110 protein-coding genes and 2 pseudogenes (1 of these 112 cut by a window edge) are annotated in these 114820 nt (G+C 58.6%); 60 read left to right on the top strand and 52 right to left on the bottom strand.

The genetic code is table 11. The features are described from left to right. Both BM174_RS15460 and BM174_RS15455 read right to left on the bottom strand, forming a co-directional pair. On the bottom strand, positions 1-407 hold the beginning of the coding sequence (locus BM174_RS15460; RefSeq protein ID WP_093924757.1) for a cytochrome P450. The gene continues 769 nt to the left of window position 1, outside the view; 407 of the gene's 1176 nt are visible here — the first part of the coding sequence; its start codon is at positions 405-407; its stop codon lies off the left edge, out of view. A gap of 16 nt (positions 408-423) precedes the next feature. Continuing rightward, positions 424-1155: a GntR family transcriptional regulator gene (locus BM174_RS15455; RefSeq protein WP_093924756.1), complete on the bottom strand. Its 732-nt coding sequence runs from the start codon at positions 1153-1155 to the stop codon at positions 424-426. A 568-nt stretch (positions 1156-1723) separates the two neighbouring features. On the opposite strand from BM174_RS15455, the gene BM174_RS15450 reads away from it, so the two are divergent. The 6 genes from BM174_RS15450 (at position 1724) to BM174_RS15425 (ending at position 7422) form a co-directional block, all read left to right on the top strand. Beyond that, positions 1724-2818, top strand: a complete 1095-nt coding sequence (locus tag BM174_RS15450) for a TRAP transporter substrate-binding protein (protein ID WP_093924755.1) — start codon at positions 1724-1726, stop codon at positions 2816-2818. Positions 2819-2924: 106 nt separating this feature from the next. Then, on the top strand, positions 2925-3515 hold the full coding sequence (locus tag BM174_RS15445; RefSeq protein ID WP_093924754.1) for a TRAP transporter small permease subunit: 591 nt from the start codon (positions 2925-2927) through the stop codon (positions 3513-3515). Positions 3516-3546: 31 nt separating this feature from the next. Further along, positions 3547-4914 (top strand): TRAP transporter large permease, encoded by a 1368-nt coding sequence (locus BM174_RS15440; RefSeq protein WP_093924753.1) that lies wholly within the window; start codon positions 3547-3549, stop codon positions 4912-4914. Continuing rightward, positions 4911-6254, top strand: coding sequence for an amidase (locus tag BM174_RS15435; protein WP_093924752.1), 1344 nt, complete (start codon positions 4911-4913; stop codon positions 6252-6254). The genes BM174_RS15440 and BM174_RS15435 overlap by 4 nt, the downstream gene beginning before the upstream one ends. Positions 6255-6271: 17 nt before the next feature. Then, the gene (locus BM174_RS15430; RefSeq protein ID WP_093924751.1) at positions 6272-6466 is read left to right on the top strand and encodes a hypothetical protein; all 195 of its coding nucleotides are present in this window, start codon (positions 6272-6274) and stop codon (positions 6464-6466) included. Continuing rightward, complete coding sequence (locus BM174_RS15425; RefSeq protein ID WP_093924750.1) at positions 6463-7422, top strand: 2-hydroxyacid dehydrogenase; 960 nt, start codon at positions 6463-6465, stop codon at positions 7420-7422. Before BM174_RS15430 ends, BM174_RS15425 begins: the two co-directional genes overlap by 4 nt. 117 nt (positions 7423-7539) lie before the next feature. On the opposite strand, the gene BM174_RS15420 is transcribed toward BM174_RS15425, so the two are convergent. The 5 genes from BM174_RS15420 to dctP form a co-directional block, all read right to left on the bottom strand. Then, positions 7540-9063 (bottom strand): malonate--CoA ligase, encoded by a 1524-nt coding sequence (locus tag BM174_RS15420; protein ID WP_093924749.1) that lies wholly within the window; start codon positions 9061-9063, stop codon positions 7540-7542. A 12-nt stretch (positions 9064-9075) separates the two neighbouring features. Then, positions 9076-10341 carry a malonyl-CoA decarboxylase gene (locus BM174_RS15415; protein ID WP_093924811.1) on the bottom strand — a complete coding sequence of 422 codons (1266 nt, stop codon included), beginning with the start codon at positions 10339-10341 and terminating at the stop codon, positions 9076-9078. 13 nt (positions 10342-10354) lie between these two features. Further along, complete coding sequence (locus BM174_RS15410) at positions 10355-11674, bottom strand: TRAP transporter large permease (protein WP_093924748.1); 1320 nt, start codon at positions 11672-11674, stop codon at positions 10355-10357. Then, positions 11674-12213: a TRAP transporter small permease gene (locus BM174_RS15405; protein ID WP_093924810.1), complete on the bottom strand. Its 540-nt coding sequence runs from the start codon at positions 12211-12213 to the stop codon at positions 11674-11676. The genes BM174_RS15410 and BM174_RS15405 overlap by 1 nt, the downstream gene beginning before the upstream one ends. A 112-nt stretch (positions 12214-12325) precedes the next feature. After that, a complete protein-coding gene (gene dctP, locus BM174_RS15400) occupies positions 12326-13312 on the bottom strand; it encodes a TRAP transporter substrate-binding protein DctP (protein ID WP_093924747.1) in 987 nt (328 codons plus the stop codon). Between the two features lie 166 nt (positions 13313-13478). Here dctP and BM174_RS15395 point away from each other — a divergent pair, with 166 nt between their 5' ends. Further along, positions 13479-14144 (top strand): GntR family transcriptional regulator, encoded by a 666-nt coding sequence (locus BM174_RS15395; RefSeq protein ID WP_093924746.1) that lies wholly within the window; start codon positions 13479-13481, stop codon positions 14142-14144. A 43-nt stretch (positions 14145-14187) separates the two neighbouring features. On the opposite strand, the gene arsJ is transcribed toward BM174_RS15395, so the two are convergent. The 4 genes from arsJ to BM174_RS15375 form a co-directional block, all read right to left on the bottom strand. Continuing rightward, complete coding sequence (gene arsJ, locus BM174_RS15390; RefSeq protein ID WP_093924745.1) at positions 14188-15432, bottom strand: organoarsenical effux MFS transporter ArsJ; 1245 nt, start codon at positions 15430-15432, stop codon at positions 14188-14190. Beyond that, positions 15429-16427, bottom strand: coding sequence for an ArsJ-associated glyceraldehyde-3-phosphate dehydrogenase (locus BM174_RS15385; protein ID WP_093924744.1), 999 nt, complete (start codon positions 16425-16427; stop codon positions 15429-15431). Before BM174_RS15385 ends, arsJ begins: the two co-directional genes overlap by 4 nt. A gap of 6 nt (positions 16428-16433) precedes the next feature. Then, complete coding sequence (locus BM174_RS15380; protein WP_093924743.1) at positions 16434-17279, bottom strand: arsenate reductase/protein-tyrosine-phosphatase family protein; 846 nt, start codon at positions 17277-17279, stop codon at positions 16434-16436. A gap of 88 nt (positions 17280-17367) precedes the next feature. Next, positions 17368-19047 (bottom strand): sulfatase-like hydrolase/transferase, encoded by a 1680-nt coding sequence (locus BM174_RS15375; protein WP_093924742.1) that lies wholly within the window; start codon positions 19045-19047, stop codon positions 17368-17370. 268 nt (positions 19048-19315) lie between these two features. On the opposite strand from BM174_RS15375, the gene BM174_RS15370 reads away from it, so the two are divergent. From BM174_RS15370 to BM174_RS15350, 5 genes and pseudogenes are all read left to right on the top strand, one after another. Continuing rightward, positions 19316-20266, top strand: coding sequence for a YihY/virulence factor BrkB family protein (locus tag BM174_RS15370; protein WP_093924741.1), 951 nt, complete (start codon positions 19316-19318; stop codon positions 20264-20266). Between the two features lie 516 nt (positions 20267-20782). Then, positions 20783-21240: pseudogene (gene rfbC, locus BM174_RS15365) on the top strand (dTDP-4-dehydrorhamnose 3,5-epimerase). 3 nt (positions 21241-21243) lie between these two features. Further along, positions 21244-22296, top strand: a complete 1053-nt coding sequence (rfbB, locus tag BM174_RS15360; RefSeq protein WP_093924740.1) for a dTDP-glucose 4,6-dehydratase — start codon at positions 21244-21246, stop codon at positions 22294-22296. 34 nt (positions 22297-22330) lie between these two features. Then, entirely contained in the window at positions 22331-23173 is an 843-nt protein-coding gene (gene rfbD / locus BM174_RS15355) for a dTDP-4-dehydrorhamnose reductase (protein ID WP_093924739.1), read from the top strand. Position 23174: 1 nt separating this feature from the next. Next, a pseudogene (locus tag BM174_RS15350) lies at positions 23175-23330 on the top strand (sugar phosphate nucleotidyltransferase); the annotation flags it as partial. A gap of 104 nt (positions 23331-23434) precedes the next feature. Here BM174_RS15350 and BM174_RS15345 read toward each other — a convergent pair. Then, the gene (locus BM174_RS15345; RefSeq protein WP_245766402.1) at positions 23435-24496 is read right to left on the bottom strand and encodes a UDP-galactopyranose/dTDP-fucopyranose mutase family protein; all 1062 of its coding nucleotides are present in this window, start codon (positions 24494-24496) and stop codon (positions 23435-23437) included. Positions 24497-24725: 229 nt separating this feature from the next. On the opposite strand from BM174_RS15345, the gene BM174_RS15340 reads away from it, so the two are divergent. Then, entirely contained in the window at positions 24726-26738 is a 2013-nt protein-coding gene (locus BM174_RS15340; protein WP_093924738.1) for a M10 family metallopeptidase C-terminal domain-containing protein, read from the top strand. 109 nt (positions 26739-26847) lie between these two features. On the opposite strand, the gene BM174_RS15335 is transcribed toward BM174_RS15340, so the two are convergent. The 7 genes from BM174_RS15335 to BM174_RS15305 form a co-directional block, all read right to left on the bottom strand. Then, complete coding sequence (locus tag BM174_RS15335; protein ID WP_093924737.1) at positions 26848-28464, bottom strand: MFS transporter; 1617 nt, start codon at positions 28462-28464, stop codon at positions 26848-26850. 159 nt (positions 28465-28623) lie between these two features. Continuing rightward, the gene (locus tag BM174_RS15330; RefSeq protein WP_093924736.1) at positions 28624-29685 is read right to left on the bottom strand and encodes a dipeptidase; all 1062 of its coding nucleotides are present in this window, start codon (positions 29683-29685) and stop codon (positions 28624-28626) included. Then, positions 29682-30467, bottom strand: a complete 786-nt coding sequence (locus BM174_RS15325) for an ABC transporter ATP-binding protein (protein ID WP_093924735.1) — start codon at positions 30465-30467, stop codon at positions 29682-29684. Before BM174_RS15325 ends, BM174_RS15330 begins: the two co-directional genes overlap by 4 nt. After that, a complete protein-coding gene (locus BM174_RS15320) occupies positions 30464-31297 on the bottom strand; it encodes an ABC transporter ATP-binding protein (protein ID WP_093924734.1) in 834 nt (277 codons plus the stop codon). Before BM174_RS15320 ends, BM174_RS15325 begins: the two co-directional genes overlap by 4 nt. Next, positions 31294-32196 (bottom strand): ABC transporter permease, encoded by a 903-nt coding sequence (locus BM174_RS15315; RefSeq protein ID WP_093924809.1) that lies wholly within the window; start codon positions 32194-32196, stop codon positions 31294-31296. The genes BM174_RS15320 and BM174_RS15315 overlap by 4 nt, the downstream gene beginning before the upstream one ends. An 8-nt stretch (positions 32197-32204) precedes the next feature. After that, the gene (locus tag BM174_RS15310; protein WP_093924733.1) at positions 32205-33272 is read right to left on the bottom strand and encodes an ABC transporter permease; all 1068 of its coding nucleotides are present in this window, start codon (positions 33270-33272) and stop codon (positions 32205-32207) included. Next, positions 33269-34834 (bottom strand): ABC transporter substrate-binding protein, encoded by a 1566-nt coding sequence (locus tag BM174_RS15305; RefSeq protein ID WP_342742071.1) that lies wholly within the window; start codon positions 34832-34834, stop codon positions 33269-33271. The genes BM174_RS15310 and BM174_RS15305 overlap by 4 nt, the downstream gene beginning before the upstream one ends. Before the next feature lie 354 nt (positions 34835-35188). On the opposite strand from BM174_RS15305, the gene BM174_RS15300 reads away from it, so the two are divergent. The 3 genes from BM174_RS15300 to BM174_RS15275 are packed head-to-tail and all read left to right on the top strand — an operon-like array spanning position 35189 to position 38845. Then, on the top strand, positions 35189-35872 hold the full coding sequence (locus BM174_RS15300; RefSeq protein WP_093924731.1) for a sigma-70 family RNA polymerase sigma factor: 684 nt from the start codon (positions 35189-35191) through the stop codon (positions 35870-35872). A gap of 3 nt (positions 35873-35875) precedes the next feature. Beyond that, the gene (locus BM174_RS20845) at positions 35876-38167 is read left to right on the top strand and encodes a hypothetical protein (protein ID WP_143092465.1); all 2292 of its coding nucleotides are present in this window, start codon (positions 35876-35878) and stop codon (positions 38165-38167) included. Positions 38168-38179: 12 nt separating this feature from the next. Beyond that, entirely contained in the window at positions 38180-38845 is a 666-nt protein-coding gene (locus BM174_RS15275) for a flagellar hook assembly protein FlgD (protein ID WP_093924726.1), read from the top strand. Here BM174_RS15275 and BM174_RS15270 read toward each other — a convergent pair. From BM174_RS15270 to BM174_RS15250, 5 genes are read right to left on the bottom strand one after another with little or no spacing between them, the layout of a single operon-like run. Further along, positions 38842-39318, bottom strand: coding sequence for a flagellar biosynthesis protein FlgH (locus BM174_RS15270; RefSeq protein WP_093924725.1), 477 nt, complete (start codon positions 39316-39318; stop codon positions 38842-38844). The genes BM174_RS15275 and BM174_RS15270 overlap by 4 nt on opposite strands. Positions 39319-39326: 8 nt before the next feature. Next, positions 39327-40055 carry a flagellar basal body L-ring protein FlgH gene (gene flgH, locus BM174_RS15265; RefSeq protein WP_093924724.1) on the bottom strand — a complete coding sequence of 243 codons (729 nt, stop codon included), beginning with the start codon at positions 40053-40055 and terminating at the stop codon, positions 39327-39329. Further along, a complete protein-coding gene (flgA, locus tag BM174_RS15260) occupies positions 40052-40726 on the bottom strand; it encodes a flagellar basal body P-ring formation chaperone FlgA (protein ID WP_245766396.1) in 675 nt (224 codons plus the stop codon). Before flgA ends, flgH begins: the two co-directional genes overlap by 4 nt. 13 nt (positions 40727-40739) lie before the next feature. Beyond that, positions 40740-41525, bottom strand: coding sequence for a flagellar basal-body rod protein FlgG (gene flgG, locus BM174_RS15255; protein WP_093924723.1), 786 nt, complete (start codon positions 41523-41525; stop codon positions 40740-40742). 21 nt (positions 41526-41546) lie between these two features. After that, the gene (locus BM174_RS15250; protein WP_245766395.1) at positions 41547-42281 is read right to left on the bottom strand and encodes a flagellar hook-basal body complex protein; all 735 of its coding nucleotides are present in this window, start codon (positions 42279-42281) and stop codon (positions 41547-41549) included. 190 nt (positions 42282-42471) lie between these two features. On the opposite strand from BM174_RS15250, the gene BM174_RS15245 reads away from it, so the two are divergent. The 4 genes from BM174_RS15245 (at position 42472) to BM174_RS15230 (ending at position 48203) form a co-directional block, all read left to right on the top strand. After that, entirely contained in the window at positions 42472-44241 is a 1770-nt protein-coding gene (locus BM174_RS15245) for a tetratricopeptide repeat protein (RefSeq protein WP_143092464.1), read from the top strand. Between the two features lie 125 nt (positions 44242-44366). Next, positions 44367-45668 (top strand): flagellar hook protein FlgE, encoded by a 1302-nt coding sequence (locus tag BM174_RS15240; protein ID WP_093924720.1) that lies wholly within the window; start codon positions 44367-44369, stop codon positions 45666-45668. 23 nt (positions 45669-45691) lie between these two features. Further along, on the top strand, positions 45692-47110 hold the full coding sequence (gene flgK / locus BM174_RS15235; protein WP_093924719.1) for a flagellar hook-associated protein FlgK: 1419 nt from the start codon (positions 45692-45694) through the stop codon (positions 47108-47110). 10 nt (positions 47111-47120) lie between these two features. Then, entirely contained in the window at positions 47121-48203 is a 1083-nt protein-coding gene (locus tag BM174_RS15230; protein ID WP_093924718.1) for a flagellin, read from the top strand. Here BM174_RS15230 and BM174_RS15225 read toward each other — a convergent pair whose 3' ends face one another. Further along, positions 48204-48908 (bottom strand): response regulator transcription factor, encoded by a 705-nt coding sequence (locus tag BM174_RS15225; RefSeq protein ID WP_093924717.1) that lies wholly within the window; start codon positions 48906-48908, stop codon positions 48204-48206. Positions 48909-49066: 158 nt separating this feature from the next. Here BM174_RS15225 and BM174_RS15220 point away from each other — a divergent pair, with 158 nt between their 5' ends. The 4 genes from BM174_RS15220 to BM174_RS15205 all read left to right on the top strand — a co-directional run bounded on the left by BM174_RS15220 (position 49067) and on the right by BM174_RS15205 (position 52040). Beyond that, the gene (locus tag BM174_RS15220) at positions 49067-50251 is read left to right on the top strand and encodes a flagellar basal body P-ring protein FlgI (protein WP_093924716.1); all 1185 of its coding nucleotides are present in this window, start codon (positions 49067-49069) and stop codon (positions 50249-50251) included. Further along, on the top strand, positions 50251-50547 hold the full coding sequence (locus tag BM174_RS15215) for a rod-binding protein (RefSeq protein WP_093924715.1): 297 nt from the start codon (positions 50251-50253) through the stop codon (positions 50545-50547). The genes BM174_RS15220 and BM174_RS15215 overlap by 1 nt, the downstream gene beginning before the upstream one ends. Next, the gene (locus BM174_RS15210; RefSeq protein ID WP_093924714.1) at positions 50544-51029 is read left to right on the top strand and encodes a flagellar biosynthesis protein FlgI; all 486 of its coding nucleotides are present in this window, start codon (positions 50544-50546) and stop codon (positions 51027-51029) included. Before BM174_RS15215 ends, BM174_RS15210 begins: the two co-directional genes overlap by 4 nt. A 129-nt stretch (positions 51030-51158) precedes the next feature. Then, entirely contained in the window at positions 51159-52040 is an 882-nt protein-coding gene (locus tag BM174_RS15205) for a flagellin N-terminal helical domain-containing protein (protein WP_093924713.1), read from the top strand. A gap of 106 nt (positions 52041-52146) precedes the next feature. On the opposite strand, the gene BM174_RS15200 is transcribed toward BM174_RS15205, so the two are convergent. Beyond that, positions 52147-53538 carry a FliI/YscN family ATPase gene (locus BM174_RS15200; protein ID WP_093924712.1) on the bottom strand — a complete coding sequence of 464 codons (1392 nt, stop codon included), beginning with the start codon at positions 53536-53538 and terminating at the stop codon, positions 52147-52149. Between the two features lie 66 nt (positions 53539-53604). Between BM174_RS15200 and BM174_RS15195 the strand changes: the two genes are divergently transcribed. Genes BM174_RS15195 through flhB form a run of 8 tightly spaced genes read left to right on the top strand, consistent with a single transcriptional unit; the run spans position 53605 to position 59816 of the window. Further along, positions 53605-53958: a flagellar basal body protein gene (locus tag BM174_RS15195; RefSeq protein ID WP_093924711.1), complete on the top strand. Its 354-nt coding sequence runs from the start codon at positions 53605-53607 to the stop codon at positions 53956-53958. 18 nt (positions 53959-53976) lie between these two features. Beyond that, positions 53977-54387, top strand: coding sequence for a flagellar basal body rod protein FlgC (flgC, locus tag BM174_RS15190; protein ID WP_093924710.1), 411 nt, complete (start codon positions 53977-53979; stop codon positions 54385-54387). Positions 54388-54398: 11 nt separating this feature from the next. Continuing rightward, on the top strand, positions 54399-54710 hold the full coding sequence (fliE, locus tag BM174_RS15185) for a flagellar hook-basal body complex protein FliE (protein ID WP_093924709.1): 312 nt from the start codon (positions 54399-54401) through the stop codon (positions 54708-54710). A 30-nt stretch (positions 54711-54740) separates the two neighbouring features. Beyond that, positions 54741-55010, top strand: a complete 270-nt coding sequence (gene fliQ / locus BM174_RS15180) for a flagellar biosynthesis protein FliQ (protein WP_093924708.1) — start codon at positions 54741-54743, stop codon at positions 55008-55010. Position 55011: 1 nt separating this feature from the next. After that, positions 55012-55830, top strand: coding sequence for a lytic transglycosylase domain-containing protein (locus tag BM174_RS15175; protein ID WP_177209496.1), 819 nt, complete (start codon positions 55012-55014; stop codon positions 55828-55830). Positions 55831-55832: 2 nt separating this feature from the next. After that, positions 55833-57935, top strand: a complete 2103-nt coding sequence (gene flhA / locus BM174_RS15170) for a flagellar biosynthesis protein FlhA (RefSeq protein WP_093924706.1) — start codon at positions 55833-55835, stop codon at positions 57933-57935. Next, positions 57932-58687 (top strand): flagellar biosynthetic protein FliR, encoded by a 756-nt coding sequence (locus BM174_RS15165; protein WP_093924705.1) that lies wholly within the window; start codon positions 57932-57934, stop codon positions 58685-58687. The genes flhA and BM174_RS15165 overlap by 4 nt, the downstream gene beginning before the upstream one ends. A gap of 1 nt (position 58688) precedes the next feature. Further along, complete coding sequence (flhB, locus tag BM174_RS15160; RefSeq protein WP_093924704.1) at positions 58689-59816, top strand: flagellar biosynthesis protein FlhB; 1128 nt, start codon at positions 58689-58691, stop codon at positions 59814-59816. A 3-nt stretch (positions 59817-59819) separates the two neighbouring features. Here the strand turns inward: flhB and BM174_RS15155 are convergent, their stop codons facing one another. The 4 genes from BM174_RS15155 to BM174_RS15140 are packed head-to-tail and all read right to left on the bottom strand — an operon-like array spanning position 59820 to position 62450. Further along, positions 59820-60476, bottom strand: a complete 657-nt coding sequence (locus BM174_RS15155; RefSeq protein WP_093924703.1) for a MotE family protein — start codon at positions 60474-60476, stop codon at positions 59820-59822. 3 nt (positions 60477-60479) lie between these two features. Beyond that, entirely contained in the window at positions 60480-60836 is a 357-nt protein-coding gene (locus BM174_RS15150; protein WP_093924702.1) for a flagellar motor switch protein, read from the bottom strand. Next, entirely contained in the window at positions 60817-61770 is a 954-nt protein-coding gene (locus BM174_RS15145) for a flagellar motor switch protein FliM (protein ID WP_245766394.1), read from the bottom strand. The genes BM174_RS15150 and BM174_RS15145 overlap by 20 nt, the downstream gene beginning before the upstream one ends. Positions 61771-61781: 11 nt before the next feature. Continuing rightward, complete coding sequence (locus tag BM174_RS15140; RefSeq protein ID WP_093924701.1) at positions 61782-62450, bottom strand: flagellar basal body-associated FliL family protein; 669 nt, start codon at positions 62448-62450, stop codon at positions 61782-61784. Positions 62451-62584: 134 nt separating this feature from the next. On the opposite strand from BM174_RS15140, the gene fliF reads away from it, so the two are divergent. The 5 genes from fliF (at position 62585) to BM174_RS15115 (ending at position 67214) form a co-directional block, all read left to right on the top strand. Further along, positions 62585-64273, top strand: coding sequence for a flagellar basal-body MS-ring/collar protein FliF (fliF, locus tag BM174_RS15135; protein WP_093924700.1), 1689 nt, complete (start codon positions 62585-62587; stop codon positions 64271-64273). After that, positions 64270-64917, top strand: a complete 648-nt coding sequence (locus BM174_RS15130; protein WP_093924699.1) for a FliH/SctL family protein — start codon at positions 64270-64272, stop codon at positions 64915-64917. Before fliF ends, BM174_RS15130 begins: the two co-directional genes overlap by 4 nt. Further along, positions 64918-65280, top strand: a complete 363-nt coding sequence (locus BM174_RS15125; protein WP_093924698.1) for a FliM/FliN family flagellar motor switch protein — start codon at positions 64918-64920, stop codon at positions 65278-65280. 7 nt (positions 65281-65287) lie between these two features. Next, a complete protein-coding gene (fliP, locus tag BM174_RS15120; RefSeq protein WP_093924697.1) occupies positions 65288-66094 on the top strand; it encodes a flagellar type III secretion system pore protein FliP in 807 nt (268 codons plus the stop codon). An 88-nt stretch (positions 66095-66182) separates the two neighbouring features. Next, positions 66183-67214: a flagellar motor switch protein FliG gene (locus BM174_RS15115; protein ID WP_245766393.1), complete on the top strand. Its 1032-nt coding sequence runs from the start codon at positions 66183-66185 to the stop codon at positions 67212-67214. Positions 67215-67217: 3 nt separating this feature from the next. Here BM174_RS15115 and BM174_RS15110 read toward each other — a convergent pair whose 3' ends face one another. The 5 genes from BM174_RS15110 to BM174_RS15090 form a co-directional block, all read right to left on the bottom strand. Further along, positions 67218-68042: a DUF1217 domain-containing protein gene (locus BM174_RS15110; protein WP_093924696.1), complete on the bottom strand. Its 825-nt coding sequence runs from the start codon at positions 68040-68042 to the stop codon at positions 67218-67220. A 7-nt stretch (positions 68043-68049) separates the two neighbouring features. Then, positions 68050-68469, bottom strand: coding sequence for a flagellar biosynthesis repressor FlbT (locus tag BM174_RS15105; protein ID WP_093924695.1), 420 nt, complete (start codon positions 68467-68469; stop codon positions 68050-68052). A 5-nt stretch (positions 68470-68474) separates the two neighbouring features. Then, positions 68475-68876: a flagellar biosynthesis regulator FlaF gene (locus BM174_RS15100; RefSeq protein ID WP_093924694.1), complete on the bottom strand. Its 402-nt coding sequence runs from the start codon at positions 68874-68876 to the stop codon at positions 68475-68477. Positions 68877-69103: 227 nt separating this feature from the next. Further along, positions 69104-69541, bottom strand: coding sequence for a hypothetical protein (locus tag BM174_RS15095; RefSeq protein WP_093924693.1), 438 nt, complete (start codon positions 69539-69541; stop codon positions 69104-69106). Positions 69542-69904: 363 nt separating this feature from the next. Then, positions 69905-70594: a response regulator transcription factor gene (locus BM174_RS15090; protein WP_093924692.1), complete on the bottom strand. Its 690-nt coding sequence runs from the start codon at positions 70592-70594 to the stop codon at positions 69905-69907. Between the two features lie 244 nt (positions 70595-70838). On the opposite strand from BM174_RS15090, the gene BM174_RS15085 reads away from it, so the two are divergent. The 3 genes from BM174_RS15085 to BM174_RS15075 all read left to right on the top strand — a co-directional run bounded on the left by BM174_RS15085 (position 70839) and on the right by BM174_RS15075 (position 73085). After that, positions 70839-71042 (top strand): hypothetical protein, encoded by a 204-nt coding sequence (locus BM174_RS15085; RefSeq protein ID WP_093924691.1) that lies wholly within the window; start codon positions 70839-70841, stop codon positions 71040-71042. Positions 71043-71300: 258 nt separating this feature from the next. After that, complete coding sequence (locus tag BM174_RS15080; protein WP_093924690.1) at positions 71301-71768, top strand: MucR family transcriptional regulator; 468 nt, start codon at positions 71301-71303, stop codon at positions 71766-71768. 144 nt (positions 71769-71912) lie between these two features. Beyond that, positions 71913-73085, top strand: a complete 1173-nt coding sequence (locus BM174_RS15075) for a flagellar motor protein MotB (protein WP_093924689.1) — start codon at positions 71913-71915, stop codon at positions 73083-73085. Here the strand turns inward: BM174_RS15075 and BM174_RS15070 are convergent. Then, positions 73082-73663, bottom strand: coding sequence for a flagellar motor protein (locus BM174_RS15070; RefSeq protein ID WP_093924688.1), 582 nt, complete (start codon positions 73661-73663; stop codon positions 73082-73084). The two genes, BM174_RS15075 and BM174_RS15070, sit on opposite strands and share 4 nt — an antisense overlap. A 170-nt stretch (positions 73664-73833) precedes the next feature. Here BM174_RS15070 and motA point away from each other — a divergent pair, with 170 nt between their 5' ends. Together motA and BM174_RS15060 are read left to right on the top strand one after the other, a co-directional pair. Continuing rightward, positions 73834-74703: a flagellar motor stator protein MotA gene (gene motA / locus BM174_RS15065; RefSeq protein WP_093924687.1), complete on the top strand. Its 870-nt coding sequence runs from the start codon at positions 73834-73836 to the stop codon at positions 74701-74703. 2 nt (positions 74704-74705) lie between these two features. Beyond that, a complete protein-coding gene (locus BM174_RS15060) occupies positions 74706-75152 on the top strand; it encodes a hypothetical protein (protein ID WP_093924686.1) in 447 nt (148 codons plus the stop codon). A 10-nt stretch (positions 75153-75162) separates the two neighbouring features. On the opposite strand, the gene BM174_RS15055 is transcribed toward BM174_RS15060, so the two are convergent. Together BM174_RS15055 and BM174_RS15050 are read right to left on the bottom strand one after the other, a co-directional pair. Then, a complete protein-coding gene (locus tag BM174_RS15055; RefSeq protein WP_093924685.1) occupies positions 75163-75558 on the bottom strand; it encodes a response regulator in 396 nt (131 codons plus the stop codon). 35 nt (positions 75559-75593) lie between these two features. Then, positions 75594-78944 carry a PhnD/SsuA/transferrin family substrate-binding protein gene (locus tag BM174_RS15050; protein ID WP_093924684.1) on the bottom strand — a complete coding sequence of 1117 codons (3351 nt, stop codon included), beginning with the start codon at positions 78942-78944 and terminating at the stop codon, positions 75594-75596. Between the two features lie 625 nt (positions 78945-79569). Here BM174_RS15050 and BM174_RS15045 point away from each other — a divergent pair. The 9 genes from BM174_RS15045 (at position 79570) to BM174_RS15005 (ending at position 88625) form a co-directional block, all read left to right on the top strand. Further along, entirely contained in the window at positions 79570-81270 is a 1701-nt protein-coding gene (locus tag BM174_RS15045) for a peptide ABC transporter substrate-binding protein (RefSeq protein WP_093924683.1), read from the top strand. Between the two features lie 185 nt (positions 81271-81455). Beyond that, positions 81456-83048 (top strand): phospholipase D-like domain-containing protein, encoded by a 1593-nt coding sequence (locus BM174_RS15040; RefSeq protein ID WP_245766392.1) that lies wholly within the window; start codon positions 81456-81458, stop codon positions 83046-83048. A gap of 151 nt (positions 83049-83199) precedes the next feature. Then, entirely contained in the window at positions 83200-83505 is a 306-nt protein-coding gene (locus tag BM174_RS15035) for a PRC-barrel domain-containing protein (RefSeq protein WP_093924682.1), read from the top strand. A 226-nt stretch (positions 83506-83731) separates the two neighbouring features. Then, entirely contained in the window at positions 83732-83986 is a 255-nt protein-coding gene (locus BM174_RS15030; RefSeq protein WP_093924681.1) for a GlsB/YeaQ/YmgE family stress response membrane protein, read from the top strand. A gap of 154 nt (positions 83987-84140) precedes the next feature. Beyond that, a complete protein-coding gene (locus BM174_RS15025) occupies positions 84141-85421 on the top strand; it encodes a cation:proton antiporter (RefSeq protein WP_093924680.1) in 1281 nt (426 codons plus the stop codon). 273 nt (positions 85422-85694) lie between these two features. After that, on the top strand, positions 85695-86255 hold the full coding sequence (locus tag BM174_RS15020) for a hypothetical protein (RefSeq protein ID WP_093924679.1): 561 nt from the start codon (positions 85695-85697) through the stop codon (positions 86253-86255). Further along, positions 86252-86650: a phage holin family protein gene (locus tag BM174_RS15015; RefSeq protein ID WP_093924678.1), complete on the top strand. Its 399-nt coding sequence runs from the start codon at positions 86252-86254 to the stop codon at positions 86648-86650. The genes BM174_RS15020 and BM174_RS15015 overlap by 4 nt, the downstream gene beginning before the upstream one ends. After that, positions 86637-87935: a DUF3618 domain-containing protein gene (locus tag BM174_RS15010; RefSeq protein ID WP_245766391.1), complete on the top strand. Its 1299-nt coding sequence runs from the start codon at positions 86637-86639 to the stop codon at positions 87933-87935. Before BM174_RS15015 ends, BM174_RS15010 begins: the two co-directional genes overlap by 14 nt. A gap of 183 nt (positions 87936-88118) precedes the next feature. Next, positions 88119-88625: an MgtC/SapB family protein gene (locus BM174_RS15005; protein ID WP_093924676.1), complete on the top strand. Its 507-nt coding sequence runs from the start codon at positions 88119-88121 to the stop codon at positions 88623-88625. Positions 88626-88643: 18 nt separating this feature from the next. Here the strand turns inward: BM174_RS15005 and BM174_RS15000 are convergent, their stop codons facing one another. From BM174_RS15000 to BM174_RS14955, 11 genes are all read right to left on the bottom strand, one after another. Continuing rightward, positions 88644-89243 (bottom strand): DedA family protein, encoded by a 600-nt coding sequence (locus BM174_RS15000; protein WP_093924675.1) that lies wholly within the window; start codon positions 89241-89243, stop codon positions 88644-88646. A 285-nt stretch (positions 89244-89528) separates the two neighbouring features. Further along, entirely contained in the window at positions 89529-90377 is an 849-nt protein-coding gene (locus BM174_RS14995) for a fumarylacetoacetate hydrolase family protein (protein ID WP_093924674.1), read from the bottom strand. Positions 90378-90444: 67 nt separating this feature from the next. Further along, a complete protein-coding gene (locus BM174_RS14990; protein ID WP_093924804.1) occupies positions 90445-91176 on the bottom strand; it encodes an SDR family oxidoreductase in 732 nt (243 codons plus the stop codon). 114 nt (positions 91177-91290) lie between these two features. Next, positions 91291-91416, bottom strand: coding sequence for a hypothetical protein (locus BM174_RS21605; protein ID WP_273456593.1), 126 nt, complete (start codon positions 91414-91416; stop codon positions 91291-91293). 1 nt (position 91417) lies between these two features. Then, positions 91418-92611, bottom strand: coding sequence for a formate dehydrogenase subunit gamma (locus BM174_RS14985; protein WP_093924673.1), 1194 nt, complete (start codon positions 92609-92611; stop codon positions 91418-91420). An 82-nt stretch (positions 92612-92693) separates the two neighbouring features. Next, complete coding sequence (fdh3B, locus tag BM174_RS14980) at positions 92694-93287, bottom strand: formate dehydrogenase FDH3 subunit beta (RefSeq protein ID WP_093924672.1); 594 nt, start codon at positions 93285-93287, stop codon at positions 92694-92696. A gap of 13 nt (positions 93288-93300) precedes the next feature. After that, positions 93301-96312 carry a formate dehydrogenase subunit alpha gene (locus BM174_RS14975; RefSeq protein ID WP_093924671.1) on the bottom strand — a complete coding sequence of 1004 codons (3012 nt, stop codon included), beginning with the start codon at positions 96310-96312 and terminating at the stop codon, positions 93301-93303. A gap of 71 nt (positions 96313-96383) precedes the next feature. Next, a complete protein-coding gene (locus tag BM174_RS14970) occupies positions 96384-96590 on the bottom strand; it encodes a twin-arginine translocation signal domain-containing protein (RefSeq protein WP_093924670.1) in 207 nt (68 codons plus the stop codon). A 58-nt stretch (positions 96591-96648) separates the two neighbouring features. Continuing rightward, the gene (locus BM174_RS14965; RefSeq protein WP_245766390.1) at positions 96649-97260 is read right to left on the bottom strand and encodes a TorD/DmsD family molecular chaperone; all 612 of its coding nucleotides are present in this window, start codon (positions 97258-97260) and stop codon (positions 96649-96651) included. Continuing rightward, positions 97257-97880: a DUF3306 domain-containing protein gene (locus tag BM174_RS14960; RefSeq protein WP_093924669.1), complete on the bottom strand. Its 624-nt coding sequence runs from the start codon at positions 97878-97880 to the stop codon at positions 97257-97259. The genes BM174_RS14965 and BM174_RS14960 overlap by 4 nt, the downstream gene beginning before the upstream one ends. After that, positions 97877-98440 carry a DUF3305 domain-containing protein gene (locus BM174_RS14955; RefSeq protein ID WP_245766389.1) on the bottom strand — a complete coding sequence of 188 codons (564 nt, stop codon included), beginning with the start codon at positions 98438-98440 and terminating at the stop codon, positions 97877-97879. Before BM174_RS14955 ends, BM174_RS14960 begins: the two co-directional genes overlap by 4 nt. 186 nt (positions 98441-98626) lie before the next feature. Here BM174_RS14955 and BM174_RS14950 point away from each other — a divergent pair, with 186 nt between their 5' ends. From BM174_RS14950 to BM174_RS14930, 5 genes are all read left to right on the top strand, one after another. Continuing rightward, positions 98627-100579 carry a 4Fe-4S binding protein gene (locus BM174_RS14950; protein ID WP_093924668.1) on the top strand — a complete coding sequence of 651 codons (1953 nt, stop codon included), beginning with the start codon at positions 98627-98629 and terminating at the stop codon, positions 100577-100579. 62 nt (positions 100580-100641) lie between these two features. Continuing rightward, positions 100642-100836, top strand: a complete 195-nt coding sequence (locus tag BM174_RS14945) for a DUF6494 family protein (RefSeq protein ID WP_093924667.1) — start codon at positions 100642-100644, stop codon at positions 100834-100836. Position 100837: 1 nt separating this feature from the next. Then, positions 100838-101911: an Mrp/NBP35 family ATP-binding protein gene (locus BM174_RS14940; RefSeq protein WP_093924666.1), complete on the top strand. Its 1074-nt coding sequence runs from the start codon at positions 100838-100840 to the stop codon at positions 101909-101911. Next, a complete protein-coding gene (locus tag BM174_RS14935; protein ID WP_093924665.1) occupies positions 101908-102615 on the top strand; it encodes a biotin/lipoate--protein ligase family protein in 708 nt (235 codons plus the stop codon). The genes BM174_RS14940 and BM174_RS14935 overlap by 4 nt, the downstream gene beginning before the upstream one ends. Beyond that, entirely contained in the window at positions 102612-103142 is a 531-nt protein-coding gene (locus BM174_RS14930; RefSeq protein WP_093924664.1) for a DUF6505 family protein, read from the top strand. The genes BM174_RS14935 and BM174_RS14930 overlap by 4 nt, the downstream gene beginning before the upstream one ends. A gap of 45 nt (positions 103143-103187) precedes the next feature. Here BM174_RS14930 and BM174_RS14925 read toward each other — a convergent pair whose 3' ends face one another. Then, positions 103188-103988 carry an ABC transporter substrate-binding protein gene (locus BM174_RS14925; protein ID WP_093924663.1) on the bottom strand — a complete coding sequence of 267 codons (801 nt, stop codon included), beginning with the start codon at positions 103986-103988 and terminating at the stop codon, positions 103188-103190. A 110-nt stretch (positions 103989-104098) separates the two neighbouring features. Further along, on the bottom strand, positions 104099-104779 hold the full coding sequence (locus tag BM174_RS14920; protein ID WP_093924662.1) for a hypothetical protein: 681 nt from the start codon (positions 104777-104779) through the stop codon (positions 104099-104101). Positions 104780-105294: 515 nt separating this feature from the next. Between BM174_RS14920 and BM174_RS14910 the strand changes: the two genes are divergently transcribed. Continuing rightward, positions 105295-106590 carry an AAA family ATPase gene (locus BM174_RS14910; protein WP_093924660.1) on the top strand — a complete coding sequence of 432 codons (1296 nt, stop codon included), beginning with the start codon at positions 105295-105297 and terminating at the stop codon, positions 106588-106590. A gap of 3 nt (positions 106591-106593) precedes the next feature. Next, complete coding sequence (locus tag BM174_RS14905; RefSeq protein ID WP_093924659.1) at positions 106594-107715, top strand: ParB/RepB/Spo0J family partition protein; 1122 nt, start codon at positions 106594-106596, stop codon at positions 107713-107715. On the opposite strand, the gene BM174_RS20840 is transcribed toward BM174_RS14905, so the two are convergent. Next, complete coding sequence (locus BM174_RS20840) at positions 107699-107974, bottom strand: hypothetical protein (RefSeq protein WP_143092463.1); 276 nt, start codon at positions 107972-107974, stop codon at positions 107699-107701. The genes BM174_RS14905 and BM174_RS20840 overlap by 17 nt on opposite strands. Before the next feature lie 222 nt (positions 107975-108196). On the opposite strand from BM174_RS20840, the gene BM174_RS14900 reads away from it, so the two are divergent. Further along, positions 108197-114052 (top strand): DUF11 domain-containing protein, encoded by a 5856-nt coding sequence (locus tag BM174_RS14900; protein WP_093924658.1) that lies wholly within the window; start codon positions 108197-108199, stop codon positions 114050-114052. 237 nt (positions 114053-114289) lie between these two features. Then, on the top strand, positions 114290-114820 hold a 531-nt coding region (locus BM174_RS14895), incomplete at its 3' end, for a crotonase/enoyl-CoA hydratase family protein (RefSeq protein ID WP_093924657.1).

Raw genomic sequence — 114820 nt, 5'->3', positions numbered from 1 at the left:
AAGGGCCCCGCTAGGGTGGGAAACAGATCAACCGTCTCTCCGACGGGCAATTCATCAAGCAGACCATCCGCGATCTTTTCATAGATCGGCATCCAGTGGTGAGCGATGTTCTTGGCGCTGAAGGCGGGGGCCATCGCCATCCGCTCGCGCATATGTTCGGCCCCGTCCTTGCGCATCAGGGTGTGGGCCTGAAACGCCCGCCGCATCGGTGTATTGGGGTCGTCGGAGCTAAAGATCTCGGGGTTGTCCTTCACCCATTTCGTATCCTCGGCCTTGGTCAGCAGTATACGGCCGACCGACTTCACCATCATCACCGGATGTTGGGCCCGCAGCCGCTTATAAATCGGGTAGGGGTCGCGCTCGAGGTCAGCGATAGTAATCTCGGCATCGACCGGAACAGTGCTCATAGCATAGACCCTACCTTCATTCTGTCGCGACCAAGGCAAGGCCCGGAACCTTGCTGAGCAGCGTCGGGCGTATTTCGTTGAGATAGTTGAAATTGATCAAGGCAAGGCGGGCGTGCTCACGGGTCAGCGCCTCGGCACGCGCCCCTTCGCGGGCGATGATCGCATCCAGAATAGCGCGGTGCTGGCGTTGGGCATAGACCAGCGAAGCCTGAAAATCGGGGATCATCGCCTGATCGCTCAGGAAGGCGGAAGGCGAGGCGAGCGGCAGCAGGCTCATCCGTTCAATCTCGCGCTGCACGATTGGGCTGCCGGGAAAGCGGGCCAATAACTCATGAAAGCGCGCGTTCTGGATCACGTATTGATCGAAGTCCAATCCCTTCTTGCGGGTCAGTGCCTTATCAATCTTGTTTAACGTGTCGCGTGCTTGCGCCAGCAGATCAGCAGCAACGCCGCGCTCGGCGGCCATGCGTGCAGCGGTGCCTTCGACCACGCCGCGCATCTCGATCGCATCGGCCACGTCCTTTTTGCTGAAGGTCGCGACGCGGCATCCCCCCGTCTCTATCCGCTCCAAAAGTCCTTCCGCCACCAGCCTGTCCATCGCTTGGCGCAGCGGCGTCCGTGAGATGCCCAGCTGCTTTGCCACGGCCACCTCGGACAAACGCTGCCCCCCGGCAATGTCCCCGCTCAGCACAAGGGAGCGTAAACCCAGCAGGGCACGGTCCAATTGGCTGAGGTTTCGGATGTTCATGGCGGTTTCCAGTGCGTGCAACCTCAACGAGAAAGCAACTTACTTTCAGAATTGTATACAGGCTTGAAACTTTCGAAAGTGATTCGGCCCTGAAACTGTAATTTTTTGCCGTAGTCCTCTTGTGATTGTATACATCACCTTTGGCGGGTTTGCTTTGGTAATTTTTTTTTACCAGCAGAATCCGCACGACTGGACCGCTTGAAAACGCCCGCGCGGACCGATTGTATCAATACAGCACACCGCGGCCGTCAAAGATTGTTCAAGTCATAACAGCCCTTTAGGCGCGGCGGCTGAGCGCGGGCACAGGCCCTTGAATCAGCCTGCAGACACAGCGCTTCTTCGCATCGCAGGGTGCCAAAGGCGCTCTCTGAACCCGCCGCCTCAAAAGAACCGCTTGTTTGAAACGCACGCACCCCTAACAGTGGTGCAAGGCGAGGGGCTTTGCCCTCTCGGCACAGGGAGGAGGAGCTCTGTGCCGAGAGGGCAAAGCATTACACCCCAAGCCCAAAAAACTCATACGCATGCCGCTCTTGAGGCGACATCAGCGTTGAAATCCTTGGGAGGAACTATGAAAGCTTCACTTAATCGCAGAAAATTCCTGCGCGGTTCGGCCGTTGCCGGTGCCGCAGTTCTGGCCACACCCGCGCTTGCTGAAAGCCACGGTGTCACGCTCAAGATGCAAGCGGCATGGGGCGGCGGCATTTTCCTTGAAAATGCGCAGTCCTTCGCAGCACGCGTCAACGAGATGTCCGGCGGGTCACTGACGATCGAGGTTCTCTCGGTCGATGCGGTCGTTAAAACCAGCCAGATGCAGGATGCGGTCCACCGCGGCGTTCTGGACGCGGCGCACTATGTGTCGGCCTACTGGTACGGCAAATCCAAATCCGCCTCGCTATTCGGCACAGGCCCCTGCTTTGGCTGGTCGAGCCAGGAAATGCTGGGCTGGATTCATGCAGGCGGCGGTCAGGAGCTCTTTGATGAGCTGATGGGCGAACTGCGCCTCAACGTAGTGTCGTTCTTTAACTCGCCAATGCCCGCACAGCCGCTTGGCTGGTTCCAGCAGCAGATCACTGATGCGTCACAGATGCAGGGCCTGAAGTACCGGACCGTTGGTCTGGCCGCTGACGTTATGCTTGAAATGGGCATGTCCGTGGTCCAGCTTCCGGGCGGCGAAATCCAGCCCGCGATGAAGTCCGGCCTGATCGACGCAGCCGAGTTCAACAACCCGACCTCTGACCGTGACTTTGGTATGCAGGACGTGTCCAAACACTACATGCTTGCCTCCTACCACCAGTCACAGGAATGCTTTGAGGTCACCATCAACAAGGACAAGTGGAACGCGCTGTCCGACGCGCATAAGGCGATCATCAAGAACGCCTCGATGGCTGAAAACTCCGGTTTCTACTGGGGCAACACCAAGCGCTACTCCGATGACCTGATCAAACTGCAAGAGGCCGATGGTGTGAACGTTTACCGCACACCGGAATCCGTTATGCAGGCCCAGCTTGAAGCATGGGACAAGGTCGCAAACCGCATCGCCGAAGAAGACCCGTTCTTTGCCAAGGTGATGGAATCACAGAAGAAATACGCCAAAGAAGTGATGGGGTATCTCAACCTGAACCAGCCGAACTACCAGCTGGCTTACGATCACTACTTCAGCTGATCCAAGCATCACAAACAGGGATGTCCGGAGGCCAGCAAGCCTTCGGGCATCCTTCGCTTGGAAAAGCGCAATAAACGATACGATCTGTTAAGGGAGCAACGGACAGATGAGACTGGTATATGCCATTGAGGGCCTGAGCCTATGGGTCGGGCGCGCTTTTGGATGGTGCATTTTGATCCTGACGCTGTCGGTGTCCTACGAGGTTTTTGTCCGTTACGTGTTGAACGCGCCCACGGTCTGGGCTTTTGACATGATGATCCAGATGTATGGTGCGCTGTTTTTGATGTGCGGCGCCTATGCCTTGGCGCAAGATACACATGTCCGCGCTGACGTGCTGTATCGGCTGTTTCCGGTCAGGGTGCAGGCCAGTCTGGATTTCGTGCTCTACTTCCTGTTCTTCTTCCCCGGTATCATCGCTTTGGTCTGGTACGGCTACGAGATCGCCTCGGACAGCTGGCGCTATAAAGAGGTCAGCTTTAACAGCCCTGCCAGCATCCAGATTTACTTTTTTAAATCGCTGATCCCGCTATCGGGCGTATTGCTGGTTATTCAGGGCATCGCCGAACTTGGTCGCTGCATCATCGCCTTTCGCACAGGCGTCTGGCCCGAACGGCTGGCCGATGTGAAAGAAACCGAAGACCTGCTGACCGACGCGGACCTCGAAGCGATACATGCTGTCGCTCCGGCCCGAAAATAATCCGTACAGTGTTCAAGAAAGTTAAATAGAGATGTCAAATCCCGAAGTCGCCCTGATGATGCTTGGGCTGTTTATTATTTTTGTTTTGCTCGGCTTCCCGATTGCCTTCACCCTGCTCGCGATGGGCGTAGGATTTGGCTACTACGCCTACCACCAAGGCGGCTCGATCGAGACCTTCTCGGACATATTCAACAACAATATCTTCTACTTGGTGAACCAGAACACCTATTCGGTGATGGAGAACCCGACCCTTGTCGCGATCCCGCTGTTTCTGTTCATGGGCTATGTGGTTGAGCGCGCCAATATTGTCGACAAGCTGTTCTTCTCGCTCTACATGGCGGCGCGTAACCTGCCGGGAAGCCTTGCCATTGCCGCATTGCTGACCTGCGCCGTGTTCTCGACCGCTTCGGGTATCGTCGGCGCGGTTGTGACGCTGATGGGCCTGCTCGCCTTTCCGGCGATGGCCAATGCGAACTATAACAAGAGCTTTGCCGCAGGCGTTATCTGCGCGGGCGGCACCTTGGGCATCCTGATCCCGCCTTCGATCATGCTGATCGTCTACGCGGCCATCGCTGACCTTTCGCCCTTGCGGCTCTATGCGGCGGCGGTGTTTCCGGGCCTGCTGCTGGCTGGTCTCTATATCGTCTATGTCATCCTGCGGGTCTGGATGAACCCCGAACTGGCGCCCAAGCCCACGATGGAGGACGTCCCGCCACCAAAGGAAATCTACAAAGACCTGCTGCTGAGCTTTGTGCCTCTGACCGTGCTGATCGCGCTGGTGCTTGGCTCTATCCTCGGCGGCCTTGCGACCCCTGCGGAAGCGGCGGCAATGGGCGCCCTTGGCGGCATGGTCCTAGCGGTGCTCTACCGCTCGATGACATGGACCAAACTCAAGGAAAGCGTGTTCCTCACTGCCAAGGCCACGGCAATGGTGTGCTGGCTCTTCGTCGGGTCTTGGACCTTTGCCTCGGTGTTTTCCTACCTCGGCGGCCACGATCTGATCGCGCAATGGGTCGGCGGCATGGACCTTGAGCCGTGGGAATTCCTGATCCTCGCGCAGGTCATCATCTTCTTGCTGGGCTGGCCGCTGGAATGGTCGGAAATCCTGATCATTTTCGTGCCGATCTTCCTGCCCCTGCTCGAAGTCTTTGGTGTGAACCCCTACTTCTTTGCGATGCTGATCGCGCTTAACCTGCAAACCTCCTTCCTGACCCCGCCCATGGCGATGTCGGCCTACTACCTAAAAGGCGTGCTTAAAAACCAGATCGAGCTGATGGAGATTTTCCGAGGCATCATGCCCTATCTGGGCATCGTGATCCTGACGATGATGCTGATGTATGCCTTCCCCGGCATCGCGCTGTGGTTCCCTGACTACCTCTTCGGGACCTACATTCCATGATGAACGACGCCTACAAACTAAGCGCGACCGAAGCTTTGGCTCTGCTTAACGCAGGCAAGCTGACCTCGGTCGCGCTCGTAAAATCCTGTCTCGCCCAGATCACCGCGACCGATGAGGCGATTGGGGCTTGGGCCTATCTCGACCCCGACGCCGCGCTGGCTCAGGCATCTGAGTGTGACCGCATTCGCAAGGCGGGACTGGCAACAGGCCCGCTGCACGGCATCCCCGTCGGATTAAAAGACATCATCGACACCGCCGATATGCCTACCGCCTGCGGCACCGCGATCTTTGCAGACCGCCAGACCAGTCAGGATGCCCGCTTGGTGGAACTGCTTCGCGACGCCGGTGCGGTGATCATGGGCAAAACCGTCACGACCGAGCTTGCCTTTGTGCATCCAAACGAGACGCGCAATCCCCACAATCCCGAGCACAGCCCCGGCGGCTCTTCCAGCGGTTCGGCTGCGGCAGTTGCAGCGCACCATGTCCCGCTCGCCATTGGCACACAGACCAACGGGTCGGTCATCCGCCCAGCGTCGTTTTGTGGCACCTTTGGCTTCAAACCGACGCGTGGTGTGATCTCTCGCACGGGTCTGCTGCAAACCTCGAAATCGCTTGATCAGGTCGGCTGCTTTGGCCGGACGCTGCTGGATGTGGCGCTGCTTACCGATGCCATCGCGGGCTACGACGGGCGCGACATCACCAGCTTTGCCCGCCCCCGCCCCGCAATGGCGCAGGGTGCTGCACAAACCGCTCCCGTCCCGCCCGCATTGGTTTGGTTCGATCTGCCGTTCAATGATCGTTTGTCAGAGGCGGCGCGCGAAGGCATGGATACCGTGCTCGACATTCTCGGCCCAAGGATCACGCGGATGGAACCTGCAGACAGCCTTTCAAATCTCGTGGCGGTCCAAGCCCGCATCCACGAGTATGAAATATGCAAACAACAGGCCGAAGTTTTCGAAACCCGCTGGGACGACATCAGCGACACACTAAAAGCCGTCATTACCCGCGCTCGCCAGATCACGCTGGCCGAGTATAAGGACGCGCTGGCAGTGAAAACCTCGGCCGAAGCCTTTTTCCATGACTTCTTTACCGAATACGATGCAATCGTCGCGCCAGCGGCAGCGGGCGAAGCACCGCGCTTTGATGCCGGCGGTACCGGCGATCCGATCTTTTGCACACTTTGGACTTTGGCGGGCCTGCCCTGCGTGACGCTACCTCTGTTGGTCGGTGAAACCGGCCTGCCCATCGGCGTTCAGGTCATCGGCCCGCGAGAGAAAGACGACCGCCTGTTGCGTACCGCGCACTGGCTGCAAACCCATCTGGCCGAGGCGGCCGCGTAAACCGAAAGGACTGCCCTATGTCATACGGCGTAAAATTGATTGTCGGCCTGATCGGCACCGCACTTCTGATCATCTTCATCGGCGGCCTGTCGCAGAGTATTTCGAGCGGCTTTGCCGGCTTTAAAGGCGGCGCGCCCTTCATGATCATCGCCATCATTGTCTGCGGCATGGCGGCTTATGATTTCTGGGACGAATGTGTCCGCAAGAAATGAGCAAACCACGTCTTTGGATCACCCGCCGACTGTCTGACGCCACGCTGGAACGTGCAGCGCGCGATTATGATGTCGTGATCAACCACGAGGATCACCCCGGCACTGCGGCGCATCTTATCGCCGCCAGTGCCGAGTATGATGCGATCATCCCCTGCCACTCCGAGCATTTCAGCCCCGATGTGGTGCGGCAATTCTCAGGCCGGCTGAAGATTGTCGCCAACCATTCAGTCGGTGTCGATCATTGCGATCTGCCCGCCCTCAAAGCGCGCGGTATTGCCGTGACCAACACCCCCGATGTGCTGTCGGACGCCACCGCCGAGCTTGCAATGCTGCTGATGCTAGGTGCAGCCCGCCATGCGGTCGCGGGCGACAAGATCGTGCGCACCGGCGCGTGGGACAGTTGGTCGCCCGCCTTCATGGTCGGCAAGCAGGTGACCGGCGCGCGTCTGGGGATCATCGGCATGGGCCGCGTTGGCCGCGCTTTCGCCACCAAGGCCCGTGGTTTCGGCATGGAGGTGCATTATTACAACCGCACCCCCCTGCCCGAGGATCAGGCCCACGGCGCGACCTACCATGCCAGTGTCGAGAGCCTGCTCGGCGTCGCCGACTTCCTCTCGCTCCACTGCCCCGCCACCCCGGAAACCACCAATCTGATGAACGCCGGGCGGTTTGCGCTGATGCCCCGTGGGGCCGTCATTGTGAACACTGCACGCGGTGCGCTGATCGACGAAGACGCGCTGATCGCGGCGCTGGAAAGTGGTCAGGTCGCAGCGGCTGGGTTGGATTGTTTCAAAACCGAACCGGGCGGCAATCCGGCCTTCGCGCAATATGACAACATCTTTATGTTGCCCCATATCGGCAGCGCCACGCGGCAAACCCGCGACGCGATGGGCTTTCGCGCGCTTGATAATCTCGATGCATTCTTCGCAGGCAACACCCCGCGCGACCTGCTTTAAAAAACTGGCAGGGCACGAAGCCCTGCCAGTCAGTTGGGCGCTTTGCCGATAGCCTTCAGCTTGCGCATACTCGTTAACATCGCACTCATCACACACCTCGCGAAAACAATCGCGAGATCACTGCGACGGGGCACCACCGGTACTCCGCAAAACATTTTTCTGCACCTTGCCCATCGTGTTGCGTGGCAATTCGTCCAGAAAAAATATCTTTCTTGGCAGCTTGAACCGGGCAAGATCGCCCGAAATCGCTTCCAGAATATCCTCATCGGTGAGCGTGCTGCCCGTCTCGCGCACGACTGCGACCGCGACACTCTCGCCGAAATCGGCATGGGGGATGCCATAAGCCGCGCTTTCAACAACGCCCGCGACTTGATCAATGATGCTCTCGATCTCTTTGGGATAGATGTTATACCCGCCCGAAATGATCAGATCCTTGGATCGGCCGACGATGGTTAGATAACCATCCTCATCAATCTGCCCGATATCACCGGTGATAAACCACCCATCCGGGCGCAGCTCCTCGGCGGTCTTTTCAGGCATGTTCCAATAGCCTTTGAACACATTCTCTCCGCGCACTTCGATCCCGCCGATCTCGCCCTGCGGCAAAACCACGCCCTCGGGTGTGGCAATACGCATTTCGACCCCGTCAAGCGGCAGCCCGACCGTGCCAGCCTTGCGCGTGCCATCGTAAGGATTGGAGGTGTTCATGCAGGTCTCGGTCATCCCGTACCGTTCCAGCACTGTATGGCAGGTGCGGGCTTGCCAGTCGTGATGCGTCTCGGTCAGCATCGGTGCCGAGCCGGAGATGAAGAGCCGCATTTTACCCACAGACTCTTTGCTCAAGCCCTTGTGCCCCAGAAGACGGGTGTAGAAGGTCGGTACCCCCATCAGCGCAGTCCCACAGTCGAAATCAGCCAGGATCGCATCGGGGTTAAAGGCGCGGTGCAGGCGGATCGCGCCCCCTGCAACCATCGTCACATTGATCGCCACAAACAGCCCGTGTGTATGGAACAGCGGCAGCGCGTGGATCAGCACATCGTCTTTGGTGAACTGCCACAGATCGCGCAGGGTATCAGCGTTGGAGGCGAGGTTGCCATGGGTCAGCATCGCGCCTTTGGAACGGCCCGTGGTGCCCGAGGTATACAAAAACGCCGCCAGATCATCGGCACCGCGCGCCACGGCACTGAGGATCGGCCCAGCATCGCTGGCCTTGTCGCGCAGGGAGCCGTTGCCATTCGCATCAAGGGTCAACACAGTTTGCACATTGGCGGCCTTAACCACCTCGGCCAGTTCTTCCTGCCGCGCCGGATCACAGACAAAAATCCGCGGGCTGGCATCCGAGAGGAAATAGCCCACTTCAGCAGCGGTATAAGCAGTATTTAGCGGCAGATGGATCGCGCCTGCGAGCATGGTGCCGAGGTAAAGCTCCAACACGCCAAGCGATTTTTCCGCCTGCAAAGCCACGCGGTCCCCGGGTTCAACGCCAAGTCCGATCAGCGCCGCAGCCACCCGCTCGGCATTTTGCCACAGCGTGCCATAGCTCGTGACCTCCCCCGTTGCGGGATCGGTAGAAAACGCGGTGGACTCACGCCCGACCGAGGCAAGGCGCAGGGTCTGCGCAAGGTGGTTACCATCGTACATATGTTGTCCTTCTCAGCGGGTCTTTAGCAACCGTCGCACTTGGGTGGAGGCGATGATGTCATCAGCCGTCGAATAGGCCTCGTGATTACGCTCGATCGTCGCCAAATCGTAGAGATAATTAACCATCACGCCCCATGATGCGGCCTGACCGCGTTCGCTTTTGTCAGCGTTAGGGTGAATACGCTCCAACCGCGCGCCGTTGCCAAGGTGGAACCGCGCGACAGGATCGGTGGCCCCGCCCCGCGCGGAGCGGGCGACGAGCATATAATGCGCCGTCAATTCGGCCAGATCGGCGGTCGTATTGCCTGCTTCGGCTTGTTCGACGATTTTGGCCAGCCGCTCTGGCAGCGCTTTGTCAGCAACCTGCGCCAGCGCCCATTTACGCAGACCCGGAACAGGCGACAGCGTCACAAAAGTTGTGAGCTTGCCAAAGTCACGGCGTAATTCTTCGACCACCTGTTTGATCAAGAAGTTGCCAAAGGAAATCCCGCGCAGCCCGTCCTGACAGTTGGAGATCGAGTAAAATACCGCAGTTAGAGCCTGATCCGGCGTCAGCATCTTGCGCTCGGAGGCGAGGATATCGTCAATGTTTCCGGGGATCGACGGGGTCAGCGCGACCTCGACAAAGATCAGCGGATCATCCAGCAGTGCGGGATGGAAAAAGGCATAGAGCCGTCTGTCGGGCGCGGCCACACGGCGACGCAGGTCGCTCCAGCCGCTGATTTCATGCACCGCTTCATAGCGGATGATCTTTTCCAGAACGGCGGCCGATGTGTTCCAGTCAATGCTGCGCAGCTCCAGAAAACCACGGTTGAACCACGAGCTGAACAGATGACGAAAATCGTCATCCAGCGGCTTCAACGACGCGTCCTTGTCCATGAACGCCAGCAAATCCTGCCGCATCGCCACCAGCTTTAAGGTGCCACCCGGCGCGCGGTTCAGCCGCCGGATCAGCTCCTGCGAGCGTGGCTCGGATGCTGCATGTAGCGCCCGCAAGGACAGCTCCTGCGCGTTATAAGCCGCTTCGGTCTTGGCGCGGTCGACCCCGAAACGATCACGCAGCGTGGCAAAAAACACCTGCTTTTTCTCGGCAGACAGTGCGGCGTAGCGATCAAAGATCACCCGCGCTTGTGCCAGCCCCGTCGCCTCGCCCTTGCCGCTCAGCAAAGCCTCGCAGATGTCAAAGATATCGTCTTGCGGCGCTGATTTCATCAAGCCGCGTCCGGTGTCCGCGACCCGCCCGATCAGATCGTTCAGTATGCCACTTGCCCTGTTCATCGCCGTATCCATCCTAAAGCTCGGGGCCCATGACCACGTCAGGCAGCCATGTCACAATGCCGGGGAAGGCCGACAGGATCACGATGGCAAGGATCATACAGCCCACAAAAGGCATGGAGCCTACGAGGATTTTCTTCAGCGAGATATCCGGCGCGATGCCGTTGATCACGTAAAGGTTCAGCCCGACAGGCGGCGTGATCAGCCCGATTTCCATGTTGATCGTCACGATGACGGCAAACCAGTAAGGGTCAAATCCGGCTGTGATGATGATCGGTAGTAAAATCGGCGCCGACATCAGGATCACCGCCACAGGTGGCAGGAAAAAGCCCGCGACCAGCAGGAAGAGGTTGATGATCCCCATTAAAACCCAACGATTCACGTCGAGGTTGGCAATCCACTCGGCTATCGACTGGGTGACGAAAAGCGAGGAGAGCATAAAGGAAAACACCCCCGCCGCGCCGATGATAAAGAGGATCATCACCGACTCGCGGGTGGAGTCGCGCAGCACGGCCCAAAGAGCGGTAGGCTGGTACATCCGGTAGACCACCACCGCGACCACGATGCACAAAAGCGCACCAACAGCCGCCGTTTCCGATGGCGTGGCGACACCGCCATAGAGCGCATAAAGCACGCCCGCGATGATCACGATGAACGGAATGACACGCGGCAGGACTTCGAAGCGTTGCGCCCAAGTATAGCTGATGCCCGACAGCGCCACACCCGCCGCACCGCGCCGCCACGTGTCATAAATCGCCCAAGCAATGAACAGCATAACCAGCAACACACCCGGCAAAACGCCGGCAAGGAACAGACGCCCGATGCTGGTTTCGGTCGCAATGCCGTAGACGATCATGGTCACCGACGGCGGGATCAGGATGCCCAAGGTACCCCCCGCGGCGATTGATCCTGCGGCGACTTCATCGGGGTAGCCGCGCTTGCGCATCTCGGGAATACCCATCTTGCCGATTGCCGCACAGGTCGCCGGAGATGAGCCCGACATTGCGGCAAACAAGGCACAAGCCCCCAGGTTAGAGACGACTAATCCACCAGGCACCTTGGTCAGCCAACGCTCCAGCGCCTCATAAAGGTCTGGCCCCGCGCGCGTCGATGATATCGCAGACCCCATGATGATGAACATCGGGATTGATAGCAGCGCGAAGGAATTGAGGTCGCCGTAAAACAGCTCCGGCAGCGCTTGCAGGCTGCGCGGGCCGTCAAAGACATAGAGAAAGAAGGTCGCAACAATCAGCAGCCCCGCGCCGACGGGCACGCCCGAAAACAACACAAGAACAGTTGCGATAGCGACAAGGCCGCCCAGTACCAGCGGATCCATCAATAGTCCTCATGCGAAGGAGTTGGGGAGGCCGCGGCCATCCCTTTGTCGTCAATCGGCGCACCGGACATAACCATCCAGAAGTCACCGGCTAATTGCAGCAAGAACAGCGCAAATCCGACAGGGATCGCCAGATAGGGGATCGCCAGCGGGATCGCCATCACGGTTTCGGACTTCCAGCCCCGCGCCCATGCCAGATGCCACATTTCCCAGCCGTAAAAGAGCATGATCGCAATCATTCCGGCGGTGATCGCCAAGGTAATCGCTGACAGCCCGCGCCGCATCCGGATCGGCAGCAGGGTCGGCAACAGATCAACCCCGACATGCCCGCGCAGCTTTTGCACATAAGGCAGGCCGATCAGCGTCGCGCCGATCATCAAGTAAATCACCACTTCGGTCTGCCAGACCGTCGACTGGTTCAGCACCGCACGGACAAAAATCATCTGGCAGGTGATCAACACCGCCGCGAGGATCATAAAGGAGGCGAGGACGCCACAAACGGTAGAGATCAAGCCGATCAACCGGACCGCCGCTGGCATCGGCTTGTGCCCATCGGGCCGTGCAAATTGGGTCACGTCAGTGAGCCTCCGTTCTGCTTACTGGGGTAGAAAGCGGGAAGGCAAGTTCGCCCTGCCCTCCCGCCTATCGCAATCACTCGACCGAAAGCGCCATATCAAGCAGCTTCTGACCGTCGGCCAGTTCTTCGACAAACGCCGGATAGGACGTTGTCTTGGCCAGTTCGCGCCATGCGTTGAAATCTTCTTCCGACATCTCGGCCAGTTCGACGCCCGCGTCAGAGAAGGCTTTCGCCGCAACTTGGTCGCCTTTTTTGGCTTCTTCGAGATAGAAGGCTTCAGCCTTTTCGCTGGCTGCCATCAGAGCGGCCTGCTGCTCTTCGGTCAGACCTTCAAAGGTGGTCTTGTTCATTATCATTGGCTGATACATGAACCAAAGCGCGTAATCGCCCGCAGGAGTGTAACACTTCAACTGTTCATAAAGACGGTAGCTGACAAAGCTCTCGGACGAGGTATTGGCCGCATCCAGAACGCCGGTCTGCAAAGCAGTGTAAATCTCGGACGACGCCATCGAAGAGATCGAGGCTCCGGCACCTGCAAGCATCTGTTCAAATGACTTGCCCGCCGCACGAATGCTGACACCGGCTACATCGTCAGGGCCCGTGATACATGCTTTGTTAGAGCCAAATCCGCCCGCCAGATAGCCGTGTACCAGCGTGATCACATCATCACCGGCCATCACAGTTTCGATCTCTTCCATGAATGGCGATTTCGACAAACGCGCACCGTGGTCGTGGTTTTTCACAAGGCCCGGCATCAGGGTCAGGTTATAGGCTGGCTGCTGGCCGCCCGCATAGCTCAGCGGCAGCACGGTCATATCCAACTGGCCACGCGACAGCGGCGTATACTGCTCGCGCGCCTTAAACAGGGTCTGGTTTGGAAAAATCTGGATCTTCAGATCGACATCAGCCGCAGCAACCTCGTCGGCAACCATCTGGGCGACCTGATGGCGCACATCGCCTTCGGACCACTGGTGGCTCAACTTGAGGGTTTCGGCCATTGCAGGTGCGGCAAGCGCGCCCAACAGCACAGCGCCAGCGACGCTGGATTTGAAAAATGACATTGGTGTTCCTCCACGAACTTTTTTGACGGTCCCCGAATCTCCCCCCGGCAACCGCATCTCCTATGCTTAGCAGCACTGTACTCTTTTACAATATTATTGTGTACAATTTAACAGCTCCATAATACTTTGTCTCTATTGCATGCGGTATAACGGCAAGGAGCGACCCATGAAAAAGCTCAAGTTCTCGGTGCATGACGCGTTGGAAGACCGCATTTTGACAGGTCAGCTTTTGCCGGGCGCACGGGTAGACGAGGTGACACTGGCCGAGGAATTCGGCGTGTCGCGCACCCCGATCCGCCAGGCGATCTTTCAACTGGCCGCCACTGGCTTGCTTGAACACTTCCCACGTCGCGGGGCTTTTGTGGCCGATGTCGGCCCGCAGCTTCTGAGCGAAATGTTTCAAGTTATGGCCGAGCTTGAGGGGCTGTGCGCCTCGAACGCCGCGCGCCGTGCTTCGGCCAGCGATATTGAGGCCCTTGAGATTAGCCACTCGCTCTGCGCCGAGGCAGCCCAGACCGGCGACAGTGATCGCTACTATTATGAGAACGAGGCGTTTCACGATCTGATCCGCACGATTAGCGGCAATACTTTCCTCCAAAAGGAAATCGACCGTCTGCAAAAACGCCTGAAAGCCTATCGACGCCTGCAGCTGCGCGCCCGCGACCGGATGAAGACATCGCTGGTCGAACACGCGACCATCGTCGAGACGATCAAATCCGGTGACGAGGCCGCTGCTAACGCGGCGATGCGGGCACATATCACCATTCAGGGCGACCGATTTGCCGATCTGCTGGCCAACCTATCGCGCACGAATACTGCATCAGTGAAATGAGCGTGGCCCAGAACGATGCCCGATGAGTATTGCCCGCCACAGATTAAGCGAGCTTCAGCCGCGCGGTGCCGATCCAGCTCAATCCAAGCATAAAAGTCGCAGTCGCGAGACACAGCGGCAGGCCGCCCCATTGATAGGTCGCCCCCGACAAAAGCGTGCCCGTGAGCCGTCCGGCTGCGTTGGACATGTAGTAGAACCCTACATCCATCGTAACCCGTTCTGCGTTGGAGAAGCTTAGGATCAGGTAAGAATGCAGCGACGAGTTGACCGCGAATATAGCCCCGAACAGCAACAAGCCCGCAACGATTGTCGCGGTGAGCGCTGGGGTCGGCGCAGGCACCATCCAAACCAGCATTGCCAAAACGGCAGGCACAACAATCAGTGCTGCGGCCCAAATGCGGGCTTGTTGCAAGATTGCGCTGTCCTCTCGCACGGCAGCGCGCAGGATACGCGGCGCCGCGCCTTGAACGATGCCGTAAAGGATCGTCCAGACCGCCATAAAGCTGCCGATCATGAAAAACGCGTCCCGGTTGCCTGCGGCGCTACCGTCTGACAGCACCGCATAAAAATAGATCGGAATGCCCACCACAAACCAGACGTCGCGCGCCCCAAACAGGAACAACCGCGCGGCGCTGAGGCGGTTTATGTTGCGGTTTTTCGAGAACACTTCGGCAAACTTCACCCCTTTGCGCCCTACGGGCAGGCCCGACGGCATCGACATTACCACGCCGATAAGAATGACGAACAAGATAGCTGCCATCACCAGCACCGAAGCTACAAACCCCAGCATGCCGAGCATCACGGCTCCCAACAAAAACCCCGTCCCCTTCACCGCGTTCTTTGACCCCGTCAGCAGTGCCACCCAGCGGAACAATCCGCCACTATCCGCAGGCGCAAGGATCTTGACCGCGGATTTCGAGCTCATCTTTGCAAGGTCCTTGGCCACACCCGAGAGTCCCTGCACGCCCATGACAAACACCACAGAGGCGGTGATGCTCCACGCCGGATCAAGCTGTGCAAGAGCCAAAAGCGCCACGACCTGCAATGCCAACCCGACATAAAGGGTGACAGTCAGCCCAAAGCGCGCGGCGATCCACCCCGCTGAAAGATTGGTGACAATCCCCGCAACCTCATAGAGCACAAACAGATAGGCAAGCTGGACTGGCGAAAACCCCAAGGTGTGGAAGTGCAAAAGCACCAGCATCCGCAGCGCGCCATCGGTCAGCATGAAGGCCCAGTACGCCGACGTTACCGTGATATAGGCGGCAAATCCGGCGGGACGTGTCACAGTTTGGCCCCCACCATCAGCGCCACGTCAACCAAGCGGTGAGCGTAGCCAAATTCGTTATCATACCACGCATAGACCTTCACCTGCGTGCCGTTCACCACCATCGTCGAGAGCGCATCGATGATGCTGCTGCGCGGATCGTTGGTGTAATCGGAGGAGACCAATGGCCGTGTTTCATAGCCTAATATGCCCTTCATCGGCCCTTCGGACGCGGCCTTGAACAGCGCGTTCACCTCCTCCACCGTGGTATCCCGCGCCATCTCGAAAACGCAGTCAGTGATTGAAGCGTTCAGCAAGGGCACGCGCACGGCGTGGCCGTTCAACTTGCCGGCCAGCTCGGGATAGATCAGCGTGATTGCAGTCGCCGATCCGGTGGTCGTGGGGATCAGATTGGTCAAGGCCGAGCGCGCACGGCGCAGGTCCTTGGCGGGGCGATCAACAATTGTCTGGGTATTGGTCACATCATGGATCGTGGTGATGGACCCGTGTTTGATCCCGATCCCTTTAAGCAAGACCTTAACCACGGGCGCGAGGCAATTAGTCGTACAACTCGCGGCGGTCACGATGTGGTGCGCGTCAGGCACATAGATGTGATCGTTAACCCCGTAGACGATATTGGCAGTTGGCCCGTCTTTCACAGGCGCGGAGACGACGACCTTCTTCACACCAGCGGCAAAATAGGGCGCCAGCTTGGCCTCGGTCTTGAACGCGCCGGTACAATCAATCATCACATCGACGCCCTCCAGCGGCAGATCTTCCAGATTGCGGGCCTTAATCAACGGGATGCGGGTGCCATCGATGCTGATCGTGTCCGCGTCAAACCCGAACGCGGCTGGCCAGCGACCATGAATTGAATCGAACTCCAATAGATGCGCATGCATTTCGGGATCGCCGACAGCGTCATTGATAAAGGCAATTTTTGCCCCCCGCTCCAACAGGGGGCGCAACGCCAGTTTTCCGATGCGGCCAAGGCCGTTGATAGCATAAGTCGTCATGGCGGGTTATTCCTGTGTAAGGGCGGGTTGTCTGCCGATTTCGTCGATATGGGTCTGCAACGATCTTCGGTCGAGCTGGTCAATCGGCAGGGATATGAACGCGCTAATCCGCTGGTAGAGCACGTCGTGAGCCCGTTGAAAGGCTTGCATCATTTCCGCCTGACTTCCCGTCGCTTTCGCAGGGTCGGCAACACCCCAGTGGCCTGAAATTGGCTTACCCTGCCAGACCGGACATTCCTCGTTGGCGGCGCGGTCGCAGACCGTAAAAACAAAATCCATCTGCGGGGCGGTGCCGGTTCTAAATTCCGCGACGTTCTTGGCACGCAGCGGCGTCACGTCATGCTGCCGAGCGGTGAGCAACCGAACGGCATGGGGGTTCAGATCAGAGTTTTCGACCGTGCCCGCCGAATAGGCGTTAAAAAGATCACCAGCCATCTCGCGCAATATCGCTTCCGCAAAGATCGAGCGGGCGGAGTTGCCCGTGCAGATGAAAAGCACATTGAATTTCGTCCCCTGCGCTGGGGCTACAGTGGTTACAATATCGGCCAGCGCAGGCGGGCACAGATCGGCGCGCCCGCGACAGCAATCGACAAACAGCCCTTCAACGATCCCGCGCGCGGTCTCCAGATTGATGCAATACAGCAACCGCGTCGCGTCCCTACGCTGGGTGATCAGATCAGCGCGGGTGAGTGTGGACAGATACACCGATGCAGTGCTGGCTTTGAGATCGAGCGCTTCGGCAATCTCTCCAGCGGGCAGCGCGTCGGGGCACCGTCGCATCAGCAGCCGGAAGATCGCCAATCGTTGTGGATGGCTCAAGGCAGTAAGGTGATCAATGATATTTTGTTCCATATTTCATGGATATTTGAAATATGGAAATTATCAAGACCTTTCTTGCGCAACTCTGGGAAATCAAAGCGATCTTGCTGCTGCTAAGCGGCTAGAGTTTATCACCCTCTTCTGGTGCCGTTTCCGCAGGCTGGACTGTGTAAATTTGGCGCGCGTGGCCTCTATATTTCTCCACAAGCTCTGGCGCGACTTCGCTGCCATCGACGAGAAATGGCAAGATACCGCGGCGTCCGGATTTGCCCCGCTTTTCCGCGATGTCGCTGTCCGAAACAGTCACCCGTTGCGCCAGGCGTAATCCCCAGGCCCTGAGGTAGTCATAAAGCCGCGCGATCTCGCTGGCGCAGGCCGGATCTTCACCCAAATCGATGAATTCGCTTGGATCGGTCTGCAGATCGAACAGCATCGGGCGGAACCCGCCCTCAAAATGGATTAACTTCCAACGGCCATCGAACACCATAAATATCCGTGCATCGCGGGCCGAAACCCCAAGCGCCGGTGCGCGGGGCGTTGATCCATAGTCATACTCGCTCACTACAAATTCGCGCCATTTTTCCGGCGTTTCGCCGCGCACCCACGGCATCAATGAACGACCTTCAAGGATGTGGTCAGGCACCTCGCCGCCTGCCGCTTCGACAAAGGTGGCGGCAAGATCGATAGACTCGGTCAGAGCTTCGCAGATGGTGCCGCGGGCTCCATCGGCACTGGCCCGTGGATCATAGATGATCAACGGAATTTTAACCGATGCTTCGTGAAAGAAGTCCTTTTCGCCCAGCCAGTGATCGCCCAGATAATCGCCATGATCCGAGGTTAGGACGATCATCGTATCCTCCGCCTTGCCGGTCGCTTCCAGATGATCCAGCAGGCGTCCAAGCTGGTCGTCGCATTGCTTGATCAACCCCATATAAGCGGGAATCACCTTGCGCCGGACATCATCGCGCTGAAACGCCTGCGCGACGGCCGACTTTTGATAGGCCCCCAACACAGGGTGCGGGGCTTTAAGTTCAGCCTTATCGCGCAGCGCTTGCGGCACGTGGTTCTGACCGTACATGGCGTGATAGGGTGCCGGCACAATATATGGCCAATGCGGTTTGATGAAAGACAGATGGGCGCACCAAGGCCCGTCAACTTCATCCACAAACCGGATCGCCTCGGATGTTAGCCATGGGGTTTCGCTGTCTTCCTCACGGATATTGGCGGGCTTATCGGCGTTCTGGAACATCCAGCCCGACGCGATATTGCCATCCTCGACACCTGCGTTGGCATAATCTGACCACGGGTTGTCGCCGTCATAGCCCTTGGACTTTAAATATTCGTTATAGGGCGAGCGTTTTTCGTCGTAGTATCCATCAGGTCCAAATCCCCAGAGCCCGTCATCCCGCGCCCAAGTGTCAAACCCGCAATCGGCCTGTCGCGCGCCGATCACACTGTCAGGCGCCAGCCCGAGACGCGCCATGCCCTTGGCATCGGCCTTCATGTGGGTCTTGCCCAGCAGCCAGCAATTCATGCCCACTTCGCGCAGGTGGTCACCGAGGGTGATCTCGCCCACGCGGAGGGGATAGCCGTTCCACTGCGCGCCGTGGGACGAGACGTATCGCCCTGTATAAAAGCTCATCCGCGACGCGCCACAAATCGGCGATTGCACATAGGTATTGGTGAACCGCACACCCTTGGCCGCGACCCGGTCAAAGTTGGGCGTGTGTAAATGTGGATGTCCGGCACAGCTCAGATAATCGAACCGCAACTGGTCATACATTATAAACAGGATATTCATCGCAGCCTTCCTCCGCAGAAGCTACGGATGGTCAAGTCGGTTAAGAGCATTATTTCGATAGCGCCATGGAATTCAAACGGGGTTGTACAGAGGCCCCGCGCCAAAGCTACGAAAGACTGCCGGACCTATCAAACCAAATATCTCCCACCAGCCCGTCTTGCGTCAGGCCTAAGGCGCTGCGATCGCGGGCCGATTTAACACAATCCCGTGACCTATGGCGTTGAAACTCTATATACTCCCCAAACCACTTTCACGCGAAGGAACCCTTATGGCCCGCGGCAGACACGCAGAGATACCGACCCAAATCCCGCTCAAAGGCTGGAAAGATATCGCTTTGCGGGTGAAGGCCGAGATTGCCGCCGACCATGTCGGGCTGATCGCTGCTGGCGTGGCCTTTTATGCTTTGATGGCAATTTTCCCTGCGATTACGGCGTTGATGGCACTGAGCGGGTTGATTTTGGAGCCTGCCGAAGTAACGGCGCAGCTTGAAGGGCTGATCAGGATGATCCCCGAAGAGGCCGCGCAAATCATTCTTGATCAAGCAGTGGCGGTCACCGGATCGGAGGAAGGCGGGCTGGGCGTGGCCTTTGTTATCGGCATCTTGCTGGCGATTTACTCGGCATCCAAAGGCATGGGCAGCCTGATGGAAGGGCTGAACGTCGCTTATGACGAAGATGAAACCCGTGGCTTTATAAAGCGCACCCTATGGACCCTTGGACTGACGGCTTTTTTGATCATCGGGCTGATATTGGGGTTAACCGCGACGCTGGCGGTGCCTGCGCTTTTGGCCTTTGTCTCCCTGCCCGACTGGCTTGAGATCGGGGTCGCGCTGGCACGCTGGCTGATGCTTGGCTTGCTGACTATTTCAGGTCTGGCAGTGCTCTACCGTTTCGGCCCTTCGCGCGACAATGCCGAATGGAAATGGCTGACACCAGGTGCGGTACTGGCCTGCATCATCTGGATCGCCGCCTCTGCAGGGTTTTCGATCTACGTGAGTAACTTCGGAAGCTATAACGAGTCCTTCGGCAGCATGGCGGGGGTGATCATCTTGCTGATGTGGCTGTGGATTTCGGCCTTCATCGTGCTCTTTGGTGCCGAGCTAAACGCCGAGATCGAGGCCCAGACCACGAAAGACACCACCGTCGGGCCTGATGCGCCGATGGGTGAGCGCGGCGCGGAGAAGGCCGATAATCTCGGGGAGGCCAAGGGCACATCTTGAAGACGCTTTGAGAATGCTGAGACAGCTCCAGCCCTGACTTCCCTGTTCTAGCTTGGGGTGCGATCGGTGCAAATATCTAGCGGGAAATTTTTGCGGAAGAGATTATCTAGACAGAATTCGAAGCACTGCTGTAGCAAATTGGCGTAATTGATCTCGTGTTGTGATTTGATCCAGTAGAATCTGAGAGGTGCTAAAGCCGCCGTGCCACCCAACTCCGCCTCGGCCAGCCTGCGCTCGTATTCCTGCCCTGGAATCGCGTCGAGCAAGCTGCGGGTTTAGGCGGTGTGGAGCACCTTGCTGGTGGGACCGGCTTCGTGTTGACTCAGAGTACATAAAAACCCTGACTTGTTTAATCCGCTGCGGGGCTGCAGGGTTTTTTGCAAGTCCCTGTCGGAAGAGTTCAAAGGCGTCTATGATAGAAATTGAAAAAACAGCGATCGAAGGCGTGGTAATCCTCACACCAAAGCGCTTTGGTGACGCGCGCGGCTTTTCAGCGAAACTTGCAGCCGCACGCGTCTGGCCGATCTGGGCATTGATCTGGATTTCATTCAGGACAATCACTCGCTCTCCGCCACCGTCGGTACCATTCGCGGGCTGCATTTTCAGGCCCCCCACGGGCACAGGATAAGCTGGTGCGCTGTGGGCGCGGGGCGTTGTTTGATGTGGCTGTTGATATCAGGCGCGGCAGCCCGACCTATGGCAAATGGGTCGGAGCGGAGTTGAGCTTTGACAATGGACGCCAGCCTTTGGTGCCTGCGGGCTTTGCGCACGGCTTTGTCACCCGCACCCCCGACACCGAGATCATATATAAATGCTCCGACACATACGCCCCTGAGACCGAAGGCGCGCTGCGGTGGGACGACCCTGATATTGGCATTGACTGGGGGCTGACCGGTGCGCCGGTTCTTTCTGCAAAGGACGCCGTGGCCCCGCTGTTCGCAGAGTTTGATAGCCCATTTATTTTCAAGGACTAAACTATGAAGCTACTCATTACCGGCGGCGCAGGATTTATCGGGTCTGCGGTGGTGCGGCAGGCAATTGCGGACGGGCATTCGGTAGTCAATCTTGACGCGCTGACCTATGCGGCTTGTCTAGAAAATGTGGCCTCCGTGGCCGACAGCCCCGCTTATAGCTTTGTTCAGGCCGACATCCGCAACAGTCCCGCATTGGATGAGGTTTTCGCAGCACTACGGCCCGACGCGGTGATGCATCTCGCAGCCGAAAGTCACGTTGACCGCTCCATCGACGGGCCCGGCGACTTTGTCGACACCAATATTACGGGCACCTACAATATGCTGGAAGCGGCACGCAAATGTTGGAATGATGCCGGCAAGCCTGCCGATTTCCGGTTCCATCACATCTCGACTGATGAGGTATATGGCTCGCTCCCTTCCGATCCTGCAGTGCTCTTTACCGAAGATACCGCCTACGATCCGCGCTCGCCCTACTCTGCGTCAAAAGCCGCCAGCGACCATCTGGTGCGCGCCTGGCATGAGACCTACGGGCTGCCCGTGGTGCTAACCAATTGTTCCAACAATTATGGCCCCTATCATTTCCCAGAGAAACTAGTGCCTGTCATCATTCTGAACGCCTTGGCTGGGGCGGCGCTGCCGATCTATGGCGATGGCGCCAATATCCGCGACTGGCTTTATGTCGAGGACCATGCCGATGCGCTGTTGCTGGTGGTGCGCAAAGGTGCGGTAGGCCGTTCCTATAACATAGGCGGCGAGAACGAACGGACCAATCTGGAGCTTGTCGGCGCGCTTTGCGATATTCTGGATGACCTGCGCCCGCGCAGTGATGGCGCCTCCTACCGCGACCAGATCAGCTTTGTCACCGATCGCCCGGGCCATGATGCACGCTATGCTATTGATCCCACGCGTATCCGCGAAGAGCTAGGCTGGCGGCCTTCTGTCACGGTGGAGCAGGGTCTGCGCAAAACAGTTGAGTGGTATCTGGCGAATGAGCCGTGGTGGCGCGCATTGCAAGCGCGGCACGGGGTCGGCGAGCGGCTGGGCGTGAGGGCATGAGAAGAGCTGCGCCGATAAACCGCAGAGCGCGCGCATGAGTATTCTGGTTTTTGGTAAAACTGGCCAAGTCGCCAGTGAATTGCAGGCTCGGGCAGAGGTCATTGCACTTGATCGCGGCCAAGCCGATCTGTCGCAGCCGCAAATTTGCGCCGAGGCCATCCGCACCGCACGCCCGTCCGTGGTGATCAATGCCGCTGCCTACACAGCGGTTGATCGCGCCGAAGAGGAAGAGGCACTGGCGCTGGCAATTAACGGCGAAGCCCCCGGTGCGATGGCCTGCGCCTGTGCCGAATTAAATATCCCGCTGATCCATATTTCCACCGATTATGTGTTCGACGGGTCTGGCACGGCACCGTGGTCACCCGACGATCCTGTAGCACCTCTTGGGGCTTACGGCCGTACCAAGCTGGCCGGCGAAGCAGCGATCCGCGCGAGTGGATGCGCCCATGTCATCTTGCGCTCGTCATGGGTATTCTCCGCCCACGGCGCCAACTTTGTGAAAACCATGCTGCGGCTTAGCGAAAGCCGGGCGGATCTTAATGTGGTGGATGACCAGATCGGCGGCCCCACACCTGCGGGGGACATTGCTGCTGCCTGCCTGACGCTGGCGGAGGTCATGCGCCAAGGCGCACAGGGCGGCACCTACCATTTCGGCGGAACGCCCTATGCCTCATGGGCCGATTTCGCCCGCGAAATATTCAGCCTTGCCGGTCGTGATGTTAGCGTGACCGGCATCCCTACCAGCGATTACCCGACGCCTGCCACGCGCCCGCTCAACTCGCGGCTCGATTGCTCGGGCATCACACAGGACTTCGGCATCGCCGCGCCCGCTTGGCAGCCTGCCCTTTCTCACATTATAAGAGAGTTGATTTCATGATGGCGTCGTAGAATTTGACGCAGAAGGCAAGGCGCGGCAGATCATCGAAAAACCCGAGGGACCGCCTTCACATTATGCCGTGACAGGGCTCTACTTCCTTGACGGTACAGCGCCCGACCGCGCTGCGAAACATCGTTTGAGCTCTGAGGCAGAGCTAATCCCCAAAAATAAATCCGAAAATTCTCCAATCAAGGCGTGCGCCGACTGACGAAACCGCCAAGCAACCCGGCCAGCGAATTTAAGTTGGCCCAATCGGTTCGGTCAATCCTTACTCAGGCGCGGACAAAACCCGGCGGAAAAATCCAGAGCCTCACGGATCGTCACATCCATATCAAGATGGCGATATGTGCCCAATCGGCCCAGAAAGCTCACGCCCTCCTCTTGCGCCGCCAGAGCTTCGTAGCGCGCCAGCAGCGATTTCTCCTTCACCATTCGGATCGGATAATAAGGAATATCGTCGGGGCCACAGGCGCTTGAGAATTCGCGGTACAAAACCGACCCTTCATGTGTTTCCCAGGGGGCAAAATGCTTGTGTTCGGTGATCCGCATATAGGGCTCCGCGCGATCGCCGTAGTTCATCACTGCGCAGCCCTGATAGTCGCCCTTATGAGTGAACCGTCCAAAGTCGAGCGTGCGATACCCCAAGCGCCCTAACCGCGTGCCAAAATATCCGTCCAGTGCTCCGGTCCAGATCAGATGGTCGGCACGGTCTACCATGTCGGCGGTATAGGGCGTGGTCAGATGTACGTCGATGGCCGGATGATCAAGGATCGCTTCAACCATCGGGGTATAGCCGTCCTTCGGCACCCCCTGAAACGGATGCGCGAAATAGTTGTCGTCGTAATTGAACCGCAGCGGCAAACGCTTGAGGATCGAGGCTGGCAGGTCCTGAGGAGAGCAACCCCACTGCTTTTCCGTGTAGCCCTTGAAAAAGGCCTCATAGAGCGCGGGTCCGACAAAGCGCAGCGCTTGCTCTTCGAAGTTCTGCGGATCGGTGATGCCCCTGTCGGCTTGGGTCTCCTCGATGAAAGCGCGGGCTTCGTCGGCTCTGAATGTCTTTCCGAAAAACTGGTTGATCGTGTGCAGGTTCACCGGCAGCGAATATACGGCGCTGCCGACCGTATTCTTGGCGCGATTGCGGTAGGGCAAGAACTGGGCAAAGCCGTTGGCGTAATCCCAGACCTCGCGGTCGCCTATATGAAAGATATGCGGCCCATAGACATGCATTAAAACGCCGGTCTCGCTGCAGCGCTCGGTGTGGCAGTTCCCGGCCACATGCAGACGGGCGTCAGCGATCTTTATGCTATGCCCTGCTTGAGCCAGCGCTTTTCACGTGACCGCGCCGCTCAGCCCTGCTCCAACGATGAGAATATCCATTCGCAGCCTTCCGCCCCCGCTCTTTTTCCGGTTTTTAGAGCGATGCGCTGGTGTTGAAACCCAATTGATTTGAGACAAAGGCAAGGCAAACGGCACATTTTCGCCCGATTCCCGTAACCTTCGCGCCCCCTGCGCCCCCCAGAACCAGCCTTGGGATTAACATGGGGTTACACAAATGCATCTTATCCAAGACGGTCACGTTGCCACAGGCGACATCACACTCACCACCAACATTCAGGACATGCAGGTTGTCACCTCTTCGAATGGCAGCGTCTGTCTTTATGCCAGCACCGGCGCCAATGGCGGCATCACCGCATGGCGCTTGGACGAGGGTGCTCTGCCCGTGGCCGTTGACCACGTGTATTTCCCCCCTTGGATGTCAGCGGCGGTTGACGGCCTTGGCAGCTTGATGGGCTCGGGCGACCAGATTGCGATCGGCGGCGATGATGCATCCAGCTTGCTTAGCTACGGTATTAGCAACGACGGCCAGATCACGGCCCTCGAACAGTCAGGCGACCTGATCAGCGGCACTGACCGGATTACTGCTATAACAAGCGTTGTTCTTGGTGCCACCAATGTCGTCTACATCGCCGACCAGGGCACAGCCCAGCTTGTCGGCTACCGCGAAAATGCATCGGGCGAGCTTACAGCGATTGGCAATAGCGCGCGCATCGCCACAGGCCCAGCCACCGTTGTGGAACATACCCAAGCGCATAATACTGACTTTCTGCTGGCGGCGTCGTCGGGTGACGAAGGCATCACCAGCTACCGGATCGGCGACACCGGCGCATTGCAAGAAGTCGGCTTTGCCGGCGCCGACACAGGTTTGGGCATCGCAACCCCGACAGCCATGGAAGTTATCCAAGCCTACGGTCAGAGCTTTGTGTTGGTCGGAGCTGCGGGGTCGTCATCGATCACCGTAATGCGGCTGGATGCCCAAGGCGCTTTGGAGGTCACCGATCACCGGATCGATGGGTTGGCAACGCGCTTTGATGGCATCACCGCCTTGGCCGTGGCCCAGCATGATGACCGCGTCTTTGTTGTTGCAGGGGGTGCCGACGACGGGTTGAGCCTTTTCACCCTGCTGCCCGATGGCCGTTTGGTCAGCCTTTCTACGCTGGCGCATGAAACCGGTGCGGGCCTGATGAATGTGCAAGACATCGCCGTTACCATGATCGGCGACACACTGCGCGTATTGGTCACCAGCGCAACCGACGCCGGAATCAGCCAGTATACTGCCGATCTGTCCGACTTGGGCGCCGTGGTTCGGGGCCATGACGGTACACTGAACGGCACAGCAGGCGACGATCTGATTGAAGCCGCGGGCCGCAGCGCAACGATGAATGGCGGCAATGGCGATGATGTGCTTGTGGCCCAGCAGGCAGGCAGCACGATGACGGGCGGCAATGGTGCCGACACCTTCGTGCTCAGCGCCGATGCGGGAACCTACCACATCACTGATTTCCAGGCGGGCGTGGACCAGCTTGATATCTCCGACTTCGCTATGCTGCGTTCCGTCGGTCAAATCGGTCATGAAGCGACTGCCTCAGGCGCCCGCCTGACGTTCCGCGATACGGTCATCGATCTGACCTCGTCGAACGGCAATCCCCTGACACTGGAGGGCATCTTTGGCGGCGGTTTCGACTGGGCAGACCGGATTGTGCCAATGCCCTACTCTGACCCACAGCCAGAGCCGCAGCTGGAAGATTCCACCCCTGCGACGCCAGATGACGAGATCAATGGCTCGACTGGCGATACAGTCGATAGCGGCACGGGGGAATACCAACTTTCTGGCGGCGCAGGAAACGACCTCTTGGAAGGTGGCGTGAACAATGATGCCTTGAACGGCAATGCGGGGCGCGACACTTTAGTCGGCGGCACAGGCGATGACACCCTCCGTGGCGGCACTGGTTTTGACCACTTGGAAGGCGGTGCGGGCAATGATTTCCTTCACGGCGGCTTCGGTGCAGATACATTCATATTCTCTGGCATCGTAAACAATGATCGGATCGCGGATTTCACCCCGGGTACTGATCACATTGCGATCAACGGCATGGGGCTGGACTTCGAAAGCTTGGACCTGGCACAAGCTTGCAGTGACGTCGTAATAGCGTTGGATAGCGGGGAAGTTAGGCTCGTGAATACCGACCTTGCCGATCTTGGCACTGGTGATTTCTGGTTCATGTAGGTTTTCCAGTATGCAATCGGCAAACGAAGGTCGCCCAAGAGCCAATCGTCATCGAAGGAGACATTTCCACACAAACGCTCTGCGCCCGTCCTCTTTGCCGTGCCGCCTATCACTCACCTTTTTGCAACATATCGTCGCGCAGCGGGACAGTCTGACGTTCAATCATCCGGTGGACGACCGGGGACCCCGCCCCGCGGTGCAGAACCCGCAAACGCTCTGACAGCTCGGCATCGGAGTTGGTACGCCTCTCATTGTGGCGTACATATTCACCCCAAGTCGGCACATGATAGCTCTCGCTCCAGTGTTCGGGTTCGTGCAGGTCGCGCAATAGTGCCCATTGCTGCGCACCATCACGAATGCGCACCCGCCGCCGCAGGCTCATCGCCGCCAAAAACTCCGGCACATCCTGCTGCGCGATCTCGTAATCAACCATCACCATGACCGGCCCGCTGCGATAGTTCAGATCGAAGCGTGTCGCGGGCTCCTTGAAACTGTTCAACGGATCTAAGTTCAGCCCGCTAAATTCCGGCAGCGGCAGGCGGAGCCCAATCAGCGCGCCCACCACCATCAACCCGGACGCGGCAAATAACGCGGTTTCCGGCCCCGCACGATCCGCGATCACCCCCCACAGCAAACTGCCCGCAGCCATGCCACCGAAGGTGCCGGTCTGGTAAAGTGCGATGACCCGCCCGACGACCCAGCGCGGCGTCGAAAGCTGGATGGTGACGTTGAACATCGACAGCGAAAGTACCCAGCAAGCACCCGCCAACATCAAAGCCGCGCCTGAGATGGCGGTTTGAGTGCTCAATCCCAGAACCACACAGCTGACCGCAAAACCGATGAAACCGCCCCGCGCAATGCTTTCGTTATTGAACGTCGCCCGCAGCCGCGCATTGCCAAGCGCGCCCAAGACAGCGCCCAACCCGAAACATCCAAGCATGACACCGTAAACAAACGCTGTGGCGTTAAGCGTCTCGCGGACCACCACAGGCAAAAGTGCAAGCAGGGCAATCGCCGAGAGCCCAAACCAGAAACCGCGCAATATAACCCGCATCAGATTGGGTGACATCGCCACATATCGCAGTCCGGCGGAGAACGCGCTGCCCATCGGCTCACGCGGCAGATGGGTGTCCAGCGCCGGAGATTGCCAACGCAGCAGCGCCAAAATAATTGCCACATACGAAAGTGCATTGACCGCAAAAGCGGCAGCGGCCCCCGCGAGCGCCACAATCGCACCCCCCGCCGCCGGGCCGATGCTGCGCATCAAGTTGAACCCCATGCTGTTGAGCGACACGGCCGAAGGCAACTCCTCGCGCGAGACAATATCGCCCATCGTTGCCTGCCAAGACGGATTATGCAGCGCGGTGCCGCAGCCGATCAGAAAGGTAAACGCCAGCAAGGACCACGGGGTCAGCCAGCCCTCAAATGCCATGAATGTCAAAATCACCGACACGACAAACATGAACGCCTGCGCAATCAGCATCACGCGACGCCGGTCAAAATTGTCGGCAAATACCCCTGCGAGCAGCGAAAAGATCATGATCGGCAGCGCCACAGACCCTTGCACGAGGGCGACCATATTCTGCGAACTCGACAGTGAGGTCATCAACCACGCCGCGCCGACGGCCTGCACCAAACCGCCAAAGTTCGATGCCAAGGCCGCGATCCAGAGGGATCGGAAGGTCTGGTTCTTGAACAGGACTAACGGCGAAACACGGGTGGGCACGATCTTGGCCTCTTGCTTGCTGCATTGTCTGGGCACTGACCGGCCATGGGAGAGGTACTACGCCAGTAGGTAGCGTGACCCGCGCCGAAGAACATAGGTTTGCCAAAGGTTTTGACCCCGCCAGCCACCGATCTCGGCCTGCGCAAATTCAAAGCGCGCTCAACGCCCCCAACTCCGCTCCAACGCGCCCAACCAGTTTTCATGGCAGAGCTTGACCATAAGGTTTTCATCATAGCCATGGCCACGCATCGCATCGCGCAACCCACATAGCCCTGCCCCATCGCCGAGCGCCGTCGGCACTGCTGCGCCGTCAAAGTCGGAACCAAAGCCGACCCTATTCTCGCCCAACTGCTCCATCAGATAGTCGAGATGCCGCAAAATCGGATCAAAGCCGATATCTTCCGCCTTGCGGCCATCCTCGGCCAAGAATCCCACCGCAAAGTTCACGCCGACCATACCGTCGCTCTCGCGGATCATCGCCAACTGCCGATCCGTCAGGTTGCGCGATGAAGCCGAAAGGGCATGCGCATTGGAATGGGTGGCGATCAACGGTGCGTTAGACAGTTTGGTAACGTCATTAAATCCGGCCTCGTTGAGGTGCGAAAGATCAACCATGATCCGCAGTTCGTTGCAGGCCCGCACCAGATCGCGACCCGCCTCCGTCAACCCTGCGCCGGTATCGGGGCTGGAGGGGAAAGCAAACGGCACGCCATGCCCGAACACCGTTGGACGGCTCCAGACCGGACCGAGCGAGCGCAGCCCCATCGCGTGAAAAGCGTAAAGCGCATCAAGATCAGGGCCAATCGCCTCGGCCCCCTCGATATGCATGATCGCGGCGACGATACCCTTTTCCATACAATCGCGGATCTCGGCGACGCTATGGCAAATCTTGAACTGGCCTTCGGCGGCACGCTCCATCCACAGCAAATGCCCGGCCATCGCCAGCGCGACGGGCTGCGCCTTAGTGGCATCAATCAAGGCGGGCAAGGGCACCTTGTAGGGCGGACTTCCCATCAGATCATCAATTTCAGCAGGCATATCGTCAGAGGAAATATAGATCGCAAAGAAACCGCCTGCAAAGCCGCCTGCCTTCATACGCGGCAGGTCCAGATGCCCCTTGCCATCGCCTTCCAGCCACGTGCGGGCGCGGTTTTCAGGATCGCGCAGCAGGCGCAGCAGAAAGTCGTTATGGCCGTCAAAAATTGCGGGGGTCTGTGTCACGTGCTCGTGCCTTTTGCCTTAAAACCTTCGCTCGCCACCAATAGGTTGCGGGTATATTCTTGAGTTGCTTCATGGTGTTGCAGGGCGCTGCGGGTGAGTTCCTCAACCTCGCGGCCATGCTGCATCACCACCAAACGCTCGCACATATGCGCGACAACGGCCAGATCGTGGCTGACCAGTACATACGTCAGCCCGCGTTTATGGCGCAGTGCATCGAGCAGGTTGAGCACTTCGGCTTGAATGGACGCATCCAGCGCCGAGGTCGGCTCGTCCAGCAACAGCACTTGTGGCTCAAGGATCAGCGCCCGCGCGATTGCCACCCGCTGGCGTTGGCCTCCCGACAACTGATGCGGAAAGCGGAAGCGAAAACCCTGCCCGAGCCCGACATCCTCCAAAGCCCGCTCGACACGGCCTTCGGGATCATCCAGCCCGTGGATCGCCAGCGGTTCTGACAGAACCTTATCGATGGTATGGCGCGGATGCAGCGAAGCGTAGGGGTCCTGAAACACCATCTGCACATCGCGGTAAAACGCTGGCTGGCGCGGCGCTTTTAGGGCCTCACCCTGAAACGTGATTGTGCCTGCAGAAGTCGGGGCCAGCCCGCAGATCGCCCGCAAAACGGTGGATTTTCCCGAGCCGCTTTCGCCCACGATGCCAAAGCTTTCGCCTTGCGCCACATCAAAACTGACCCCGCGAACGGCTTTTACCTCGTTTGTGCCATGGCCGAACGTCACACCCAGATCACGAACCGAGATCAGCCCCTTTGTGTTCGAAGCCGTCATGCCAGCCACGCCGGATCACGCTCCAAGGTCGGCAGAGGGCGAACCCCGCCATCGATTTTCGGCAGGCAATGCAACAGCCCGCACGTATAGGGGTGCTGGGCATTATGCAGATCGCGCGCCGCAATTTCCTCGACCACACGGCCCGCATACATAACCAACACCCTGTCACAAAACGACGATACTAACCGCAGATCATGGCTGATAAATATCAGCCCCATGCCGCGATCCCGCACCAGATCATCGAGGATTCTCAACACGTCCAACTGCACCGTCACATCCAGCGCCGAGGTCGGCTCGTCCGCGATCAGCAGGTCGGGCTCTCCCACAAGCATCATCGCGATCATCGCCCGCTGGCCCATGCCGCCCGAAAGCTCGTGCGGATAGGCGTCAAAAACCCGCTCGGGGTCGCGGATCTGCACCGACGACAATACCTCCAACGCTTTCTCGCGCATTTCGGATTTGCTTTTGCGGCCAAGTCGGCGGTAGGCCTCGACGATCTGGCGGCCAATGGTCATCACCGGATTGAGCGAGAATTTGGGGTCCTGCATCACCATGCTCATCCGGCGTCCGCGCAACTGCCGCCACGTGGACGAAGACGCGCCCCGCAGGTCAATACCGTCGAACGCCAAATGGTCGGCGGTCACCGTGCCGTTGGACGGGGTCAGCCCGAGAATAGCGCGGCCCGTCTGGGACTTCCCCGACCCGCTTTCACCGACTATCCCCAGCCGCTCACGACCCAGCGAGAAGGACACATCGCGCACCACCCGCACCGGACCGTCCCGCGACGGAAAGGCAACGCTGAGGTTTTTCACTTCGAGCATATTGGTCATTGCGCGGCTTTCGGATCAAGCACATCGCGCAGCCCGTCGCCCAGCAGGTTGAACCCCAGAGAGACCACAAAAATCGCAATGCCCGGCATGGTCGCAACCCACCAGAAATCAATGATAAACCGCCGCCCGCTGGCAATCATCGCGCCCCATTCTGGCTGTGGTGGCTGCGCACCTAGCCCCAGAAAGCCAAGACCCGCCGCGGTCAGGATGATCCCCGCCATATCCAGCGTCACCCGCACGATCACCGATGACATACACAAAGGCACCACATGCCCCCAGATGATCCGGCCCGAGCCTGCGCCCTGCAAACGGATCGCATCAATATAGTCGGCATTGCGGATGGTCAGCGTCTCGGCCCGCGCCAAACGCGCATAGGGCGGCCAGGATGTGATGGCGATGGCGATGATTGCATTCTCGATCCCCGGCCCGAGTGCGGCAACGAATGCCAGCGCGAGAATCAAGCGTGGGAAGGCGAGGAAGATATCGGTTATGCGCATCAGCACCGTATCGACCCAACCGCCAAAGTATCCCGCCGTGGTACCGACAGCCAGACCGATCGGTGTTGCGATCACCGCGACCATCGCCACCACCATCAGCGTCAGCCGCGAGCCATGGACGATGCGGCTAAAAATATCGCGGGCCTGATCATCGGTGCCCATCAGATGCGCCCAAGACGGTGGCAACAGGCGTGCGGTGCGCAGATCGCCGCCGCTCAATGGATCGTAAGGCGCGATGACATCGGCGAAAATCGCCGCCAGCACAAGCACCAGCACAATTCCCAAACCGACCATCGCCAGCTTGTTGCGCCGCAGCTGAACCCAAGTGCGATAGGCCTGCCCCAGCTTGGCCTGCCTGCGCGAGGCGGGCTGTTCGGACAGCAACCAGTCGCGCCGCGACACACCCGCGCTCATGTCCGCCGCCTGACGCGTGGATCAAGCACGGTATAAAGCAGGTCAGACAGCAGGTTTAGACCCACAAAGATAATCCCGATCACCAAGGTGCCACCCAGCACCGCGTTCATATCGGCGTTTTGCAGAGAGTTGGTGAGGTATTGCCCCAATCCCGGCCAGGCAAAAACCGTCTCGGTCAGGACCGACCCCTCCAGCAATCCCGCATAGCTGAGCGCGATCACCGTGACCAAAGGCACCGCCGCATTGCGCAGCGCGTGCAGCCAGATGATCCGCCATTCAGCCACGCCCTTGACGCGGGCCGTAGTCACATATTCCTGCGCCAGTTCGGCGAGCATAAAGGACCGCGTCATGCGGCTGATATAGGCCATCGAGAAATATCCCAGCAAAGTTGCAGGCAGCGCCAGATGCGCAAGCACGTTCACAAAAGCGGCCCAATTGCCCTGCATCGCGGTGTCGATCAGCAGCAGTCCTGTCACTTGCGTGACGCTATATTCATACGCGATATCAATGCGCCCGGGCCCTGCGACCCAACCAAGCTTGGCGTAAAACACCAGAAGACCCAGTAGCCCCAGCCAGAAGATCGGCGCCGAATACCCTACCAGCCCGACAACCCGTATCACCTGATCGGCCAGCTTGCCCTGACGCACAGCGCCCCACACCCCCAGCGGCACACCGGTGATGGTGCCCAGCAAAATCCCCGCCGTCGCCAGTTCCAGCGTCGCCGGAAACACCCGCGCGATGTCTTCGATGATGGGTTTCTTGGTCAACACGGACACGCCCAGATCACCGCTCAGGGCGTTCTTCAGGTAAATCCAGAATTGATGATAAAGCGGCTTATCCAGCCCCAGCGCGAGATAGGCCGCGTCATAGGTGGACTTTGAAGCGCGGTCACCGACAACGGCCAAGACCGGATCAACAGGCACCACGCGCCCGATCAGAAAGGTCACGACAAGCAGGCCAAAAAAGGTCACCGCAATGGTCGCGGTCAACTTGCCGGCCTTCATGCCAAGGATCGGAAGGGCGCCCCAGCGCCCTCCACTGTTTTCAGGTGACGTCGTGCTCATTCCGATTTGGTAACCTGACGGAACGAGTTGTCGTTGAACGATGGCCCGATGATGAAGCCATTAACGTCCTTGCGGATGCCCAGCACTTCGATCTCCTGAAACATGATCACGAAGGGCGAGACCTTCTGATGTTCTTGCTGCAGGGCAATATACATATCGGCCCGCGCCTTGGCGTCCTTCTCCAACACGGCGGCATCGGCCTGTTTGGTCATTTCAGGAATGTCCCAAGCGTTGCGCCATGCCAGCGGCTTGGAGGCAGCATCATCGCCGTTGTCGGGGTTGCGCGCAAAGGTATCGGCGTTGGTGTGCGGATCCTGATAATCCGGACCCCAGCGACCGATATAGATATCGTGGTTCCTTGCGCGATACTTGGTCAGCGTCTGCTGGCCATCGCCGGGGATCAGTTCCATCTTGATACCGGCATCGGCCATCGTCTGCTGGATCGCTTCGGCCATTGCGGTGATTTCTGGCGTGTTGCGGGTATCCATCGTGACGGTGAACCCGTCAGGCAGATCGGCAGCGGCCAGCAGTTCTTTGGCCTTCTCGACGTTCAGCGCGTAAGGATTGTCGTTCAACGCCCCAAGGAAACCTTCGGGCAGGAACGCTTGGTGGACCTTGACCTTACCTTTCATGATCGTGTCAGCGATGGTGGCGTAATCCACCAGATATTTCATCGCTTCGCGCACCTCAGGCTTCATCAGATTTTCGTTTTTCTGGTTCAGACCCATGTAATAGATCGAACCCTTAATACCGTCCTCGATCTTGATGTCCGCGTTATCGGCCAGGGCAATGATCTCTTCAGCGCCAAGGTTACGCGCGATGTCGATGTCACCCTTTTCCAGCAACAGCCGCTGGGTCGAGCCTTCGGGGATGTGGCGATAGATTGCCCGCGCCATTGGTGATGCGTCGCCCGAGAAATTCTCGTTGCGTTCCAAAACGATTACCTCGTTGGCACGCCAGTCGCGAATGGTGAAAGCGCCCGAACCGGCATAATTTGTTTTCAGCCATTCATAGCCGAAATCGCCGTCTGCCTCATGGCTCATCACCAGTTCTTTATCGACCACAAAACCGACCGTCGCGGTCAGACAATAAAGCAGGAGCGTCGGCGCATAGGCCTTGTCCATCTCCAGTTCCATCGTCATGTCGCCGGTCTGGCGCACCATTTGATCGACGTTTTCGGCATTCAGGCCGAACTGGGTGAGGATAAAGGCCGGAGATTTGTCGAGCTTGACCGCGCGTTGCAGCGAGAACACCGGATCGGCGGCGGTAATTGGATTGCCGGAGGCAAATTGCAGACCTGGCTTGATGGTAAAGGTAAAGGTCTTGCCGTCTTCGGAGACTTCCCAGCTTTCTGCAATCACACCAAAGATATCGGAGACGTCTTTCACGTCATAGCCGACCAAGGGCTGATAGCTGTTGCCCAATACTTCGGAGGCGGTAAATTCAAATACTTCGGCAGGATCGAGGCTGATTACATCATCAATCTGCCACGCTTGAATCAATGTATCGGGCGGCGTTTGCGCCTGCACCGGCACAGAGGCAAGGCCAATGGCCGATGCCATGAACGCCGCCGCAATCTGTTTTGTAATATAGGACATGAAGAACTCCTCTGTAGCTGTGACAGCCCGTTCGCGCTCCGTCTTTGCGGAACCTCAGCCTGGCCAAGGACATTGGCATTCAATCTCAGGTTCAAGTCAAGCGGTACGCATGAGGAATAATCGAAGTTGCCGGTAGATCAGTACGCGTGTCTGTGTTGATAGAAGAGATCGCAATAAACAGCGCGCGTGCATACCTCTCAGTCAAGTCCCCTGATAACAACAACAGTCCAGGTGTTTAACCATCCCTTAATCGTTTTATTCTTTGCGCCCCCAAGGATTTATGTATGACTGTTGTAAAATAAAGTTGCGGGCAGTGGCATGACAATTTCTTACGCAGCGGCGCGAAATGCGCCTCTCCTCGAGCGGGAGGACGAACGTCTGCTGATCGAAGATTGGCAGTGTCGCAAGGATAGTGCCGCACTTGAGGCGCTGTTGTTGTCGCACGCAAGGCTTGTTTATTACTGGGCGCGCAAGGTGGGCCGCGATGCGTCCGAGCAAGAAGAGCTTGTATCAGAAGGGATTTTTGGCTTGATCCGCGCGGCTGATCTTTTTGACGCCTCCCATAAGGTGCGGTTTTCGACCTATGCACGCTGGTGGGTCAAGAACGCTGTCCTGACCGCGCTAGAACGCCTGCGCGCCATCGTCGAGACCCCCGCAGGCGTGCGCTCGCCGGTCGCGACGCTGGTTGGGCAAAATGCCGATGATCTCAATGCTTTGGATCAATTGCCCTCGGATGACCCTACCCCCGAAGAGCGCATGATCGCGAAATCCTCGCACTCCGCCATGTGTCTGCGTCTCAAGGACGCGATGACCAGCCTCAATGATCTGGACCGTGAAGTGGTGACGTGCCGGAGCCTCAAACAGCCGCCGGATTCTATCGGCGATCTGGCCGACCGCTTGGGCATGAACACATCCAAATTGCGCCAGCTTGAGCGGCGCGCCATGATGCGTCTCAAATACGAGCTGGTCGCGCGCGGCGTTCTCACCAGCAGGGCGCAATAACGGATGAACCTGCCTCTTACGATAACCGGCAATATTCTGTCGGGCCTGCCCACCGCCACGGCAGCGAAACTGGCTGGATCGCCATTGGTCACGGCATTTTCCACTTTGGTTGGCGCTTCGGCGGCCCAGAATTCACGCGTGGCTTTCGCGCCTTCCGAAGCGGGCAATTCAACAACTAATTCGTTGTCGGACGACGTAACAGTTTCCACTCCTGACGCGCAGCCGCAACTTGCAGTACTTGCGGAGCCGACCGGACTTATTGGAGCAGCCACGCCCCTACCCGCTCCAGCGCCCGTAGCTTCAAACTCTAGTGGCTTGAAGAAACTCGCGTTGGGCGTCTTGCAGGAAATGGCCGCAGGCCCCCAGCAAACAGCGCAGAACACCGTGGCCGCGCCAACTCAACAAACTATCCTTGAGACGCTCCCCCAGCCGGCGCAGATATCTTTGGTTGAGGTCACTGCCGATTTTGTCGCGCCGAATGGATCTGAGGCCGCGATACCCTTCCGAACTCCCGGTCCCGAGTTTACCGCACCAGCGGCCTCGTCGATTGTCGCTCAACCCATGGCGATACTTATCGATCCCGATGGAAATGCAGCGCCAATCATTGCGCAGGGCAAAGCCATCAGCTCGGCGCAGATCGCCACGTCTCTCGCCCCAACCTCGGATGCCGCGACCCCTCTCGTCCCGACCTTGGGTATCGCAACCCCACTGCCGCAGGTCACCCAGTCCCGTGACGCTGGCACGACTTCTGCCGCACCCATCACCGTCAGCACCCCATCTGCGATAGCATCTACCGCGGCGGCCACGGCCGCACCTGTTGCTCCACCAAATGCACCCATCGCTCAGATAGCTCTGCCTCCAGCGCTCCAACAACCAACGCCCGTGACTGCAAATGCCGCGCCGATCCCCGCACCCGTCGGCACCCCCGCAAATATCCAATCCATCCCCGCGTTGCTGCCTGCTGCACCCAACTTCGCAGCACCTTCGCGCATCGCGCCCGCATCACCGCCCAGTGCCGGGTTTTCACCCGCGCCTGCTCCAAACGTCTCAACGCCGAGCCCTTTACTCGTTCCGACGCCCGCTCCGACCATCTCACCCGTCACCGCGCCGCTAATTCAATCAGCTCCGCCGGTAGAGACCGTCAGCGCGTCGGCCCAAGGCGCTATGACACAGCAAAATCCTAACATTATAGCCGGCGCGCTGACGCCTGTGCTGACACAACCAACGCCCGTGACTGCAAATGCCGCGCCAATCGCGGCACCCGTTGGCACCCCCGCAAATGCCCAATCCAGCCCGGCGTTGCTGCCTGCTGCACCCAACTTCGCAGCACCTTCGCGCATCGCGCCCGCATCACCGCCCAGTGCCGGGTTTTCACTCGCGCCTGCTCCAAACGTCTCAACGCCGAGCCCTTTACTCGTTCCGACGCCCGCCCCGACCATCCCAGCCGCCACCGCGCCGCTAATTCAATCAGCTCCGCCGGTAGAGACCGTCAGCGCGTCGGCCCAAGGCGTTATGACACAGCAAAATTCTAACCTTATAGCCGGCGCGCTGACGCCTGTGCTGACACAAGCCACCATCCCGCGTGTCGCAACCTCGGGTGCGAAAACGACGCCTGACGCTGCGACCGCCCAGCCTCAAATCAGTACCAAAACAATCACCTCGCCGCTTTCGGTCGTCCTTGGTATGCAGCTCCCCGAAGGCGTTCCCGCGCCTGATTTGACGCCTCCACAAATAAAATCCGTCCCTGTCGGACCTGCCGCACCAACGGCGCCAACCGCTGCACCCACGTCCTCTTCGCCCGAACCGTCAGAGGCGATGCGCGCCGAATTTGCGCTACAAACCCTCCCCGAAGTCGCGGCGGCAGCCAAAGCTACCGCGCCGGACCAGACCACCCCAAAAGCCGCACCCCGGCCCTTTGCCGAGGCGTTGATGACGCAGGTCAAATCCATCGAGGTCAGCGAAGGTCGCACCTCGGTCAGCTTGCATCCGCGCGGGCTTGGCGCGATCGAAGTCGAGGTTGTGGGTGACAAAGACGCGACCTCAAAGGTTATCGTGCGGGTCGAGAATGCAGGCGTTTTGCAGGCTCTGCGCGATGATCGGGACCTGCTGGCGCATACACTCGGCATCGCCGACAGCAGCCTGTTTGAATTTCACGAACATAGCGCCGGCGGCCAATCTGGCGGCGAGACCGACCAGAACGGCCAAGGCAATGGCGCGCTTGAAAGCGCTGCCACTGCTGCCGCACCTCAACATCAAGATGTCGTCGCCGACGACCAGCTTGATATTCTCACCTAGAAAGGACGCCCGATGCTGACCAGCCCCGCGCTTTTGACCTCTGCCGGAAATCAAGGCACGAGCAATGCATCACTGTCCCAATTGGGCGAGGATTATAACCGCTTTTTGACCCTGCTGACCGCACAGATCCAGAACCAGGATCCGCTTGCCCCCGTTGACAGCACCGAATTCGTTGCCCAGTTGGCGCAGCTTTCGCAGGTCGAACAGGCGGTCCAAACCAATCAACAGATCACCACGCTGACCAATCAGGTCGCGGGTCTGCTCAACCTCGGCGGCACCGATCTGATCGGGCGGGACGTTAAAACCACCTCAAGTTTGATGGAGCTTGTCGACGGGCAGGTGCGCAACAGCTACGCCACCGGCGAAGGTGCGGTTGAGGTTGAAGCCCGCATTACCGATCCGCTGGGCCGCGTGGTGCGCACCCTGCGCGATCTGCCGACCACCCCCTTCGAGGAGTTTCCCCTGGAGTGGGACGGTCTGGACGACATGGGAGTAGCTCAGCTCGATGGCAATTACACTGTCAGCATCGTTGCGGTCGATAGTCAGGGTGCGAGTGTAGACAGCGAAGTTTCACGGATTGCCGAGGTTCAGGAAGTGATCTTCCAGCAGGGCGAAATCCTTTTCACATTAAGTGGCGACGAGACCGTATCTTCGGTCACCATCCTGTCGGCGCTTTAATAGCCGGCAGGTTCGCGCAAGGTTGTGACAGAGTGCAACTGGTTGATCCTTGCGGTGCGCACCATCGGGAAATCCAAATAGAGCTTGCGCACGATCTTTTGCGCTAAAATCTTTTTGCGCTCGGCGTCATCGTCATTCACCGCAAAACTCGCGTCGGTCTCGGCCAGTTCGGCAATTGCCGTGACCATGCCGTCGCGCAGCTTGGCACGCCCGACTGCCCCGTTGATGTTGTTGAATGCTTTGGCGCCCATCACAAACACGTCGATATCAAAGGCCATGTGCAGGATCTTGTTGCTCTGCTGGATTTGCATGGTGAAATTCCCCAAGGGGAACTTGAACAACAGCTGTGAATTGGGCGATGCGCCCGCGTATTGCGCGGCGGGGGCGTCACTCGGGCGCAGCATCCGCTCCCCGAAATAACCCAAGGCACCGGCGCCCACCACACAGACCGCCATGATCAGAAGCTTGATCACCTTGCGGCCTAGTACGGCAGCACGATTTCGAGGATATCCTGCCCCACGCGCGCGGTTTGCACTGCCGAAATCTGACCGCGCCCGCCATAGGTTATCCGCGCTTCCGCGATCTTGTCATAGCTGATGGTGTTGTTGACCTGAATGTCGGATTCGCGGATGATCCCTGCAATTCGCAGCTCGCGGAGTTCGGCGTTCACTTTGACCTCTTGGCGGCCCGCAATCACGAAATTGCCGTTGGGAAGGGTCTGGATAACCAGCGCGGCCACCCGCAGGCTGATGCTTTCATTGCGCCGGATACTCCCCGCACCGCTCGATTCCGAGCCGCTTTCGATACTCAGCGCATTACCGCTGTCGGTCGAAAGATCGAAGTTCAGCACATCGGGGTCTTTGACCTTCTGGCTCGCATCACGGCTGCGTTTGGTGGCGTTCTGCAACTGCGCTCGGTCATCAATTTCGATCAGCACTGTGACCAAATCACCGACGTTCTGCGCCCGGCGGTCGCGAAAGAAATTAGTGGTATCGCTGGACCACAGGCTGGAGGCTTCGGCACGCTGCGGCACAGGCTGCGGGGTCAGCGGCGGCATCGGCACGCTGATCCGGTTCACTTCCTGCATGCTCGAATCCAGTACCAGATCACTCACCTGCGGGTCGCGCATGTCCTGGAGCTGGGTGCAGCCCGAAAGCGCTGCCAAACCGCAGGTAAAAAAAGCGAGTGCCGCCTTGCGCACAGATATCATTGATCGACCTCCACGATGCCTGCGCCGGTCGCGACGGCAGAAATCGTCTTGTTGCTGGATAGGTTAACGACGCGCAGGATCTGGCCTTTATGGGCGTCCTCCATCGCGCGTCCCGTGGCAGACAGGGCCAGCCCGCCGTGCCGTAAAACGATTTTAATCTTCTCGCCGCGCACGATAACCAGCGGCGCAATCACCGATTGCCGCGGCACGGGGCGGCCCGCGACCAACATCCGGCGGACCTGCTGGCCCACCAGATCGGCAGGGTCGTTTATGGCAAAGGCACCGAGACGTTGCAGCGGCAAGGCCACCATATGCAAATCGGCGGCCTGCACGATCTCATCAGGCAGCAAGCGGCGCGACGGCACCGGCACCTCGACCGTCATTACCGCCAAACCCCAGACACGGTCCACTTCGCCGAATTCCGACACCACATTGGCGATAAACTGACCCGAGTTCGGGTCCATCCAGAATTCCTGAATAAACGCGCCTTCGGTGACCACGCCTTCGGCCAGATTGATCTCGATGCGCCCGTTGTCGGGCAGCGTCTCGGCAAGCTCCGCCACGGCGCGTTCGTGCACCAGATCGGTGACCTTTTCCACGGCGGCGGCAGCAGGCAGGGCCAGCATCACGGCGGCGGCCAGCCCTTGCAAGATCATCAAAACGAGGCGCATGGCTCAGGCTTTCCTATTTGATCTGGTTGGTCGTTGTCATGATCTGGTCGGCGGTCTCGATGGCTTTCGAGTTCATCTCATAAGCCCGCTGCGCCGAGATCAGATCGGTGATCTGCTGGATGATATTGACGTTGGAGTTTTCCAGATAGCCCTGCCGTGCCATCCCGACCCCGGGAGACCCCGGCGCGGCCTCGACAGGCTCGCCCGAGGCGCCGGTGGCTTCCATTAAGTTGTCGCCCACAGGCTTGAGGCCTGCATCATTGAGGAAGGTGGCGAAGGTCAATTGGCCCAGCTCCACCGGAATCGGGTCATCCTCGACATAGGCCATGACCACCCCCTCCTGGTTGATCTCGACCTGCCGTGTCAATTCGGGCACCACAATCGCGGGCTCGACCTCATGACCGTTCAACGTGACCAACTGGCCCTCGGCGCTCAACTGGAAGTTACCGTCGCGGGTGTAAGCCTGTGAGCCATCCGGGCGATTCACAATGAAATAGCCGCGCCCGTCGATTGCCAGATTCATCTGGTTTTCGGTCTGGACCAAACCGCCTTGGGTGTTGTGCCGGATTACGCCGACCGCCTGCACACCAAGTCCGATGTCGGTCCCGACAGGGCGTGCGGTGCCCTGTTCGGAGGTCAGACTGCCCGCGCTGCGCACGCTTTGGTAGATCAGATCCTGAAACGCCGCCCGTCCGGCCTTATAACCGGTGGTATTGGCGTTCGCGATGTTGTTGGCGATGACGTCAACATTGCTCTGCTGGGCCAACATGCCCGTCGCAGCGATCCCGAGTGCTTTCATGGTCGTGCTCCTTTAACGTGGCTAGCTGATTGTGCCCATCCGCTGAATCGCGGTCTTGGTCAGATCGTCGTCCTGACTCATCAGTTTGACGGAATTTTCATAGGCCCGCTGGATGTCGATCAGGCGCGTCATCTCCAGCACGGCCTCAACATTGCTGCTCTCGACGAAACCTTGTTTGATCGTCGGATTGGCAAGCTGTTCGGGGCCACCAGCGCCGGCGGGTAGCTGATACATGCCCCCGCCAAGCGGCTGCATCTGCGCGCTTTGAGGGATGCCAACCACACCGATGGTCCCCAGAATGGCGCCAGAACGGTCGGTAATCGTGCCGCCCGCAGTGATGGTGATATCCTGCCCGATATCTTGTGGAATGGTCACCGGCCCGCCGCCTGCATCAAGTAGGGGGCGTCCGGCAGCTGTCTTCAATTGGCCGTCCACATCCACGATCAAACGGCCATGGCGGCTGTATCCGGTGTCCCCGTTATCAAGCTGGAACGCCATCCAGCCTTCGCCCGAAAGCGCTATATCAAGCGGGTTGCCAGTTGGCACCAGCGCCCCGTCGGCCAGATCGAGGTAGGTACCCTTATCACGCACATAGCTGATCTCGCGGGTGCCGCCCTGATCTGCCACAGATTCGTAGATCGGATGGATCGCTTTGTAGCCCGCCGTCGACGCGTTCGCGAGGTTGTGCGCGGTCATATTAAGACTGCGTTCCAAGGCGGTAGCCTGTGACAGGGACACGTAGCTGATATTGGTCATGGGGTGCCTCCGTCGGCGCATCAGGCTTAAAAATGGATCGGATCGCGGCCTTCTGTTGCAAAAACAAAATTCCACAACTACAAGAACAGTGCAAGTTCTATTGATGATAGTTAAGAACAAATATCTATTCATGCGCATCTGCAGGCCACAGTTTTTCGGGTTATTTTTTGGCTTTATGGCCGGCTTTGGCGTGGCTGACGCATCGGAGGTCGCTCCCATTGCGCCAACGGCTAAACCTGTTACCTCCCTCCCCGCGTCGCCCGCGCCTGTACGCCGCACAGAGTGGCGGCAAACGCTGGACCTGCAGCATTGGGCGACCGCCAATTTCCATCGAGATTTTAACGGGATCGTCGCGGGGTTAAGCGCCGCGCATGCCACCGATCGCGCCGGACGCCTGCTTGATGCCGCCGAGCTTTACCTGACGCATATGTTGCTGTCCGAAGCTGCCTCGACACTCAAAGGCACCACGCCCGAAACAGCGGTTCAGATACGCAGGCACCGCGCACTGAGCGATGCCACTGATCTTTTGGCCGGACGACCCGTCACCGATTTTTCTAACTCGCCCCTAGGAGCCCCCGAGCGTCCGGACGGCGATTTCTGGGCTAGCCTTCAAGCAATTACTGCTGATGACACCCGCGCGCTGCGCAAAAATCTTCCCGGAGGCTTCACGGGGATGGGCCAGCAATCGCGGGCAGTGCTGCGGGCGATGCTGCCCGCCTTCACCGAAGCCGCGATCGAGACCGGGCACAAGAATTATGCCGATGCTGCCTTGCTGTTGATGCAAGAATTACCGGATTTGGCGGATGCGCCGGTGGGGCATTTTCTGCAAGGCCGCGCACAGGAGAAGCGGCGCAACGAGTCTTCGGCGCTTGATGCCTACTTCCGCGCCGCAAAAGGCTGGGACCAATATGCCGCCCGTGCCCGTATCGCCGTGGCCGACATGTCGCTGCGCAACGGCGCGCAGGGGGCGTTGCTTGCGGCGCAAAGCACCTTGACCGAAGGGGCAGAGGCGTGGCGTGGCGGTGAATACGAGATCCAGATTTTGAACCGTCTAGCCCGGATTCACGCCAAGACCGGCAACGAGGTCGAGGGGCTTTTGACGCTTGGCAAGATTGTCACGCGCTTCCCCAACTCGGCCGAGGCTGACACCGCGCAGGCGCAAGCCCAGACACTGCTGGCGAAGGTCTATACCAAGGGCGCGCAGGGCGCCTATACATTGGCCGACTGGATGGATGTGCACCTGCGTTTGCTGCCGTTCTTTCGTTATACACCCGCCTTCCCCAACCATACTGAAACCCTCGGCGACTATCTGCTGGCGCTCGGCGCCACTGATCTTGCCGCGCAAGAATATCGCCGTGCAATCAGACTGTTACAAGAGCGCGAAGACAGCGCCCTTAGCGCGGCGGCCCCTGACCTCTTCCGGCTGAACCTGAGCCTCGCGGCGGCCCAAAAACGCGCCGGACTGGCGGATGATGCGCAGATTACGCTTGAGGTGATGAGTGCCGCCTTGTCTGCCGAACAGGCAGAAGAGCATGCCGCCCTTTATGCGGCAGTGCTATCTGATCTTGGGGACCGCGCGGGGTTGATCAACACCAATCTTACCAGCCCCAGCGCACGGCATCTGCGCGATCTGGGGCGCGCACTTTCCGAAGATGAGAAATGGGTGCAGGTGGTCGATGTCATGCGCCAGTATTGGCTGACTTTCCCACAAGAATTTAGCGTCGAGGATGCCACTCGTTTGTTGATTGCGGCAAACCGCTCGGGCGATGTTGAGACACGTGACAGGGTGGTGAACGCCTTTCCCGGCCTGACACAGTCGGAACCATTGGTGGCGCTCGCGACAAGCCTGAACGAGGTCGCGCCTGTACTGCTGCCGTTGCGGGCAGATACCGCCGCCGCACGGCTGGACAAGCTGAAAAGTGCCTTCGAGAGCATCAAGAACACCGGCATTTCACCATGAAGCGCCGAAGAACGGTCTAAGTGCTCAAGATTAAAAATAAATCTATTTTTCCAATCTTTAACCCTGCGTAAAACTCTAGCGTGTAAGTGTCCTTTGATACCAAGGATATAAAAACGGGTGGCAGGATGAGTATTTCAAGCGCGCTTCAGACCGGTGTGAGTGGTTTGCAGGCTAATTCGCAACAGGTTGGCAGCATTTCCGAGAACATCGCTAACGCCAATACGATCGGTTACCGGCGCGGGTTTGCGCATATGGTGACAACGACGGCATCAGGCGGAAATGGCGAAGGGGTGCTCTCCGTTTCAGCGGTAAGCCAGCTTGATATGGCCAGCGCGGGCGGCTTGATCTCCACCCAGTCGCCGACCGATCTGGCCATCGGCGGGGCCGGATTTTTCGCAGTCTCGGTCAGACCTGATGAAACGGTGCCGACAAACTATCTGCTAACCCGTGCTGGATCATTCCTGCCCGACGCCAACGGCAACCTGCGCAACTCTGCGGGCTATTATCTCGCTGGGTTCCCTTACAGTCTCGATGGTACCTTAGGCTCGGTCGATCGCAGCTCCTTTGACCAGATGGAAACCGTGAACGTCGGCAATGTGACAATCTCCGCCGATGTCACCACAACCATATCGTCCTTTGGCAACCTGCCGTCACAAGACACTGGCGTTGCGACTCCGGGGGCACCCTTTGTGACTTCATCCGAAGTTTTCACCGCGCTTGGGGCAAGCCAGCGGGTCAGCTTTGAGTGGACGCCAACGACCACTGCGAACACGTGGAACTTGGCAATCTCGGGCCACGACGGTTCTGCTTTGGGCAGCGTTCAGGTTGAGTTCAACGATTCCGGTGCGGCTGCGGGATCGCCCATGGCCTATAGCGGTGCGACCTCCACTGCCACAGCGCCCGCTGCTTTTACCTTTGATCCTGCGACAGGCACTGCCTCTGTCACTTTGAACAACGGCGCGGTGCCGCAAACGGTCGACATCAACCTCGGTGCACCGGGGCAGTTTAATGGTATCACCCAGTTTGCCGGTGATTTCAGCCTTGGCTTTGACCGGGACGGCTCCAGCGTTGGCGAGTTGGTGCGCAGCGAGATTTCTGAAGACGGTACGCTTTTCGGCATTTTCGACAACGGCATGCGTCGCGCGCTTTATGAGATCCCTGTGGCGACTGTGGCCAACCCAAACGGTCTGATCGAAGCCAAGGGCAATGCCTATAAACTCTCCGGCGAATCCGGTGCTTTCGCGGCGCTCAAGGCAAATTCCTCGACCGTGGGCTCGGTTAATGCGGGTGCATTGGAATCGGCCAACGTGGATATCGCGCAGGAAATGACCGATCTGATCAAGGCGCAGCGGGCTTTCTCGACCAACGCCAAGGTCATCACCACGGTTGACGAGTTGATGGACGAAACCACGCGACTGAAGCGTTAACCCCCAACACGCGGAACTGACCGATGAGTTTGACTGACGCGCTAAATTCGGCGAGCTCGGGGTTGCGCACCACGCAATCGCTCTCCCGGGTGGCGGCCGACAACGTCTCGAACGCAATGAACCCCGGCTACGTACGTCGCCGGGGTTTGCTGGTGTCCAATCCAGGCAGCATCGGCGGGGCCGCCGTCAGTGAAATCCGCCGCGAGGTTAACGCCTCGTTGCAGCGGATGTCGCGGTTGGAAAGCAGCAAGATGGCCCGCTATCAGGCAGTGAGTGATGGGCTTAGCAGCTATACCGCCTATCTTGGCCAGCCGGGTGACGGGACGTCGCCAGCCGATAAATTCTCGGCATTTCAGAACAGCCTGACGACATTGGTCAACATGCCCTCCTCCAACGGGGCGCAATCTGGCGCGGTACTGGCGGCGGAAGATCTGGCCCTGTCGATCCGTGGGGCGGCAACTGCTCTGGGGACCACAGCTTCGGAAGTGGATATGGAAATCCGCTATGAGGTGTCGGACCTGAATCAGGCGCTGTACCAGCTGCGCGATCTGAATGTGCAGCAAGGCGGGCTTGCCTCTGGCACTTTTGAGTCCGCTAAAGTGGCCGAACAGATCGACCTCGTGCTCGACCAGATCTCGGGCATCGTCGATATCCGCTCGACGATCTCCTCCATCGGCACGATCAGTATCTATACCATCGGTGGTGCGGCCTTACTGGAAGGCGATCAGGTTCAAGACGTGACCTACAACCCCGGCGACGGCACGCTTAAAGCGGGTGCGCAGGATATTACCCCGTTCAAGGAAGGCGTGAGGGGCTTACAACATGGCAGCCTCGTCGGCCTGTCGGAGCTGAAGCGCGACATTATTCCGCGGTTCAAGCTGCAACTTGATGAATTGGCGCGCGGCATCATCCAGCAGTTCGAGGGCGCAGACAGTTCGCTTGCGCCGGGCGATGCGGGGCTTTTCACCGATAACGGCGTGGCTTTTGATTCGACCAAGATCGACGGGCTGGCTAGCCGCATCGCAATCAACAGTAAAGTATCGCCCACGGGTGACGCCGAAGTGTGGCGCATTCGCGATGGCCTGGGTGCCCCCGGCCCGGGTGATGCGGCGGATTCAACACAAATTTCTGCCTTCATCGCAACGCTCAGCGATGCCATGGGTGCGCATAGCGAGACCGGTATTCCGGACACTGTCACCCTGCAGAACTTTGCTGCTGAAATGGTCACAAGCCAGGCCGGCGCCCGTATCCGCGCCACCAATAATTTCGAGGCGGCCAGCTCTGCTGCCGAGGTGGTGATGTCGGCACGGCGCAATGCCGAAGGCGTCAATATCGACGACGAGATGCAGCAACTCATGCTGATCGAACAAAGCTATGCGGCAAATTCGCGGGTTCTAACAACCATTTCCGAGATGATCGACACGTTGATCGCGGCAGTATGAGGATTATGACATGACGTGGTCCATCGGCGGCAGTTCCAGTTTTCAATTCAACTTTTTCAGCCGCCAGAACGTGCAAAGCACGACGATTGCCTTGCAAAAGGCGGGGCAAGAAGTCGCGACCGGACGCAAAGCAGACATCTACGAAGATCTGGGGTCGCGGGCGTCGTCGGTCATGCGGCTGCGCGCTTCTGAAGCCGACACCCAGACCTACATGAAATCCAACGCGCTGTTGGGCAACAAACTGCAAGCAATGCTGACCTCGCTCGACAGTGCACGCGGACGTATCCAGGCGGTGTTGGAAACCACCCTTTCCAACGCCACCCGCCCGCAGAATGGCGCCGAGGTTCTGCAACAAGACGCCAAGGCCGCTTTGGAAAGCATCGTGGCCACCCTCAACATCAGCTTCAACGGCGATCATCTGTTTTCAGGGCTCCGCTCGGAAGTGCCGCCCTTAACGCGATGGAGTGAGACCAACGCAACCACGGGTCTCTCCCCTGCCGATGCGATGGCGTCGATCTTTGGCGGCGGTCCGGTGAGCGCAGCCGATGCCGCAGCCATCGCCGATCAAATCGATGCGGCCTTCAACTCAGCGGATACAGCGAACCCCAACCGGAATTTCGAGACGACCTTCTATGGCGGATCGCCTGCGCAGACCGCCAGCGGGCAGCCGTCAAAGCAGGTCAACGCTTGGGTGAACAACGGTCAGGAAGTAGTGTATGGCGCCCGCGCCAACGACGAACCCTTCCGCGAAGCGTTAAAAGGTCTGGCAATGCTTGCGGTCACCGATGTGAGCAAAATGGACGACGCCGCCTATGCCACATGGATGGACCGCGTTGTCACGTCGCTGACAAAGGGGCAGGAAGGCATACTGCAAGTCTCTGCCCGCGTTGGATTTAACCAGCAGGTGGTGGAAACCACGCAGACCCAATTGACTGATTTGTCGCTGGTTCGGCGCACACAAATTTCGGATTACGAGAGCGTTGATCCCTATGAGGCGATCACGCGGATGCAGAGCCTCGAAACGCAACTGCAGGCCAGCTATCAGGTCTCCGCGCGGTTGTCGGGCATGTCGATCCTGAACTACCTGCGCTGATCAGCTGGCGTCCGACATCGCCTCGGGCATGCTGAGCTTGTAGCCGCGCCCGTGCACGGTTTCGATATACTGCCAGCCACTTTCCGACGCAGAGGCGATCTTCTTGCGCAGTTTGCAAATATAAACGTCGATCACCTTGTCGAAAGGCTGGTCGATACTGGCACCATAAACGGCGTCATAGATCGCGTCCTTCGAGATCACTTTATGCGGGTTCAAGGCCAGATGCTGGAACACCGAATGTTCGCGCTTTGACAGCTTGATCCGACTGCCGGAGACGATGGGATCGCGGCCATCGAAATAGGCAGTGAGTTCGCCAACCACCACGTTATCGGCAGCATGGCCACACAGACGGCGGATGATCGAATTGGTCCGCGACATGATCTCTTCACCGCGAAACGGCGCGACGATCACGTCATCCGCACCGAGGTTGAGCAGTTCGGAGGTATCCTGCGCATTGCGGAAGTTGCGGAATACCACGATCGGGTTGGCACAACCTGCGTTGCGCATGGCGCGTATGTAGCTGCGCACCTCTTTGCACTCGCCCAGCATAACCGCGCGGGTTTCATGGCCCGGTTGCAGCAACACGCTGAGATCGGACTGGAAGAATTCAGGCTCGATGATCTGCGGCTCAAACCCTGAGGTTCGCATTTCGGCGATTAGCGCCGCGCGACGATCATCTTGCTGTTCAAATACATATGCCCGCATAGTCCAGCTAACCCCAAGAAATTCTTGTTTATCCTTGATAGCTAGCAAGGAAAGACTTCGCATACAACGATAAACGGTGATCTATATTGCATAATGCCAAGATCTAAGCGATATATTGAGGATAGCTTACACTGTTCTTGATGCACGGGGCGCGCAGAATGACTCAAACGAGCCACTTTCCAACGATCCGGCGCTTGCTGCGGCACCTGCAAATCGGTGTCCTGGCGTTCGCGGTGGGGATCGCCCCTTTTGCGGCCAATGCTGAGGTTCGCATCAAGGATATCGCCAATTTCGAAGGGGTTCGGGAGAACCACCTGATTGGCTATGGCCTTGTGGTTGGTCTGCTGGGGACGGGCGACAAGCTGAACTCCAGCCCCTTCACCCGCGAATCTATTCGCGGCATGCTCGAACGCCTCGGCGTCGCCAATCTGGAGGCCGACACGCTTAAGACCAAAAATACTGCGGCGGTGATGGTAACGGCCAAGCTGCCGCCCTTTGCGCGGCGCGGCTCGCCGATTGATGTGACTGTCTCGTCGCTGGGCGATGCCACCAGCTTGCGTGGCGGTACGCTGTTGGTGACACCGCTGACAGCTGCAGATGGCGCTGTCTATGCGGTTGCGCAAGGCGCGCTTGCGACTTCGGGGTATAGTGTCGAGGGCAACGCGGCTTCGATTGTTGAAGGCGTGCCAACCATTGCACGGATTGAAAACGGCGGCATCGTTGAGCGCGAGGTCGAGTTCAGCCTTTTCGAGATGGACAGCGTGCGCATCGCCCTGCGCGACCCCGATTTCACCACTGCCGCGCGGGTGCATGATGCCGTCGCCAAATTGCTGGGCAGCAGCGCTGTCGAAGTGCTTGATTCAGGCACGATCGAGGTCTGGATACCCGGCAAAAGCAACGTCCCCGACACGATTATGGCCATTGAAAGCTTGATGGTGCAGCCCGATGCGGTAGCCCGCGTGGTTGTGGATGAAAAATCAGGTACCATTGTCATGGGTGCCAACGTCCGGATCGCGCAGGTTGCAATTAGCCAAGGTGGATTGACCGTGCAGGTGCAGGAAAACTACAGCGTAAGCCAACCGGGTCCGGTCAGTGTGCTAGGCGATACGACTGTGGCGTCGAACCGTTCAATCACCATCGGCGGCAGTACGGTCATTGTTCCGGAAACCGAGATACAGGTACAGGAGATCGAGCGCAGCTTTACCATTCTTAATGGCGACGTCAGCCTGCAGGAATTGGTGAATGGTCTCAACGCCATCGGTGTTGGCGCGCGGCAGACCATCGCGATCTTGCAAGCGATCAAGGCGGCCGGCGCGCTGCACGCTGATCTGGAGATTATTTGATGGTGAACGCCCTGCCCCCCGCTCCGCCTGCGGGCCAAAACATTGATGCCGCCAAGGCACACCAGACCGCCAAGGAATTCGAATCTGTGTTTCTGACGCAATTCGTCGACGAGATGATGAAGACCACGGGCGACACAGCTTTCGGCGGGCCGGACCAGGCCGAGATGTGGCGCTCCTTCATGTCCGAAGCCGTGGCCAACCATCTGGTTGAGCAAGGCGGACTCGGGCTGACCGGATCGGTCGAAAAGATGCTCAACGCCTATACCCAACCGACTAAAACCGAGGCGACTCCATGATTCCGCGCAAAAAATTCCGCTTTGGCGAACGGGAGGCGGTGAACCCTGCCGCGCCGATTGCATTAACGAACGAAGACGCGCAAAACCTTGATGCCTACGTGGGCAAGATTAAGGAAACCGTCACCATTCTGCGGCGCGAGATCGACGCAATCAAAGCAGGCGAACTGGAAGTCGTGGGGCAGGTCTATGAGGAAAAGTCCAAAGTCCTGAAGTGGCTGGAGCTACGCACCCCGCTGATCGAGCCGTTCTTGCATCACGAGGCCGCTAGCAACCTCGGGATCAAAGAGCATCTGGCCGTGTTGAAGAAAAATATTGAAGAAGACGATGCGCTTTTGTCACGTATGACTGTGGCGGCGCGTACAGTTTTGCGTGAGGTCGAAAAAATTACCAATCGCAATGGCTTATCAGGCGTATACGGAAAGTCCGGTCATAAACGGGGGGCGGCCACAGGCGGCGCGGTGAACCTCGATCAGGAACTTTGACGAAGATTTATTCGAAACCGCGATTTTTTTTAACCCTCCCTTAACTTCAGGCCTTATCTAGCCCTTGTTGGCCATGAGCCACACTCAGTCAGAAGACTGATATAATATGAGAAACGAGGAGAGCATTAAATGTCGTCCATTCTCACCAATAGTTCCGCAATGGTGGCACTCGCCACGCTTAACGATGTCAACCGTGGCCTGAACGAGACGCAAAACCGCGTATCGAGCGGTCTGCAGGTTCGTTCCGGTAAAGAAAACGCCGCCTATTTCGCCATCTCAGAAACGATGAAGGGTGACAGCGGTATGTATAAGGCCATCAACGAAGGCCTGACCGCTACCAAAAACTCCGTCGCTACTGCCCGTCTTGGCGCAGAAACCGTCAGCGATATCGCGCAGAAGATGGTCGAGCGTATTGCCTTTGCCCAGAGCGATGGCGTCAACAAAGCCGACGTTCAGAAAGAACTGGTTGCCCTAGCCGCAAACATGCAGTCAGCAATCGACCAAGCAACGTTCAACGGTGACGATCTAGTCGGTGGTGTTGCGGCAGGTGAATCCACCACGGTTACAGTCGTAACTGGTGTGACACGTGCCGGTGGTACAGGGTTTAATACTACAAAGATCAGTTTCGATAAGGTCGATCTACAAGCCATTCAGACCGCTTTGGCAGCAATCGACGTGACCGCAGCGGACGTTGAAGACGATGCCACCACAACTGGCGTCGACGAATCTAATAATATGCAAACCCGTCTGGCAGCGGCGGAAGGTCAGTTGGCGCTTTCCATCACTGCGGCGACATCCCTCGGCATCACTGAGAACACCCTCGACGGTCAGATGCAGTTCCTCGAAAGCCTGACAGATACGCTGGATTCCGGCATTTCCTCGATGGTTGACGCCGACATGGAAGAAGAAGCAGCCCGTTTGCAGGCCTATCAGGTCCAGCAGCAGCTTGCGACACAGTCCCTGTCGATCGCCAACCAGGCCCCACAGAACATCCTGAGCCTGTTCCGTTAATAGCGGCGTAGCTCAAGATTGATAATTTAACCGCATCCGGTTTTTCATCGGGTGCGGCACTCGGGCCAACCGGCCTACGCGCCACCTCCCCCCAGAGGTGGTTTTTTTATTGCGCGGCGACCTCGGTCCGCTGGCGCTCGGCCTCGGCAAAGAACGCCTGTAGCGGATCGGTAATCCCCGCCTCCAGCACCATGCGGTACATCTCGGCAAAGCTTTGGCTGGCAGGCACTTTCTCACCGCGGCGCTGGTTCAGATAGGGGCCTGCGACCTTGAAAAACCGGATCGCCTCGTCCGTCTCGGGGTCAGAGCCTTCTTTGTAGGCGCCGAGCCGGATCAGATCCTCCATATCCGCATAGCGCCCCAAGGCGCGGCGCGCGGTTCTGGTGATCTCGTATTCCTCGGCGGAGTGGCAGTCAGGCAGCATCCGCGACAGCGAGCGTTGCAAATCAATCGCTGGAAAGCGCCCCTGCTCGGCGATACGCCGATCCAGCACCAAATGGCCATCGACAATGCCGCGCACCGCGTCGGCGATGGGTTCGTTCATGTCATCGCCGTCCACCAGCACCGTATACAGCGCGGTGATATCGCCCTCACCTTCGCGGCCCGGCCCTGCCCGCTCCAACAAATGTGGCAGGTCGCTGAACACCGACGGGGGATAGCCGCGCAGGGTCGGCGGCTCGCCCCGCGCCAGCCCGATTTCGCGCTGCGCCATGGCAAAGCGAGTGACCGAATCGAGCAGCAACAAAACCTGTTTGCCCTGCGATTTGAAGTATTCCGCCACTGCCGTTGTGGTCAGCGCCGCCTGTTTGCGCAATAGCGGCGCCTCGTCCCCGGTGGAGACAACAACCACCGCCCGCGCCATGCCTTCTTCGCCCAAGTCTTCCTGAATGAACTGCTGCACCTCGCGGCCGCGCTCCCCGATCAGGCCGATAACGATGACATCTGCGTCGGTATTGCGGGCCAGCATCGCCATCAGAGTGGATTTTCCAACCCCCGACCCCGCAAAGACTCCCATGCGCTGCCCACGGCAGATCGGGGTGAAAATATCGACACATTTGATTTGTGTCTGGAGCTTTTCACCCACAGCCTTGCGCTCGAAAGCGCCGGGGGGTTGGGCACGGCCAGCCGTGGCACGACGCGGGCGCGGCGCACGGTTATAGCGCGACAAAGGCCGCCCCAGTGCATCGACAACCTTGCCGATCCAGCTTTCGTCAGGAAAGACCATATCGTCCATCTCCAACAGCTCGGCCTTATCACCGACCGCGACACCGTCCCAGCTCCCGAACGGCAGTACCAGCAAGTCGGACCCCTCGGCGCCGACGACTTCACCGTCCACCGCGCCTCTGCGTCCTGCGATGCGACAGCGGCTGCCGATTCCCGCGACCGAAGCCAGTCCCCGCACCGTGAGCGTCAGCCCGACGATGGATTTGACCGTGCCAAACGTCCGCGCCGATGCAGATGAATAGAGCGCTTTCTGCAAATCGAAAAACGTTGACACGGGGTTTTAAACCTTCCTTAATCTTTCTATACTTGGTATACGCCAAGATTAAATGATGAGTAAACAATGAATACACAGACTCAATCCATATTTGATCTTGCTCCGAAACGTTTGGAGTGGCTGGCAACCCGTCAAAAGGTGGTCGCGGAGAATATTGCGAACGCTGATGTCGCGGGCTTCCGCGCCAAAGACATCGAAAGCTTTGCCAGTTACCTCGACAGCGCTGCAATGACGGGCGTTCTGCCCACCGCCGAAGTCACCGAAGCGAAGGTTAACTGGTCAGAAGATATGTCGGGCAACAATGTCGTGCTCGAAGAACAGATCATGGAGGCCAACGCCACAGCGGGCCAGTTCAAGATCGCCGCCAACCTCTACCGTAAAGCGCATGACATGCTGCAAACGGTTTCGGGTCGTCGGTAAGCAAGAGGAGCAAGGCCAATGGATCCACTCAGCAGTATCAGCACCACCGCCGCAAGCGGTATGCGTGTTCAGGGCGAGCGTCTGCGCATCGTCTCCGAGAACGTGGCCAACTCCAGTTCGACCTCGCAAACGGCGGGCGGCGATCCCTACCAGCGCAAAACCATGTCGTTTGAGGCAGGCACCGATCCGCGCACCGGTGCGGCAATCGTGACCGCCGGAGAGATCGAGCGTGACACCAGCCCCTTTACCCTACGCTATGATCCCTCGCACCCTGCTGCAGACGAAACCGGATATATTAAACTGCCAAACGTTAACCCATTGATCGAAATGAGCAATATGCGTGAAGCCTCGCGCAGCTACGAGGCAAACCTGTCGATGGTGGAAAACGCCCGCGACATGCGCCGCCAGCTTATTGATTTGCTCAGATAGGGTCCTGATACGTGACTGATTTCTCCGCCATCCGATCCTCCTATGTGCAGGCCGCCTATGCCAAGGCGTCCGATGCCAAACCCGCCGCAGAGCCGAAACCCTCTGGTGCGGACTTTTCCTCCATGGTCGCGGACGCCGCGCAAAAGGCGGTGGAGACTGTGCGCACCGGCGACAGCATGGCAATCGCCGGGCTTCAGGGCCAAGCGGGATTGCAGCAGGTCGTTGAGGCCACGATGGCGATGGAAAGCACAGTGCAGATTTCGGTCGCTCTGCGCGACAAACTGGTTGAAGCCTATCAGGACGTCATGAGAATGCCGATCTGACGCCTCACCAACAAGGATTGCAGGCTGCGCATGGATCCCGTCACTACATATGAGTTTATCCGGCAGACGCTTATGGCCGTGCTGCTGGCCTCTGCGCCGGTGCTGGTCGTGGCGCTTGGCGTTGGCCTGATGATTGCGTTCTTTCAGGCTCTGACGCAGATTCAGGAGATGACGCTGACCTTCGTGCCAAAAATTGCGGCTATCTTTGTGACGCTGGCACTGGCCTTGCCCTTTATGTATGCGACGCTCACTGGCCTGTCTGATCGGGTGTTCGATCTAATCGCGAATGGCGGTATTTGAGATGACCCGTTTATCCTTGCTCCACCGCGCACTGTTATGCGGCATCCTCGCAAGCACCGCGGGTGAGGCAGTTGCAGAAGGCTGGGCCGGGTTTTACCGCGCGAGCCCCGTTGTCACCGCTCCTGCTGCCACCCGCCTGCGCCCCGCAGCGGCCCAGGGTGGCGAAGACGCTGGGGTTTGTTTGCGCGCTATTCTTGACGCGCAGTTGCGCTACGAAATCCCCGACAATCTGTTGCTCGCCATCGGCATTCAAGAAGCCGGACGCCGGATTGACGGCAACCTGACCATTTGGCCATGGACCGCCAATGCCGACGGCAATGGCGCGTTTTTTGATAGCAAAGGTGCTTTGGAAAGCTGGGTACGGGTCCGGCAGGCAGGCGGCACCGATTCGATTGATGTCGGCTGTATGCAGATCAACCAACGCTGGCATTCCGAGCATTTTTCCTCGCTTTCCGAAGCCACCGACCCGACCGCGAATGTCGAATATGCCGCGCAGTTTCTCCTCAGGCTCTATGAAGAATCGGGCGATTGGTGGGATGCCGCGGGGCGCTATCACTCCTCGACGCCAGAGTTCAAAAAGATCTATCTCGAAAAGCTGGCGCAGAACAGCAAGCTCGCCAATGCCAGCGAATTCCGCCTTGCCGGCCTGCCGACTGCCTCCGCAACTGTTGCCGCTGATAACGAGCCGCGCGAGCAGCCATCGTTTAACTGGAGCGCGGATATGACCGGCAGCGGCGCCCAAGTCATGCATCAGGTCGTGTCGATCTATACGGCCACACCGCTACAGCCGGTTCTGCCAAACTACGCGCAGGTGGAATGACGATGGCCCTGCCCGATACCACCACGGCAGCCAAGCCTGCCTTCAGCTTCGGCAAGTTGGGACGTGACAACCGCGACATCGGCTTTGCCATCGGGGTCATGCTGATCCTTGCGATGCTGTTTGTGCCGCTGCCGCCTTTCTTGCTTGACCTTGGGCTGGCAATTTCACTGTCTCTGTCGGTGCTTATCCTGATGGTCGCTTTGTGGATCGGCACCCCGCTGGAGTTCAATTCCTTCCCGACGCTGCTGCTGGTGGTGACCATGCTGCGGCTGGCGCTGAACGTCTCCTCTACGCGGTTGATCCTCGCCAGAGGCCACGAGGGGCCGGGGGCGGCAGGCAATGTCATCGAAGGCTTTGCCCAATTCATCGTCGGCGGTGATTTCGTCATCGGAATTGTGGTGTTTATCATCCTCGTGATCATTAACTTTGTTGTCATCACCAAGGGCTCCACCCGCATCGCGGAGGTCGCGGCGCGGTTCTCACTCGACGCGATGCCAGGTAAACAGATGGCGATTGACGCCGATCTGGGCGCGGGCGTGATCAACGAACAGGAAGCCAAGACCCGCCGCAGAATAGTCGAAGAAGAAAGCTCGTTTTTCGGCGCGATGGATGGTGCGTCAAAGTTCGTGCGCGGCGATGCGGTCGCGGGGCTGATAATTGTGTTGATCAACGTCTTTGGCGGCATCCTGATCGGGATGCTCAGCCATGATCTGAGCGTGACCCAAGCGCTGAGCAACTATACTGTGTTGACCATTGGTGACGGTTTGGTCACGCAAATCCCCGCGTTGATCGTGTCATTGGCGGCAGGGCTGTTGGTCACCAAGGGCGGCACATCGGGGGCTGCGAACGAGGCCGTTTTGGGCCAGCTGAGCAACTTCCCCAAGGCGCTTTATATGGCCTCGGCGCTGACCTTCGGCATCGGCTGGCTGCCCGGTTTCCCGCTGACGATCTTCCTGCCGCTCGCTGCGGGGATGGCCGGATTTGGCTATGTAATGCAAAAGCAGATAGCAGAGCGTTTGGCCAAAGATACGCAGGAAGCCAAAGACGCCGCCACGCCTACCGATGCCCCCTCCGACGGGGTGGCAGATATGCTGCGGGTGGATGATGTGCGCCTTGATCTGGGCGCGGGACTGGTGCCGATGATCACCTCCGTCGACGCGGCGCTGCCCGGCAAGGTCAAAAGCCTGCGATCGCTGTTTATCAAGGATTACGGCTTTGTCCTGCCGCCGGTTCGGATCAAGGACGATTCCGATCTGCCGTCGCTGACCTATTCGATTTCCCTACAGGGCGTGGAGGCCGCACGCGGCGAAATCGAGCCTTTGATGATGATGGTGATCAACCCCACCGGCGAGGATATTGACCTGCCGGGCAAGCGTACCCGCGAGCCGACCTTCGGGCTGGAAGCGATATGGGTGGATGAGGCTACCGCTTCGGAGGCCGAATTGCGCGGCATGACCGTGGTGGACCCTGAAAGTGTGGTCACGACCCATCTGACCGAAGTGATCAAGGAGCATATGCCCGAAATCCTGACCTATTCCGCGACGCAGGAATTGATCGAAGGGCAGGACAAGGATTACCAGAAACTATTGGCCGATAGCAGCAACAACAGCCCTGCCGTCATGCTACAACACGTGCTGCAAGCGCTGCTGGCCGAGCGGGTTTCGATCCGCAACTTGCCGAAGATTATCGAAGCGGTGGCCGAGGCCAGTGCCAATACCAAGAACATCCGCACCGTGATCGAACATGCCCGTGGCAAGCTAGCCAAACAAATCTGCCAAACCCTCAAGGATCCGCAAGGATACGTTCCGGTGATCAATCTAAATGGTGAATGGGAGCGGGAGTTGGTCAATTCGATCTCGACCGCCAATGGCGAAGACACCTTTTTGATGTCGCCATCGCGGGTGCAGGAATTTGTACTGGCGATGCGCAAGGAAATCCAGAAACACTCGGCTGCCGATCATTGGCCCGCGATTCTGGTAACCCCGCAGGCGAGACCCTATGTGCGCTCTATCCTTGAGCGGGTCAGCCCGACGACCCAAGTGATTTCCCATAACGAAGTGCACCGCAAAGCTTCGTTGCGCACCATTGGCACCGTCGGGTCATGACGCTTGAGGGCTATGTCACGGCGCTGTTTTTCTCTTATCTTGTGGTTTTTGCGCGGCTCGGCTCGGCGCTGATCTTCATGCCAGCCTTTGGCGAGGTGCAAATTCCGATGCGGGTGCGCCTTTCGTTCGCGTTGGTACTTTGCGCCGCTTTGCTGCCAGCCACGCCCGTGCAAGCCGCAATGCCCTCCGAACCACTGGCGTTGGCAATCATGCTTGGCGCCGAAGTCACTATCGGGCTGTGGATCGGGCTGACCGCGCGCATTCTGCTTTCGGCCCTGCAATTTGCGGGCTTTCAGGCGGGTCAGGTCTCGGGGCTTGCCAACGCTTTCGGGCCGTCCTTCGGCTCTTTCGAGGGGGCTACGATGGTAGCAACGTTGATGATGATCAGCGCCGTTGCGATGATTTTCATCACCGACACGCACCACATCATCCTGCGAGCGCTGCTGTCTAGTTATCAGATTTTTCCGCCCGGTGAGGTGATGCTGCAGGACATGACCGACCAGATTCTTCGCGCCGGCGGGCAGAGCTTGTATATCGGCACCGCCATTGCCGCGCCGTTTTTCGTCATGGGTGTGGTGCTGAACCTTGGCATGGGGCTGGCAAACCGGATGATGCCGCAGTTGCCTGTGTTTTTTGTTGCCGCGTCTCTTCTCATCGGCGCGGGGCTGCTGATCCTCGCCATTACCATGCCCGCAATCCTTGAATACTTCATCGAGACGTTCCAAGGATGGTTGATCGGCTTTAGGTTCTGAGATGGCAGACAACGGCGACAGCACGGAAAAGACGTTAGAACCAACCGAAAAGCGGCTTGCAGACGCGCGCAAGAAAGGGGACGTGCCCTCCTCTAAAGAAACCGGCAATATGATGGTGGTGTTGGCTTTACTCGGGATTATCGCCTTTGTTTTGCCGTTGCAGGCGCCGCGCATCGTGCAGGCGCTGACAGGGTTGATCGAGCAAGCACCGAACCTACAAGTTGCCACTGGGACGACCGGCCTCACCCGTTTGGGCCAGATACTTGGCGATTTCATGCTGCGGCTTGTTCTTGCGATTCTTCCCGTGTTCGGGGTGCTGCTTGTGGGCGCGCTGGTCGGGTCGCTTATTCAGGGCGAGACCGTCGTCGCGTTGGAGCGGATCAAACCTAAGCTGTCGAAGATATCCCCGAAAGAGGGGTTCAAGCGCTTGTTCTCCGCCAATTCCTTCGTCGAGTTTATCAAAAGCATTGTTAAGGTTTTTGCGATTGGCTTCTTGGCGATCTGGTTCACCAATCAAGCGGTGCGCGAAATTTGGATGACCATCGGCTTTGTTCCCGAAGCTCTGCCTGCCTATCTGGTTGAAGCCACGCAAAAGCTGTTGGCGTCCGCGGCGATCTTTCTGGTGCCGGTCGCCATCGTCGACATCCTCTGGCGGCGGTTTGACTGGCGCAAGAAACAGCGGATGAGCCAGAAAGATCTCAAGGATGAATACAAGGAAAGCGAAGGTTCGCCAGAGATCCGCCAGAAACGCGCCCGCCGCCGCCGCGAGCTTTCACAGCAGCGCAGCATTTCCGCGGTCCCGATGGCTGATGTGATTTTGATCAACCCGACGCATTATTCCGTCGCGCTGAAGTACGATCCAGCTCAAGATATGGCCCCCGTTTGCATTGCCAAAGGCGCTGATCTTGTCGCGCTACGCATTCGCGAAGTGGCGTTTGAGAATGAGATTCCGATTATCGAAAACAAGCCGCTGGCGCGACTGCTCTATGATACTGTCGAGATTGATCAGGTCGTGCCGGTCGAGCATTGGGAGATCGTGGCCGAAATCATCAGCTTTGTCTTTGACCTCAAGAACAACCGCAAGCGCAAGCCGCCCGCAGGATCAACCCTGCGCAACGACCCGAGCTAGGCGTTATTTGAGCTTGATGCCAACCAGATCCTGATCGCCCGGCAATTGCGACCGCTCAAGAATAATCTTGGAGATTGCACGGGCCCGCACCGCCGAAACCTTGGCCATAATCGGCGCGGCAGAACGGGGGTTCATCTCTCCGAGGATCATGATCGTGGTCTCGATATCCAGATCATCAATGATCCGCGCGGCATCCACAGGCTTCATATTCTTGTAGAACTCAATGAGCCGGTTCAGGTCGTCGGTTTGTGAGGCTTCAACCCGTGCCAGCAACGCCTCGATCGAGTTTTTCAGCTCCATCAACGATGCCTTTTCAATCTCCAGCCGTTCCAGTGCCAGCGCCACTTCGGCTTTGCGCTCTTCAATATTGTCCTTTTGCAGATCAACCAACTCACGCTCGCGGGTCAAGGACTGCAAAACCTCCTCGGGCGTGTCGTTATGGGCCGCTCTGGCGGGCAGATCCTCAACCAACGGCGGTGCATCCGTCGCGGGTTGTAGCCCCGATTCCTCTTTAGTGGCCGCGGCCAGAATAATCGCCGGCGCCGGCATTGGATCAATGTCGCGAAACATCGGAAGTTCAGGGAATGATAGCGCAGCCTTGGCAAACAACGTCAGCCCCAGCCCGCCAATGATCAACTTACCGCTCAGCAGATTTGCCATCGATCAGACCCGTGCCGCGCCGGAGTTCTCGAAGAACGCCCGCACCAGCTCTTTTTTGTCGCGCATCACCCGCAGGCCTGTGACTTCTGCGGACGAAGGGGCCGCGCGGCGACTGGAGAAGGCGGCCTCCGCAGGTTCTGGCGCGGGCTCAGGCCGACGCTCGGCTACGGTGATATTCTCGCGCATTTTCGCGACCGAATGCTCGGATTTGTCCACCGCAGAGGAGAATTCGACCACCAGAGGCTCTAACTCGCGCAGCGTAGCCATCAGCAGACGCACTTTGCGCGACACCAGATAGCCATAGGTGATGCTGCCGATCAAAAGCACGATCGTCACTGTATCAATTATCGTTGCCATCATTTTCGGGCTCCTCCTTGTCGGTGATTTTCTCGGTGATCTGAACGGCGATGAAACCGTTGTTGCGCTTGCCAAGCGAGACTTTGAACATGGGTGCGTCGGCGCAGGTCATCGTCGCGTCCTCGCCCTCTTCGATACCGAAATCGACTGTATCACCGGGCTGCCATGACATGATTTTCTGGATCGGAATCGCTTCTTGGGCCAAGACGACCTCAAGATCCATCTGGGCGCGCTCGATCTGGCCGCTGATCAGATCGTGCCAGGTGCTTTGATCCTCGCCACGGTTGCCAAAGTAGATCTTACCCAAATCAGGGCGGATCGGCTCCAGCGCGTCATAGGGGATCACGACATCCAGCAGACCGACGTGCCCTGCCATCGAGACCGACAGCCGCATCCGCGCGCAAAGGCTGCTGTTCTTCGCGATGGCGGCGGCTTCAGGGTCGGTATCGACACGGTCGAGCTCCAGCGCAGCCCTGCCGACAACCGATAGCGCGCGCTGCAATTCGGCCAGAACGGCTGCTGCCAACCGCTCGCCAAAGCCAAGCTCGATTGCTGTGAAAGCCTGAGTGCTCTCGGTGTCTATGTGTTTGGCGCTGCCGCCCAGCATCAATTCAATCGCCGTCAGCAACAACGTCCGGTCGATAACCAGCAAGATTTCCCCGTCAAACGGCACACCCGCGCCGACGGCAAGTAGCACGGGCGCGGGCAGGCTCTCCATCACCTGCGCGAGCGGGATGTAATCAAGCGAGGTAAGCTTGGCTTCGCACATCGCGCGGGTCAGATCGGGGAAGGCGACGGACAGGTTTTCGACCAGCCGCTCGCCGATAATGTCGAGCATCGGCAAGCGGTCGAAGGTGAAATCCGACAGACGGATGATCTCGTCGATCAGGCTGGCACCCTCGGCCTCGATTTCCTGACTGGTCAGCACTTTGTTCACGCGTCGGCCCCCTACTGCACAATCAAATCGTTGATCAGGATTTCTTGTGGCATGTCATTGCCCACGGCGGCGCGGGCGCGTTTGAGCAGCTCTGCCTTGATGTAGAGGATACCAGCCATGCCGCGCACATCGGCCTCGGACAACCCGCGCAGATAGCCGTTAAAAAGATCGCGCATGAAGGGTTCGCGGCTTTGCATTAACTGCCCCGATCCGGCGTCGGGGCGGTAGGCAACTACCAGATTAACCTTGAGAAAAGATGTCTTTGGCAGCCCCTGCGCATCAAAGCTCTGGATGTTGGTCATCACATCGCCAAAATCGAGCAATCCGGTATCAGCAAGACCGGCGTTTGGATCGGTTTCCTTAGCCTTGAGCGACATGGCGTTCTCCGCATCATGACCATCTTGGGCCAGAGGATCGGTAATGTCTTTGCGCAAATCAGGCTTGGACGCCTCGCCATGACCCGCATCCTCACCCTCATGTTCCGCATCATTCGCGTAGTCGGGCTCAAAAGCTTCCGCATCCTTAACATACGCCATCCGGGCAAGAACAAATCCCCCACCCAAGGATAGAAGACACAGCACTGCTGCAGCCAGAAGCGTCTTTTTCGATCCTTTGGCCGCAGCCGGAGAATCGCCAGTCTCAGCGTCGGGCTTTGCTTTTGTTGATGGTTTCTTGGCCATGACCGCCCTACAGATGCTACCCAAGAACTATTGGGCCGTTTTACTTCAGTTGCAAGAACGTTAACCGTATTTATACTTGCCTTTAACCTTCTATTAATGATGTAAGGGATAAAAGGCAATCCACGGAGTCTGGCGTGCAAGGATTAATAGACAACCTGATGTCCTTGGGACGACAGAAGCTGCTGATCCTCGGCGGAACGGCTATCGCGCTGGTAACAGTGATGCTTTTAGGCTTGGGTGCAGTGTCGCGCCCTGACTATGCGCCAATCTACTCCAACCTTTCAGTCACCTCCGCCAACTCCATCGAATCTGCGCTGACCAATGCCGGCTTTAATGTTCTTGTGGCCGAAGACGGCTCCACCGTCTCGGTCCCCCAGTCGGATGCAGCGCGGGCCCGCATGGTTCTGGCCGAAAGCGGTGTTGCGATTGATGGCGATCCCGGTTGGGAACTTTTCGACGACCAAAGCGGCTTGGCGATGAACTCTTTCTTGCAGAAGATCAATCGCACCCGTGCGATGGAAGGCGAACTAGCCCGCTCGATTCAAACACTTGACGGGATTTCGACCGCACGGGTGCATCTTGTATTGCCTGACCGCGAACCCTTCTCCCGCGAAGCTCCTGCGCCGCGTGCGTCAATCATCATCCGCCCCGATCCAGGCCGCGCCGTAAACCGCAAACAAGCAATTGCCGTGCGCAACCTCGTCGCATCGGCCGTAGCCGAGCTTGACCTGTCGCGCGTTACTGTCCTTTCGGCCAGCGGCGAAACTATCCTTGCTGAAGGGCCGGACGGTGACAGCCCCGGCACTATGCAAACCGCAAAAGCGAACATCGAAGATCGCCTATCGCGCGAGATCGAGAACATCCTCACCGCGCGTGTCGGTGCCGGAAACGCCCGCGTCACGGTCAATGTCGATCTGACAACCCAGCGCGAAGTTATTGTCGAGCAGAGTTTTGATCCCGACCAACAGGTGGTTAGATCCACCGAATCAAAGTCGGAAAATCAAAGCGGCAATGAAGGAGGCGGGAATGTTGGCGTAGAGAACAACATTCCCGCAGCTCTCACCGATGGGGCGGCAGCGGGGAACAGCTCCAACCGCTCCGAGGCCGATGAAATTGTACAATACGAAATTGGCAATACCCGCCGCGAAATTGTACGCGAAGCAGGCGACGTGCGGCGCATGACCGTCGCGGTATTGGTGAACGGCATCTACAATGTCGAAGGCGCCGATGTGGCCTATGCCGAACGCAGCGCCGAGGAACTTGCCCGCCTGTCAGAACTGGTGAAATCCGCCGTTGGCTTCCAAGACACCCGTGGCGATTCCATCTCGGTCGATAGCATGCGATTTATGGATTATTCGATGGATCTGGGCGAACCTATTGACCAGACCATGGGCGAGCGCTTGTCGGAAAATATGGTGCCGCTGCTGCGCGGGCTCTTCGCACTACTGATCGTCGGTCTGGTGTTAATTTTGGGCGTGCGCCCGATGCTGCGCAACCTCGCACCAGCCGAACAACTGCCTCCGCCGGAGGATGACATCACACCCGCCCTCGGCACTGCAAAAACCGAAGCGCTTGGCCATGCGGGCACTCCAAAACCCGCCGCACTGCCAGGCCCGACCCCAGCCTTTTCCCGCAGCCAAAGCGATGCAGATGTGCTGGACGCTGACGGGGACGATGAACCCTCCGAGCTGGTCACCAAGCAGGGTATAAAAGGCAGCTTGCACAAGAAGAATATCGATCGTATTCAAAAGCTTGCCGACGACAAACCCGAAGAGGTCTTGCGCGTGTTGCGGTCGTGGCTGATGGCCGAGGCTGACGCGTGATTGATCTGTTTCGCCATAACTTTGATGTGGACACGGACAGGGCGGCACACGGCGAAGCGACTGCCGCCGCACGGGCTCGCACCGAAGCCCAGGCGCGTCTGGAAGAAGCGCGACAGCAGGGATTTGACGCGGGCCGCGCCTTAGGCCGTCAAGAAGCACAGGCCGAACATGCGCAAGCCGACGCCGCCCGTTTGGCCGAAGCATGCGACAGCATCAGCGCACAACTGGCTAGCTTAGGTGCCGTGGAAACCGCACTGGCGCAGAGCGCCGAGCGCGATATCGTCGATATGTTTCTTGGTGTCGCGGACCGTCTGTTGCCTGAGTTGCTGGCCACGCATGGGGCCGATCTGGCCGCCGCCCGCATCCGCAAAAGTGTCGCCGAAGCACGTACCGATCCCGTGCTGAAAATCCATGCCAGCCCCGAGGTGATCGCCGCCCTTGAAAGCGAAACCCCAGACTGGGTTGGCACCGGCCCGACCCGCATTGAACTGGTACCCGATGTGCAGGCGGCCCCTCATACCGCACAAGTGTTCTGGCAGGGTGGGCATCTGGAATATGATCTCGATCAGGCCTGCACTGCCATCCGTGACGCGCTGCACAAGGCGGCGCATGACTTCAAACAAGCCACTCAGAAAGCTGGATAAATGTTGGAAAATGACCCCAAGACAGCCCGCAGCGAGCCCTCCATTCAGCAACAGATCGCTGATGCAAAACCGGCATCTGAAACGGCCGAGACCCCCAAGAAGCAGGACGGTAAAAGCCTCGATGCAATCTTTGGTGTCAAGCTGGAGGTGCGCGTCGTGCTGGGGCGCAACCGGATGCCGATCTCAGAGCTGCTGAACCTGACGAAAGGTTCGGTTATCGAGCTTGACCGCCGCGTCGGCGAGCCTGTTGATCTAATGATCAACGACCGCATGGTGGCCCGTGGCGATCTGGTGCGGGTTCAGGGCGATATGCTCGGCGTGGCTTTGCGGGAAATCGTCAAAGACTTCGTGTCGGAAATCTGACCCCCAAATGCGCGGCGCACTTCATATTGGCACGCTGGCTTTCGCCGCGACTGTGGCCGTCTCGCTTTTCGCGGGGATGGCAGCAGCGCAGGAGACTGAGATTGGCGGACTGATCCGCGATCTGTCGTCCCAGTTCGGCAATGTGGCACCCGGCAGTGATGCGGGTGCCAGCCTTTCGGGCCGGTTGATCCAGCTGTTCGCGGTCATTACCGCCCTGAGCGTCGCGCCGGGGTTGCTCGTGGTGATGACCAGTTTTACCCGCTTTGTCATCGTGTTTTCGATGTTGCGCCTTGCGCTCGGGCTGAACCAGACACCGCCTAATATCGTGCTCAACGCAATGGCGCTGTTCATGACATTTTTCGTAATGCAGCCAGTGTTTGAGGATGCTTGGGACGGCGGTGTGCGACCGTTGATTGCCAATTCGATTACCGAAGAGCAGGCCATTTTCGCCGTCATCGACCCCTTTAAAACTTTCATGCTCGCCAATACTCGCGACAAGGATTTGGCGCTGTTTCAAGACATCGCGGGCGAAACTCCAGCCCCCGCTGACGGCCCTGATAGTACCCCAAGCTGGCGGGTTCTCGTGCCAGCTTTCGTGATTTCAGAACTGCGCGCGGCCTTCACTATCGGCTTCCTGATCTACCTGCCTTTCGTGGCAATTGACCTGATTGTTGCCTCAGTCTTGATGAGTGCGGGGATGATGATGCTGCCGCCCGTCTTGGTCTCGTTGCCGTTCAAAGTGATCTTCTTTGTCCTGATTGACGGTTGGTACATGCTGGCCGGGTCATTGATTGCTTCATATTCCGGGGGATAACTGGCGATGCGCCCTCGAATCACGTGTTATTCATGATCAACATGGTCTATCCTTGGGTAACTCTCCTTGATACGGATGCTGTCTGTCGATGAACCAGTTCGTTCCCTTTCGCAAACACCGCCGCATGTCGGGTGCACAGAAATCCGCCATCCTCTTTTTGTGCCTGGGTGAGGAACGCGGCGGCGCGTTAATGCAGCAGCTTGACGTAACCGAAATCCGGCACATCACCACAGCGATCTCTACCATGGGAGAAATCGACGCGAGCATCGTCGAAGAAATACTGTCGGAATTTGATGCCAAGATCAGCCATCAAGGCGGCGTTGTTGGCTCAATCGAAGCCGCGCGCGGTCTGCTGAAGGAGTTTTTGCCCGAAGACCGCGTGGCGGAAATTTTGCATGAAATCAACGGCAACACGGTCGATAACGTTTGGAAAGACCTCTCCGATCTGAATGAAAAGCAACTGGTCGAGTTTTTGGCGAAAGAGCATAACCAGACCATCGCGGTGATCCTGACGCGCATCCGGCCCGAGGCAGCCGCCAAGGTTTTGCCAATGCTCGGAACCGACCGCGCCCCTGACGTGATCGAGCGGATCATGCAAATGGACAACCTGCCCGTCGACACCATCCAAAGCATCGAAAACACCCTGCGCGAAGACGTGCTGGCCCGTGCCAACCGCAGTGCTGAGGCCCGTATCGAAAGCCAATTGGTATCTATCTTCAATAACCTTGATGAAGACCTTTTTGCACGCATTTCCAAAGAATTGGAACAACGGCAACCCGAGCAGTTCAAGGCTATCCAGCAAAAAATGTTCGTCTTTGACGACCTGATCAAGTTCAAAGAAAACATGCTCGGCAAGGTCATGCGCGAAGTCTCTGGCAACACCCTGCCGTTGGCGTTGCGCGGCGCGAAAAAGGAAGTGCGCGAGTATTTTTTGAATTCATTGCCGCAACGGTCCCGCGGGATGCTGCAGGATGAGATGTCCTCTATGGGTCCGGTGAAGGCCCGCGATGTAAAAGAAGCGCAAAGCAAACTGGTCGAAGCAGCGCTTCGCCTTATTGCCGATGGCGCTGTCACCCTTCCCGAATCTGATGAAGACATGCTCGAAGACGCGATGGACTGAAGACTAGCGGTAGAGTCTACTCGCCGAGAAGTTTACTGTCGCAATATCCAACGTTATCGGCACAAACTGCGCACCAAAGCGGGCCGATTGCAGGATCGAAAGCGCTGCACTACTGGTCGAAAACCCCTGCGGGTTCGTCACATCAGAAATCGCGGTATATTTTGAAATGAGGCGATCTTGTTCAGCCGGATCGGAGAGTTTGGCGAGATCAAACTTGGCCTGAAACAGATCGCGCTGTTTGTCGAGATCGAGCGTCGCGATTTGCTCTGGCAAGCCAAGCGCAGTTTTGAAAAAGTTGGTAAGTTTTTCATTTGCAAGCACTTCAAACCAGCTATCGATGCCCGCGACTTTCTCGCGAAATTCCAGCACCGTGCCGACGGTTTCATTCTGATCGTCGGTCTGGTTGATGAAGCTGCGGTTATAAAACCGGTCAACGATCGCGTCTTGAAACGCGGCCGAATTGAAATCGGGCCCCTGCGTGCCGGATTCGGTGGTGAAGCCCAAGGCGAGATGCATCTCACGGAATCGCGTATCGGTCAGTCGGTTCAACAGGGATTCTGGGGCTACCGGATCACTCTCCAGCATCTTGCGGATCAGCCCTTTGCCAAAGATCTGATCTTCCAGATCAAAGGCGCGCATCACGAAGCTATAAACCTCGAAATCCTCGATCAGCTCTTTGGCCGAGGTGATCTGTCCGATGCGCTCCCGAAACGCGGCTTCCGCGCGTTGGTTGGCAGGCTCGTTGCGCATCACCACAAGCTGTTTGTCGCGGGTCGCGTCGATCAACCTCAAGGCGGTCGGACTATTCAACCCGCTAATGCTGATCATATCGCGCCTATTCCGCTGCCGTTGCGGTCGCTTGGGTCTGGATCATGTCGAACAAACGCGCCTCATACTCAATCAACGGGCGCAGGGCGCGCATCGCTTTGTAAAAGTCCGCCTGTGAGACATGATTGGCCGCCTCAAAGATGTGTTTTGCCACATCATCGTGGAATACCGGCACCAGTTTGCCCAGCCGTTTTTGGATAATTGGTACCAGTTTGGTGCGGGTATCCCCGTCCAGCAGCGCAGCCTGGATGAAGAAGTAGACTTCCTTCACCGGCGTGCGGGCTTCGTTTTCCTTGAGCAGATCGGCCTCACGCACGATATCGGCGTGAGTTTCAATCATCAATTGTTGACGTCGGTCGCTGTTGCGCACGACACAGCCATTGATCAGGATCCGCTCGTTCGGTTTAAGTGTAAGTCGCAGGCCCATATCGGTTATTCCGCCGCTGTGTCAAAGGCTTTGCCGCCCAGACCATCGATGATGCTGCGATTAATGTCGATTAACGGGCGCACCGTTTTGCCCCCCGCCATCACACCTTGGGTATGTTTGTCGACCCAGATGGCCAGCGACAACAGCGACGCGCGCAAATCCGGCGTCATCTTATTATCCTTGGAGGACAGATCCATCTTGAACGTCATCCAGATCATCTGATTTTTCCACAGGGTATGGCGCAAACCGTCAGCCAGAAGCTGCAATCTGTCAAACCGCTGCTCGGCTTCATCAAATGCCCGATACTGCTGCTCCAGCTCCGATGTCACCTGCGCCAAAAGGCGGCGTTCAATCTGGCGGGGCGCTTCCGTATGGGAGATCGTCCGCTTATATGCGGCTACACTCATCTCATCACCTGTCGTTTTTTTCTATTATACTCTGCCTCGGATTAACCATAGCCGCCCGCGGTTAAGAGAAATTTAACGTTTGGGAATAAATGAGAGAATGCAGCGAGATAGCGCATGAAACGACGCCAATGCTTGCATTGATGTCACAACCTCGCCGCGAGAAACGGCAAAGGCGGCTTATGTTAGGCGAAATAGAAGCGGCACGGGCAGCCCGCGCCGCGCTTTGATTATTGAACGTGCACTTGTGCCAGTCTATGCGCCGTTTGGCGGTGCGCAACGGCGCGGGCCACATCGGCGGCGGAGGCATCTATCTTTGGCGTGCCCGCAAGGTTCACCAAGATATTGCCCAAGCTTAGCCCCAATGCATCGCTGGAGTAGTGCTCGGCCTCGCCCATGGCACGCGGCTCGATGTAAATAACCACATCATCGCCGAGATCGATGTCAAATTCTTGAAACAAGACATCCGCGAGCGTTGCACCCGGCATGATTTCTGTACCGGCATACAGGGCGAAGGGCGCGGCATCGCTGTTCGGCGCGGCAGACGCGAAACAGACCATGGGAGCAGCCAAAAGCGTGGAAAGGATTACTGCCAACGGCGACAGTTCGACAGCCTCGCGACGCTCGAATGCGCCGCTCCACAGATGCTCCATAATGTCTTTGGTCATGTATCCCGCCCCATCGTTAATACACGTTAAGATTACGAGGTCAGAGATGCGAAATGAACACGAGATTTGTTAAATATTTGGGAGCCAACCGCTAGATATGGTGGTTAAGTGTTGCTCCCATGCCTGTGCACAAGCTGCGTTTCGACCGATCAATGGGCGTGTATTAACCATATTTATCAGTCACTACATATAGTGGCTGTGGATGAAATGCCCTCAAATTGTGGATAAGTCTCGGCGATGTAGTGTGAAGTTCGCAGCGGGAAGGTTTTTACATTAAATGCTTTGCCATGGGCGCTAAAACCTGTCGCAGCACTCGCCCATGCCGTGAATCACTGTACTGTGATCATCCAGAGAGTCGGCGCTCTAACTTTGTGCAAAGACGCCGGTTCTGTTCATGCGAAACTGGTATCCAGTGGCCCGAACAGTGGCGAGCGAGACCTCGGCACCAAAGCTGTCCTTCAACTTTTTGCGGATTTTGCCGACATGCACGTCAAACTTCCGGTCCCCGTAGCGCCACGGACGGTCGTCTACTGCGATACTCAACGCGTCGCGGCTGACAATTTCACCGGCATTACTATAGAGTACCCGCAAAATCTGTGCCTCGGCGACAGAAAGGCCGGCGCGTTCAACGATGAAGGCTTCCGTGTCCCAGTTGCGGTCACAATCGGCTAGAACCGGATCCTCCAGCGAGCGCCCGAGCCGCGCATAGGTGCGCAACGCCAACTCATGAAGAGATGCAGGCCAGCTGACCACATCATCCGCACCAGCAAGAAACGCCTTAGCGCCCAGGCTCTGGCCTTTGTCATAAAGCGCTATGATTACAGGCCGTTCAGCCAGCTTTTTCAATGATGCAATCAGCTCCAAGCCATCGGCTTCTTGCGCCAGATGCACCATCACCACATCCGCCCCACGAAGTCCGTCAATCTGGTCTGCTGTTGTTGGCGTATCACGGACAAAGTTGAGCCCGCCTTTCAGCACGACTGAAAACAGGTAAGTGAGCGCTTGGCCCAGCTTTTCATCATTCGCGATAAGGACAGAGGAGACAGGTGCCATGAAAAAATCAAACTACAAATTAACGCGTGAACTGCACAACTTCCTGCAGATTAGAATACTCTGGCCGTCGCACAAAATGGCCTGTTGAGGCATCATCCTCGCGACAAAGTGGTAAAATTTCAAGAACAATCCATCTTTTACAGGAAGATTAGCCATTTCTTCACACTCTATTAACTTTAAGCCCTAAATGCTCTTTTGTGAGGCTGCAGAAGGCGCCGACCGACACCTGAGAATAGGTACGAAGATGACAAATACAAAAAGCGCGGTTGCAACGCGGCGGGCTGCGATGGCAGCGGCAGAACGGTTGGAAATTTTGGTGAACCTTACACGCGACGAAGACGTGTTCTTGCATGAAACCATGAAGACCGCCCAACAGGTGATCGCCAATTCCGGTGTCATGACTCAAAACGCCCGCGTGACCGGACCGACACGTACTCTCAGACATTGAGCACTGCAAACATGCCATGAGCGGAATTTGTCTTTGCGATTCACGGCGTGTACTTGCCCAATTATAGAAATTTAGCTGAAAACGTTTGCTGTGCAAAGAAAAGCGCCCATATACTGATCTGACTGAAGATCTTTTCATACCGGACTTCTTTATAGACCTGCCTATTCTTAACCCGTTCTTGACAATTTTGATGCTATATCCTTTTGGCCCCCGCCGGTTTTGGGATCGACACGACTGGCGCGAAGGAAAGAGAGATCAATGAAAGTTAATTTTCACACTCTACCGGTCAATGACGCCGTGGTTGAGATTCTGTCGCAGTTCGCCGCGCGGGAATCTGCGACTGTCGAGGAAGTCCTCGCACTCGCCCGCCAACTTCCTGCCGTACTCGGCCAAGGTGGGGGCCAGACAAACTTTGCCGAGATCGCCACTCCTTCAACCCAGGAAGCAAGTTCCACCCGCCCTGCCGTTGCGATTGAAAAATCTTGGAACGACGAGACCGTAACCTGCCTGTGCTGCGGACGCCGCTTTACGATGCTGAAACGTCATATCATGGCTGAACATAGCCTGACCGAAGACCAGTACCGCGCCACGTTTAAACTCGCGGACGACCATCCGCTGGTCGCGCCAAGCTATTCTCTGCGCAAAGCCGAATACGCCAAACGCATCGGGCTTGGAAAGTACACGAGAGACGAAACCCCCGATCGCGGGGTCGCCTCCCCGTCGTGACCGTACGGCCACGCGCCTTGGTATCGCCACAGTTTGGTCCTTTGATTCACAAAGTTCGCCGTCATATCTGCTGATGGACGGGCAGTAGCAGAAGCACTGCCGCCATAAGACGACCGGAACAATTCGGCGATCGAGGCAGAAAAAATGGCAGCTACTCCCCAGCCCAAGATCTTTAAGAAGTACGAAATCATCGAAGCCAGTGGTCATCACGGCGGCGGCTGGAAGGTGGCATACGCCGACTTCATGACTGCGATGATGGCGTTCTTCCTCTTGATGTGGATTCTCGCCAGCGCCGATGAGCAAAAGCTGCGTGGCATCGCGGAATATTTCACCAATGCAACTCTGCCTGGCGGCAGCGGCGTTTTGGATGGCGCCACGCTTGGACCACCCGGTACCTTGACCGCGTCAAACGGCAGCGTCGTGGCCCGCGGGTCTGAGCTTGGTAAAATCGACGACCCGACCCCTGCCCAGTGGGAAATTCGCGATGTTACCCCGACCTCAGATCCCAAGGAGCTGGCGCTCGGCACCCGCGAGGGCGACCACGAAAATCCAGCTTCAGCCGAGCAATCCAGCCAGACACTCAAGACCGGCCCAGAATCGGGTAAAGAGTCGGGCGCGGCTACAGGTCAGCAGAACAGTGCAAGCCTGGACGGCACCGCGAACAGCGCAGCCGAGGCGAAACATGCGCAAGATACCCTCAAATTCGAGCAGCTCCAGCAGGAAATTCTGCAAGCCATGCAAAACAACCCCGAACTTGACCCCCTAAAACAGAACGTAATTTTTGAACAAACCCCGGAAGGGCTGCACATCCAGATCGTTGATCAGGAGGGCAAGCCTATGTTCCACAGCGGTCAAGCCGAGATGGTCACCGCAACGCAAACTTTGGTGCAAAACCTTGGGCAATCGCTCTCGGCTCTGCCCAACCGGATCGTGTTGTCCGGCCATACCGATGCCGTGCCATTTGCCGACGGACGGAACTATGACAACTGGGATCTGTCCTCGGATCGAGCGAATGCAACCCGCCGTGTTTTTGAATCTTCCGGCATTGATCGTAAACGGATCATCCGGGTCTCCGGTATGGCCGACACCCAGTTGCTGGTGCCTGAAAACCCGCTCGCCCCGTCAAACCGCCGCATCTCGATCATGGTGCAATATCAGACCGCCACGGACACTGCGGCAGAGCCTTCCGCTCCGGCGATGGAAAAAGCGGAAGCCGCTCCTGAACAAACACCGCACCGAGAGGCCCATTTGGTAACGCCAGCATTTAACCCTGTGGATGATCAGGTCTTTCAAAACCTGCGGAACGCCCTGCGCTAAAAGTGCGGCGCGCCGCCCAGCGGTTTGCCCCGACGCACGCTGGAAAACCGGGCGCGGCGGTTCATGTCGACGGAATGGCGCAGAAACTCAGGCAAAAGAGGGCTCAGCTCGCGCGTCGCCGGCAAAGCCGATTCCACCTCGACCGCGGGGCGGCGCAAGACTATATCGCGGGGCCGCGCAACTTCCGCTACCGGCTTGCGTCCCAGAACCACTGCCGGATCAAGCCCCTCTTCAATCGCGAAAGTCACATTGACCGCGTAATCAATCGCCTCTTCAAGGATAGCAGGGTCGGAAGCGACCAACGCCATCAAGCGACGCTCATCAGAATACCGGAAAGGTTTCGTCGCAAAGCCTTGAATCTGCGGCACAAAACAAACATCCTGTTTGGACAGGCGCAACGTATCCAAAAGCCGCTGCGGCATCTCTTTGTATTCATCACGACGGAACACAACCATGCTGCATTCGCCCGCCCGCGACAGGCAGGCGGCAAGGCAAATATCATCGGGCCAGGCGGCAAATGCATGTTTGACGTCTTCGGCATCAATCAAAACGACCAATGTGCTTTCGATCTCTCTCATGCGCGACTGCTCCGGAACCAACTGCTAAACATCTGCTAACCATGTATTTAACTACAGTACAGTGTCAACTGTGTTTGCAAAAGCGATTTAAACCTTCTGAAGCTGCAACTATTCTTGATTTCCTGCATCGGTCTCAAGTATAGTCTTTCAAAATATACGGGCTGTGTAACATGACAATTATTATTGGCTTTATCGTCGTACTTGGCATGGTCTTTGGCGGCTACATGCTATCTGGCGGCGATATGGGCATCATCACCCACGCTCTGCCGTTTGAGGGCATGATGATCGGCGGCGCTGCTGTCGGGTCATTCATTGCAGCCAATTCCTTTGCCAATCTGTTGGGCGCGGGCAAGTCCTTCCTCAAGGCATTCAAAGGTCCGAAGTGGAAGGGCAGCGACTATATCGACCTGCTGAACCTGATGTACACGCTGGCGCGGATGTATCAGCAAAACGGCATGCTGGCGCTCGATGAACACATTGAAAATCCGCAAGAAAGCACTATCTTCTCGCAGTATCCCAAGCTGCAGAAAGATCATTTCGCCGTTGATCTGATCACTGACAGTTTCCGGATGCTCGCCTTGCAATTCGACGATCCGTACCAGGCCGAAGACGTCATCAATCGCAAACTCAAAAAGCATCACCATGAAGCGTTGACCGCGCCGCACGGGCTGACCACGGTCGCCGATGCCTTGCCCGCTATCGGAATTGTTGCGGCGGTTTTGGGCGTGATCAAGACCATGGCCTCCATCGACAAACCGCCCGCTGTGCTGGGCGCAATGATCGGCGGCGCGCTTGTCGGGACCTTCCTCGGGGTATTTTTGGCCTATTGTTTTGTCTCGCCCTTGGCCAATCGTCTGCAGGCGATCGAAGAGCAGGACGGCATCTATTACGCAGTGATCCGCGACATCTTTATCGCGATCCTGCACAACCACTCGCCCGCGATCTGCACAGAGATCGGGCGCGGCAACATTCCGACCAGCCTACAGCCGAGCTTTTACGAGATGGAAGAGGCCCGTCAGGCCATGCCCGAGGCCGCTTAACCATGGCCGCCCGCGACCGTCTCGCCGCGCTCAAACTGATCGAACGGATTGGGCGCCACGAGATGCAAAGCATCGGCACGCGCTTGGCGACCCTGCGGGCCGAGCAATCGCAGATCGATGCCAAAAGCCAAGCGCTGACCGACCGCACGATGCGCGAGGCGGAGGAAAGCACGGCCGAAACCCGCGCCTATTTACCAGCCTATTTGCACTCGGTTCAGGCCAGTCAGGCTGCTTGGGCCGAAGACCGCGCCGCTTTGGAAGAAACTGCGGCCCAAGCTGAGACAGAGCTTTACGCGGCCTTTCGAACATCAAAAACCAACGAGGCCGTACTCGCGCAGGTGAGCCGAACAATCGACATCGATGCCGCCCGCGCAGAAACCGCTGCCATGGATGATGCCGCGCGGACCTTGTTTATGGCACAACGCCGCTTGCTGAAATCCAGCAGTTAGTCCGGGCGCCTTATGCGGCCTTGGCGATGGTCCGCCCCCAAATCTCGCGGATCTCGTCAGACAACGTGGTTACCTCGAACGGTTTGCCAATCACCGCAAGGTCCATCGCGTGCGACAGCAGGCCGTCCCGCTCAGCCCCCATGCGTGCGGTCAGATAGATCGTTGGCACCCGTTCGTACCCCGCAACCTTGCGGATTTTTTCCAGGGTTTCGGGGCCCGTGAGCCCCGGCATCTGTACATCACTCAAGATCAGATCTGGCGCGAAATCCTGCAAGACCGCTAGCGCCTTTTCACCGCGATCCACGTGCAGCAGGGTAAAGCCGCCGATCAGCTCCAGCGCCATGCCGGTGATCTGCGCGATCTCCGGATCGTCCTCGATATGTAGGATGCGGTTCAGATCTTCCATCTATGCCACTTCTCTTTGTTGTTGGGTGAAAAACATCACGACGCACGGCGCCTGCCACGCCCGCCGCCGCCACTGGTAAATTTCGAAATAATGCCGCGTCCGCCTGCCGTGACTTCGCTGCGTGTCGTGATCAAGGTGACCGGCCAGTCCGCGGGCAAAGTGCCCGAGGCGAGTGGCGAAAGGGTCACACTGGCATAGCGGGCGTTCTCCGAGAATTGCGCTATCGCATCGACTGGGTTTTGCGCCATAAACGATTGCGCCAATGCAGCATCGGCCACCGATGCGACCCCGCGTGCCGCCAGCCAGCCCTGCAATTCGCGGTCGGGTGTGATCGCCAACAAGGTGGTTTTTGCTGCAGCGCCCTGCCCGTCGAGACTGTCCCAAAGCCATGCCTGTACCAATTCCATCGCGTCGCGGTGATGATCTGCTGGTACGACTGTGACCCCCGGTACCTGCGCAATTTCAACGGCACAGATGTCGCCTGCGTCGATGCTCGCCTGGGCCAATAGCGCCGCCAGCGGTGCCGCAGTGTCCGTATCGAAATACTTCCGCAAGGCGGGGCTGTCGCCATCATGGCCGCTTGCCGCGAGCATCTGCGCCGTAAATGCGCCCGTGTCCGCCTCGGCGCGGATGCCTTTGGCGCGGATCAGCGCCATCAGGCGGTGCGCCGCGGCTGCGGCGATGCTTTCAGCCTGCACCAAAGGCGACGCATCCGAACCGGCAATTTTCAACGTCAGATCGGCCAGTGGATTGTCACTCGGGATCGGCAAAACTGTCTCACCCTCGACACGCGGCAGATCGACAAAGAACTCGGTTCCTTCGCCTTCAGTGCTCATGAATGACACGCGGCCCTGATGGTGCTCGACGATCAATTTGACGATCGACAAGCCCAGTCCGGTGCCGCCCTTGGCGCGGGTGTCCGAACTGTCGGCTTGGGTGAATTTATCAAAGATCGTGGGCTGCGCATCAAGTGGAATGCCTTCGCCCTTGTCGCGCACGATCAGCCGCAAGCGGTCGGCTTGCTGTTCCAGCCCGATCATCACTCTGGCCCCCTGCGGCGAAAATTTGGCCGCGTTGGACATCAGGTTGTCCAGCACCTGTAACAAGCGCGACTCGTCACCATAGGTCAAAAAGCTTTCACCCTGCGGGATTGGCAAAGCTTCGAATGTGACGCCTAGCTTGCCGGTGTAGAAGGCATTGTTTTCCAGCGCAGCAGTCACCAGCCCCGTCAGATCAAAGACTTCCATATTGAAATCCATCTTGCCGGCTTCGATCTTTTCGATGTCCAGAATATCATTGATCAACACCACCAGACGGTCACAGCTCCGCGCCGCCATGCCGACCAGATTGGCCATCTTGTCCGGCATCTCGCCCACTGCGCCAGATGTCGCGATGCCCAATGCCCCCTTGATCGAAGTCAGTGGCGTGCGCAATTCGTGGCTGACCGTGGCGATGAACTCGGTCTTTGCCTTGTCGACCATCTTGCGTTCGGACACGTCGCGGTAGATCGCAATGATCTGTGGTGCATCGGCGGCGGGGCGTACGTATTCGAGGCTGATCTCATAGGTGGTGCCATCCTGCGCTTCGGCTTCCCAAACCATGCGGCGCTGCGGGCCGGAGGCAATTGCGTCGCAGCGCAGCTTAAGGGTCTCGAAATCGGCTTCTGAAATCAATGCACTGGCTTGTTTGCCTTTCCAGCGCCCGCCCATCCGCGCGTTGACCAGACCTTTCACCGCAGCAGTGTTCATGTGAAGAATATCCAGCGTGCCCGGCCGCAAAACGACGACCTTGTCCTGAATAAGTTCCAGCGTATCGTTAAACCGCGTCTCGGACACGCCAGCGCGGGTTTTGGTCACGTCCGAGGCGACAATCGCAATTTCGCTGAGGGAATTGGACGCGCCGGTGACAGGAATAAACGTGCTTTGCACCCAGACCGACTTGCCGTCCTCGCGGGTCAGTTGCAAGGCGCCCTGCCACGGCGCACCGGCATGCATGGCTTTCATAATCTCGGCTTCGAGCGTCTGCTGATTAGTACCTTTCATCAGCTCGGCCAAGGGCCGATCCATCAGACTGCCCCGGCTGCGGTCCAGCGCCGAAACAAAACGGTCGTTCACATGCGAGATCACCCCATCACGGTTGAGCATGCAAAACACGGTGTGATGCTCGATGGCGTTGCGGTAAAATTGCTTGGAACGTGCCTCGGAGCGCAGCACATCCTTATGCGCCTCCGTCAGTCGCGCGTTGCGCCGGAACTCACGGACAAAGAACACCAAGGATGCCAGAATAAGCGCCAAAAGCCCCAAAACCGGCCATTGATAGGCGCGGTATATCCGGATCGCTGCCTGTGTCAGGTAGTTTTCATAGGGCCGCACCCTGAGCGAGATCAGCAATTCATGCACCGATTGATAGTTCTGCGGCGCCTGCCAGACAACACCATTGGCCGCGCGCGATTCCGCGCTGTTTTCGCCCACCTGCAACAGTGTATCGATTAACAAAGCCAGTGCTGCATCCGGCACGTCGGGCAGCGATGCCATCACCCAATCGGGGTAGAGCGGTGTGCTGACCCAGAAGGGAAACTCCGGATGCGCTACTGCTCCAACGGGCCGGAAATCCTCCATCTTAATGACGCCCTGCGCGGCGAGCCGTTCCAGCACCCCTGCCCTGATTACCCCGACATCGACCAGACCGTTTTGCACCGCATAGACGATCTCGCGCTGGTTGCCGCCTGAAAATACAGCGCTCGCGCCAATGTCTGACGGGAGGCGGTGCTTGCGAAACTCCTGCAGCGCCAATTGCCAACCGGTCAGTTCGTTTGCGGCCACGCCCATGATCCGCTTGTCTGACACATCCTGCATCGTGACAATTGCACTATCGGCACGCACAAAGATCACCGCGCCGGTCCGGTCAAAGGTCCTGCCCTGCCAAATATGTGCCATCGACAACAGCGGGCGCGCGCGTTCCTCGACATCCGCAATGACAAAGGCAGCAGGATCGCCGAGCATCAGGTCAATCCGCCCGGCGTCGAGCCCGTCGATCAACGAAGCATCGGTATGCGGCTCCATCCGAAAGCGGAACGGCGACTTTTGCGCAACAGCGGCGCGGTTCAACAGGTCCAGCGTCGGGGTCCAGGCCTCCAACGCGCGGGTAGCGCCTTCGGTGGCGAGCACGCCGAGGGTCAGTTGGGTAATTTCTTGCGCATTCTCTTGCGCGTGTGCGGGGCTGGCAAGAAGCAACGCCAAAACGGCCCACGCGATAAACACCCGCACCATCTTCCCCAAGCTCGCGAAGCCCACGCCGATCCCGCCGCAATGGCGCGATCGGCCCTGCATCAGCTTGGCTTGCCGGTCGATACCGGTCAGGTCATCCGCGAGGGCGGCAGGGGTCATGTATGCATATCAGCATAGGCTGCTGATCCACTTTCAGGGCTGCGGCCATACAAGGGCGCAGGAAAGCTGTTCGCCTTCTGGCGGAAAGGTTGAAGGTAAAAAACCCATCATCCCGAGGCATTGAAGCCATGCTTTGTATCATTCCTAAATGTGTTCAAATTTCGACAAGGGCAACAAAAAACTTCCCCGTGGGGAATTATTCAGAAAGCTGAAACAGTGGAACGCATGCTGATTTGCGACTAAAATGAGTCGCCGTTTGTGGATAATTTTACCTAGAGCGTTGTAAGTATTGTCAATTTATCATTTCAATGTATTTGCCTGAGCCAGTCGCTTCGAAGGCGGAACTGTGCTTTTCAGGCGGCGGTGCTTTGCGGCATCTTTTTGTCAGGCCTGCCTCAAAGGGGTTCCTGCCCCGCAATTTCGGAGCTGACTTAGAGCCGCTGGACCGGATCGCTTGCTACCATGCAGGGTTGAACGCCTGCCCAACTCGGTGCAGGTAACGCGCATCGCTCTCGCGCGGGGCGGTTTAGTTTTCGACGGCTAGGGTTCATATACTTTTAGCCGTCCAGTTCCAGTAATCCGGAAAGTCATGCATGTCCGTGGCTGTCAGTTCAGGAGACAAGAAATGGCTCTTAAAGCACTTTTGGTCGGCTCGGCCGCCGCCTTAATGATCACCGCCCCTGCTTCAGCGGAGCGGGGTACAGATGGCAAACTCAAGCTCCTTTATTGGCAAGCGCCGTCGATCCTGAACCCCTATCTATCCAGCGGCATCAAAGATATAGAAGCCGCATCGCTGGTGGTCGAGCCCTTGGGCCGCCATGACGAGGACGGCTTCATGGTGCCCTACCTCGCGCAAGAAATCCCCACACTTGAGAATGGCGGCGTCGCTGCGGACCTCAAAAGCATCACGTGGTCACTCAAGCCCGATCTCACATGGTCGGATGGGTCGCCCTTCACCGCCAGAGATGTGAAATTTACCGGCGACTATTGCATGGACCCTGAAGCCGGATGCTCGCCTTTGGCGCGATTTGCCGATGTCGAAGCAATCGAGGTGATCGACGACCTGACAGTCACGATCCGCTTCAAAATTGCCAAACCCTACCCCTATGGCCCGTTCATGGGCGCGCAATCGCCGGTGCTGCAAGCGGCGCAGTTTGCCAATTGCATGGGCGCGACGGCCCCGGCCTGCACCGAAGAAAACTTCAACCCCATTGGCACCGGCCCCTTTGTGGTGCGTGATTTCCGGCCCAATGATGTGATCGAAATGGTCGCCAACGACCACTACCGCGATCCTGCCAAACCCGCCTTTGCCAGCCTCACCCTCAAGGGTGGCGGTGACGCCGCAGCGGCGGGCCGCGCAGTGCTGGAAACCGGCGAGTTTGACTATGCGTGGAACCTGCAACTCGCGCCCGATGTGCTGGAGTCGATGGAAAGCTCTGGCAAGGGGACCACGGTCGTCGCCTTTGGCACTGCCGTCGAGCGGCTCGATATCAACATGACCGATCCTTCTGCCGACTTGGGGCCCGACGAACGCTCGACCGCCGCGCATCCACATCCGATCCTGTCGGACGCGCGGGTGCGCGAGGCCCTGTCGCTCGCCGTTGACCGCGATGTACTGGTCGAGGTCGGCTACGGCGATGCCGGGCGGCCGACCTGTAATATTGTTCCTGCGCCTGCGCTTTATGCCTCCGACAACACCGCGTGTCTGGTGCAGGATATCGATGCCGCCAATGCTTTGCTCGAAGCCGCGGGATGGGACATGGGCTCTGACGGAATCCGCGTGAAAGACGGCACGCGGTTGTCGCTGCTCTTCACTTCCCCCACCAATGCCGTGCGGCAGGATTCCCAAGCTTTGATTAAGGATTGGTGGGCCAGCATCGGCGTCGAGACCGAGTTGCGCAATATTGACGGGTCGGTGTTCTTCAGCAGCGATCCGGGCTCACCAGACACGATGCAGAAATTCTATGCCGACGTGCATATGTTCACCTCCGGCTACAGCGGCACCGATCCTGAAGGCTATCTGTCGTGGCATCGCTGCGGCAATGAACCAAGGCCTGCAAGCCAGTGGCAGGGCGAGAATTATCACCGGTTCTGTGACCCCGCCTATGACGAGATGATCGACAGTTTCGCCCGCACCGCCGAGCTGAGCCAACGCGGCGAGATCGCCCGCAAGATGAATGATATGCTCACGAATGAGAGCCATTCGCTAATTCCGCTGGTGGCGCGTGGTCGGGTCTCGGCCCATGCCAACACCTTGAGCGGCGTCAAGATGACCGCCTGGGACAGCGAGTTGTGGAACGTCGCGGATTGGTACCGGACTAAATGACACGTACCGCCCTTGAATTCAGGTGCTGTCGGCGGCCCGCCCCCTAACGCCTGAGGATATGCGGTGGCCGCACCCCGCTACCGCATGTCCCTGTCGAGAATTTGATTGTCGGCCAATGCCTCCTATGTCGTGTCTGGATAATACGGAGTGGCGGCAACCCGACGGTTCGCAACGCGCTCCCTTAAATGCGTGCCACCGTACCTTTTGGCATGCTCACCCTAACCCGCGTGGAGCCGCAGACCGTGAAACACGTCCCGTCAAAATCCTCAGAGCCGTTATTCGTGGCCGAGCAGAACTGTTGGCGCGTCGCAAAAGCTGACAAGCTTTCGCTGATCGTGGACGCCGCCGAATATTTCGAGATGCTGCGCAAGGTTTTTATCAGTGCCGAGCGCGAGCTTTTGCTGATCGGCTGGGACTTTGATTTCGAGATCGAGATGCTCCCCGGCCAAAGCGACGATGACGGTAACGCTCCCGACGGCCTGCCCAACCAGCTTGGCGCATTCTTGGAGGCCGTGGTTGAAAAAGCCCCCGACCTGCATGTCTATCTGCTCAAGTGGAACGGCGCGGTTCTGGCCGCCCCCGGTCGTCTGATGCCGACCCTTGCGCTGAGCGTTTTCGGCAGCGACCGGATTCATTTCGCCCTCGACGGCCACCACCCCTTTGGCGCCTGCCACCATCAAAAGATCGTCGTGGCCGATAGCGCGCTGGCCTTTTGCGGCGGGATCGACGCAACCGAAGGCCGTTGGGACACGCCCGATCATCTGCCCGACGACCCGCGCCGGGTTTGCAAAGACGGATCCCCCTCGACCCCGTGGCATGACGCGACCTCGGCTTTGTCCGGCCCCGTGGCTGCGGCGCTAGCTGAACTGTCGCGCGAACGCTGGCACCGCGCCACTGGCGAAACGTTGGAAAAACCGCAGCCCAGTTCGATGGCCCTCTGGATTGAGGATGCCGAAGTTCACGCCTCCGATGTGGACGTCGCCATCGCCCGAACCGAACCGCTTTATAATGGCGCGCCGCTGATCAACGAGATTGAGCAGTTATTTCTGGCGAGCATCCGGAAAGCCAAAGAGATGATCTATATCGAGTCTCAGTATTTTGCGGCCGAGAGCATATTCAAAGCTGTCAAAGCCCGCCTGAGGGAACGCGACGGCCCCGAGATCGTGGTGGTTAACCCGCTGTCAGCCGAGTCCGATTTGGAGGACGACGCGATGCACGTCACCCGCGGACGGATGATCCGACGTCTGAAGAGGGCCGACCGACACGACCGTTTCCGCATCTTCTATCCGGCCACCACAGCCGGAGACCCGATCTATGTACATGCGAAAATTATGATCGCCGATGACAACGTGCTGCACCTTGGCTCAAGCAATCTCAACGACCGCTCGATGGGGTTTGATACGGAATGTAATGTGGCGGTTGAAGGCCAGCACCAGATGATCGCGCAGTTCCGCACCCGTTTGCTTTCCGAACATCTGGATGTCACGCCAGAAGTCTTTAATGAAACTCTGCAGCGTACAAAATCGCTGGTCGCAACCATCGAACAACTCAATTCCCCGACTGGGCGCGGCCTGCGCAAGATCAAGCGGCGCAAGGAAAGCCTGCGCGGCAAATTGCTGGCGAAGTTCCGTTTGCTTGATCCGCGCTATCACCCCGGCGAACAATCCTCTGCCGGCAAGGGTTTGCGTCCGCGACATATCACGATGGCGGCGGGCAGTGCGCTGGCGGGCTATGTTGGCTGGCTGCTGTTGCGCCAGAAAGACGACGACGGGGAGTGACCGCAGGCTCGACCAATGGGCTGGAGCATTCCCGCTGACATTAAATCGGCTGCTTCTTGCGCAATTCTCCCTGCCCTTTTCGATCTCGGAACCCCAGCACCCGCGCACGGGTTGGATGACTAGTAAGTTCAACAACCGAAAGGGCGAAATAATGGACCATACAAATCACATTCCGCTGCGCGCCGAAGAAATCAATCACGCCAATGTTGAGGGCGCAAATGTTTACGGGCCCGATGACCATAACATCGGCTCGGTCTCGCATTTTCACGGCAACGGCGCCTCCGCGCAGGTGATAGTTGATGTAGGTGGATTTTTGGGCATCGGTGCCAAGCCCGTCGGCTTGCCCGTTGGCAATCTGAATTTCATGCGCGACGAAAACGGCAAAGTTCACGCCACCACCGCCATGACCAAAGACCAGCTTAAAGATCTGCCCGAGCACAAGCACAGCCACGCTTGATCTCGCGTGAAACCAAAAGGTCGCCGCAATAGAATGCGGCGGCCTTTTTCTATGGCGACCCTCTTGTGCACCTGCCAAGGAACAAAACCCGTTGAGGCAGGTTAGTCAGCGGGGAGTGCAAGGCCCGCGCGTCACTGGTTACCCGCAACGGTCCAGACGTAGCGACCGCACAACCCTCGAACAATTAACAATGCAGCCTGAGCACAGGCTTTGAGAGGGACGAAAAATGGGATTTATCTGGACAATACTTATCGGCTTTATCGCTGGCGTAATCGCTAAATTCGTGACGCCCGGCCGGAACGAGCCATCGGGTTTTATCCTCACCACCATCCTCGGCATCGTCGGCGCGTTTCTCGCGACATGGCTCGGGCAGGCAATGGGCTGGTATTCGGCGGACGAAGGCGCGGGCCTTATCGGCGCAATCGTCGGCGCGGTGATCGTGTTGGTAATTTGGGGTATGGTGTCTCGCAAGCGCGGCTAACATTGAACCACTGCAGGTGCCGCTGGTTCGCCGGGGGCACCCGCTTCACCAAGGCCATTGCCAACAGTCCAGCTGTCCGACCAATCTAGTGACACCTCCAAGAAACAACGGCGCGGACCCCGCCTGACCCCTGCCACAAGAAGGAACCAGCCCGATGAAAGATGCCGCCTTTTTTGGATTTGACGGCTACCATCTGGGGCTTGCGGCATTGGGTGCGGTAGTGATCCTCGCGCATTGGCTGCCACGTTTCGTATCGCGGCGCGAGCCTGCCGCATCCGGATTATTGATCCTCTTCGGCATGGCCGCGTTTAGTTTCATCCCCGGCATTCCTGCTGTCCCAGATCCACGCACCTCGCCGCATCTTTGGGAGGTTGTGGCAGAGCTCACCGTGATCGTCGCACTTTTTGCCACCGGCCTGCGCATTGATAACCTGCTCGAGCGCCGCTTCTGGATGCCGACGGTGCGCTTGCTCGTTGTGGCGATGCCGTTGACGATTTTTGCCGTGGCGATGATGGGTTATTTGATGGCGGGCTTCACGATCGCAGGGGCGATTTTGCTCGGTGCGGTGATGGCCCCGACAGACCCCGTTCTTGCAGGCGACGTACAGGTTGGCCCGCCGCAAGCGGGGGGCGAGCATCCAGTGCGTTTTGCGCTGACCACCGAAGCCGCTTTGAACGACGGCCTCGCTTTTCCGTTTGTTTATCTCGGCCTTCTTGCCGCCGCCGAAGCGCTCTCCCCCGGGGCGCGGGTGATGGAGTGGTTGATGCTGGATGTCGGTTGGCGCATTGCCGTCGGGGCCTTGATGGGCGCCGCGGGTGGCTGGGCTTTGGGGCATGTGGTGTTCGCTTTTCCGCGCGGCGCGGTGCTGGCGGATACTGCCTCGGGGGTCGTGGCGCTGGCGGGGATTTTGCTTTGCTATGGCACGACCGAGCTGGTCGAAGGTTACGGATTTATCGCTGTTGCCGTGGCTGGATTTTCAATCCGGCGCGTCAAGGGCGAGCATGAATTTCACCGCCGCCTGCATGATTTCACCGAGTCGATTGAACATGCACTGACCGCCGTGATCCTCGTTGCACTGGGCGCAGTTCTGCCCGCACTGCTCCAAGAACTCACTCTTGCCGTTGCCGTGATTGGCGTGGCGTTGCTTGTGGTCGTCCGCCCGCTGGCAGGCTGGCTGTCACTGCTCGGCTCCAGCTTGCGGGGCCGCGACCGCTGGGTGGTGGCGATCTACGGCGTTCGGGGCATCGGCTCGATCTACTATCTCGCCTATGCTGCCGGAAAGGTGGAGTTTCTGGACGAGAACCTGCTCTGGGCTCTGGTCGGATTTACCATCCTCGTCTCTACGCTCGTGCATGGCTTTACCGCCGGTTTCGCTATGGAGGGCCTCGCCGCACGACCCGAGGAAGCGGACCAATCTGACGCTCTGCCGCGCTAGCCCCATCCCCATTTCAGACTACCGCTTTGCGCCCACGGGTCATCCCATGTGCCGTCCGCTACATCCACATGGCATGACCCTGCCTAACAGTGAACTAAGATGCTCTTATCGCATTTAGTCAGGAACGGAATCGAGGCAGCTACGTTGTAATTTCAAGCAGCAAAAACTGAAGTTCAGGAGAAATCGCAATGCATGGCATTTTTTATCTCATCGGCCCCATCGTGGTCATTCTCGCGGTCCTCAGCTTGATCGCCTAACCCTAAGGAGTACACCATGACACCTACAAACAAGACGACCCCCGGGGCCAACGACAGCCTCAAAGACAAAGCTCAATCCGCCGCATCCTCGGCCGCTGAAGAAGCCAAAGTGCGCGCGCGCGACGCCGCCAACACTGTGGCAACCGAAGCATCAAACTATGCTGACCAAGCCAAAGGCGCTGCCGCTGACGAGGTCAAAGGCGTGGCTTCTGCACTGCGCACAGCCGCCGATGAAATGCGGCGTGGCTCACCACAGGAACGCACCTTCAGCCAGATCGCTGACGGGCTTGCCGACGCGTCCGATGCGATGCGTGACAAGGATTTGGGCGAGATGGTTGGCGCCGTCACCGATTTTGCCAAGCGGAACCCGATGGTCTTTCTTGGCAGCGCCGCACTGATCGGCTTCGCCGCAACGCGCTTTGCCAAAGCCTCCAATCACAGCGCTGATGCCCAGAACGCGTACGGTGCACAAGGCTCGCAAATGGACCGCCCGCAGACCGATGACCGGCCACGCAGCGGCAGTGTGAATGTCGCCTCTCCCGCGATCAACCCAAGCTACAAAGGAGGCACAGTATGAACACCGATCCGAACAAAACCACCGGTGGATTGCTGAGCGAGGCCCTTGGCCACGTTAGCTCGCTGGTCCGTAGCGAAGTTGATCTGGCCCGGGCCGAGGTGAACGAAAACCTCAAGGCCGCTGGTGTCGCCGTTGGTCTGATTATCGGTGCCGTCGTTGTGGCGCTAACCGCGCTCAATGTGCTGACTGCCGCCCTCGTCGCGGCGCTGACCGAAGCGGGCATTCCCGCCGGATGGTCTGCACTTCTGGTCGGCGTTGCTCTGGCGATCGTTGCCTATGTGATGATCAAAAAGGGCACTGACGATCTGAAACTTAGCAGCCTCGCGCCGCGCTGTGCGGCCAAAAATGTGAAACGCGACACGCAAGCCGTGAAGGAGGTTTATGATGACAAATGATACCCGTACCCCCGAAGAGATCGAACGCGAGATCGAGCGCGAGCGGGCCGGCCTGACCAGCACTCTAAGCGACCTGCAAGACAAGTTTTCCGTTGATGGTGTCGTGCGCGAGTTCTCTAACCAGTTCCGCGAGCACGGCGGCGACATCGGTCGCTCGGTCTCCGAAGCCGTTAAGCGCAACCCGGTTGCATTGGCGCTCACAGGCGTGGGATTGGCATGGTTGATGCTGGGCGATAAGTCCGACCCCCGCGTGCGCGAGAACCGCTTTAGCCGTGACACTGGATATGGCTCCGACCGCTATGATGCGGATCGTTACGGCGCAAACCGCACTGGATCTGACAGCTATACATCCGACCATAATACTACCTCGGATGCTAGCCGCAACGTCAACGGCCTGTCCGACAGACCTTCCGGCTACACACCCGCGTCGCGGCAGGTTGGTTCGTCGAACACTTACTACTCTGGCAACAACAGTGGGCAGCGTAACGTACCCTCTTGGGCTGACTCGTCCAATGACCATGACGACGACACATCGTCGTTTGGCTCAAGCGCGCGCAACGCGGCCTCCAACGCGGGGTCGAGCATCTCCGGTGCGGCATCTTCGGTTGCCGATGGTGCCCGCAGTGCAGGTTCCACAGTTGCTGGCGGTGCCCGTAGTGCAGGCGCGTCTGTAGCTGATGGCGCGCGCAGCGCAGCTGGTGCAGTCTCGGGCGCAGGCCACTCTGCTGCTGATGGCGCACGCAGCCTTGCGTCTTCCGCATCCGACCGCGCCGCGGCCTTGCGCCAGCGGTTGGCTGAAGGAACTGAAAGCCTGTCCGAAGAAGCGCGCAACCGTGTCATCGCGGCCCGTCACCGCGCTGTCGAAGCACGGCAGGCTACGATGACCTACGCCCGTCAGGGTCGCGATCGTGCGGCTGACATTTTCGAAGAGCAGCCGCTGATTGCGGGTGCGCTGGCTGTCGCTCTCGGGGCCGCACTGGGTGCCGCTCTGCCACGCAGCCGGATTGAAAACGAGTACATGGGCGAGCACAGCGATCACCTGATGGACGAGGCCGAGCGGATCTTCAACCAAGAGAAGAACAAGCTCACCAAGGTCGCTAACGCTGCGGTGAATGAGGCGAAAGATATCGCCCGTGAAACCAAGGACGATGCCAACAATGCCGCGCCCGGTAACTCGGTTGCCGATGCCATCGTCGAGAAAGCCAAAGCGTCGGGCAAGCGTATCGCGGATGCCGCTGATGCAGAGGCCAAGAAGCAAGACGTAGGGTCCGTTAAAAAATCCTAACGCCACGTTGAACGTCATCGAAACAGCCCGCACGAAAGTGTGGGCTGTTTTGCATTGTAGCGCCCGCAGCGCGCGACAGTGGGAACCATTCGCGCCGAGAGGCGGTTGGAGTACTGAGCTACGGGACCGATTGCAACGACGCCCCCGCTACAGCCTTGTTACCCCTAAAACAGGTAAAATTGTATGTGGAACACCATCGTCGCCGAACTCAGCCCCAAATCCGGACCAGACACTGTGGTGATGTTGATGCGGCTCTTTGGCGCTGCTCTGCTCTGTGGGATCATCGGATTCGAGCGCGAGCTGAAAACCCGCACCGCAGGGCTGCGCACCAATATGCTGGTCGGCATCGCCTCGACGGCCTTTGCGCTGATCACGCTCTCGGTCATGGAGATGCCGTTGCTGGATCAAGACATCGTGCGCGTCGATCCGATCCGGTTGGTCGAAGCAGTGACCAACGGTGTGGCCTTCCTCGCTGCTGGTATCGTAGTTTTTTCCAAAGGGCAGGTGCACGGGCTGACCACGGGGGCCAGCATGTGGCTCTCGGCGGGCATTGGGCTGGCGGTGGGGCTGGGCTTTTGGTTCATTGCTGTCGTGGCTGCGGCGACGGGGTTTATCGTGCTCGATATGTTGCGCAAATTGCAAACCAGTCTTGGCATTAAGGACGAATCCGAGACACAAGTGGATGCCTGACCGGCTAACCTATCAAACCTATTTGCGGCCCTTGCCCCGCAACAACCGAACCACATAAAGCACCGCGAGTGCGCCAAAAAGCACGTTGGTTACCGGATTGATCCAGCCCGAAACCTTGTCATATTGAGTGCCGAGAAGGTAACCTGCGGCAGTCAAAAGGCTGACCCAGATGATCGTTCCAGCCATCGACAGCGCAAGAAACCGCCACAGCGACATGCGGGCAAAACCTGCAGGTACCGAGATCAACGTGCGGATCGCGGGCAGCATGCGCCCCCAGAAAACCGCGGCCCCCTGATGACGTTTGAAGCGTTCCTCAGCCTTCTCCATCCCTTCGCGAGTGACGGTGAGCCACCAGCCATGGCGGTCGATCAGGGCGTAAACCCGATCCCGGTTCAGCTTGCGCGCCCCGTAATACCACAGGGTCGTTCCTGCCAGCGAGCCGATGCTGCCCGCAATGACCACCAAAACCGGATTAAGCGTGCCTTGCTGCGCCAAGTAGCCACCCAACGGCATGATCAATTCCGACGGGATTGGCGGAAAGACGTTCTCCAATAACATCAGAAACGCAATCGCGACATAGCCGCCCTGCTCTACAATTCCGGCGAGCCAATCAAACATTCATACTGCCTGTGTCACGATGCAGGCGAGGTCACCGCCACCCGCGTGGTTTCGTTTCGGTGACTAATCGCACCCGGGCGGCATACCGTCCGCCTTGCTTGTTGGCACCGCCTGCTCCGACGATTAGCGTTCCGCTGCGGCGTGTGCCTGACGGATCAAGCCGCAGCGGAATTTTCAGGCGGGCCATGAGGGCACGTTGAAGCTGCTACAAAGGAGCGTCTGGTATGCAAACGTCCCGCGCGGGCGGGCCGTTCCGTAACGCTGCGAAAAGAGTTGCGTCGAAGGTTAAGCGTCCTGCCCGATCTCCTGGCGCTGTGCGCCCAACCCCTCGATCGCCACATCCATGACGTCGCCTTTTTTCAGGTAGACCGGCTGCGGTTTCATCCCCATGCCAACACCCGGAGGGGTGCCGGTGGAGATGACATCGCCCGGATGAAGGGTAAAAAGCTGGCTCAGATGTTCAATAATTTCGGCCACGGTAAAAATCATCGTGGCGGTCGACCCGGTTTGCATCCGCGTGCCGTTTAAATCCAGATGCATAGTAAGCGCCTGCGGATCGGCCACCTCGTCACGGGTCACCAGCCACGGACCTGTCGGTCCGAAAGTGTCGCAGCTTTTACCTTTGGTCCACTGGCCGGTCAGGCCGGTCTGAAAGTGCCGCTCCGACACATCGTTCACCACGCAGTAGCCCGCAACATAGTCCAGGGCGTCCTCTTTGCCGACGTACTTTGCGGTCTTGCCAATCACAACGCCCAGTTCAACCTCCCAATCGGTCGAGGTTGATCCGCGCGGCATCATCACCGTGTCATTTGGGCCGGAAATGGCCGAATTGGCCTTCATAAACAGGATCGGATGTTCGGGGATCGAAGCACCAGTTTCAGCGGCGTGATCGGAGTAATTCAAGCCGATGCAGCAGAACTTGCCAATCTCGCCCACGCAGGCACCCAAACGCGGCGTGCCTTCGACCAGCGGCAGTTCGGTCGGGTCCAAGGCCCGTAGCTTGGCCAGCCCAGCATCCGACAAAACCGCGCCAGAGATATCATCCACCACGCCAGACAGATCGCGCAGCTGTCCTTGCGCGTCCAGCATCCCCGGTTTTTCCTGGCCCACCGGCCCAAAGCGCAGCAATTTCATCTCTTCTTTTCCCTCGTTTGATCTTGGAGTTTTTTCGCGGCCCACGCTGTCAGACCGGGCTGCGTGACTATCCGCGCCCGATGAAAGGCATGGTGGTCGCCATCACGGTCATGAACTGTACATTCGCCGACAGCGGCAATCCCGCCATATAAAGCACCGAGGACGCGACATGGGCGACGTCCATGACGGCTTCGGGCGCAACAGTGCCGTCAGCCTGCGGCATGCCGGTCACCATAGGCGTGGCCATTTCGGTCAGCGCATTGCCGATGTCGATTTGCCCGCAAGCGATGTTAAAGGGTCGCCCGTCCAGCGACAGACTGCGCGTCAGCCCCGTTACCGCATGTTTCGAGGCCGTATAGGCCGCAGCCCCCCAGCGCGGCACATGCGCCGAAATTGATCCGTTGTTAATGATCCGCCCGCCCTGCGGCGCCTGCTGGCGCATCTGCGCAAAGCCGGCCTGTGCAACAATGAAACTGCCCATGACATTCACGTTGATCAACGTGCGGATGTCATCCATCGACAACTCGTCAATCGGTGCGCCGCGCAGGCTGACACCGGCATTGTTAAATACGGCATCAAGGTGGCCCCAATGCTGCACCGCCTTGGCGAACGCATCCTTTACCTGCGCCTCATCGGTGACATCGCAGGGCAGAACCAATGCGTCGCTGTCCGCTGCGGTTTCGGCCAAAGCGGCCTCGCGGCGTCCGATCAGCCCGACCTGCCAACCCGCGTCAAGAAAGGCCTGAGCGGTGGCGCGGCCAATTCCGCTGCCTGCGCCGGTAATCAGGATGGATGGCATGTCGGACGCCTCTTGTTGATGGTCACCAGACTGCACTTTGCCGCCGTAACCCGCGATGCGCAAAGGCTTTCTCTCTCAAGAAAGCCCCGCCTGCATTCCAGTGTATTACCCGCCTCAGTGGAGCCGGACGTTGTCGGTGCTAATGCGCGAGCGCTCGGTATAGCCGATGTTGTTGAGCAACAGGTTCATACCGATGGTGATCACGACCGCCGCCACGAGGGCCAAAAGAAATGCTTTCATCTTATGCCTCCTCCACTGTCAGCGTGTTGCGCTTTTCGACCTCGGCCACCCACAGGCTGTGATGCTCGCGGGCCCATTGCTCCTCAACGTCACCGGAACCCATGGCGTCAAACGCGCCCTCCATCCCCAGCGTACCGATATAGATATGGGCAAAGATGATGCCGGTCAGCACGAGGCTGATGATCGCGTGCCAAAGCTGCGAATACTGCATTTCTTCTTGCGGCGAGAGATTGGTCTCCAGCGCGTCAAAACCGAACCAACCCGGTGCGCCGATGGCGTTTAGCTTCTCGAAGGTCATGGCAAACAGGTTGAACTCAAATGGGAACAGCAAGGACAGACCCGAGACCGAGATCGACCCGCCGAGGATAATCACCGACCAGAAAATAATCTTCTGGCCCGCGTTGAACTTCTTGGCGGGCGGATGGCCCTTGCCAAAAATGCCGCCGCCCTTGAGCAGCCAGTTGATGTCCGTGCGGTCCGGCAAGTTGTGCAGCACCCAGAAGATAAAGATCATCACCAGTGCAATCATGAATGCCCATGAGATATTGTTGTGCACCCACTTCGATCCGGTGGCGATAAAGGAAAACGCCTCTAGGCCAAAGGCGGGGATCAGCACCTTGCGCCCGAAGAGCGTAAAGAGACCGGTCAGTCCCAGCAGAATAAACGAGGTTGCCAGCAACCAATGGGCAAAGCGCTCGATCGCCTTGAACCGTTCGATCCGGCGACCGGTAATCGGCCCCTCGATCCGCACCTTGCCGCGAATGAGATAGAAAATCGCCAACACAGCCAGCGTACCGCCGAGGAAAATCGCGCCATAGGTCAGAAGCGGTCCGCGCCGGAAATCCAGCCACCACATGCCGCCTTCCTGGATCAGCGTGCGTGCCGCGGGCCCGCGCTGCTGGGTCGACACATCGGCCACGTCAAACCGCAAGGCCCGCCACAAATCAGGGTCCGAGGCGCCGCCGCGCGTGCCTAGCGGCGCGGTGATCGGCATGCCTTCTTCGCCCTCCCCTGTCACGCGGGCGCGGTCTTCCTGATCAACCTTCAACCCTTCCTGCCGCCGCAAAATTTCTTGCAGCGAGGTGGTCGACGGGCTGGTTGTTACGGTGCTGGTTTGCGGTGCCACCACGTCCTGGGCAGTGGCAATGCCAGCCCAGACCATGAGGGCCAAACAGGTGATGATGATCGAGCGCATCAAGCTATCCTTGTCATTTTTGCGGTGTCAGGCGGCCCCTGACAGGCCGCCCCCCTCGCATCGTCAGCCCTGCTTCGCAGAGTTACTGACCTTTCTGGCCGTAAGCTGTGCCCCAACCCCACGCGCCCGAGCCGAAGCCCCGCGCAACCACACGTTCGCGGTAGATCGAGGACACTTCGTCGCCGTCTCCTGCCAACAGGGCTTTGGTGGAACACATCTCGGCGCAGATCGGCAGTTTGCCTTCCGCGATTCGGTTGCGGCCATACTTCTGGAACTCGGCGGCGGAGTGGTTCTCTTCTGGGCCACCGGCACAGAAAGTACATTTGTCCATTTTGCCGCGTGACCCGAAGTTGCCCGCCTGTGGATACTGAGGCGCGCCAAACGGACAGGCATAGAAACAGTAACCACAACCGATGCACAGGTCCTTGGAGTGCAACACGATGCCATCGTCGGTCTGGTAGAAACAGTCTACCGGACACACCGCCATACAAGGCGCATCCGAGCAGTGCATACAGGCAACCGAGATCGAGCGTTCGCCCGGTTTGCCGTCACCGATCGTGACCACCTTGCGGCGGTTGATGCCCCACGGCACCTCGTGTTCGTTCTTACATGCAGTGACACAGGCGTTGCATTCGATGCAGCGTTCGGCGTCGCAGAGAAATTTTGCTCTTGCCATCTTCGTCGTCTCCTTACGCTGTCCAGATTTTGCAAAGAGTGGCCTTGGTCTCTTGCATCTGGGTCACTGAATCGTAGCCATAGGTCTGTGCGGTATTAGTGGATTCACCCAAAACATAGGGGTCGGCACCGTCAGGATAGCGGTCGCGCAGATCGACACCTTCCATGTGGCCACCAAAGTGGAACGGCATGAAGGCCACGCCCTCGCCGACCCGCTCGGTCACCATCGCCATGACCTTTACCTTGCCGCCCTCGGGGCCTTCGACCCAGACCTGAGCACCATCACGCACACCAAGGTTATTGGCGTCGCGGGTATTGATCTCGACAAACATGTCCTGCTGCAGTTCTGCGAGCCACGGGTTCGAGCGTGTCTCGTCGCCGCCGCCTTCGTATTCCACCAAACGTCCCGAGGTCAGGACAATCGGATACTCTTTCGAGAAGTCGTTCTCCTGGATCGAGGCATACATGGTCGGCACCCGCCAGAAGGTCTTGTCCTCATAGGTCGGGTAATCTGCCACCAGATCACGACGCGCTGTGTAAAGCGGCTCGCGGTGGATTGGCACCGGATCTGGGAAGGTCCAGACCACGGCCCGCGCCTTGGCGTTGCCGAAGGGCGCACAGCCATGGGCAATAGCGACCCGCTGGATACCGCCCGAAAGGTCGGTTTTCCAGTTCACGCCGCCAGTCTTCTCTTCGAAGTCGGACGGGATGTCGCCCTGCTGGCTGGTTTCACCGACTTCTTCGTTGTCGTTGGTCGGATCGGTGTCGCCATCGTCAGGCTGTTTCGTCGACAGACGCATGCCGGGCTCAAAGCCCGCGACCGCATTGATCGAGTCCCTTTCATCGTCCGTCAGGTCTTTGTCCCAACCAAGGTCACGCAGCATTTGCACGGTGAACTCAGGGTATCCGTCCTGAATTTCGGAGCCGACAGAATAGACACCCTCGGCCAGAAGGTTCTCGCCGTCACGCTCCACACCGAAACGGGCGCGGAAGGTCAGGCCGCCTTCGGCCACTGGCATCGACATATCATAGAGGTTCGCGGTGCCGGGATGGTTCATCTCGGGTGTGCCCCAGCAAGGCCACGGCATCCCGTAGAAATCACCGTCCGCCGGCCCACCATTGGCGCGCAGCGTGGTGCGGTCAAAGGTGTGCTGGTTTTCCATGTGCATCTTCATCCGCTCGGGGCTTTGACCCGTATAGCCGATGGTCCACATGCCGCGGTTATATTCGCGGGTGATGTCCTCGACGTTCGGCTCGGCACCATCGTCGATGGCAATGTTGCGGAACATCTTGTCGTGGAAGCCGAACTTCTCGGCAAACAGCGCGATGATCGTGTGGTCAGGCAGCGATTCAAACAGCGGCTCGACGATCTTGTCACGCCACTGCAGCGACCGGTTTGACGCGGTCACTGATCCGCGTGTTTCAAACTGCGTGGCGGCAGGCAGTAGCCATACCCCGTCAGAGCGGTTCTGCAACACGGCGGTGACAGTCGGATAGGGGTCGATGACGACCAGCATATCCAGCTTTTCCATCGCCGTGACCATTTCCTTCTGACGGGTCTGGCTGTTGGGCGCGTGGCCCCACAGAACCATCGCGCGGGTGTTGTCGGGCTGTTGCAGGTTCTCTTTGTCCTCCAACACACCGTCAATCCAGCGGCTGACCGGAATACCGGTCAGGTTCATCATCGCCGTTTCGTCATAGCTGGCTTCGGAGAACCGGCTCTTGAGCCAGTCAAGATCCTCGTCCCAGACCCGCGCCCAGTGCGCCCATGCGCCAGCGGACAGACCATAGTAGCCCGGCAGCGTATCGGCGAGAACACCCAGATCGGTCGCGCCCTGCACGTTGTCGTGGCCGCGGAAGATGTTGGTGCCGCCACCAGCGGTGCCCATGTTGCCCAATGCGAGCTGCAGGATGCAATAGGCACGGGTGTTGTTGTTACCGTTGGAGTGCTGCGTGCCACCCATACACCAGATCACGGTGCCGGGACGGTTGTTCACAAGTGTCCGTGCGACGCGCTCAAGCTGCTCGCCCGGCGCACCGGTCACACGCTCGACTTCTTCGGGTGTCCACTTTTTTACTTCGTCGCGGATTTGATCCATGCCCCAAACGCGGGTCCGGATGAATTCCTTGTCTTCCCAGCCATTCTCGAAAATGTGGTAAAGAATGCCCCAGACCAGCGCCACGTCCGAACCGGGCCGGAAGCGCACATACTCATCAGCATGGGCCGCGGTGCGCGTAAAGCGCGGATCACAAACGATCAGCGGCGCGTTGTTTTCTTCCTTGGCTTTCAGCAGGTGCAGCAGCGACACAGGGTGCGCCTCGGCCGGGTTGCCGCCGATCACAAAGATCGCCTTGGAGTTATGAATGTCGTTGTAGCTGTTGGTCATGGCGCCGTAGCCCCATGTGTTCGCCACGCCCGCCACGGTGGTGGAGTGACAAATCCGCGCTTGGTGGTCGACGTTATTGGTGCCCCAATATGCGGCAAACTTGCGGAACAGATAGGCCTGTTCGTTGCTGTGCTTGGCCGAGCCGAGCCAGTAGACCGAATCTGGTCCGCTCTCTTCGCGGATTTTCATCATGCCGTCGCCGATCTCGTTGATCGCGTCAGCCCAGCTCATCCGCTGCCACTCACCGGCAACTTTCTTCATCGGGTATTTCAGACGACGTTCGCCGTGCGCGTGCTCGCGGACCGAAGCGCCCTTTGCGCAATGTGACCCGAGGTTAAAGGGGCTGTCCCAACCCGGCTCCTGCCCGATCCAGACACCCTGATCGACTTCGGCGATAACCGTACAACCGACCGAACAATGGGTGCAGATCGACTTGCGGGTTTCCATCGCGGTTTGCACAGCCGTCTGGGCCGAGGCCTGCGTAACTGTGCCGCCGGTGCCCGCAATCGCGGCAAGCCCGCCAATGGCAAGACCCGAGCCGCGCAGGAACGTCCGGCGGTCAACACCACGTGACGGGGCCTGAGCGCTGACGCTCGGGCGTGCACCTCTGACAGCTGCGTTTGTCTTTTTTCTTAACATCGTCGTCCTCCCGATCCGCAGTTGGCCATCTTGTCCGGCCTGCTCTGCAGTATGTTGTTATCAGCCTGCGCTCAGAACCGTGCGCTCGCAAAGTAAGCGCGGGTATGCGCGGTGTCCTGCATTGTCTGTGACGACAGATCAGGCTCTGCCGGACCTGCTTCAGCCTGCCCTGCAGTGGCCACGGCCACAGCGGCTGCGGGCGCGGCGGTGCCTGCCAGTTTCAAAAAATCGCGGCGGCTCGTGCCTTCGGTTTTTTTCGCGAATTTTTTCGATGTCATGGGATGTCTCCCCTTTCATGTTCTGGCGGGCACCCCCGCCGGTTTAATGGCAGACCCGTCAGCCTGCCGTCATCCGATACGCTTCGCGTTCGATATTCATAAATGCTGCACCGACCGCGCCCACCGATGCATAAAGTACCGAGGTTTTGGCCGCTTGCAGATCCGAAAAGAAATGCGTCGCCCAAGGCCCCACATGGGTGTTGAAAAACGTCTTCTGCTGGGTCTCGCTGGCTGCCGCGCCAAACCGCCCGACAATCATACCGCCCATCATTTCCATCAAGGAGGCGATGTTGTCTTCCGGCTCGAACACGTTCGGAGCGCGGGTAATGGTCAAAGCAGCCATGTCGCGGCGCAACCGCGCCAAAGGCTTCTCGTTCAAAAAACCTGTCAGATAGTAGCTGGCATAGGGCAGCAACTCGCCGCGTCCCAGACCGATGAACAGCGCGTGATATTCCGACATCGCCGTCTTGGGCTTGGTCACGGCCGCCACCCGCGCCAAGCCGGCAACGGCCTCGCCCAAGGGGCTGCTGTCGCCGCTCAATCCAGCGGTTTGCTCCAGCAACATCTGGTCGGGCGGACCCGACAAGATTAGCCCGAGGTAATTATAAAGGTCGGCGCGCAGGCGGTCTTCGTCGCTGACGACCAGTGCTGTTGCGGTAGTGGCGGTCACGCGGTGCCCTCCTGATAGGTAAAGACCATGCGCCGTGGCGCGGGCATTGCCGGAGCATCCTCGGGTGCTGCCTCGGCGATTTGAACGGGCGCATCGATCTCGGGCGCGGCCGCAGGGGTCGCGGCGAACAAAGGCTCGTCCTGCGCGGGGGTCTCTTCGGGCGCGGCCTCAACTGGCTCCTCGCACGGCGTCCCGGCCAACGCCTCTTCCGCCATCGCTTTCAGCTTGGCCATCTTCTCCACATGGAAGGTCATGCCCTTGCCCACCTGATAGGCGGTCTTGATCGGACCATTGCCGGTGCTGCCGGTCAGATAGTCGTCATCATAATCGTTTAACCCGTCAAGACAGGCCAGTACCGGATTGCTGCGCCATAGCTTGCGAAGCGCACGGTTGCGCAGGTGGTGCGGCACTGCCTTGATCATAAAGGCAGTAAAATCATCGCCCGCTTCCAGTGTGTCCGGATCGGGCAGACCCAAGGTCTCAAGTATTTCTGCATCCGTCTGCTCGGGCTCTGGCGGCAGTGCCGCTATCTGCGCGGCCTCAACCTCGCGGGCCTCGGCTTCCGCCTCTTCGCGCACGGCGGCGCGGCGGCGATCCCAAAAACTGGTGCGGGCGTTCATTGAACAACAGCCTTGCGGGTCGGCGCGCGGTATACATCCGTGGTCTGGTTGATCCGTGCATCGCCGATGCCATCTTGATCGCCGTCCACCCGCGCACGATCGCGGCGGCGCTTGATAAAGGCTTCTTCCTCGTGGTGGCGCGCCACATACGAGCGGACCCAGTCCTGCATGCCCTGCGGCATTGCCACTTTCTCCACGATGTCCTCGCCTGAATCCTCGTAATCCTGCGCCTCATAAGGCGAGGCGGTGATCAGCACCAGTTCCAACGGCAGATCGCCGCCTGCGGCACGACGTCGCAAAACGATATAGACCGACGGCTCGCGCGATCCCAGTTCATGAACATACGCTTCCGTATCGGACCGGTAGAGCGTTAAAGGCCGCGTGCCCGCATGGAACTCGGTCGCACTCCCGTCTTCGCGCAACAGTTTCCATTCGGCTGGACCGGCGCCTGGCAGGATCGCCAAGGCCTTCCACGCCCACTGAACCCAGCGCGTGACTCCCGCTGACCGGCGCATCACTACACCGACCGGAATCGTTTCTGAAGCTGGATACGTGTACATGAAGTCTCCCTAGTGCCTGCGATAATCGCACCAAGTGCCCGATAAGACAAAGTGTTTTTTACCTAGCGTAAACGCCCTAAAGTATAGTGCTGCCCCTCGTGCCCGAATTGGCTTTACCTTGGGTGCGTTTCTTGACTAGCTGTGGGCCGGACAAAAAGCGCCCTAATGCGCTTTGCAGGGAATGGAATGACAAAAAAACTGATGATCTGCGACTGTCTGGGCAGTCAGACGCTGGACGCCGTGACCATTGGCAGTGCCACGGGCCGGGTCTGCTCAAAGGTCTTCACTAATTTGTGTGACGCGCAGATTGACGAGGCCAGCGCCGCGATGGCCCAAGGCGCCGTCACCATTGCCTGTCAGCAAGAAGCACCGCGATTTTCAGCACTTGCCGAAGAGCTGGGCTTAACTGCGCCCGAATTTGTCGACATTCGTGACCGCGCCGGTTGGTCCGCCGATCCTGACGCCGCGCCGAAAATGGCTGCCCTTGTAGCCGAGGCGGCGCTGCCCGCATCTTCGGCCAATTTTGTCGATGTCATCTCCGAAGGCACCTGCCTGATCCTTGGCGCATCCGAAGCGGCGTTCGAGGCCGCTGCGACGTTGGCCGATACCCTTGCAGTCACGCATCTGCTGCCCACCGGCACGCCGCCACGCCATCTGCCCAGCTATGATACCGTGATTGGCAAACTCAGCCGTGCCACCGGATCGCTGGGTAATTTCGAGGTCCAGATCGACGCGCTGCAACAGGTCAATCCGGGTGGTCGCGAGGCCCATCCGCTGACCGCCCCGCGCGATGGCGCGCGATCGCAATGTGATGTGATCCTTGATCTGCGCGGCGAAGGCCCGCTGTTTGCCGCCGACGCCAAACGCGATGGCTATCTGCGTGCCGATCCGGGCAGCACCACAGCAGTCGCTGATGCGGTGCTCCAAGCCTCGCAGATGATTGGCACCTTTGAAAAACCGCTCTACGTCCGGTTCGAGGCCAATCTCTGCGCCCATTCCCGCGCCGGCCAACCCGCCTGTTCGCGCTGTCTTGATCTATGCCCCACTGGCGCGATCACGCCTGATGGCGATACCGTCAGCGTCGATCCGATGATCTGCGCAGGCTGCGGTGCCTGCTCGGCGGTCTGCCCCTCCGGTGCGATCAGCTTTGACGACCCGCCGGTCGATCACCTGTTTTTGCGCCTGCGCACCCTCGCCACAACCTACCGCGATGCGGGCGGCAAAGCGCCGCGCCTGTTGGTCCACGATGCCGATCATGGCAGCGAAATGATCCGCCTCGCCGCGCGTTTTGGCCGTGGCCTGCCCGCCGATGTGATCCCGCTCGAAAGCACCGCTTTGGCCAGCTTCGGCCACGCCGAAATGCTCGCCGCAGGGATGGCAGGCTTTACCCAGGTTACCGTGCTGCTCTCCCCCAAGACCGAGCGTGAGGCACCGTTGCGCGAAACCGATCTGGCCAATGCGCTGGCCGGGTCCACCCTCGTGCAACTGGCCGATCTTGGCGATCCCGACGCGCTGTCGGACTTGCTGTTTGATACCGCCGCACCCGCCACCAGCCACGCGCCTGCCCTGCCGATGGGCAACCGCCGTCAGGTCGCCCGTCTGGCCACCAAAACGCTCAACCCTGAAGGCACACAAATCGCCCTGCCTGCCGGCGCGCCCTATGGCGCAGTGCTGGTCGATACAGATGCCTGCACGTTGTGCCTGTCGTGCGTCTCGCTCTGCCCGTCCGGCGCGCTTGGCGATAACCCCGATATGCCGCAACTGCGCTTTCAGGAAGACGCCTGCCTGCAATGCGGCCTTTGCGCCAATATCTGTCCCGAAGACGCGATTACCCTCAAGCCGCAGATGGACATCACCGACGCCGCCTTTACCCAGAAAGTGCTGCATGAGGAGGAGCCGTTTGCCTGTGTCGAATGTGGCAATCTTTTCGGGGTGAAATCCACCGTCGAGAAGATCACCGAAAAGCTCGCAGGCAAGCACGCGATGTTCCAGAACAGCACCGCTGCGCGGATGATCCAGATGTGCGACACCTGCCGGATCAACGCCCAGTATCATTCCGAAAACAATCCATTCGTTGGCAAAGAACGTCCCAAACCCCGCACCAGCGAAGACTATTTCACCAAGCGCAAAGACCATTAGGCCCGCGCGCGACCCGCAGCCCGCGCACCTCGCGCGGCTGTCCAGATCAAAGGACCTCTCTCATGAGCGACGAATTCAACATGTCGATGCGCAAGTTCCTCAAGCAGGTCGGCGTGACCTCGCAACAGGCCATCGAAGAAGCCATGCGCAATGCCGGCGACACCGCTGGAAAAACCTTTCAGGCCCGCGTTGTGCTGACGGTGGACGGGCTTGACCTGACCCACGAAGTGACCGGCAAGATCGAAGGGCAATCCTGACGTGACCCCGACCCGCGAAGAAGTTCTCGACGTTCTGAAAACCCTCACCGATCCGGTCACCGGCACCTCGCTGGTGGAGGCGGGCGTCGTCAAGGCGCTAACCATCGGTGACGGTGGTGCCGTGCGTTTCGTTTTGGAAATCAGCCCGAGCCATGCCGATGCATACGGTGACGTACGGGCTGCCGCCGAGGCCGCGCTAAAGGCCATGCCGGAGGTCGGCCCCGTGTCGGTGATCATGACCGCGCATAGCAAACCTGCCGCCCCGCCACCGGACCTGAAACCGGGCCGCGCCTCCACGCCCTCCGGCCCGCAGAAGATCCCCGGAGTTGACCGGATCATCGCCGTGGCTTCGGGCAAAGGCGGTGTCGGAAAATCTACCGTCGCGGCCAACCTCGCCTGCGCTTTGGCCGCCGAAGGGCGCCGCGTCGGGTTACTGGACGCCGATGTTTACGGCCCCTCGCAGCCGCGTATGCTGGGTGTCTCTGGGCGGCCTTCCTCGCCCGATGGCAAGACCATTTTACCGATGCGCAACTACGGCGTGACGATGATGTCGATCGGCTTGATGACCAACGAAGACCAAGCTGTGGTCTGGCGCGGGCCGATGCTGATGGGCGCGCTGCAACAGATGATGACGCAGGTCCAATGGGGCGCGCTGGATGTGCTGATCGTCGATCTGCCACCCGGCACCGGCGATGTGCAGATGACGCTCGCGCAAAAAGCTGACGTGACCGGCGCAATCATCGTCTCGACCCCGCAAGATGTGGCGCTGATTGATGCCCGCAAGGGCATCGACATGTTCAACCAGCTTAAAACCCCGATCATTGGGATGATCGAGAACATGAGCACGCATATCTGCTCCAACTGCGGCCATGAGGAACATATGTTCGGCCATGGTGGCGTTGCGCTGGAGGCCAAGAAGATCGGCGTGCCGCTGCTTGCTGAAATTCCACTGCATCTGGATATCCGGTTGGCGGCCGACGGTGGGGCGCCGATCGTGGTGTCCAAGCCCGATAGTGCGCAGGCCCAAGCCTTCCGCAGCGTGGCGCGGCAATTGATCGCTGACGGCAACGCATGACCGAACCTACCTTTCCGCCGCTGTTTCAAGGCCGCGCTGCTGCCGCAGGGGTATCCCCCCTCGCGGCGGCTGTTGAGGCGGCGGCGGCAGGCTGTGACGCGGGATTGGTTTTGCATCAGATTGCCCCGGACAGGCTGCAGGCAGCTATCGTTTTTGCGCCGGAAACCCCGCTGGAACAGGCAGTTATCGCCCTGCCCCTCTGTGGTGTCGGTTTTCAGAACGCCTTGGGCGCACTGGCCCCTCCGGAGGTTGGCGTGCATCTGGGCTGGAATGGTCGCATTTGGGTCAATGGCGGCCATTGCGGCGATCTTAGCCTGCGCGCCTCGACCACAAATCCGCAGGATGTCCCTGACTGGCTGGTGATCGGCCTCGACCTGCCGCTCTGGCCCGAGAGCGAGGAGACCGGCCTGACACCGGACCGCACCGCGCTTTATGCCGAAGGTTGCGCCGAGGTCGATCCGACCCGCCTGCTGGAGGCATGGATCCGGCACACGCTCGTCGGCCTGAATACGTGGGAAGACGGCGGCACCGCGACCCTGCACCGCGAATGGACCGGCCTTGCCCATGGCATCGGCACCGAGATTACCACCGCCCAAGGCAGCGGCCATTTCCTCGGCGTTGACGAAAATTTTGGCCTGTTGCTGAAACAGGACGGGCACGCCAAGTTGATCCCGCTCACTGCCTTGTTAAAGGACACCCCATGAAACTCGCCCGTGCCATTCATTTTGACGAAAGCGACACCCGCGTCTTTCACAACCCCGCCCGCACCGGTGAATGGTGTGTTTCTGGCGGGTTCGAGTTCTCGGACTGGTCCCAAGGCGATCTGGTCGGCAAGCCGCGCCAAGCCTTCGCCAATGGCTGGATGGGGTGCGAAACCTTTGGCCGCGTTAGCTTTGTCGCCGTCACCCAGATTGAACCGAGCGAGCGGGAATGGATCATCACCGCCCTCGCCCAACATTTCGTCGACATCTATGGCGCCCCATCCGTCGAGGCGGCGCTGCCCGTCGCCACCGAAGAGGTCGATCACATGGTCTCGCTCTGTGACGATCATGACAGCAACACCCTGCTGACCGTGTCGCGCGAGTTGACCGAAGCTGGCGTGCGCGAAACCTACCGCGCTATCGAAGCCCGCGCCGCCGAACTCGATCAATTCGCGGTTCACGGCTCGCTTGATGAAGAGGATAACCACGGTCACGGGCACAGCCATGATGGCCACGGCCATAGTCACTAACATTGGGCATCGGCACGCGTCCAAGCGGGCCGAACCAAAGGTGTGCTATTCCGCGTTGAACACAAACAGCGTTTCGCCGTTGATCTTATAGCCGTCGATCAGGGCTTTGGCGGATTCGCTGACGAGCCAATCCTCCAGCTTCCGCGCCAGTTCAGCTTTAACATGACCCTGCTTCTCTGGGTTCACCGGCAGGTAGGCATATTGATTAAACAGAGCCGAATCCCCTGAGTAGAGAAGCTTTAGCCCCGCCTTGTTGCCAAACTTCAGCCAGCTGGCACGATCCGCAAGGATATAGGCATCTAGCCCTGCTGCCGTGTTAAGCGCCGCGCCCATGCCCGCGCCCACAGCATTATACCATGCGCCAAATTCTGTCGGATCAAGCTCCGCCTTGGCCCAGACCGCCAGTTCTGCCTTGTGGGTGCCACTGTCATCGCCCCGGCTCACGAACGGGGCCTGAGCCGCTTCAATGTCCTGCATGGCTTCAATGACCGAGGCATCATCCTCTACGCCCGCCGGATTGGCTGCAGGACCAATCAGCACGAAATCGTTATACATGATCTCGCGGCGATGGGTGCCATAGCCTGCGGCCACGAAAGCCTCCTCTGCCTTGCGCGAATGCACCAGAATTGCATCGACATCCCCCGCCTCGCCCAGCCGGATTGCCTGCCCCGTGCCAACCACCAGCAGTTGCACTTCGATGCCGGTGTCTTCGGCGATCTTGGGCAGCAAAACCTCGGACAGGCCGGAGTTTTCAAAGGAGGTGGTCACGGCAAGCTTCATCTGCTCGGCCTGCGCGAGTGTGCCAGCCAGCGTAACCGCAAGCGCGGTCATCAACATTTTCTTCATCTCAGGGAAAGCTCCATCAAGCAGCGGGTTCTGCCGCCAAGATGGAGTGTAAATAGGAGCGGGTTTCAACCCCCCTCAAGACCCCCTAAGCAATCACTTAAATGCGCTGATTAACAAATGATAACAACGTCCGAGACATCGCTATCGACCGCCTGCACCGCTGTCAGCACACGCGCGGCCAGATGGGTCTGCACATAGGCTCCATGAAAACGGCTTGGCGCGCGCAAGGTCAGGCGTCCCCCTGCCCGCTCGGCCCGAGCTAACGCGTGTAGCCAACTGCCGTAGACCCCCGGATCTTCGGCATGCAGCACCGCTTGCGCCAACTGCCATTCATACCCGTCGCCGATCTGTGGTGCGGGCACCGTACCGCGCACCGGCAATGGCACCACCCGTTGTGGCTCTGGCGTGCCTGTCATGCGCATCTCGAAGTCGGGACCAACGGCAGCCCATTGCGGTTCGGTTTTAGCGAGCAGGGCTTCGATATCAATACGGTACTCTGTCACGTGCCCACGTGCACCCTGGCGCCGCACCACCAGCCATCCCAACGCCCGTAGTTTGGCCATCTCGCGTTTGACGGTGCGCTCGTCCACTGACCACAGACGCGCAATCTCGCGCTGTCCCACGGCGAGTTCGTCACGGCCCCAATTGTAGCGGGCCGTGATCAGAGTGATCAACCGCAGCACCAGTCGGTGATCGTGTTTGCCGCCTGCGAGGGCATAGGCCCCGAGTGCGGTGATGATGTCATACTTCCGTGCACTGGCATGACGCCCCACGGGTTTTGGTGAAAGCATAGCTGCCCCCGTTTCGCACTTCGCCTTTAGAAGGGATGTGCCGCCTCGGTCGTGATCTCTTGTTGGATCGCTTTGAGGGGCGAATGCCAACGCACTTCCGGCCCCATGTCCTGATTTGCGTCCTGAACACCGATTCTGTCAAGGGCTGGTTTGCCTGAGGCTCGCCCGATCTTACTCATCAGAATAAAATTTAGGTATAATAGGTAAGGGGGGACATTCATGCTGTCCCTTAATGCGGCGTATTTGTCCCCCAATGTGTAGCGGATGCGCAGGGGATGTCCCGCATTATAGTGTCTCATCGCCAAGGTTTTCCCCCAAGTTTTCCGAATCGGAAGATCGCCGCGATCCGCTATAATCCATAGGTGCTCATGCAGAGGCCGCTTTTTGCAGATTTCACAATATAGCCCTTTCTTTGAAATGCAAATTCAGCGTAAATCAGGATAGCAGAGTAATTAGCGTTCTGGTCGGGGGGCGATACCGTTCCCCGCGGGGAACCACAGGCGACGAGGCACCCAATGTTTACCCATTCCGATCTGGCCAAGCTCCAGTCTCAATCTCTCAAGATGCAGGGGCATATCCGCAAGCAAACCTATTCTCCGGAGATGGAGAAAACGCTGCGCCGCTTCTCAAGTTGGGAGGTTGCGGAGCTTATATTCAAGATAAACCCTTCTACGCTGCGCGGACGTTTGGCCGCCGATCCTTCTTTGCCCGAAGGGGAGGTTGAGGAGGATGGTCGTCAGCGCTGGTACACTTTGCAAGAGATTAACGAGCTGCGCCGTCGTGTGCGGATCAAGAACCAGCCGCTTTTGCCGCCCCGTCCTGCAGGTAAGCGCGCTGTGCGGGCCGCGATTGCCAACTTCAAAGGCGGCGCGGGCAAGTCCACGGTGGCCCTTCACTTTGCCCATGCAGCAGCACTCGACGGTTACCGCGTGTTGGCAGTGGATTTTGATCCACAAGCCACCCTCAGCCACTCGATGGGGCTCAGCGATGTGTCGGAGGAGTTCACTGTTTGGGGGATCATGGCGCGGGACCTGATCCAGGAGACCGAGCGGATGAATGCTGCGGGGCGCGGCGCTGAATCCGGCACCGCCCTGCCCCAGCGCCAATTGCCAGCTTCGGTGACCGGCATGGGCTTAAATGCGTTGCGGATTACCGATTTTATCAAGCCCACCAGCTGGCCTACCATCGACCTTGTGCCAAGTTGCGCCAATGCGGCATTCGTCGAATTTGCGAGCGCCCAGTATCGGCATCTTAACCCCGAATGGTCGTTCTTCGCCGCCATGTCGCGTTACCTTGATGCGATCCCGCCGGACGCTTACGACATCATTATTTTCGACTGCCCACCTGCGATTGGCTACCAATCTATGAACGCTGTTTTCGCCGCGGACGTGCTCTATATCCCCTCTGGTCCCGGCTACTGGGAATATGACAGCACCACCAGTTTCATCGGCCAGTTGTCCGAAGCGCTGGAGGACCTCGGCAAGTTTCGCGGCGGGCTACCTGAAGGGACCAGCGCGGAGAAAGCATTCTCCGATATCCGGTTCTTGCTCACACGGTTCGAGCCCAACAACGATTTGCACCGTGCGATGCAGCAAGCATTTGGTCAGGTTTTTAAGCCACATGTTACAGAGCACCCGATTGAGATGACCCGTGCGGTCGAGCAGTCAGGGCGGTTTTTGTCGTCGATCTACGAGATGGATTACCGGCAAATGACGCGAGAAACATGGCGCCGCGCGCGAGCGTCTTTTGATCGGGCCTACGGCGAATTCCGCGGGACGCTGGTGACAGCCTGGGACACTTTGGAGGATTGATAGATGGCAAAGAAACGCAGCATATTTGACATTGATTTCGAACTTGAAGAGGGCGTCGAACAGCAGGGGTTCCCCGCGGGGAACGAGCCTGCACCCGAGACCAAGTCGTTTTATATACAGGGCCACCCCCTGCAGAACGATAGCCCGCCGCCTGCGCGACGCGGGCCTATGGCGTCTGCAATCTCTGAAACGGCTGATGCCACCGCCGAGCGCGCGGCGGCTGAACTTGCGATCCGCGCCGAGAACGACGCGCTGGCTCATGAGCATGTCCGCCTGAAGAAGCTCGGACTGATCACCGATTTGATCCAGACAGCGAAGGTGCAAACTGCAAAGCTGACGCGCGATAGGTCCGCGAACGTTGATCCCGAGCTGGCGGAGTTAAAATCCTCTATTCAGGCGGTTGGTCTCTCCAACCCGATTCGTGTCGAGCAAACTGCCGAAGGTTATGAGCTCATTCAGGGTTTCCGCCGGCTGGCGGCATTTCGCGAATTGGCGGAGGAGACCGGCGACCCGCGCTACACCCGTATCCCGGCGGCTATGGTTCCCCGCGGGGAACCGCTCGTGGATCTTTACCGGAAAATGGTTGACGAAAACCTGGTGCGTAAAGACCTGTCGTTTGGTGAAATGGCGCAGTTAGCCATGGCATACGCAAAAGACGCGCAGATTGATTCCGGTGAAGCCGTGAGCGTTCTCTATGCTTCCGCTCTTAAGCAAAAGCGGAGCTACATTCGGCAATTTGCCAAGGTGTTGGGTGAGCTGCAGGGCAGGGTGCGTTTTGCCGAAAGCTGGCCACGGGCTGTCGGCTTGGGACTATGCAAAGCTTTGGAATCCGACGCTCAGAAAGCTGTCGCGATGATTGCAGCACTTGATAAGGCACCCGACCGTGACGCGGCGCAAGAGCTTGGTATCCTCAAGGCATGCGTTAGCCAAAAGCGCGGCCTTGAGGGAAGTAGAGCAGTCTCTAAGACTACCATTAAGCTCACACATCGTGAAGGTGAGGTTAAGGTCACAGCGGAAGATGGTCGGATTGAATTGCGGTTGGAGCAGGATTTTTCGGCCCACAGCAAAGCGCGCCTTCAGTCAGCAGTTGAGGCCTTCTTGGACAGGCTCAAATCCGATGGTTAGACTCTATTCGGGCCAGAAGCGGGCAAGACAAGGAGAGGTTCCCTGCGGGGAACCTTTTTCGTTTATACCACCGGCATGACCAGCGCCATTGAACCGGCGAGGAAATGTCGCTCCATTTGTGAAAAATTGCCGATTGACGAGCTGTGATCGGATGTAAATAATACAACTTATGATTGCGCCCTGTGCTGCCGAGATCGTCGGCAAGCAGCCACAGAGACGGACCGCTGCCTGCTAAAAGCGCGCCGGTCATCTCGCTCATGCCCCACCCTAAGGATAGGCAGCCTAACCTAATGAGATAAGGCTATGCCCCATAAGGTTCGAAGAACAATTAGCAAATAGCCGCTAAGTTTTTCATTAACCTTGTCCGTTTAGACCAATGGGGTGCGTACGTCTGATTCACCTCGTGGCGACGCGCAGGTATAGCGGACGATGTTGCGTGATCCTCGGGCAACCGGACCTATAGCGGCAATGAGAGAACCTGATGAAAAATGCCAATTTTTGCCGCCGTGGATCGCATATCCTGTTGGGCGCGTTGTTATGGCTCTGTCTCTCTGTCGGTGTCTTCGCCCATGGCGCGTGGCTGGGCGGGGGCGGCATCGCACTTACACCTGCGTCTCGACAGCTCATCGCGGATAAAATGGCCGCTGGACTGCCCCCGATCGAGGTCGGTGACAGCCTGACGGTGATTGCCGATTTTCCTGTCATTGCCGAAGGCACTTTGGACGGGCCGGGCGGTTACTCTACGCTTTATGTGCCTGCGGGGACCCAAGTCGTTAGCACTTACATTACCGATGTCGCAGGCAACGCGCTGGATGCGCGTCCGGCCCGCGCATCCACTGGGTCGGGTGTGTCCAAAGGGTGGGGGCCGAAAGGGCAACAAGTCTTTGATATTTCAGCAAATGGCTGGGATCCGTCTGATACGGCTCAGTGCCAAGCTGCGGGATATTCGATTGCCAATTGCAATGCGGGTCTTGCCTATACTTACGGCGACACGGGGATTTTCTATTCCAACCGGTCCGATACTGCGCTGTTTGCCAATGGCTCGACCATCGCGACCCTTCAAAACGGCTATTTGGTCAACCCGACCAACGGAGCACCTTGGCCCAGCGTTGGCGGCACAGGGACGCCGCGTGTGCATAACAAATGGGACGCCGTGCAGATCAATGCCTTCGGCTCAGGCGGCACCATCGACCCAAACGGCTTTTCGGCTGCTGAAGAAACCACCATCACCGGCGGCCGCGGGGCAACTCCGTTCAGGGCAGGCAGCCCGGTCGCGGGGCCAGAGTCGGGTGCTGATTGGGATCGCTACGGCACAACCGGGCCATGGAACCGGATAAGCTATCCCAGTTCCTGTGAGGCGAACGACCCGCTTTTGGCAGGTCCTGACGGACCGGCGACCGGCGCAGGATCAGTCTTTCCCGAAGCCTTGGACCCGGGCGTAAACACCGTCGAAGTTTGTACAGAAACGACGGCGGGATTCGCGCTGAACAGCAGCACCGCTGCGGTGCTTCCCGTGGATACAAACGCGGTGCGGTACGCCTTTGGCGGCATCGCGCAGGGAGAAACGTATTACGCCACGATGGAGGTGAAAATTACCGATCTTGATGCCATCGGCCATTTTAACGCCGAAGGCCACGGCGGCGATTCGGCCGAAGGGGCGGCTGCAGGGAATGACAACCCTTGGCGTTATTGGGTTGCGGGGACTTCCGCGGTTTCGCCAGCAGGCCCTGATGACCTTTTCGTCTCGATCACCGTCTCCGCAGTCAATGGCGCGCCCTACAGCGGTGGCGCGATCCCCCAAGGCGCAACGCTGACCTATCGGGTGAGTTATGTGAACACATCGCTCAGCCCGATGACCAACATCCAGACCACTGCGACCCTTCCCGCAGAGATCTCCGGGACCGACAATTTCCGTGTGGTCACTGGCGCGGATATACGGCCTGCGGTGAACCCGGGGCCTGGTATCTTTTCATTCGCCACGCTTCCCACATTGAATGGACTAGGCAGCGGCGCTATCGAATTTGACGCCTATGTTGCCACGGCGTCGGGGGGGACTATCACTGCGGATACAGCCAACTCGAGCGATGAGGGCGGCGCCGATACCGACAGCGTTACGGTCAATGTGACAGCCGAACCGACCGACACCTTGCCCGTTTGTAATGGCAGTCTTTACTCTGCCGTCGATTGGGCCAATGATCATCCCGGAGCTTTGGACGCTACGTCAACAATCGGTCGCTACGGTATCAACGGTACCGTGATCGCATCCGCTAATTCAAGCGCAAGCTTCCTTCGTCCCGCCTCGATTGGTACTTCAAATCAGCTTTACGCTACCGGATACGGGGGCAATCCACTCTTCACGCAGCAGTACACGACGCTAGAGGTGAATTTTGACACACCTCTTAGGGGGGTAAGCTTCTTTGTCGCAAGCTTGGATTTCGACGAGTCGGTGACCGTTTACGGCGAAAATGGGGGAGTCCGTGTTCAGCCGGCGGTCGCAGATGGCTCGATTGCCGTGAGTATGCTGCGGGTGGCCAATGCCGACGGATCTGTTTTGGCTGAGCGGGACAACGGCGTTTCAGGCGGCGGTCTCGCCGAAAACTCCGCGGTAAATGTGGGTTTCGGCGCACCCGTCGATCGCATTGTCATCGCGCATACCACCCGCCAGTATAACGGCGCGAGTTTCGCGGGATCGCTGCAGTTGACCGATATTCAGGCCTGCGCGGACTTCACCGATGCCCCCACAATTTACGGCGATGCCCTCCATGCTTTGCCGCAGAATGCTACGGTATTCCTGGGCGCAACAGTTTCCGGCGACACAGGCCCGGGCAATGCCAGCGATGCCGGATCGGATGATGATGACGGCGTTGATATTCCGCCGCTGGTTCAGGGTTTCCTCGCGACAATTGAGGCGACAGTGCAGGGTGCGGGGGGCAACCTTACCGCTTGGATCGATTACGATGGCAATAGTATTTGGGACGTCGGCACTGCCGAAGAAATCGCGATAAACCTCCAGGACGATGGTACAGGCGCCGATACCGTGGCGGGCGATGGGTTGATCCAGTTCGAAGTGATCGTTCCGGGTGATGCGGTCCTTGACCAGACATTTGCGCGGTTCCGCTGGTCGACTGCGCCGACCTTGGGGATCGCCGATGCTGCACCTGACGGGGAGGTTGAAGATTTCCCTATCAACATCGCCGCAGCCCCCTTGGTCGATCGTGGCGATGCTCCGGCGAGCTATGGTGACCCATTGCATATTATTGCCGAAACAGGGGTCGCAGGTACCTATCTGGGCGCGCTATCACCAGACCCTGAAGCGGCCTCACAGGCCTCACCCGATGCCTCGGGGGATGACCTTGATGGCAACGATGACGAAGACGGGGTGGTTCTGCCGCAATTTTTTGCAGGCGGCACTACTGAGGTAGTGGTGGTCGTTAACGAGGTGACCGGCGGTGTCGGTGGTATCACGGGCGGGATTGCATATTTGCAGGCCTGGATTGATTTCGATGGCAATGGCACTTTTGATGCTTCCGATCAAATCGCCACGAACCTACAGGATGGCAGTGCGGGCGACAAAGACGGGGTCTTGAACGGCGAAATCCGGTTTGACGTTTCGGTCCCCGCGACATCGGTGCTGACGCCAACCTTCGCGCGGTTCCGCTGGTCGACCACAGAAGGTGTGGTGCCGGTCGCCCTTGATGGGGAAGTGGAGGACTATTTGACCACCATTTCGGGTGACGTTCCTCCGGTCTCTTGCGACAGCGGCCTCTACCTGCTTGCGGATGATCCGAACCAACTACGCAAAATTGGGTTTACCGATACCGGCGCGGGCTATGCGATGAATTTGCAAACGTTCGGCACCGCGCCGCGCGTCTTGGAGGCGGGGTGGGGATACAACGAGCTGGATGGATACATCTACGGTGTGCGCCCCGGTAAGGACGAGCTGTGGCGCGTGGATGGCGCCGGAGAGTTTACCGAAATGCCCAATTTCCCAGGCAGCGCTGACCGAGGTGAGGACGCCGGGGATGTTCTAACGAACGGAATTTTGGTCTATGAGGTGGATGGTGTCACATGGCAGTTGCTGGACCTGACCGACCCGTCGAACCCGCTCGACGCAGGGCAGCTTGCGTTGTCTCAAACCGTTACTGTGTCGGATTTCGCGGTCAACCCGCTGGACGGTTTCATCTATGGGATCAACGAAGACACTGGCCGGGTATTTCGGGTATTTGCCAACAACGGAGTCGCAGGTTTGGCAACGGTGATCGAGTTTGGACCGGCAGATTACACGGGCATCTGGTCGGCGGTATTCTTCGATGAGAATGGCAGGATGTACGCCTACGAAGAAGACAGCAACGCGATCTATCTTATTGATACAACAAGCGGAAATCGATTGAGATTGGCAACAGGACCGGAGGAGGGCGGGTTCAGCGATGGTGCATCTTGTCGGGGCGGCACGCCTTTCGCGCTCTCCGGTTTTGGCGGCAACATTTATATCGACCAGAACGCATCGGACGTCAAAGATGTAGGGGAAATTAATCTGGGTGGCGGTATCGCGGTCGATCTCTATTCCGACAATGGCACCCCGAATGACCTGAGCGACGATAGCTTTTTGCGCACAACAGATACCGAGACTGACGGAACTTACGCCTTTGTCGGTCTACCTGCCGGCGCCACATATCGGGTAGAGGTCGATGTGAATGACCCCGACTTGCCTCCCGGATCGCAGATCGGGACCTCGAACCCGCTTGTCGGGGTCACGGCGGATACAAACAGCTTCACCGTTGCGCGCGATTTCGGATTTGATCCACAAAATTCGGATCTTTCGATTACCAAAGAGGCGTTTCAGGCAGGGACGACATCTCCGGTGACCACGGCCGTGGTCGGGGACGTGATTGACTGGGTGGTGAGTGTGACGAACTCCGGCCCGGGCTCCCCCTCGAGCGTGCGGGTGATCGAGCGTATTCCGTCCGGATTTGCCTATATCAGCGATACGGCGCCGCCAACGGGCGATTATTACGACCCCGGAACCGGCGAGTGGTTCGTTGACGAAATACTGTCAGGTGCGACAGAGACTCTCACGGTCCGGGTACGCGTCACGGCAGGGGGCGATTATACCAACGTGGCTGAGATCACCGCGAGTTCCTTGCCCGATCTGGACAGTGATCCCGCAGTGGGCTTGCAGGTGGACGACCTGAGCGATGGCATTGCGGATGATGACGAAGCCTTTGTCACGATTGAACTGGCCACGACCGCGAGCCTGATCTCGGGGCGGTTGATCCGTGACAATGGCGCGGGAGGAGGCACGGCGCATGACGGGCTGGCAACGGGGGGCGAAAGCGGAACCAGCAAGGGATCAATTTTGCTCATGGATGACAGCGGTGCGCTGCTAGCCAACCCTGTTTTGGATGCGAACGGTCGGTGGTCTTATTCCCTCGCGGCTGGATATACGGGCGATCTCACCGTTTCGGTTAGTGCAGCAGAAGGATGGCGGGCGATATCCGAAGCTCCCGGTGCCTTGCCGGGCCTGGTGAATACTGACCCGCACGATGGCACGTACAGCTTTACGCCAGCATCGGGCACCAATTACAGTGATTTGAATTTAGGCGTAATTCCGTTGCCAACATTGAGCGAACATCGCGAAGCAAGTATCGGAGCCGGACAAATTGCGCTTTTGCCCCATCTCTACCGCGCACGTAGCTCGGGAACAGTCAGTTTCGCTTATACAGAGGTGACACAGCCGTCGGTTGGGGCATTTTCGGTCGCGCTGTTTCTGGACAGCGATTGTGACGGCAATCCGGACCAGCCGCTGAATGATCCAACTGTGGTCCAGGTCGGCGAGCAGCTTTGTCTGATATCGCGGGTTTCATCGGGGGGAGGACTGCCGCCAGGAAGTGTGCTGGCATATAAGCTGGAAGCGGCGACCCAGTTTACTGGAACCACGGTCAGCCATGCGATCTTCAATCAGGATCGCGTAACGGTCGAGGTCGGCGGCGGGCAGCTTGTGTTGGTTAAAACCGTGCGCAATGAAACGCAAAATACGCTCGAAGGATATTCCAACAGCGCTTTGCCTGGCGATGTGTTGGTTTACCGGATCACGATTATCAATCCCAGCCGGGATGTGGCATCGGGTATATCGATACATGACCGTACGCCGCCTTATTCGGAACTGGCAGAGGTGATTAGCACCCCCGTTAATGTCGGCCCGACACTGGTATGTTCGGTGGCCGATCCCGGAACAAACTTTTTGGGCTATATTGGTCCGCTGCGATGGGATTGTTCCGGTAGTCATGGGGCGGGAGCAGAGGGCAGCGTTTCTTTCAAAGTGAGGGTAAGCCCCTGATCGGTTAAGATTGCGGTCATAGGCGGGCACGTCTGATCTGGCCTGATATATTACACGGGCGTCACAGAAGGGCGCTTCTGCGTAGCTATGAGGTCCGTCGGCACGGGTATTTTCAGATACCCGCGCCATGGTCTCGGTTTCTACGATGCTGAGCCCGGTTTCGCTTGCAACGCTATGCTATGCCGCAACTTCATCCTATAACACCTTTGCAAATCCCCTCGTTTTCAGGATGAACCAATGAGCCAAGCTGCCGCCACCGATGTTGCCCGTATCGAGATTGACGATGACATCGCGACGATAACTTTTACCCGCGCCGACAAGCGCAATGCGATGAATAACGCGCTGGTGGCTGCACTCGACGGGTTTTTCTCGAACCCGCCTAAGGGGGTGAGCGCGGTAATCCTTAATGGTGAGGGCGGGCATTTCTGTTCGGGGCTCGATCTGTCGGAGCATGAGCATCGCAGCCCTGTCGACACCGTGCACCATTCGCGCAACTGGCATCGCGTGGCGGACTTGATCGAGTATGGCGGGCTGCCGGTGATCGCGGCGATGACCGGCGCGGTGATTGGCGGCGGGTTGGAAATTGCAACAGCGGCGCATGTGCGGATCGCCGAACCTTCAGTGCGGTTTCAACTGCCCGAGGGGCGGCGCGGCATTTTCGTAGGCGGCGGCGCTACGGTGCGGGTAGGCCGGATTATCGGTGCCGACCGAATGCGCGAAATGATGTTGACAGGACGGTCCTATGGCGCCGAGGACGGGTTGGCGATG

This window comes from Sulfitobacter brevis (assembly GCF_900112755.1).
Taxonomy (GTDB): Bacteria; Pseudomonadota; Alphaproteobacteria; order Rhodobacterales; family Rhodobacteraceae; genus Sulfitobacter; species Sulfitobacter brevis.
The sequence above is the reverse complement of the archived record's forward strand: the minus strand, read 5'-3'. Positions and strand labels throughout refer to the sequence as shown.

Excerpts from the sequence above, each read along its gene's own strand:
- BM174_RS15155 (WP_093924703.1), bottom strand. The coding sequence starts at position 60,476 with ATGGCAAATCTGCTGAGCGGTAAGTTGATCATTGGCGGGCTGGGGCTG.
- BM174_RS15430 (WP_093924751.1), top strand. The coding sequence starts at position 6,272 with ATGTCATACGGCGTAAAATTGATTGTCGGCCTGATCGGCACCGCACTT.
- BM174_RS15215 (WP_093924715.1), top strand. The coding sequence starts at position 50,251 with ATGGTGAACGCCCTGCCCCCCGCTCCGCCTGCGGGCCAAAACATTGAT.
- BM174_RS15455 (WP_093924756.1), bottom strand. The coding sequence starts at position 1,155 with ATGAACATCCGAAACCTCAGCCAATTGGACCGTGCCCTGCTGGGTTTA.
- BM174_RS15420 (WP_093924749.1), bottom strand. The coding sequence starts at position 9,063 with ATGTACGATGGTAACCACCTTGCGCAGACCCTGCGCCTTGCCTCGGTC.
- BM174_RS15175 (WP_177209496.1), top strand. The coding sequence starts at position 55,012 with ATGACCCGTTTATCCTTGCTCCACCGCGCACTGTTATGCGGCATCCTC.
- BM174_RS15115 (WP_245766393.1), top strand. The coding sequence starts at position 66,183 with ATGAACCAGTTCGTTCCCTTTCGCAAACACCGCCGCATGTCGGGTGCA.
- BM174_RS15025 (WP_093924680.1), top strand. The coding sequence starts at position 84,141 with ATGAAAGATGCCGCCTTTTTTGGATTTGACGGCTACCATCTGGGGCTT.
- BM174_RS15230 (WP_093924718.1), top strand. The coding sequence starts at position 47,121 with ATGACGTGGTCCATCGGCGGCAGTTCCAGTTTTCAATTCAACTTTTTC.
- BM174_RS15340 (WP_093924738.1), top strand. The coding sequence starts at position 24,726 with ATGCATCTTATCCAAGACGGTCACGTTGCCACAGGCGACATCACACTC.
- BM174_RS15435 (WP_093924752.1), top strand. The coding sequence starts at position 4,911 with ATGATGAACGACGCCTACAAACTAAGCGCGACCGAAGCTTTGGCTCTG.
- BM174_RS15220 (WP_093924716.1), top strand. The coding sequence starts at position 49,067 with ATGACTCAAACGAGCCACTTTCCAACGATCCGGCGCTTGCTGCGGCAC.
- BM174_RS14905 (WP_093924659.1), top strand. The coding sequence starts at position 106,594 with ATGGCAAAGAAACGCAGCATATTTGACATTGATTTCGAACTTGAAGAG.
- BM174_RS15240 (WP_093924720.1), top strand. The coding sequence starts at position 44,367 with ATGAGTATTTCAAGCGCGCTTCAGACCGGTGTGAGTGGTTTGCAGGCT.
- BM174_RS15125 (WP_093924698.1), top strand. The coding sequence starts at position 64,918 with ATGTTGGAAAATGACCCCAAGACAGCCCGCAGCGAGCCCTCCATTCAG.
- BM174_RS15300 (WP_093924731.1), top strand. The coding sequence starts at position 35,189 with ATGACAATTTCTTACGCAGCGGCGCGAAATGCGCCTCTCCTCGAGCGG.
- BM174_RS14955 (WP_245766389.1), bottom strand. The coding sequence starts at position 98,440 with ATGTACACGTATCCAGCTTCAGAAACGATTCCGGTCGGTGTAGTGATG.
- BM174_RS15095 (WP_093924693.1), bottom strand. The coding sequence starts at position 69,541 with ATGACCAAAGACATTATGGAGCATCTGTGGAGCGGCGCATTCGAGCGT.
- BM174_RS15020 (WP_093924679.1), top strand. The coding sequence starts at position 85,695 with ATGACACCTACAAACAAGACGACCCCCGGGGCCAACGACAGCCTCAAA.
- BM174_RS15045 (WP_093924683.1), top strand. The coding sequence starts at position 79,570 with ATGGCTCTTAAAGCACTTTTGGTCGGCTCGGCCGCCGCCTTAATGATC.
- BM174_RS15415 (WP_093924811.1), bottom strand. The coding sequence starts at position 10,341 with ATGAACAGGGCAAGTGGCATACTGAACGATCTGATCGGGCGGGTCGCG.
- BM174_RS14960 (WP_093924669.1), bottom strand. The coding sequence starts at position 97,880 with ATGAACGCCCGCACCAGTTTTTGGGATCGCCGCCGCGCCGCCGTGCGC.
- BM174_RS15005 (WP_093924676.1), top strand. The coding sequence starts at position 88,119 with ATGTGGAACACCATCGTCGCCGAACTCAGCCCCAAATCCGGACCAGAC.
- BM174_RS14925 (WP_093924663.1), bottom strand. The coding sequence starts at position 103,988 with ATGAAGAAAATGTTGATGACCGCGCTTGCGGTTACGCTGGCTGGCACA.
- fdh3B (WP_093924672.1), bottom strand. The coding sequence starts at position 93,287 with ATGGCAAGAGCAAAATTTCTCTGCGACGCCGAACGCTGCATCGAATGC.
- rfbD (WP_093924739.1), top strand. The coding sequence starts at position 22,331 with ATGAGTATTCTGGTTTTTGGTAAAACTGGCCAAGTCGCCAGTGAATTG.
- BM174_RS15000 (WP_093924675.1), bottom strand. The coding sequence starts at position 89,243 with ATGTTTGATTGGCTCGCCGGAATTGTAGAGCAGGGCGGCTATGTCGCG.
- rfbB (WP_093924740.1), top strand. The coding sequence starts at position 21,244 with ATGAAGCTACTCATTACCGGCGGCGCAGGATTTATCGGGTCTGCGGTG.
- BM174_RS14930 (WP_093924664.1), top strand. The coding sequence starts at position 102,612 with ATGAAACTCGCCCGTGCCATTCATTTTGACGAAAGCGACACCCGCGTC.
- BM174_RS15040 (WP_245766392.1), top strand. The coding sequence starts at position 81,456 with ATGCGTGCCACCGTACCTTTTGGCATGCTCACCCTAACCCGCGTGGAG.
- BM174_RS15035 (WP_093924682.1), top strand. The coding sequence starts at position 83,200 with ATGGACCATACAAATCACATTCCGCTGCGCGCCGAAGAAATCAATCAC.
- BM174_RS14935 (WP_093924665.1), top strand. The coding sequence starts at position 101,908 with ATGACCGAACCTACCTTTCCGCCGCTGTTTCAAGGCCGCGCTGCTGCC.
- flgG (WP_093924723.1), bottom strand. The coding sequence starts at position 41,525 with ATGAAAGCACTCGGGATCGCTGCGACGGGCATGTTGGCCCAGCAGAGC.
- flgK (WP_093924719.1), top strand. The coding sequence starts at position 45,692 with ATGAGTTTGACTGACGCGCTAAATTCGGCGAGCTCGGGGTTGCGCACC.
- BM174_RS15075 (WP_093924689.1), top strand. The coding sequence starts at position 71,913 with ATGGCAGCTACTCCCCAGCCCAAGATCTTTAAGAAGTACGAAATCATC.
- BM174_RS15150 (WP_093924702.1), bottom strand. The coding sequence starts at position 60,836 with ATGATGGCAACGATAATTGATACAGTGACGATCGTGCTTTTGATCGGC.
- BM174_RS15060 (WP_093924686.1), top strand. The coding sequence starts at position 74,706 with ATGGCCGCCCGCGACCGTCTCGCCGCGCTCAAACTGATCGAACGGATT.
- flhA (WP_093924706.1), top strand. The coding sequence starts at position 55,833 with ATGGCCCTGCCCGATACCACCACGGCAGCCAAGCCTGCCTTCAGCTTC.
- BM174_RS14950 (WP_093924668.1), top strand. The coding sequence starts at position 98,627 with ATGACAAAAAAACTGATGATCTGCGACTGTCTGGGCAGTCAGACGCTG.
- BM174_RS14945 (WP_093924667.1), top strand. The coding sequence starts at position 100,642 with ATGAGCGACGAATTCAACATGTCGATGCGCAAGTTCCTCAAGCAGGTC.
- BM174_RS15050 (WP_093924684.1), bottom strand. The coding sequence starts at position 78,944 with ATGACCCCTGCCGCCCTCGCGGATGACCTGACCGGTATCGACCGGCAA.
- BM174_RS15405 (WP_093924810.1), bottom strand. The coding sequence starts at position 12,213 with ATGCCAGCGGCGGTCCGGTTGATCGGCTTGATCTCTACCGTTTGTGGC.
- BM174_RS15070 (WP_093924688.1), bottom strand. The coding sequence starts at position 73,663 with ATGAGAGAGATCGAAAGCACATTGGTCGTTTTGATTGATGCCGAAGAC.
- BM174_RS14985 (WP_093924673.1), bottom strand. The coding sequence starts at position 92,611 with ATGCGCTCGATCATCATCACCTGTTTGGCCCTCATGGTCTGGGCTGGC.
- fliQ (WP_093924708.1), top strand. The coding sequence starts at position 54,741 with ATGGATCCCGTCACTACATATGAGTTTATCCGGCAGACGCTTATGGCC.
- BM174_RS14975 (WP_093924671.1), bottom strand. The coding sequence starts at position 96,312 with ATGTTAAGAAAAAAGACAAACGCAGCTGTCAGAGGTGCACGCCCGAGC.
- BM174_RS15140 (WP_093924701.1), bottom strand. The coding sequence starts at position 62,450 with ATGGCCAAGAAACCATCAACAAAAGCAAAGCCCGACGCTGAGACTGGC.
- BM174_RS15165 (WP_093924705.1), top strand. The coding sequence starts at position 57,932 with ATGACGCTTGAGGGCTATGTCACGGCGCTGTTTTTCTCTTATCTTGTG.
- BM174_RS21605 (WP_273456593.1), bottom strand. The coding sequence starts at position 91,416 with ATGAAAGCATTTCTTTTGGCCCTCGTGGCGGCGGTCGTGATCACCATC.
- BM174_RS20845 (WP_143092465.1), top strand. The coding sequence starts at position 35,876 with ATGAACCTGCCTCTTACGATAACCGGCAATATTCTGTCGGGCCTGCCC.
- BM174_RS15395 (WP_093924746.1), top strand. The coding sequence starts at position 13,479 with ATGAAAAAGCTCAAGTTCTCGGTGCATGACGCGTTGGAAGACCGCATT.
- BM174_RS15425 (WP_093924750.1), top strand. The coding sequence starts at position 6,463 with ATGAGCAAACCACGTCTTTGGATCACCCGCCGACTGTCTGACGCCACG.
- BM174_RS14990 (WP_093924804.1), bottom strand. The coding sequence starts at position 91,176 with ATGCCATCCATCCTGATTACCGGCGCAGGCAGCGGAATTGGCCGCGCC.
- BM174_RS15320 (WP_093924734.1), bottom strand. The coding sequence starts at position 31,297 with ATGACCAATATGCTCGAAGTGAAAAACCTCAGCGTTGCCTTTCCGTCG.
- BM174_RS20840 (WP_143092463.1), bottom strand. The coding sequence starts at position 107,974 with ATGAGCGAGATGACCGGCGCGCTTTTAGCAGGCAGCGGTCCGTCTCTG.
- BM174_RS15410 (WP_093924748.1), bottom strand. The coding sequence starts at position 11,674 with ATGGATCCGCTGGTACTGGGCGGCCTTGTCGCTATCGCAACTGTTCTT.
- flgA (WP_245766396.1), bottom strand. The coding sequence starts at position 40,726 with ATGCGCCTCGTTTTGATGATCTTGCAAGGGCTGGCCGCCGCCGTGATG.
- BM174_RS15210 (WP_093924714.1), top strand. The coding sequence starts at position 50,544 with ATGATTCCGCGCAAAAAATTCCGCTTTGGCGAACGGGAGGCGGTGAAC.
- BM174_RS15310 (WP_093924733.1), bottom strand. The coding sequence starts at position 33,272 with ATGAGCACGACGTCACCTGAAAACAGTGGAGGGCGCTGGGGCGCCCTT.
- flhB (WP_093924704.1), top strand. The coding sequence starts at position 58,689 with ATGGCAGACAACGGCGACAGCACGGAAAAGACGTTAGAACCAACCGAA.
- BM174_RS15445 (WP_093924754.1), top strand. The coding sequence starts at position 2,925 with ATGAGACTGGTATATGCCATTGAGGGCCTGAGCCTATGGGTCGGGCGC.
- BM174_RS15055 (WP_093924685.1), bottom strand. The coding sequence starts at position 75,558 with ATGGAAGATCTGAACCGCATCCTACATATCGAGGACGATCCGGAGATC.
- BM174_RS15030 (WP_093924681.1), top strand. The coding sequence starts at position 83,732 with ATGGGATTTATCTGGACAATACTTATCGGCTTTATCGCTGGCGTAATC.
- BM174_RS15080 (WP_093924690.1), top strand. The coding sequence starts at position 71,301 with ATGAAAGTTAATTTTCACACTCTACCGGTCAATGACGCCGTGGTTGAG.
- BM174_RS15090 (WP_093924692.1), bottom strand. The coding sequence starts at position 70,594 with ATGGCACCTGTCTCCTCTGTCCTTATCGCGAATGATGAAAAGCTGGGC.
- BM174_RS15440 (WP_093924753.1), top strand. The coding sequence starts at position 3,547 with ATGTCAAATCCCGAAGTCGCCCTGATGATGCTTGGGCTGTTTATTATT.
- BM174_RS14995 (WP_093924674.1), bottom strand. The coding sequence starts at position 90,377 with ATGAAATTGCTGCGCTTTGGGCCGGTGGGCCAGGAAAAACCGGGGATG.
- BM174_RS15100 (WP_093924694.1), bottom strand. The coding sequence starts at position 68,876 with ATGAGTGTAGCCGCATATAAGCGGACGATCTCCCATACGGAAGCGCCC.
- BM174_RS15225 (WP_093924717.1), bottom strand. The coding sequence starts at position 48,908 with ATGCGGGCATATGTATTTGAACAGCAAGATGATCGTCGCGCGGCGCTA.
- BM174_RS15375 (WP_093924742.1), bottom strand. The coding sequence starts at position 19,047 with ATGAATATCCTGTTTATAATGTATGACCAGTTGCGGTTCGATTATCTG.
- BM174_RS15205 (WP_093924713.1), top strand. The coding sequence starts at position 51,159 with ATGTCGTCCATTCTCACCAATAGTTCCGCAATGGTGGCACTCGCCACG.
- BM174_RS14970 (WP_093924670.1), bottom strand. The coding sequence starts at position 96,590 with ATGACATCGAAAAAATTCGCGAAAAAAACCGAAGGCACGAGCCGCCGC.
- BM174_RS15105 (WP_093924695.1), bottom strand. The coding sequence starts at position 68,469 with ATGGGCCTGCGACTTACACTTAAACCGAACGAGCGGATCCTGATCAAT.
- BM174_RS15275 (WP_093924726.1), top strand. The coding sequence starts at position 38,180 with ATGCTGACCAGCCCCGCGCTTTTGACCTCTGCCGGAAATCAAGGCACG.
- flgH (WP_093924724.1), bottom strand. The coding sequence starts at position 40,055 with ATGATATCTGTGCGCAAGGCGGCACTCGCTTTTTTTACCTGCGGTTTG.
- BM174_RS15450 (WP_093924755.1), top strand. The coding sequence starts at position 1,724 with ATGAAAGCTTCACTTAATCGCAGAAAATTCCTGCGCGGTTCGGCCGTT.
- BM174_RS14900 (WP_093924658.1), top strand. The coding sequence starts at position 108,197 with ATGAAAAATGCCAATTTTTGCCGCCGTGGATCGCATATCCTGTTGGGC.
- BM174_RS15010 (WP_245766391.1), top strand. The coding sequence starts at position 86,637 with ATGATGACAAATGATACCCGTACCCCCGAAGAGATCGAACGCGAGATC.
- BM174_RS15370 (WP_093924741.1), top strand. The coding sequence starts at position 19,316 with ATGGCCCGCGGCAGACACGCAGAGATACCGACCCAAATCCCGCTCAAA.
- BM174_RS14920 (WP_093924662.1), bottom strand. The coding sequence starts at position 104,779 with ATGCTTTCACCAAAACCCGTGGGGCGTCATGCCAGTGCACGGAAGTAT.
- BM174_RS15195 (WP_093924711.1), top strand. The coding sequence starts at position 53,605 with ATGAATACACAGACTCAATCCATATTTGATCTTGCTCCGAAACGTTTG.
- dctP (WP_093924747.1), bottom strand. The coding sequence starts at position 13,312 with ATGTCATTTTTCAAATCCAGCGTCGCTGGCGCTGTGCTGTTGGGCGCG.
- motA (WP_093924687.1), top strand. The coding sequence starts at position 73,834 with ATGACAATTATTATTGGCTTTATCGTCGTACTTGGCATGGTCTTTGGC.
- BM174_RS14910 (WP_093924660.1), top strand. The coding sequence starts at position 105,295 with ATGTTTACCCATTCCGATCTGGCCAAGCTCCAGTCTCAATCTCTCAAG.
- BM174_RS15085 (WP_093924691.1), top strand. The coding sequence starts at position 70,839 with ATGACAAATACAAAAAGCGCGGTTGCAACGCGGCGGGCTGCGATGGCA.
- BM174_RS15385 (WP_093924744.1), bottom strand. The coding sequence starts at position 16,427 with ATGACGACTTATGCTATCAACGGCCTTGGCCGCATCGGAAAACTGGCG.
- flgC (WP_093924710.1), top strand. The coding sequence starts at position 53,977 with ATGGATCCACTCAGCAGTATCAGCACCACCGCCGCAAGCGGTATGCGT.
- BM174_RS15380 (WP_093924743.1), bottom strand. The coding sequence starts at position 17,279 with ATGGAACAAAATATCATTGATCACCTTACTGCCTTGAGCCATCCACAA.
- BM174_RS15015 (WP_093924678.1), top strand. The coding sequence starts at position 86,252 with ATGAACACCGATCCGAACAAAACCACCGGTGGATTGCTGAGCGAGGCC.
- BM174_RS15110 (WP_093924696.1), bottom strand. The coding sequence starts at position 68,042 with ATGATCAGCATTAGCGGGTTGAATAGTCCGACCGCCTTGAGGTTGATC.
- BM174_RS15250 (WP_245766395.1), bottom strand. The coding sequence starts at position 42,281 with ATGACCAATATCAGCTACGTGTCCCTGTCACAGGCTACCGCCTTGGAA.
- BM174_RS15305 (WP_342742071.1), bottom strand. The coding sequence starts at position 34,834 with ATGGCATCGGCCATTGGCCTTGCCTCTGTGCCGGTGCAGGCGCAAACG.
- BM174_RS15325 (WP_093924735.1), bottom strand. The coding sequence starts at position 30,467 with ATGACGGCTTCGAACACAAAGGGGCTGATCTCGGTTCGTGATCTGGGT.
- fliP (WP_093924697.1), top strand. The coding sequence starts at position 65,288 with ATGCGCGGCGCACTTCATATTGGCACGCTGGCTTTCGCCGCGACTGTG.